This window comes from Pseudoalteromonas sp. S4492, from assembly GCF_005886115.1.
In the GTDB taxonomy this organism is placed as follows: domain Bacteria; phylum Pseudomonadota; class Gammaproteobacteria; order Enterobacterales; family Alteromonadaceae; genus Pseudoalteromonas; species Pseudoalteromonas gelatinilytica.
Window position 1 is genome coordinate 1 of the sequence record NZ_PNCP01000050.1, and the last position, 92,086, is coordinate 92,086.

Annotated in this window: 86 protein-coding genes; 40 read left to right on the forward strand and 46 right to left on the reverse strand. The window is 40.0% G+C overall.

Going from position 1 to position 92,086, the window contains the following annotated elements:
* The first annotated feature begins 120 nt into the window (after window positions 1-120).
* The 8 genes from CWC28_RS16585 (at window position 121) to CWC28_RS16620 (ending at window position 7,935) form a co-directional block, all read left to right on the forward strand.
* A complete protein-coding gene (locus CWC28_RS16585) occupies window positions 121-306 on the forward strand; it encodes a hypothetical protein (RefSeq protein ID WP_138625438.1) in 186 nt (61 codons plus the stop codon).
* A 389-nt stretch (window positions 307-695) separates the two neighbouring features.
* Window positions 696-1,106, forward strand: coding sequence for a hypothetical protein (locus tag CWC28_RS16590; RefSeq protein ID WP_138625439.1), 411 nt, complete (start codon window positions 696-698; stop codon window positions 1,104-1,106).
* A gap of 35 nt (window positions 1,107-1,141) precedes the next feature.
* On the forward strand, window positions 1,142-2,134 hold the full coding sequence (locus tag CWC28_RS16595) for a DUF4238 domain-containing protein (protein ID WP_138625440.1): 993 nt from the start codon (window positions 1,142-1,144) through the stop codon (window positions 2,132-2,134).
* A 267-nt stretch (window positions 2,135-2,401) separates the two neighbouring features.
* Window positions 2,402-2,797, forward strand: a complete 396-nt coding sequence (locus CWC28_RS16600; RefSeq protein ID WP_063705259.1) for a response regulator — start codon at window positions 2,402-2,404, stop codon at window positions 2,795-2,797.
* A 7-nt stretch (window positions 2,798-2,804) separates the two neighbouring features.
* Window positions 2,805-3,698 (forward strand): AAA family ATPase, encoded by an 894-nt coding sequence (locus CWC28_RS16605; protein ID WP_138625441.1) that lies wholly within the window; start codon window positions 2,805-2,807, stop codon window positions 3,696-3,698.
* Between the two features lie 3 nt (window positions 3,699-3,701).
* Window positions 3,702-4,661 carry a DUF58 domain-containing protein gene (locus CWC28_RS16610; protein WP_138625442.1) on the forward strand — a complete coding sequence of 320 codons (960 nt, stop codon included), beginning with the start codon at window positions 3,702-3,704 and terminating at the stop codon, window positions 4,659-4,661.
* A gap of 2 nt (window positions 4,662-4,663) precedes the next feature.
* Window positions 4,664-6,604, forward strand: coding sequence for a transglutaminase TgpA family protein (locus CWC28_RS16615; RefSeq protein WP_138625443.1), 1,941 nt, complete (start codon window positions 4,664-4,666; stop codon window positions 6,602-6,604).
* Between the two features lie 8 nt (window positions 6,605-6,612).
* Window positions 6,613-7,935, forward strand: a complete 1,323-nt coding sequence (locus CWC28_RS16620) for a Na+/H+ antiporter family protein (protein ID WP_138625444.1) — start codon at window positions 6,613-6,615, stop codon at window positions 7,933-7,935.
* 40 nt (window positions 7,936-7,975) lie between these two features.
* Here the strand turns inward: CWC28_RS16620 and CWC28_RS16625 are convergent, their stop codons facing one another.
* Window positions 7,976-9,949, reverse strand: a complete 1,974-nt coding sequence (locus CWC28_RS16625; protein WP_171038315.1) for a response regulator — start codon at window positions 9,947-9,949, stop codon at window positions 7,976-7,978.
* Between the two features lie 171 nt (window positions 9,950-10,120).
* Between CWC28_RS16625 and CWC28_RS16630 the strand changes: the two genes are divergently transcribed.
* Window positions 10,121-11,026: a gluconeogenesis factor YvcK family protein gene (locus tag CWC28_RS16630; RefSeq protein WP_063705271.1), complete on the forward strand. Its 906-nt coding sequence runs from the start codon at window positions 10,121-10,123 to the stop codon at window positions 11,024-11,026.
* Here CWC28_RS16630 and CWC28_RS16635 read toward each other — a convergent pair.
* Window positions 10,991-11,323, reverse strand: coding sequence for an Hpt domain-containing protein (locus CWC28_RS16635; protein ID WP_063705273.1), 333 nt, complete (start codon window positions 11,321-11,323; stop codon window positions 10,991-10,993). The genes CWC28_RS16630 and CWC28_RS16635 overlap by 36 nt on opposite strands.
* A gap of 20 nt (window positions 11,324-11,343) precedes the next feature.
* Here CWC28_RS16635 and CWC28_RS16640 point away from each other — a divergent pair, with 20 nt between their 5' ends.
* Window positions 11,344-12,378, forward strand: a complete 1,035-nt coding sequence (locus tag CWC28_RS16640; RefSeq protein ID WP_063705275.1) for a glycosyltransferase family 4 protein — start codon at window positions 11,344-11,346, stop codon at window positions 12,376-12,378.
* Here CWC28_RS16640 and CWC28_RS16645 read toward each other — a convergent pair.
* The 14 genes from CWC28_RS16645 to CWC28_RS16710 form a co-directional block, all read right to left on the reverse strand.
* A complete protein-coding gene (locus CWC28_RS16645) occupies window positions 12,347-13,813 on the reverse strand; it encodes a sigma-54-dependent transcriptional regulator (protein ID WP_138625446.1) in 1,467 nt (488 codons plus the stop codon). The genes CWC28_RS16640 and CWC28_RS16645 overlap by 32 nt on opposite strands.
* A gap of 103 nt (window positions 13,814-13,916) precedes the next feature.
* Window positions 13,917-15,374, reverse strand: a complete 1,458-nt coding sequence (locus CWC28_RS16650; protein ID WP_063705279.1) for a SpoIIE family protein phosphatase — start codon at window positions 15,372-15,374, stop codon at window positions 13,917-13,919.
* Between the two features lie 8 nt (window positions 15,375-15,382).
* Complete coding sequence (locus CWC28_RS16655; protein ID WP_063705281.1) at window positions 15,383-16,081, reverse strand: AAA family ATPase; 699 nt, start codon at window positions 16,079-16,081, stop codon at window positions 15,383-15,385.
* Entirely contained in the window at window positions 16,078-18,144 is a 2,067-nt protein-coding gene (locus tag CWC28_RS16660; protein WP_063705283.1) for an SLBB domain-containing protein, read from the reverse strand. The genes CWC28_RS16655 and CWC28_RS16660 overlap by 4 nt, the downstream gene beginning before the upstream one ends.
* A gap of 1 nt (window position 18,145) precedes the next feature.
* On the reverse strand, window positions 18,146-19,003 hold the full coding sequence (locus tag CWC28_RS16665; protein ID WP_063705285.1) for an OmpA family protein: 858 nt from the start codon (window positions 19,001-19,003) through the stop codon (window positions 18,146-18,148).
* Window positions 19,004-19,011: 8 nt separating this feature from the next.
* Complete coding sequence (locus tag CWC28_RS16670) at window positions 19,012-19,332, reverse strand: STAS domain-containing protein (RefSeq protein WP_105180513.1); 321 nt, start codon at window positions 19,330-19,332, stop codon at window positions 19,012-19,014.
* A gap of 180 nt (window positions 19,333-19,512) precedes the next feature.
* The gene (locus CWC28_RS16675; RefSeq protein ID WP_138625447.1) at window positions 19,513-21,324 is read right to left on the reverse strand and encodes a sugar transferase; all 1,812 of its coding nucleotides are present in this window, start codon (window positions 21,322-21,324) and stop codon (window positions 19,513-19,515) included.
* Between the two features lie 9 nt (window positions 21,325-21,333).
* Complete coding sequence (locus CWC28_RS16680; RefSeq protein ID WP_063705291.1) at window positions 21,334-22,413, reverse strand: glycosyltransferase; 1,080 nt, start codon at window positions 22,411-22,413, stop codon at window positions 21,334-21,336.
* Entirely contained in the window at window positions 22,410-23,885 is a 1,476-nt protein-coding gene (locus CWC28_RS16685; RefSeq protein ID WP_138625448.1) for a GumC family protein, read from the reverse strand. Before CWC28_RS16685 ends, CWC28_RS16680 begins: the two co-directional genes overlap by 4 nt.
* A gap of 171 nt (window positions 23,886-24,056) precedes the next feature.
* Complete coding sequence (locus CWC28_RS16690; protein WP_138625449.1) at window positions 24,057-25,193, reverse strand: glycosyltransferase; 1,137 nt, start codon at window positions 25,191-25,193, stop codon at window positions 24,057-24,059.
* Window positions 25,194-25,195: 2 nt separating this feature from the next.
* Window positions 25,196-25,900 (reverse strand): acyltransferase, encoded by a 705-nt coding sequence (locus CWC28_RS16695; protein ID WP_063705298.1) that lies wholly within the window; start codon window positions 25,898-25,900, stop codon window positions 25,196-25,198.
* A complete protein-coding gene (locus CWC28_RS16700; protein ID WP_138625450.1) occupies window positions 25,893-27,257 on the reverse strand; it encodes an O-antigen ligase family protein in 1,365 nt (454 codons plus the stop codon). Before CWC28_RS16700 ends, CWC28_RS16695 begins: the two co-directional genes overlap by 8 nt.
* Entirely contained in the window at window positions 27,241-28,659 is a 1,419-nt protein-coding gene (locus CWC28_RS16705; RefSeq protein ID WP_138625451.1) for a lipopolysaccharide biosynthesis protein, read from the reverse strand. Before CWC28_RS16705 ends, CWC28_RS16700 begins: the two co-directional genes overlap by 17 nt.
* A gap of 9 nt (window positions 28,660-28,668) precedes the next feature.
* Window positions 28,669-29,820: a glycosyltransferase gene (locus tag CWC28_RS16710; RefSeq protein WP_138625452.1), complete on the reverse strand. Its 1,152-nt coding sequence runs from the start codon at window positions 29,818-29,820 to the stop codon at window positions 28,669-28,671.
* A 222-nt stretch (window positions 29,821-30,042) separates the two neighbouring features.
* Between CWC28_RS16710 and CWC28_RS16715 the strand changes: the two genes are divergently transcribed.
* Both CWC28_RS16715 and CWC28_RS16720 read left to right on the forward strand, forming a co-directional pair.
* Window positions 30,043-30,960 carry a glycosyltransferase family 2 protein gene (locus tag CWC28_RS16715; protein WP_138625453.1) on the forward strand — a complete coding sequence of 306 codons (918 nt, stop codon included), beginning with the start codon at window positions 30,043-30,045 and terminating at the stop codon, window positions 30,958-30,960.
* On the forward strand, window positions 30,957-31,364 hold the full coding sequence (locus tag CWC28_RS16720; protein WP_138625454.1) for a response regulator: 408 nt from the start codon (window positions 30,957-30,959) through the stop codon (window positions 31,362-31,364). Before CWC28_RS16715 ends, CWC28_RS16720 begins: the two co-directional genes overlap by 4 nt.
* Here CWC28_RS16720 and CWC28_RS16725 read toward each other — a convergent pair.
* The 4 genes from CWC28_RS16725 to CWC28_RS16740 form a co-directional block, all read right to left on the reverse strand.
* Complete coding sequence (locus CWC28_RS16725; protein ID WP_063705310.1) at window positions 31,334-32,248, reverse strand: endonuclease/exonuclease/phosphatase family protein; 915 nt, start codon at window positions 32,246-32,248, stop codon at window positions 31,334-31,336. The two genes, CWC28_RS16720 and CWC28_RS16725, sit on opposite strands and share 31 nt — an antisense overlap.
* A 145-nt stretch (window positions 32,249-32,393) precedes the next feature.
* A complete protein-coding gene (locus CWC28_RS16730) occupies window positions 32,394-32,828 on the reverse strand; it encodes an acyl-CoA thioesterase (RefSeq protein WP_063705312.1) in 435 nt (144 codons plus the stop codon).
* Between the two features lie 5 nt (window positions 32,829-32,833).
* Window positions 32,834-33,652, reverse strand: coding sequence for a M23 family metallopeptidase (locus CWC28_RS16735; protein WP_063705314.1), 819 nt, complete (start codon window positions 33,650-33,652; stop codon window positions 32,834-32,836).
* Window positions 33,645-34,502 (reverse strand): 6-carboxytetrahydropterin synthase, encoded by an 858-nt coding sequence (locus CWC28_RS16740; protein ID WP_105180505.1) that lies wholly within the window; start codon window positions 34,500-34,502, stop codon window positions 33,645-33,647. Before CWC28_RS16740 ends, CWC28_RS16735 begins: the two co-directional genes overlap by 8 nt.
* A 207-nt stretch (window positions 34,503-34,709) precedes the next feature.
* On the opposite strand from CWC28_RS16740, the gene fabA reads away from it, so the two are divergent.
* Window positions 34,710-35,225, forward strand: a complete 516-nt coding sequence (fabA, locus tag CWC28_RS16745) for a bifunctional 3-hydroxydecanoyl-ACP dehydratase/trans-2-decenoyl-ACP isomerase (protein WP_063705319.1) — start codon at window positions 34,710-34,712, stop codon at window positions 35,223-35,225.
* A gap of 64 nt (window positions 35,226-35,289) precedes the next feature.
* Here fabA and rmf read toward each other — a convergent pair whose 3' ends face one another.
* Entirely contained in the window at window positions 35,290-35,460 is a 171-nt protein-coding gene (gene rmf, locus CWC28_RS16750; protein WP_036968408.1) for a ribosome modulation factor, read from the reverse strand.
* A gap of 372 nt (window positions 35,461-35,832) precedes the next feature.
* On the opposite strand from rmf, the gene acuR reads away from it, so the two are divergent.
* From acuR to gloA, 4 genes are all read left to right on the forward strand, one after another.
* Window positions 35,833-36,465: an acrylate utilization transcriptional regulator AcuR gene (gene acuR, locus CWC28_RS16755; RefSeq protein ID WP_063705322.1), complete on the forward strand. Its 633-nt coding sequence runs from the start codon at window positions 35,833-35,835 to the stop codon at window positions 36,463-36,465.
* A gap of 61 nt (window positions 36,466-36,526) precedes the next feature.
* On the forward strand, window positions 36,527-37,519 hold the full coding sequence (gene acuI, locus CWC28_RS16760) for an acrylyl-CoA reductase (NADPH) (RefSeq protein ID WP_138625455.1): 993 nt from the start codon (window positions 36,527-36,529) through the stop codon (window positions 37,517-37,519).
* Window positions 37,520-37,609: 90 nt separating this feature from the next.
* Window positions 37,610-38,026, forward strand: coding sequence for a VF530 family protein (locus tag CWC28_RS16765; protein ID WP_138625456.1), 417 nt, complete (start codon window positions 37,610-37,612; stop codon window positions 38,024-38,026).
* Between the two features lie 230 nt (window positions 38,027-38,256).
* Entirely contained in the window at window positions 38,257-38,787 is a 531-nt protein-coding gene (gene gloA, locus CWC28_RS16770) for a lactoylglutathione lyase (protein ID WP_063705331.1), read from the forward strand.
* A 34-nt stretch (window positions 38,788-38,821) separates the two neighbouring features.
* Here the strand turns inward: gloA and CWC28_RS16775 are convergent, their stop codons facing one another.
* The 12 genes from CWC28_RS16775 to CWC28_RS16830 form a co-directional block, all read right to left on the reverse strand.
* Window positions 38,822-39,274: a hypothetical protein gene (locus tag CWC28_RS16775; protein WP_138625457.1), complete on the reverse strand. Its 453-nt coding sequence runs from the start codon at window positions 39,272-39,274 to the stop codon at window positions 38,822-38,824.
* Window positions 39,275-39,296: 22 nt separating this feature from the next.
* The gene (locus tag CWC28_RS16780; protein ID WP_138625458.1) at window positions 39,297-39,710 is read right to left on the reverse strand and encodes a hypothetical protein; all 414 of its coding nucleotides are present in this window, start codon (window positions 39,708-39,710) and stop codon (window positions 39,297-39,299) included.
* A gap of 138 nt (window positions 39,711-39,848) precedes the next feature.
* Window positions 39,849-40,520 carry an RDD family protein gene (locus tag CWC28_RS16785; RefSeq protein WP_063705340.1) on the reverse strand — a complete coding sequence of 224 codons (672 nt, stop codon included), beginning with the start codon at window positions 40,518-40,520 and terminating at the stop codon, window positions 39,849-39,851.
* Window positions 40,521-40,559: 39 nt separating this feature from the next.
* A complete protein-coding gene (locus CWC28_RS16790; protein ID WP_138625459.1) occupies window positions 40,560-42,380 on the reverse strand; it encodes a protein kinase domain-containing protein in 1,821 nt (606 codons plus the stop codon).
* Window positions 42,381-42,435: 55 nt separating this feature from the next.
* Window positions 42,436-42,924: a hypothetical protein gene (locus tag CWC28_RS16795; protein ID WP_171038316.1), complete on the reverse strand. Its 489-nt coding sequence runs from the start codon at window positions 42,922-42,924 to the stop codon at window positions 42,436-42,438.
* Between the two features lie 108 nt (window positions 42,925-43,032).
* Window positions 43,033-43,794, reverse strand: a complete 762-nt coding sequence (locus tag CWC28_RS16800; RefSeq protein WP_138625461.1) for an SDR family oxidoreductase — start codon at window positions 43,792-43,794, stop codon at window positions 43,033-43,035.
* A 9-nt stretch (window positions 43,795-43,803) separates the two neighbouring features.
* Entirely contained in the window at window positions 43,804-44,694 is an 891-nt protein-coding gene (gene mmsB, locus CWC28_RS16805) for a 3-hydroxyisobutyrate dehydrogenase (RefSeq protein WP_063705355.1), read from the reverse strand.
* A 17-nt stretch (window positions 44,695-44,711) separates the two neighbouring features.
* Window positions 44,712-45,854 (reverse strand): enoyl-CoA hydratase/isomerase family protein, encoded by a 1,143-nt coding sequence (locus CWC28_RS16810; RefSeq protein WP_105180498.1) that lies wholly within the window; start codon window positions 45,852-45,854, stop codon window positions 44,712-44,714.
* Entirely contained in the window at window positions 45,854-46,633 is a 780-nt protein-coding gene (locus CWC28_RS16815) for an enoyl-CoA hydratase (protein WP_105180497.1), read from the reverse strand. The genes CWC28_RS16810 and CWC28_RS16815 overlap by 1 nt, the downstream gene beginning before the upstream one ends.
* A gap of 10 nt (window positions 46,634-46,643) precedes the next feature.
* Complete coding sequence (locus CWC28_RS16820; protein WP_138625462.1) at window positions 46,644-47,801, reverse strand: acyl-CoA dehydrogenase family protein; 1,158 nt, start codon at window positions 47,799-47,801, stop codon at window positions 46,644-46,646.
* Window positions 47,802-47,910: 109 nt separating this feature from the next.
* On the reverse strand, window positions 47,911-49,401 hold the full coding sequence (locus CWC28_RS16825) for a CoA-acylating methylmalonate-semialdehyde dehydrogenase (RefSeq protein ID WP_063705367.1): 1,491 nt from the start codon (window positions 49,399-49,401) through the stop codon (window positions 47,911-47,913).
* A 91-nt stretch (window positions 49,402-49,492) separates the two neighbouring features.
* Window positions 49,493-50,674, reverse strand: a complete 1,182-nt coding sequence (locus CWC28_RS16830; protein ID WP_105174102.1) for a thiolase family protein — start codon at window positions 50,672-50,674, stop codon at window positions 49,493-49,495.
* Window positions 50,675-51,015: 341 nt separating this feature from the next.
* Here CWC28_RS16830 and CWC28_RS16835 point away from each other — a divergent pair, with 341 nt between their 5' ends.
* The 12 genes from CWC28_RS16835 (at window position 51,016) to CWC28_RS16890 (ending at window position 63,179) form a co-directional block, all read left to right on the forward strand.
* Window positions 51,016-51,450 carry a MerR family transcriptional regulator gene (locus CWC28_RS16835; RefSeq protein WP_054553803.1) on the forward strand — a complete coding sequence of 145 codons (435 nt, stop codon included), beginning with the start codon at window positions 51,016-51,018 and terminating at the stop codon, window positions 51,448-51,450.
* A 44-nt stretch (window positions 51,451-51,494) separates the two neighbouring features.
* A complete protein-coding gene (locus CWC28_RS16840) occupies window positions 51,495-52,670 on the forward strand; it encodes an isovaleryl-CoA dehydrogenase (protein WP_063705375.1) in 1,176 nt (391 codons plus the stop codon).
* A 9-nt stretch (window positions 52,671-52,679) separates the two neighbouring features.
* Window positions 52,680-54,287 (forward strand): carboxyl transferase domain-containing protein, encoded by a 1,608-nt coding sequence (locus CWC28_RS16845; protein ID WP_054561520.1) that lies wholly within the window; start codon window positions 52,680-52,682, stop codon window positions 54,285-54,287.
* A gap of 10 nt (window positions 54,288-54,297) precedes the next feature.
* Window positions 54,298-55,068, forward strand: a complete 771-nt coding sequence (locus tag CWC28_RS16850; RefSeq protein WP_054553800.1) for an enoyl-CoA hydratase/isomerase family protein — start codon at window positions 54,298-54,300, stop codon at window positions 55,066-55,068.
* A gap of 8 nt (window positions 55,069-55,076) precedes the next feature.
* Window positions 55,077-57,041 carry an acetyl/propionyl/methylcrotonyl-CoA carboxylase subunit alpha gene (locus tag CWC28_RS16855; protein ID WP_105180494.1) on the forward strand — a complete coding sequence of 655 codons (1,965 nt, stop codon included), beginning with the start codon at window positions 55,077-55,079 and terminating at the stop codon, window positions 57,039-57,041.
* The gene (locus CWC28_RS16860) at window positions 57,041-57,946 is read left to right on the forward strand and encodes a hydroxymethylglutaryl-CoA lyase (protein ID WP_138625463.1); all 906 of its coding nucleotides are present in this window, start codon (window positions 57,041-57,043) and stop codon (window positions 57,944-57,946) included. The genes CWC28_RS16855 and CWC28_RS16860 overlap by 1 nt, the downstream gene beginning before the upstream one ends.
* 11 nt (window positions 57,947-57,957) lie before the next feature.
* Window positions 57,958-58,656, forward strand: a complete 699-nt coding sequence (locus tag CWC28_RS16865; RefSeq protein ID WP_138625464.1) for a CoA transferase subunit A — start codon at window positions 57,958-57,960, stop codon at window positions 58,654-58,656.
* A gap of 11 nt (window positions 58,657-58,667) precedes the next feature.
* Entirely contained in the window at window positions 58,668-59,324 is a 657-nt protein-coding gene (locus CWC28_RS16870; RefSeq protein WP_063705387.1) for a 3-oxoacid CoA-transferase subunit B, read from the forward strand.
* A gap of 397 nt (window positions 59,325-59,721) precedes the next feature.
* Window positions 59,722-60,492: a helix-turn-helix domain-containing protein gene (locus tag CWC28_RS16875; RefSeq protein ID WP_171038317.1), complete on the forward strand. Its 771-nt coding sequence runs from the start codon at window positions 59,722-59,724 to the stop codon at window positions 60,490-60,492.
* Window positions 60,489-60,989, forward strand: coding sequence for a hypothetical protein (locus CWC28_RS16880; protein ID WP_105174099.1), 501 nt, complete (start codon window positions 60,489-60,491; stop codon window positions 60,987-60,989). Before CWC28_RS16875 ends, CWC28_RS16880 begins: the two co-directional genes overlap by 4 nt.
* Before the next feature lie 108 nt (window positions 60,990-61,097).
* Complete coding sequence (locus CWC28_RS16885; RefSeq protein ID WP_138625466.1) at window positions 61,098-61,949, forward strand: EAL domain-containing protein; 852 nt, start codon at window positions 61,098-61,100, stop codon at window positions 61,947-61,949.
* Window positions 61,950-62,300: 351 nt separating this feature from the next.
* Window positions 62,301-63,179 (forward strand): LysR family transcriptional regulator, encoded by an 879-nt coding sequence (locus tag CWC28_RS16890; protein WP_138625467.1) that lies wholly within the window; start codon window positions 62,301-62,303, stop codon window positions 63,177-63,179.
* 47 nt (window positions 63,180-63,226) lie between these two features.
* Here CWC28_RS16890 and CWC28_RS16895 read toward each other — a convergent pair whose 3' ends face one another.
* Entirely contained in the window at window positions 63,227-63,574 is a 348-nt protein-coding gene (locus tag CWC28_RS16895) for a hypothetical protein (RefSeq protein ID WP_138625468.1), read from the reverse strand.
* A 97-nt stretch (window positions 63,575-63,671) separates the two neighbouring features.
* Complete coding sequence (locus CWC28_RS16900) at window positions 63,672-64,124, reverse strand: hypothetical protein (RefSeq protein ID WP_138625469.1); 453 nt, start codon at window positions 64,122-64,124, stop codon at window positions 63,672-63,674.
* 357 nt (window positions 64,125-64,481) lie between these two features.
* Between CWC28_RS16900 and CWC28_RS16905 the strand changes: the two genes are divergently transcribed.
* Window positions 64,482-64,904, forward strand: a complete 423-nt coding sequence (locus tag CWC28_RS16905) for a hypothetical protein (RefSeq protein WP_063705394.1) — start codon at window positions 64,482-64,484, stop codon at window positions 64,902-64,904.
* A 69-nt stretch (window positions 64,905-64,973) separates the two neighbouring features.
* Here the strand turns inward: CWC28_RS16905 and CWC28_RS16910 are convergent, their stop codons facing one another.
* From CWC28_RS16910 to CWC28_RS16925, 4 genes are all read right to left on the reverse strand, one after another.
* Entirely contained in the window at window positions 64,974-65,891 is a 918-nt protein-coding gene (locus CWC28_RS16910) for a DUF5700 domain-containing putative Zn-dependent protease (RefSeq protein WP_138625470.1), read from the reverse strand.
* Window positions 65,892-65,966: 75 nt separating this feature from the next.
* Window positions 65,967-66,491, reverse strand: a complete 525-nt coding sequence (locus CWC28_RS16915; protein ID WP_138625471.1) for a hypothetical protein — start codon at window positions 66,489-66,491, stop codon at window positions 65,967-65,969.
* A 107-nt stretch (window positions 66,492-66,598) separates the two neighbouring features.
* Window positions 66,599-67,033 (reverse strand): GNAT family N-acetyltransferase, encoded by a 435-nt coding sequence (locus CWC28_RS16920; protein WP_105180488.1) that lies wholly within the window; start codon window positions 67,031-67,033, stop codon window positions 66,599-66,601.
* A gap of 226 nt (window positions 67,034-67,259) precedes the next feature.
* Window positions 67,260-68,699, reverse strand: a complete 1,440-nt coding sequence (locus CWC28_RS16925) for a serine hydrolase domain-containing protein (RefSeq protein ID WP_138625472.1) — start codon at window positions 68,697-68,699, stop codon at window positions 67,260-67,262.
* Window positions 68,700-68,857: 158 nt separating this feature from the next.
* On the opposite strand from CWC28_RS16925, the gene CWC28_RS16930 reads away from it, so the two are divergent.
* The 3 genes from CWC28_RS16930 (at window position 68,858) to CWC28_RS16940 (ending at window position 72,263) form a co-directional block, all read left to right on the forward strand.
* Window positions 68,858-70,900 carry a winged helix-turn-helix domain-containing protein gene (locus CWC28_RS16930; protein WP_138625473.1) on the forward strand — a complete coding sequence of 681 codons (2,043 nt, stop codon included), beginning with the start codon at window positions 68,858-68,860 and terminating at the stop codon, window positions 70,898-70,900.
* 282 nt (window positions 70,901-71,182) lie between these two features.
* On the forward strand, window positions 71,183-71,602 hold the full coding sequence (locus CWC28_RS16935) for a tetratricopeptide repeat protein (protein WP_063705413.1): 420 nt from the start codon (window positions 71,183-71,185) through the stop codon (window positions 71,600-71,602).
* A gap of 196 nt (window positions 71,603-71,798) precedes the next feature.
* Window positions 71,799-72,263 (forward strand): tetratricopeptide repeat protein, encoded by a 465-nt coding sequence (locus CWC28_RS16940; RefSeq protein WP_105180484.1) that lies wholly within the window; start codon window positions 71,799-71,801, stop codon window positions 72,261-72,263.
* Window positions 72,264-72,324: 61 nt separating this feature from the next.
* On the opposite strand, the gene msrA is transcribed toward CWC28_RS16940, so the two are convergent.
* On the reverse strand, window positions 72,325-73,602 hold the full coding sequence (gene msrA, locus CWC28_RS16945) for a peptide-methionine (S)-S-oxide reductase MsrA (protein ID WP_138625474.1): 1,278 nt from the start codon (window positions 73,600-73,602) through the stop codon (window positions 72,325-72,327).
* A gap of 156 nt (window positions 73,603-73,758) precedes the next feature.
* Between msrA and CWC28_RS16950 the strand changes: the two genes are divergently transcribed.
* The 5 genes from CWC28_RS16950 (at window position 73,759) to CWC28_RS16970 (ending at window position 80,963) form a co-directional block, all read left to right on the forward strand.
* On the forward strand, window positions 73,759-75,282 hold the full coding sequence (locus CWC28_RS16950) for a leucyl aminopeptidase (RefSeq protein ID WP_138625475.1): 1,524 nt from the start codon (window positions 73,759-73,761) through the stop codon (window positions 75,280-75,282).
* 141 nt (window positions 75,283-75,423) lie between these two features.
* Window positions 75,424-76,089, forward strand: coding sequence for a 5-oxoprolinase subunit PxpB (gene pxpB, locus CWC28_RS16955; RefSeq protein ID WP_138625476.1), 666 nt, complete (start codon window positions 75,424-75,426; stop codon window positions 76,087-76,089).
* A complete protein-coding gene (locus CWC28_RS16960; protein ID WP_138625477.1) occupies window positions 76,086-77,021 on the forward strand; it encodes a 5-oxoprolinase subunit C family protein in 936 nt (311 codons plus the stop codon). Before pxpB ends, CWC28_RS16960 begins: the two co-directional genes overlap by 4 nt.
* Window positions 77,022-77,387: 366 nt before the next feature.
* Window positions 77,388-79,055 carry an asparagine synthase B gene (gene asnB / locus CWC28_RS16965; RefSeq protein ID WP_063705432.1) on the forward strand — a complete coding sequence of 556 codons (1,668 nt, stop codon included), beginning with the start codon at window positions 77,388-77,390 and terminating at the stop codon, window positions 79,053-79,055.
* Window positions 79,056-79,388: 333 nt separating this feature from the next.
* Complete coding sequence (locus CWC28_RS16970; protein ID WP_063705435.1) at window positions 79,389-80,963, forward strand: BCCT family transporter; 1,575 nt, start codon at window positions 79,389-79,391, stop codon at window positions 80,961-80,963.
* 105 nt (window positions 80,964-81,068) lie between these two features.
* Here the strand turns inward: CWC28_RS16970 and CWC28_RS16975 are convergent, their stop codons facing one another.
* From CWC28_RS16975 to trhO, 6 genes are all read right to left on the reverse strand, one after another.
* On the reverse strand, window positions 81,069-81,776 hold the full coding sequence (locus CWC28_RS16975) for a 3'-5' exonuclease (protein ID WP_138625478.1): 708 nt from the start codon (window positions 81,774-81,776) through the stop codon (window positions 81,069-81,071).
* A complete protein-coding gene (locus CWC28_RS16980; RefSeq protein WP_138625479.1) occupies window positions 81,776-83,674 on the reverse strand; it encodes a DUF294 nucleotidyltransferase-like domain-containing protein in 1,899 nt (632 codons plus the stop codon). Before CWC28_RS16980 ends, CWC28_RS16975 begins: the two co-directional genes overlap by 1 nt.
* An 83-nt stretch (window positions 83,675-83,757) precedes the next feature.
* Window positions 83,758-86,835, reverse strand: a complete 3,078-nt coding sequence (locus CWC28_RS16985) for an efflux RND transporter permease subunit (protein WP_138625481.1) — start codon at window positions 86,833-86,835, stop codon at window positions 83,758-83,760.
* Window positions 86,836-86,837: 2 nt separating this feature from the next.
* Window positions 86,838-87,854, reverse strand: coding sequence for an efflux RND transporter periplasmic adaptor subunit (locus tag CWC28_RS16990; RefSeq protein WP_082874084.1), 1,017 nt, complete (start codon window positions 87,852-87,854; stop codon window positions 86,838-86,840).
* A 131-nt stretch (window positions 87,855-87,985) separates the two neighbouring features.
* A complete protein-coding gene (locus CWC28_RS16995; protein ID WP_105174084.1) occupies window positions 87,986-88,414 on the reverse strand; it encodes a hypothetical protein in 429 nt (142 codons plus the stop codon).
* Window positions 88,415-88,571: 157 nt separating this feature from the next.
* Window positions 88,572-89,579, reverse strand: a complete 1,008-nt coding sequence (gene trhO / locus CWC28_RS17000; protein ID WP_105174083.1) for an oxygen-dependent tRNA uridine(34) hydroxylase TrhO — start codon at window positions 89,577-89,579, stop codon at window positions 88,572-88,574.
* Window positions 89,580-89,778: 199 nt separating this feature from the next.
* Here trhO and CWC28_RS17005 point away from each other — a divergent pair, with 199 nt between their 5' ends.
* On the forward strand, window positions 89,779-91,104 hold the full coding sequence (locus CWC28_RS17005) for a DEAD/DEAH box helicase (protein ID WP_063706172.1): 1,326 nt from the start codon (window positions 89,779-89,781) through the stop codon (window positions 91,102-91,104).
* Between the two features lie 2 nt (window positions 91,105-91,106).
* On the forward strand, window positions 91,107-91,937 hold the full coding sequence (locus CWC28_RS17010) for a CvfB family protein (RefSeq protein ID WP_138625480.1): 831 nt from the start codon (window positions 91,107-91,109) through the stop codon (window positions 91,935-91,937).
* Window positions 91,938-92,086: the final 149 nt, after the last annotated feature.

Here is a 92,086-nt window from a genome sequence, read left to right on the forward strand (position 1 = left end):
GAGGATTCAATAGATCTAAATACCCTATTTTAATTGATAGACCAAGCCGCCAAGCGAAGCCTGAGCGTAGCGGCTTGGGATAGAAAACAATCAACCATACAGTATGTCACTGGTGACACTATGACTAGAAACCAAAAATACGAGCAGAAACAAAAAGCTAAAGGATTAAAGAAAGTAACCCTTTGGATACCTGACGAATCAGAAGTTGAAATTAAACAGATGATAGAGTTTCTGATTGATAACCCAGACCATATACCTTTTATGGCAAGAAATGTCCGAACAGGCCGTATGAAAAAGGCCGTTTAGTGGTACGTAATTTTTTACGTAATATTCGTATCGGTACGTAATAATGAACAAAATTATTACGTACCACTCACCTTTGTATCTCCAGTTCTTGGAGGATGGCGTAGCCATGTCATACATTCCAGAAAATTCACATTTCATCGCGAAAGCGTTTCCATTTTCAATACGGTTTATTAGGGTCGGGTATCAATTCAGTGAAATAGCCAATCGCACTCACTGCCCTAGTCTGTTTTCAATAAAAGTTGATTGCCTTCTGATAAACCAAGCTGAGTTAAGGACGGCACAGCAGCCGAGGGAAACACCCTCCCCCCATATACTAATAGGGGGGGAGCGAAACCACTTACACCGATACCAAGTGTGCATTGTGATTTTTAATAAAGGAGTAAATCACAATGGGCAACTTTAAATTGCAGTTCGTTACGCTATTCGGTTATGACTACGCAAAAGGAGCTAAAGAACTCGGAGTAAGTGAACGACAAGTAAGGCGTTATCTAAAGGCTAATAAAGCAACAAAGCCGATAGAAAAACTACTTGAAATTATGTATCGAGGTTACTTGCCGCTTACTGGCCCGTGGTCAGAATGTAGTATTTCAAGGGAGGATAATCTATTACTTACCCCTTGGGGAAAGGTTAAACCATCGGATGTTCAACTGGTACATCGCTATAAATGGTCAGCAAAGAAATCTGAACAGATGTATCAAAACCTTAAAAAGCAAACATCTAACCATGACAAATATTTATTTGATCTACAAAACCAGCTATTAGATATTATTGGTGATATATCGGAGAAAACTGGGAGCTAATTTTTTACTCCCTGCTACTTATCAGGGAGTATTTTATGAAAAAAGAAATGCAGATCAAAAGAAAACACCACTTTGTATGGTCTCATTACCTTAAAAATTGGCAGCAAGAAAAAAAAGTTTCCTATATAAATTCTAAAGGTAATACTTCATCAGATAGCGTTAAAGGGTTAGCCAGAGAAATTGATTTTTACAAAATTAGTTATATGACAGATGAGGAATATAAATTAATTAAGCTGTACTTAAGGCCCTTTATACCTTTTATACGAGAATATGTGTTAGATATTTTAGATGACATTAGAAGTAAATTGAAATTAGCTAAGCATCTTGATTCTTCCAATCCAGAAGAACAACATAGTCTTACTACTATATATGAGCATAATGTTTTAGAGGACTTTCATAGCCAATTTGAAAAAAATACAATTGAAATACTTGAATATCTATCGAAGGGTGATATTTCAATACTAAATGATAGTCAAAATCTAATAACCTTTTACTCATTTTTGGGCCATCAGTGTGCAAGAACTAAAGCATTTAAAGAAAAATCCTTGAATGCGATAAAAAGTGAACCACTACAAAATTATTTAAGTCTCAACGTCGATGAAGATATGGTTAATTCACTAATTACTGTTCTTGATAAGCATTGGTGGTTTATGAGTATGGTTCTTGGGACTTCCTTGGGATATAACATCTTTATCGCAGATAAACCTTTTTTCTTAATAGAAAATAAAACAGCTTTACCTTTTTTAACAAGTGATCAACCCTTTACTAATATGTACGCTAAATCCACTTCCTTAAAAATACCCCCTAAAAAATTGGATTTATATTTCCCTATTTCACCTAATTACGCATTTATGGTTAACGACACAGCAAAGTATGATTTTTTTAAATCAACTTTAACTATTGATGATGTTCACAATTTTAATTTTGCCGTTTCTTCAAAAGCTTATTCATTTCTTTTTTCAAACTCAGAGAGTTCCCTTTCTTTTTATAGAAAAGCCTTTATAAATAGAAAAGCTATGCCAAAATGACATAGCTATATACCTTTAACCACCTGAATTTAAATGGTAAATTTTAAATTAATTTTTATATTTAATATAAATTATAGGAAGTAGTGTATCTATGCATAGCAATACTTATTCTATGTATATGCTAAGTCCAATACTAGACGGTATCGGACATTAAGTTGATGTTTTATCATATTATTCATTTTATTAGTGTATGTTTCTTGAGCTTAGTTATCTCATGACTTATATTAAAACTATCAACTTGAGATGTAACGATAAGATGTAAACGATATGGAATTTGTGAAGCCGTTAGAACCTATTTTGATAATCGATGATATGCAAGATATCCGCGATTATCTAAATCAAATTTTAACTGGTCTTGGTTTTGACGATATTTTAGAAAGTCGAGATTTTGAATCAGCTAAAACGGTTATTGAAGAAAAGTCACCTAATGTAATCTTTCTTGATATTGAACTACCTAACACTGACGGTACGGAAATTCTTGAATACTTAAATGACCACCATCCTCATACGCACGTTGTTATGTGCTCTGGCCATAATAGTCTTGAGAATGTGCAAAACACCTGGGAATTAGGTGCCAAAGGTTTTATCGCTAAACCATTCAACGCAAAAAAAGTCGACTCAGTTATGAAACGTCTAGAATTGATGGAAACCATAACAAATTAAGTAGTTTATGAATTCGACAATCCAACTCATTATCGATGACCTATCAACGGTTATTTTTGGTAAGCAACAACAAATCAAACTTGCCTTAGCGTGCTTATTTAGCGAAGGTCACCTGTTAATTGAAGATTTACCAGGCATGGGAAAAACCACTTTATCTCATGCACTTGCCGCAGTTCTTGGCTTGTCATATCAACGTATTCAATTTACTAGCGATTTATTACCTTCTGACATTCTTGGTACTAATATCTTTGATGCTAAAGAACATAGTTTTTCATTTCATCAAGGTCCTGTATTCAGTCAAGTTGTTTTAGGTGATGAAATTAATCGTGCCGGTCCTAAAACACAAAGTGCACTGTTAGAAGCAATGGAAGAAAAACAAGTGACGGTCGATTCGGTTAAACACGCCCTACCATCACCATTTTTTGTAATTGCTACGCAAAATCCTGTGCATCAATCTGGTACTTATCCGTTACCTGAGTCACAATTAGACCGCTTTTTCATGCGTATTAGTTTAGGCTTTCCTGATAAACACGCTGAGAAAAACCTCATTTTAGGCCTAAACAACCGAAATTATGACGACTTGCCTGTTCGTATTAATCCTGAGCAACTTTCTGTTATTCAAAAAGAAATTAACAAAGTAACGATCAGCAACTCGGTGGTTGATTATATCCTTGAGCTAGTTGCGTTTACTCGCCAAGATAACCACTTTGTAAACCCACTATCTCCAAGAGCCAGCATTGCGCTTGCCCGCGCTGCAAAGTCATGGGCGTATATTGAAGGCCGTGATTTTGTAATGCCTGAAGATGTACAAGCGGTTTTCCCAAGCGTGACTGATCACAGGCTTGGTTTAAACGCTGGTGACAGTGGCTATGCACTTAAACATGTGCCTGTAAGCTTATAGAACATGTTTAAGCGCCCTGCTTTTGTTAATCAATTTCGTCGATCCGTTTTTAATAAGTTATTAAAAAACAAGCATAAAACTAACGAAATTGAACTCCAACATAAAACCATTTATGTATTACCTTCAAAACTCGGTGGGCAGTTTTTACTAATTGCCTTGCTTAACTTTGTGATGGGGATTAACTATCAAAACAACCTGATTTTAGCGATGGCGTATTTAATGGTGGTGGTTTTGGTATTTGCGATACTCACTGGCTATAAAAATGTGCGAGGTTTGTCGGTTAAATACCTATCAGTAAATGAAAGTTATGCGCCCAATTCCCCCGTTGCACGTTTTCAAATTCACGCACAATCAAACTATGAACTTATAAAACTGGTTAATGACAATCTTGAATCTGAAACTGTGTCACTGCAAAGTAAAGAGAAAAAGACCGTTGAAATAGCGCTCAAATGCAGTGAACGTGGTGCATATGGCTTTGATAGAATCAAAATCATTAGTCACTTTCCATTTGGTTTAGTGTCGGTGTGGAGTTACATAGAACCAACCGAAACGGTTTATGTTTACCCTCAGCCTATCGCCACTGATAAGCTTGATACTCAGCTCCATGACAATGACGAACACGACGGCGATAACGCACAAGTTAAAGCCGGTAATGATGACTTTTATCAGCTTACTCCTTTTGTGCAAGGTACAGCGCTTAATAAGGTATCGTGGAAACACTACGCTAAAACTCAGCAGCTATTAACGAAAGAATTTACCAGTGACGCATCACAGGAATTAGCACTTAATTTCAATATGTTGAGTGGCAATAATGAGCATAGATTAAGCCAGTTATGTTTTTTGGTGAACCAATTAACCGACCAACAAATGGCGTTTTCGTTAACCTTACCCAATAAACACATTGCGAAAGGCCAAGGGATCAACCATCAAAAAGCCTGCCTTCAAGCATTAGCGGAGTTTTAATTATGAATACACCGCTTATAAATACCGTTTTATCACTGCTGTTTATTGTTATTAGTGGATTTTTGTTTACTGAAGTAGCGACCCCATTTTTAGCCATATTGGCTGGCCTTAGTTTTTTAAACCTGTTTTTAGGTAAGTTTTATAAAAAACTAAATGGACTGATAGCGAATATTTTGGCAGCAGTTTGCTTAGTTGCCTTATTTGTTTTGGTTGGTGTGAGCGATACAGTCAAATTATTTGTCTCGATGATGCTACTTGCTAGCAGCTTTAAATTGTTACAAGCGAAAACGGTTAAACAGTATCAAACTGTGTGTTTACTGGTGTTTTTTAACCTTTCAACCGTGTATTTGTTCCATCAAGGGTTGTTCGAAACCTTGGTGGTGAGTGTACTTTATGTTGTTAACTTTGCAGTACTTGGCTACTTAACTAGCCCGCAAAGCTTTAAGGCCGCTAACAAACAAAGTTTTAAAACCATATTATTAGCCCTACCCATTGCCGCTTTTTTGATTTTATTTTTACCCAAGTTACCCGCATTTTGGCAGCTACCAGGCCCAAAGCTAGCTAAAACCGGTTTATCAGAGCAAGTTAACCCCTTTTCGATTGCGAAATTAGCGGAATCTGATGACTTGGTTTTTCGGGTAGAACAACAGTCAGGACAAGCCCTACAAGCACCCTATTACTGGCGCAGCCTTATTCATGATGAGTTTAATGGCAGTGAATGGTTAATATCGGACATTTTAAAATCGCAACAATTTAACCCAATTCGCCGCGCTATTACCCATAATAATCGTATTGATTATCAGGTTATTGCAGAGCCTTCATCGTCAAACTGGTTATTTGGGCTTGGCTTTGCACAAAGTGCTAATTCAGATGTGTTTAATACCTACAATGGTTTGTTAAAACGTAAAGGCAACTTAAACAAAAACATTAAATACGCAGTAACCAGTAGTGAGGCTACTCTGAGCCTTACTGACTTTGAAGAACGCATTTACACACGCTTACCTAAAGCAACCAATCCACAAACAACGGCATTGGCAAACCAGCTGGCTGCTGAGCATGAAAGTGCGCAAGGTTATTTTAACGCACTACTTAATTATTTTAATCAACAGCAGTTTGCTTACACATTAACACCTACGCCAATGTATGGTGATAATACGCTAGACCAGTTTGTATTTGATACCAAACGTGGCTTTTGCGGCCACTATGCCAGCACCGCTGCATTTATGTTTCGTGTTGCTGGTTACCCTGCCCGTGTTGTGTCGGGTTATTTAGGCGGTGAACAAACTAAAGCCGCTACGCTCAATATCTATCAATACGATGCCCATGCATGGGTTGAAGTGTTCTTCGATGAAAAGTGGCACATATTTGATGCTACCGCTGTTGTTGCCCCTGAGCGTTTAAATGGTTCGCTATCGCAACTGGGTGATTTAAATGAAAGCTTTAACGACAATCTTAATTTTGGTTTAAAACGTTGGAGTCATTTTAAAGCAATAAACTGGCTTCGAATTCACCTTGAAGAGCTCGATTATAAATGGACTAACTGGGTGCTTACGTTTGACCAAGCATCTCAGCAGAGTTTATTTGATTCACTGTTTGGTAATAAGTCAGCATGGCTAACGCCATTAATAGTGTTAGGTACCTTGTTACTGAGCTTTACTGGCTATTTCTTTTATAACAAACGCCCAGTTCGAAGTAGAGAGCCACTGGTAGATGACATCGCTAAGCTTTACCTTTGGGCTAAAAAGCAAGGCATTGAACCTCTAGATACCAACACACCGCTGCAAAATATTGCTTTAATTAAAGAGCAAAAACCTACGGCGGCAGTTTATTTAAATGAATTTGAGCAAATAATCATCGAAGTACGTTATCAACAGCAATCATATACTCAAAATCGCAAAAACCAGGTGCGAGTTCTGTTAAACTCTCTCAAAACAGCCAAATAGAGAACAATATGAATGCAGTAATTGTCGGCGTTATGTTGATGCTGATCCTGACACTTTGTCGTATTAATGTCATTGTGGCGATGACCGTGAGCGCGATTGTTGCGGGTTTAACCGCAGGCCTTGGTTTATCACAAACCGTTAATGCATTTAATGATGGCTTATCGGGCGGTGCAGAAATAGCACTGAGCTATGCGATGTTAGGTGCGTTTGCGGTGGCTATTTCTAAGTCGGGCTTAACGCGTATATTAGCGTCTAAATTGCTTAAACAAGTTAACGATAATAGTCACAAAGGCGAAACAACCTTAAGTTATTTCATATTAAGTATCATTTTACTGTGTGCGATTTCGTCACAAAATTTGATACCCGTACATATTGCGTTTATCCCTATTCTTATTCCGCCACTTCTTGTGGTGTTTAATAGGTTACGTCTAGATAGACGTGCCATTGCGTGTATCTTAACCTTTGGCTTAGCCACCTCATATATGGTGCTACCTTATGGTTTTGGTGGCATTTACTTGTACTCAATCTTACATAAAAACCTCACTGAAAATGGATTAGAGATAGTAAACACACAGGTACCAATGGCGATGATCATTCCTGCTTTAGGCATGGTGTTTGGTCTATTGGTTGCTGTTTTTATCAGTTATAGAAAGCGTCGTAGTTACGAGCCGCATAGCCTGACAGAGCAGCAACAAGACGTTGTCATTGAACAACCAAAGAAAGTACTCGCAGTGGGTATTACTGCTGTGCTTTGCTCTTTAGTCGCACAAAATATTAGTGGCTCTATGATCCTTGGTGGTCTTGTTGGGGTGGCTATATTTACTTTATTTGGCGTTGTAAAACTTGAGCAAAATGGCGATGTATTTAGTAAAGGCATCGCAATGATGGCGATGATTGGCTTTATTATGATTTCGGCGCAAGGCTTTGCTTCAGTGATGAAAGCAACAGGAGATGTCGCTTCATTAGTTAGCTCTGCCGCAGGGTTGATTGAGGGAAACAAGCCCCTCGCCGCTGCGTTAATTTTACTCGTTGGGCTATTGATCACCATGGGCATTGGTAGCTCGTTTTCGACAGTGCCAATTATAGCCACCTTGTTTGTACCACTTTGTATGGAGCTTAACTTTTCAGTAATGGCCACAGCTGCACTGGTTGGTACTGCGGGTGCGTTAGGTGATGCAGGCTCCCCTGCCTCTGACTCAACACTAGGCCCAACATCTGGCCTAAATGCTGATGGTCAACACGATCATATTTGGGATTCTGTGGTACCTACTTTCATCCATTTTAATATTCCACTACTTATTGCAGGCTGGATTGCAGCAATGGTGTTGTAAAGCAGAGTTACTTATTTAAAAGCCCCATTTGGGGGCTTTTTTATTGGCTAAACAAAATACGTAATGCACGATTTAAATCATGAAAGCGAATGGGTTTTGTCAGTACTTTGTTCATACCTGCGTCGAGGCAAGTCGCTTTATCTTGATGTGAGGCATTCGCTGTTAAGGCCACAATTGGCAGACTCATTTGCAACTCATTGCGAATGTATTTGGTTGCGGTAATGCCGTCCATCACCGGCATCATCATATCCATCAGAACTAAATCAAAGTTTTGTTGCTGTACTTTATCTATGGCTTGTTGGCCATTATCTGCAAGGGTGACATGGTGATTGAGCTTTTCTAAAAATGCTTTAATTAATACTTGGTTAGTTTTGTTATCTTCGGTGACAAGAATAGACATGGGTTCAAGTGATTGCTCATGCTCAATGGCTTGCTGATCATCGGCAACAACAGAATATGGAATATAAATGGTAAATTTAGTGCCAATATTGATAGCACTTGCCACTCTTATTTCGCCTTTCATTAAATCGACAAGACTTTTGGTAATGCTAAGCCCAAGGCCAATTCCCTCTACTTGTCGATTAACACCATAATCATGCTGTTTAAAAGCATCATAAATGGTCTCTATTTGAGATTGTGATATCCCCTGCCCAGTATCAGCGACTTCAAATAATAAATGGGTATCATTAAAATCAGCTCTGAAATTGACCGTGCCTACTTTGGTAAATTTAAAGGCGTTATCTAAAATATTAAATAGGATTTGCCCAACCCGAACGCCATCAATGTTTATTTTATTTGGCAAGCCATCTTTTATTTCAGTTGAAAACATCACTTTAGAGCCCTGTGTTGTTTCTTGAAATTGAGCGGTGATGTTTTTAACGAGCGCATTTATATCTGTTGCTTTAACATCAAGTTCCATCGAGCCACTTTCAATTTTCGAAAAATCCAACACATCACTGATCAAATCCAGTAATAAGTCAGAGCTGGAGTTTGCATAATCTAGCCAGCGCGTTTGTTTATCGTTAAGTTCCGAGTCTGCTAATAGTTCGAGCATGCCGACTATCGCATTCATCGGCGTTCTTATTTCATGAGACATCACCGTTAAAAACTGTGACTTTGCAAGGTTTGCTTCTTCGGCTTTTTCTTTGGCTAATTGCAGTGCCTGCTCACGGTCTTTATTGACGGTGATATCTTTGGCTATACCTAAATAGCCACGAAAATTACCATTTGCATCAAATTGTGGCTTGCCACTGAACGACACCCATGCAGTTGGTGAACAATTTACTTCAAATTCAAAGTCTAGAAACTCAGCTTGCTCAGCAAGTAAATGTTTAAAGTGAGACCACTTTTTTAATTGCTTTTGCTCTTGCTCGGTGATGATAGCATCGAAGTTTTTATGTAAAAAATGGCGTTTATACAAATTACTGTGGCTGGCGGTGGTTAATACATTAATAAACTGCTCTTCTTTGTTGGTACGCCAAAACCATTCACTGGCAAAATCTCTAAACAACTCAGACAGCTCACCAAGGCGTGTTAACAATGACGTAGAATGAAACTTTTGGCGATTAAGCCGCGTTTGATTTGAGAGTTGTAAAGCCACTTGTTGCAGCAAGATCATGATGCCTGTTTCTGATTTATCACTAAATTTCGCTTGCTCTGTGATATCAAAAAACACCATGCACTGGGTTGTGTGATCAGAAATTTCAATTCTAAAAATCAAGGCATTATGCAGTTCAGTATTATTACAAAAAAGCATGTTATCTTCAGAAAACAGCCAAGGTGAAGATGCATGCTGTAACTTGGTTTTTAATAACCCTTCGTCAAACTCAAGATACTTAAGCGTGCGCATCTCAAGTGTCATTTTTAACTCTTCAATATTAATCAAACAAAATTCTTTAAATGAAAAATACGGTAACAGCACTTTTTCAAGTTGCGCTTTCAGTGCCCGGCTATCATTGATGCCGTGAAACTGCCTTAGCTCAAGTTGTAATTGTTCTAAGTTGAACTGTGCCATTGCCATTCCTAATTAATATTGCATCGCATAATGCAAATATAGAAAACAGATTTCAGTTTAGCCATTAATTATTGAAATTAAATTATTAAATTTCATTGTGTTATATAAATTCAAAGACTTGGTACGCGCTATGCTTTTTAGTCAGTAATAGAGTTCAATGAGGTATCAGTCATGAAAATAGTATGCATAGGCGGCGGGCATGGTTTATCCCATATGTTAAGCGCAATCAGACCTCACTGCGCAGAATTAACAGCGATTGTAGCCACGACAGACAACGGGGGCAGTACGGGTAAATTGCGCGAAAGCCAAGATGTGGTTGCACTAGGTGATATTAGGCGTTGTTGTTTGCAACTAGCCGATGACGATTCTTTGGTTCATCAAGTATTTCACCATCGTTTTGAAGGTGGTGAGCTCGATGGCCACAGCCTTGGCAACCTTGCCTTATTAAGTCTGACCCAACAAACCAACTCTGCAACTCAAGCAGTTGCTTGGTTTAATGCCATGCTAGGTAACTCAGAAACAATACTTCCTATGTCTGATGAACCAGCTGATTTATTAGCGGTAATGCCATCGGGTGTAAAAGTTTTTGGTGAATGTGAAATTGATTCACTAGATGCACTGCCTGACTATGTCACCCTCTCGCAAGATGTCAATGCGGCCCCAGGGGTGGTTCAAGCAATTCATAATGCAGACATGCTGATAATTGGTCCAGGTAGCTTAATAACCAGTGTGATGCCAGCCATGTTAGTTGAAGACATTGCTAAAGCGGTGCAAGAAACATCGGCGTGTCGCGTGTTTATTGAAAATATTGCTAAAGAAGCCAGCGTGATTAAATCGCTCGATATGAAACCGGTTGATTGGCTAGAAGGCATGCTCGGATACAGCTTTTGTGATTTAAGTATTTCACTGGATGCATTGAGTGAAATAGTCTCTCATTTTAATGATGTTGTTAAATCACCCAATCAACAGCACGACATTGAGCAATTAAGTAATGTATTTGCTGAAATTTTAAAAATGCCATTAATTTTAGAAACTGAGCGACTAGTGAGTTCCGATCAAGCTTTGCGCATGGGTTAGGGTTTGCGCAAATTGGTCTTGCAGTAATGCAATAAGGCTTTGTAATTCATCATCGTATTGTGATGTTTTCGCTTTTTGCTCGATTTGCTCAGCAAGGCCGCCTACGGCTAATGCACCGTAGCTGCGACTACTGCTTTTTAGGCTATGGGCATTTATTTCGATTTCTGATTGTTTCGTTGCATCAGCAAGATCAGCAACGATTTGGCGGGACTCAGTGATATAAACCTGTAAAAGCTGTTTTGCTAGGTCGTCACCAACATCCTGTTGTAATTGAGCATAGGTCGCTGTATCTATCATGGTCTCACCTTGGAGTGAATATGAAATATAGTGTTATTTTATTTGTAGATTCAAGCTTAATTGGTGGCATCGAAAGCCATTTGATTGCTATGAGTAAGCTATTAGAACGATATAATATTATGAGCTCGGTACTATTTTATCAAGATCATAATAATCGTGAGTTTTATCATCGCTTAGAAAAAGCGAATATCACTTACGGTTTTGCTGGCGGAAATTTAAAAAGCTTGAACGAAATACTAAAAATGTTTCCTCGTTCAGCGTTACTACACACCCATGGGTACAAGGCAAGTATCATGGGGAAGTTGGTGTGTCGCTGGCAAAACCGCCCTTGTATTTCTACCTATCACGCAGGTGAAGCAGGTGTCGGCAAAGTGTATTTTTACAATAAGCTTGATAAGCTTCTGAGCTACTTTTCTTTAAACTTTGCCGTGTCGAACTCGTTGACCAAAGAGCTCTACAATGCGGAGTTACTTGAAAACTTCATCTCAGTGAAAAAACCTACAAAACTAAGAATACTACGTAGCAAACAGGAGATTAATATTGGCTTTGTGGGTCGTTTATCTCATGAAAAAGGGCCTGATATTTTCATTGAAGCGGCTAAACATTCTGCATCAACAAACTTGAACTTTCATATGTTTGGCGATGGGCCTATGGTGAATGAACTTGATTTATCAGCGGTCAATTATCATGGTCAATGTGAACAACAACAAATATGGCAACAACTCGATGTATTGGTGATCTGCTCTCGCGCAGAAGGACTTCCAATGGTGGCATTAGAAGCAATGTCGCATGGGGTGTTAGTGATTGCTGCAGCGGTTGGGCAATTGCCGCATATTATCAATCATTTATCTAATGGATTAATGATGGGCGAAAGCTCGGCTCAGGCACTCCAAAAACAGCTTAAAAACGTTGAAATGCTGAGCACTGAGCAAAAACAATACATGCTTAACAATGCACAAAAATTAATTCAGCAACGCTTTTCAGGTGAACAACAATTTAAACAGCTAGATCGCGTTTATAACACTAGCTTACTTGCATCTCTTCCCAACTTTTGATTTTACGATAAATCGTGGAAGGGCTCACATCTAATAAAGCAGCTGCTTTAGGTATATTGTTATCACAGGCGTCAATTGCTTGTTCGATGTAGCGCTTTTCGACTATCCAAAGTGGTTCTATGTCTGCTTGAGAAAAACCAACTTGTGAAGACACATAGGATGTATTGTTCACACTCGTAGCGAGTTCATTGGTCGAAGATGTGACACTTTGCGTAACAGCTTCTGACTGATTGGGCGCAGTAATAGGTGTAGCCGCATGGCTTTGGCTTTGTGCATTTGGCAATGCGGGGATCATATTTGCTTCAATAAACGCTTCATCGTGTAACACAAGGATATTACGAATCGTGTTTTCTAATTGGCGAACATTACCAGGCCAGCCATAACTCAAAAATAAGTTTCTTACTCCTTCAGACATGCCTTTATATGAACGCCCTTCTTCTTTACTTATTTTTTTGAATAATGCGTCCGCTATTTCAATAACATCTTTACCACGTTGTTTTAATGGCGGTAAAGCAATTGGAATAACATGTAAACGGTAATACAAGTCTTCACGGAAACGCCCTTCTTGCACTTCAAGTAATGGGTCTCGATTAGTCGCACACACAAAGCGTACATCTACTTTGACTTCTTTTTCGCTTCCCACTTGTTGGTAACAACCAGTTTGAATAAAGCGCAGTAGCTTACTTTGTAAGTTGATGTCCATTTCACATAGTTCATCTAAAAACAAAGTCCCGCCATCAGCTTGGCCAGCAGCCCCTTCACGATTAGCAATAGCACCAGTAAACGCCCCTTTTAAGTGGCCGAATATTTCACTTTCGATTAAATCTTTTGGGATGGCTGCACAGTTAAGGGCTACAAACGGTTTGTTAGCGCGCGGTGACGCTAAATGTACCGCACGGGCGCACAGCTCTTTACCCGTTCCACTTTCACCAGTAATAAACACAGTGGCTTTACTGGCCGATGCTGATTTTATGATTTGGTAAACAGATTGCATTTCGGATGAACTGCCGATCAGGTCGTAATATTTACCGTTTTCGTAGGTTGTTTGATAGCTTTTAACTGTTTGTTTTAAATCTTTGAGCTTTAATGCGTTGTTTACTGTGATGCGAAAACGATCTGCTTCGATCGGTTTTTCTAAAAAGTCACTGGCACCTAGTTTAATCGCTTTAATGGCCATTTCTTTGGTTGCATGCCCTGTTAAAACAATCACTTGTGGTGCCGTATCTGGGTCTAAAGACGATAAAATATCAAGCCCATTCATATCAGGCAGCATAACATCTAAAATCACTAAGTCAGGTTCAAACTCGTTTAGTGCGCACATAGCTTGCTCACCATTGTAGGCAATGCGAGTTTCAACCCCTGTTGGGATCAAATATGATTGGTACATCAGCGCAAGCGATTCTGTATCTTCAACAATGAGTATTTTAGGTGGCATTACTGACTTCCTTTATTATCGTTTTATGCTGAGATAAAGTGATTATTTAACAGATCCTTACTAGTAGCTTAGTGTGTATTCAGTGGGTTTGTAAACTCAAACTTTAGTGTTTATTGATCACAATTAATGAGGCATCGTCTATTTCAGCCGATAGTTTTACTTGGCTTGCTTGCCAAAGAGCATAGGCAAACTCCTCACTGTGTAAGTTATCATGCGTTAATTTAGCAATGATTTGGTCAACCTCACTCATCTTCTGATTATCAAGCCAGCCATCGGTAAATAATAAAATCTGCGCAACATCACTTAAGTCATAGCGGTAATGCTGGTATTGATGGTCGTCAGAAAGGCCTAACAAAGGATCAGTTCCGCTAAGTTGAAGCAGCTTTCCTTGTGTTGTTATCACGCAAGGGGCTGGGTGACCTGCGTTAAACCAATGAAGCGTGTTATTTTCGATAAAGCCAATTAATAATGTTACTAGGCTGTTTTTACAGAGCCGCTGTTCATAAAGTGCCAGATTCAGTGTCTTTAAAACATCGGTTAATGGAATTTGTGTCGCTAAACAGCCACTTAAAAATCCTTTTATAGCAAAACTTTCTTTGAGGGCTGTTATACCGTGTCCCATCATATCGCCGATAATAACGGGGGTTTGCTGCTGGTGGGGATACATACAAAAATCCCCGCCATTTTGACTGATGATTGAGCCAAAATTATACGCATTAAACTCGCCTATTTTTTGTTTGGTTTGCATGCGTTCTTCATTAATTAAATACTTTAGTGCTGAAAAACGATGCACAATGCGCTCAATGCTTTGCAGTAAGCGTGTTTTGCTAACTGGTTTTACTAAATAATCATCAACCCCCAATAGGTTTATGCGCTTTATTAGCTCTTCACTGTCATCACCTGTTAGCATCACCACAGATAAATTTGTTTTAAGATTAGATTGATTTAGCTTTTTCAGTATTGGCTCACTGGTACCATTTTTGAGTTTATGATCAAGCAGCAAAATAGTAGCGCCAGAGGTAAGAATTTCTTGCCAGCCTGACTCACTGTCTTCACAGCAAATCACCTGAAAATGTTCAGACAAATAGGCATTAAGCAAGGCTAGCTGGGCTTTATCATCGTCAATGTAGATGAGTGTGGGTCGTTTATCTATATTGGTTAAACAAAATGAAAATATGTTTTGCTGATCGACAGTTTTATAGCTGGCATTAGGAAAGTAGTGCTTTATAAGCGCCACCCCCATGCCCCCTTCAACTAACTCGCCACTATCTATTTGCCACTGATTAGGTTGTTGATTAAATAAGTCATAGCTTGGCATGCTGTCTTTAAATTCAATCAATAGTTGTTTGTCTGCAAGTTTATGCATAGAAAACTGCACAAACCTAGCCGTTTCATCACTATGGCGTAACAGATTAGTGAGGTATTCGGTAGCGACTAACCCTGCTGCATCAATATCTTGATTTTTAACACTGATCGCCGTTAAAACATGCTTTAAAATATGGCGAATTTCGCTGACCGTAGGCCAATCTAAATTAAAAGTCTTTTGATATAAGCAGTCCATTCAGAGTCTCAGTAGGGTAAAAATAACCAACGCTGTTTAATAACTTTGTTTAATAGATACTCTGTCAGTTTAGGCCATTTTGGCTGAAATGCTTTAAGAGTTCTGACGATACGGCTACCTAAAGGTGCAAATTGATGCTGGGCAACAACTATTTTTATCTTAGTTACACCAGCATGTTCTAAATTCGCCATCCCATGACACAAGGCTTCTTCATCGTTATAGCCAAGCGATACCGTTAAAAATGTGAGATCCGTACATAGGCTTAAAGCATGCAGTGGTACATTACCGCGATTACATTTTAACGCCGGGCTCATATCTAAAAAAATATAGTCGTACTCTTGTTTTATCCGTTCAATGGCGTCATTCAGCACATTTTTACTTTTAACTGATTCAAGCTCTCTTAAGTGTTGCATAGTCAGTAAATCAACTTGCTCAGTATTAATGATATTAAGCTGACATGAGATATCACTAAAGCACCATGATTCAACTGTGTCTGGTTGTTCAAATTTAAACGGATTGAGCGGGTTTAAATCGATGATTAAAACTTTGGCCGCCTGTAAACTTAAACGTTTAGCTACACTGGCACATAGCGATGTAGACCCTTCATTCCCCGTTAATGAGATAAAGCAGATACAACGCGCTTTAGTGTTATCTATCTCGTTACACACGGCTTCAAGTTCTTGGTATTGCGCTGGTATTAGTTTCATAAGCCCACCACTAAAGCAACGACAGTAATAAAATCTAAGAAGTTTGATTTAAACTGACTCATTAAATCTTGTCCTTTATCTGGTACATAAAGGGTATCGCCAGCACGTAACACCGGGATATACGCAGAGTTAGGGTTCTTTACGAACTCTTCTAAATCAAACACACGGGACTGCTCTTTACAGCATGAGTGATTGACCACCACAATTTTGTCGATAAGCGCTGAGCTCGATGGACCGCCCGCTTCTGCAAGTACATCAAGTACTGTCATGGTGTCATCAAAGCTGTAACGACCTGGCTTTTCAACCGCACCCATAATACGAACTACTTGCTCTTTCGGTGTACGTAGCCAGTCTTTATCTTTTTCTGGAATGTAGATGGTATCGCCCGGTAACACATGCGGGAATAAGGTTTCATCACCGGTTTCAAAATACAGTGCAAGGTTTAACTTGCTAACTCTTGCGGTGTTATCATTGCGATGTGTAATACGAATATTACGTAAATCAGCGTTATCTGTAGGGCCATCAGCGGCGGCTAAAATGTCGATAAAGTGCATATTCGTGTTAAATGCATAGCGACCTGGTGAGCCCACCTGCCCCATAATATAAATTGATTTGCTTGATTCTTGACGGATCCATTGTGATTTATTGTCTGCAGGGTCAACCGGTAACTCTTCAACAATAATGGTGTCGCCAGCCAATAAATTAGGTAAAGCATATTTACCTGAATCATTAATCGTGTATTGCTCTAAATCAAAACGTTTCGTGATTTCGCCGTTTCTAACAATTTTAATGTCATTGATGTTTGCCCCTTTGGTTGGACCGCCGGCATGAGCCAGTAAATCTGTAAAGTCCATTTCAGGGCTCCACTCATAACGACCCGGCGATAAAATGGCGCCGATAATTTTAATGGCACGCTTAGGAGGAACTTTTAACCAGCTTTTTTCATTTTGATCAGTTTTTTCTGGTACAAAAATCACATCGCCTGGATTTAGATTTGGTACTTTTACAGCAATGAGCCCTTCACTGTAGCCTTGCAGGTCAAACAGGATGCTTTCGCCGGCTGGCGTTAAGATTTTTATTTGACGCGTTTCGGCAAAGCGAGTTGGCCCACCTGCATTGGCAAGTATGTCTAAGAAGCTGGTGTTATCTGCTGCTTCATAAGCGCCAGGCTTTTGTACTTCACCCATGATATAGACAGTTCTTGATGTGGTATTTACATCATCAACCATAATTGGCACATAGATGGTTGAGCCTGCTTTAAGCTGTGGCATGGTATCGTTATTGGGTTTATCTAAATAAGCTTTTAAATCAAATACAACCGGTGTCTTATCGACAATAACGCGAATTTTCGTCACATCTGCATAGCGTGTTACCCCTTCGGCACGCATCAGAGCATCAAGTACACTCATGTTTTCTTTAAATGAAAAGCTGCCCGGATTGTGTACTTCGCCAAGCAATGTGATAGCACTGTTATCACTTGCGTCACCGGATGCACTTAACGTTTGTGCATCAAAGTCGATTTGCACGTTTCCTAATAATGGCGACACAGGGACAAATACCGTGTCTGCACTTTGAAGTGTAGGAAGCAAATCAATGTTGCCTGAGTCTAGGTAGGCTTTATAGTTAAACTCAATCATCTCGCCGGCACGGCGAATTTGTAAACGGTCAAGCTGAGCGCCTGGTTTTAATCCACCTGCTCGCGCAATTACCATTTGAATATTGCCATCTTTAGGGATGCTCACTTGCGATGGATCGTTCACATAGCCCATTACATTAATGAAAATATCACGAGAGTGAATTTCAACGTAAAAGTCATCCATCGCCACATACATTTCACTTAATGCTGTGCGTAGTTGGCTTTGCACATCATCAAGCTGTAAGCCTGCTACTTTAAAACGACCTAGCTCAGGTAAGGTAATTGTGCCTTCTTTATCAACTTCAAACGGTTCGCTAAATTCAGCTTCACCTGGTAAATATAAGTAAAGTTTATTACCTACTTCTATTTCTTCGGCGAAAGTCGGTAAGGCGAAAATCAGTAAGCAAAGTAAGATTAACTGTTTCATGTTATTGCTCCTTAGGACCATTTAGGATTTTGGTCCAGCTGGATAATGCATGGCTTTGTTTCGTGCTTTTTTCTTCATTCATGTCGATAATAATCGCTTCAACACGTCTATCAGAATGGCGTTTTGATCGTGAGTCAGGTTCATCACTGTATGGCGTTAAACTACCTTGCGTTAAGGTGGTGATGGTTGCTGGATTCACCCCATAAATGCCAAGCCAGTGTTTCACTGTTTCTGCACGTTTAAGTGCTAACTCGTAGTTGTTTTGTTGCTGACCACTTATATCTGCATGACCAACAAGCAGTAAGTCCACTTCATCAACTTGTTTAATTAAGTCAGCCGCTTGTGCTAAACGTGTTAAGTATTTCGGAGTAACCTGAAAATCGTTTAGCGAAAACTGATTATCACTGTTTAAAAGCTCGCTGATTTGATCTTTTAACGACGCCGTCATGGTTGTCTCAGATTGTGTTCCTCCTGCACATTGGCTCATTGCGTTGACGGTCTCAAAGTGCTTAGCAAGCTGATTTAAGCCATGATAATGAATCAATAAGTCATGCTCAGCATCAGACCACATTTGCGCAGCTATAAGGCGTCTAATACGGTTTTCGTAAATTTGCGCTTTAAGTAATTGGGCAGGCATACACTGCTTAATACCTTGTGCTTTTAATAGATCTAACTTTAAAACATGATGTTGAAATTCACTCAATACGACCGTTTCTTGCGTGTCGTAAATCATCTCGTGTTGCTCATCAGTTAGCGGGTAATTTTGATATTTTTCAGCCCAGCCTCCTTGCCCTTCATCAGGCCAAGAAGCACATCCACCAAGCGTGAGCAAAATGACTGTAAATAGTATGTGCTTCATAAATCACCTCACGCGATATCAGCTTGTTCGATAAATGGAATCGTTTTATCAACCCTTAATAGGCTCATTAACTTATGCGGTTGCCCAGACACATTAAGCAGTGATAGTTTTTGCCCTTTTTTCTCGATACGTTTATATAAAAACACCATGGCACCGATGCCAGATGAATCAATGAACGTCGTCGAGGTAAAATCAAGAACCACACTTTGTTGTTTGCCGTGTGCAACTTCTTCAAATTGGTCTTTAAAGCCATCAACGGCAAGACCAGAGAAATCAGTTGGTAGTGAAATTAGTTTGGTTTCGTTTGAGAATGTAGTGTTGTTAGCCATGATCTGCACCTTTGTATAATGGGTTAGTCATAGTAACTAGTACAACTAGAATGCCAGTTTATAAAGCATTGATATTTAATAGTTAAATGTTGAGGCGATGCATAATGCAATTAACTTTTTACTGTTAATTTGCATTATGCAACGTGATTTGCTTAATTGATATTGCAAAAAGCTAGTTAGTTATTGGCCTTTTCCGGTAAAAACGACCTGTAATGTTTTAAGCACAATTGAAAACTCTAGTTTTGCCCAAGCTCGTGGTGACGACATACTGAGTGAGTAAGCGTAATCCCAGCCAATTTTACTGCGTGCATCATCAATCGTTTCGTCATAGCCATTCATCACCTGCGCAAGGCCAGAAATACCTGGTTTAACGCCATAAGTACGCTGGCAAAAGTAAGGGATATCTTTTTCAAGTTTACCGTAGAATACGGGGCGCTCAGGGCGTGGCCCAATTAATGACATCTCACCTTTAAGTACGTTAATTAACTGTGGGAGCTCATCAATCCGGGTTTTACGCATGAAACGCCCGACCGCTGTTATTCTTGGGTCATCTTTACTGGCCCACACAGCGCCTGAACGTGACTCCGCATCAACTACCATAGAGCGAAACTTATAAACATAAAATAGCTCAACAAAGTCATCAGAGCTTTCACCTACCCTAAGTTGCTTAAAGATGATTGGCCCTTTTGAGGTTAGCTTTATTGCCAATGCGGCGAATAAACACACAGGCCAAACAAGACTTAGCGCAAATAAGGCACCTGTAATATCTAAGCTTCGCTTAATGATTTTAATAACCGATTTTGTTGGTTTTTTACTTGCCGTTTTCACCCGTTGCCATGGGTTATTAAAATAACCTTGCTCGTAACGGATGATCCCCCAAAGTGCTAAAAAGTAGCTATTTAAGATGTAATTCACTTTATCGACGATAGGAATACGTTTTTTAATCTCGAATAGCGTTTTAATCGCTTGCACGATATGAAGTGATAAAATTGCTGCTGCGATAAGTTCAGACCACAACGACTGCGACACGAGGGCTTCTAAAAAGACACAGGCATAAATACCCGCTAAAATAACTGGCATCACTCCACGAAGGACTTTATGCGAAAAGAAATTTAGACACGTCCAGCCTAAGCGCGGATTAAGTAATAAAAGCAGTGCTTTGATCTGTTGCCAGTTACCAGCGCCAACACGTACTCTTCGTTTATAATCTTCGCTTTGTTCGTCGCATTCACGTTCGTAAATGACCACCTCTTCATCAACAATGGCTTTACCCCCTTTGCTTAACGCTTTCATTGATAGCACGAAGTCGTCGTTGATGGTGTTTTTCTCTAATTCACACGCGTATTCAGCACGCATGGCGAACATCGCTCCGGGTACGCCAATCACGGCACCAAGGTTTGACTCTGATTTTTTAACCTTATTCTGATACTGCCAATAAGCTTTTTGCGCATCAGGGGCATTTTCATCTAAGGTGTAAACACCGGTCGAAATAGCGACCTTAGGATCACTAAACTGCTGGGCTACTTTGTCTAATGCATCTATGCTGAGTAATGCACTGACATCGGTGAAAAGCAAAATGTCGTTATGGTATTTGGCTACGCCCATTAAGGTGTTTAATCCTTGAACTTTGCCTTGGTTTTCATCACGAAAATGAAAGAAACACTTTACACCTTGTTTATGTAAAACCTTTTGAGCTTTAAGGGCTTGTTGATAACTTTTATCGGTGCAGCCATCAAAATATACATGAATAGTGTAATGGTTCGTGTCATAAACCAGTGACGCTAAGTTATGTAGCTTTTCTGCTATATGGGCTTGTTCATTATAAGCGCACATCAAGATAGCAATGTTAGGGAGTGTATTTTCATCGTATTGTGCAGGTTTAACCGGTTTTACTTTTTTTGTGCTAACGCACTTAAGTAATAACGGATAACCAATGTGATGATACAGCGCAACACACAGTAAAATGACAAATAAGGTCGTTAAAATAGTCATGATTGGCTCCTACACTGCTAAAGCAGAATATAAACTATCGTATTTACTGCTCATGGTTCTTGCATCAGCAACAGCAATAGCGTGATGACGAATACATAAACCATGCGGTAGTTTGCTTGCTCTTAAAATTGCTGGGGCAAGCTGGCTAAATTCTTTAGGAGAGACAAGCTCTCCTTCGTTAGCAGTGAGCACTTCATTAATTCCGCCAACATCGGATGCAACTACGGGAATACCACAAGCCATGGCTTCAATAATTGACAGTGGTAAGCCTTCACGTTGTGAGTACAAACACATAACATCGATACTTGAATAAAATGCGCGCATATCGTGAACATTACCAAGAAAATGAACACGCTCGTTTAGCCCTAAATTACGCACTAAATTCATTAACCCCACTTTCTGGTCGCCATCTCCTGCAAATACCATATGATAGTTTTGAGGTAAGTAATGCAAAGCGTGAATAAGATCTTTGTGCCCTTTGCCATCTATTAAGCGTGCCGCACAGCCAACCAGTTTTATCTTTTTTGGTAAGTTAAGCTGATCTCTTGCCGTGTCTTGCGAGATTGCTATAAAGCTATCGCAATCAATGCCATTTAAAATGGTTCGTTCTGGGATAATGGCTGTTTTGGCTCTAAATTCATCGGCAACTATTCGCGCATCTGCGACCCAATAAATGTTCGTCATCGAATCAAGTAACTTTGTAAATGTGCATTGCTTAACATTGTTCAAATACCAAGCGTCATGAATGGTTGATATGTGGCGAACTGAATCACCCGACAATGCGCACGCTAAGCCCGCATAAATAACTGGGCCAACATGATGGCTATGGATGATATCGATATCGTGCTCTTTAACTAAAGACTTAATCTTTGCGATAACAGAAAAGCTGATACCGGGCTTTTTATTTAAGCAAATAACACGATGGCTAAATTCTTCTAATTCGGGCCACTGTTCAAAAGCAGACTGTCTGTCTCCTTCGAGCGAAACAATGATGCTAGAGCGGCTAAATTGACTATTTTTGAGAAGTGTAATTGCCATTTTTTCAAGGCCACCTACTTGCAGGTGTTGAACTAAGTGCATGACATTCATGATTTATCTCCTTCAATGTTACCGAAGTTAGTCTCGGCATTGACGATAGGAAGTACTGTTACCACCTGTGCGCTGGTAAGTTTTTCAATGGTTTTAATATCTTTGAGGTGGCTATCACAAAGCGCTGCAACAAATACACTTGCACCACCTGTGAAAATACCAAGAATGAGACCCACAATGACAGTCATCACCATAGAGGTATTGATTGGTTGAGTCGGGCTGTAAGCTCGTTCTATGGTTTTTACTTTATCTGGACCTTCGTATTTAACTAACTTGCCTGTTACTTTCGCCATTTCATAACGGCTAAGCATGTCTTTATAAAGTGATTGCTTAACTTCGTAATCGCGCTCTAATTTGCGTAACTGTTTTTCAACATCGCTGGTTACTAACAAACGTTCACTTACAAGTTTTACCTGCTCTTCTAACATCGCAAACTCTTGCTCTTGCTGAAGTAAATTATTGCGGGCTTCTTCTAGGGCAAGTAATTGAGAGACCAAAACACTACTCTCTTTGCCATCACCAGATGGTAAGGTGTTTACCATTTGCCATAACTGATCGAGGTTTGTGGTATCGAGCTTTTCGCTTGATTCTAATAACGCCTGTTGACGGTTTTTTAAATTTGCGAGAGTGCGCTTCTTCTCTATGATTTTGCTGTGTTTTTCGGTGTAGCGTGTGCGTAAAAGACTTAACTCAGATTCAGTACGGACTATTTTTTCTTCTAAATTGCCTAAAATTGGGTTTGCTTGACCAACCTTGCTCACCAGTGCATTTAGCTTTGCTTTGGCACCTGAAAGAGCAATCAGCTTTTGTTGTTTCTCGCTTAGTAAATTATCAAAGGTTTGACGATTACTGTGTAATACATCAGGTAAGGTATTGCTATTTTGTGTTTTAAAGACAGCTAATGCTTCTTCTGAAAGCTCAAGTTCTTCTCGCAAGCTATCAAGTTGTTTAAAGAAAAACTGCTCAGAGGTATCCAGTGATGCCTTCGTTGGGGCAAGTAAGCGTTCGATAAATTTTTCTACGACCTTTTCTAGCACAGGCTTCATTTGTGTTTGGTCATGCCAAATAAAGTTAATACGTACCAGTTCATCGCCAATTAAAGAAAGCGATAAGGCTTTTGAGAGTTGCTGATGAATTTCTTCTACTTGTTTGGGGCTAGCATCTTCTGCGATTAATTGAGTTTCTTTAGCAACCGCGATAAGTACTTTGCGACTAATAACTAATGTACGCAGTGCAGCCATACGATCAGAAAGCTGAAATGAGAAAGAAAGATCATCTAAATAAGGATTCAGTAACGCTGACTCTTCAATCAAAATCGTTGCGTGATTGGTATATTGCTTTTGAGCTGATAATCCAAGTGCGATAACGACAATTGGAATAATGCAAAACGGAATGATAAAGAGCTTAATACGCGTGTATAGCGCATAAAGCCCTAAATAAATTAACCGTTTGATCTGCTCTTTTACTAACATGTTTTACCTTTTGCTTTGCATTTTGCGAAATTACTCTGTGTTAATTCGCAAATTGATAAAAATTGACCGAGATTTTCTTAGCTAATTAGTAAATTGCAGTTAGTGAGCCAAAATGAAAAAAGCTGCATGATGAAGCGATACAAGATGCAGCTTTTGGGTTGAATAGTTTAATCAGCAAAATCTAAGTTGCTTGCAGACTAATGAGGCTTTTGCTTGCCAACTATGGTTATGTGCAAGCAATGACTGGTTTGCGCGCCAATTTAAGAAATCAGATTTACTTAAGCTCACAGCATAATCAACGCGCTCAATAAAGCCCTGATGGTTGTCAGCGATTAAGATCGTTTCTTGGTATGGGTCAACCGCAGCAAAACGTGTGGTTACGATGGGTGTGCCCGTCGCTATGTATTCTTTTAATTTAAGAGGATCACATGCTCTGATCTGATCGTTATCAACAAACGGTAAGATGGATACCTGCCAATGCTGCGAAAATGAGGCTAGACGCTGATGATCAACAGCCTCTATGTGCGTTACATTCTGACGTTTTAGAAGCTGTTGGAAATCCTCTACTAGATGGCCAATTAGCACTATTTGATAGTCTGGCCTCTCTTTAGCGAGCTTTAATAATAAGGCTTTATCTAACCAGGCATTGAGAGAACCATAAAAGCCAATGATAGGTTTACTTATATGCTCAAGTTCAGAGGCTTTCGCGGTTTGCGTAGTAAAAAGCGCTAAATCGACACCATGTGAGAGCATTTTTACTTTGTGCTTTGGCATTTTGTTGGCAAGACGCTCACTGACAACATAAATAGTGTCTGCTTTTTCAATAAGCTCATGTTCAAACGGCGCAACCATTTTATGATCAACGCCTGCAAGAGCTGCGAAATCATCGCCACAATAATACACCACTTTATCCTGCTCGCGCGGCGCAATTAAACTGATTGCTGTTGGCACACTTAGCCAATAAACAATTGGCTCATCGTCTATAAAATTTTTCCGTTGAAAAACCCATTTATTAAATAACCTTACTAAAACGTTATCGTGCCAAGGTAAAACCGCTAATGTGTGTGCAGTGAAATTGTCATCGTTTATTTTGTTTGCTGTTCGATTGTTTTTCGTTTTCTTTGTTGATAATAAAAGGCTTTTTAATTTATTGAAGACCCGCTTTACATCAACTAAACGCAATGTTGGTTTACGCATACCTATCGAGTTAATCCAAATAACGGAGTGCTGTTGTGCCAGTTGTTTGAACAAATGCTGAGTACTGCTTGGGTGGCTTTGCCAATCTTCACCAAATACAATGAATTTCATAATCAGTCCTCCAGCTGTTTAACTACTTTTGCTGGATTACCGGCCACGATGGTATTTGCTGGTACATCTTTGGTTACGACCGCACTTGCAGCAACGATTGCCCCTTCACCAATTGTGACACCGGCAAGTACAGTCGCACCTGTACCAATCCAGGCGCCCTGTTTAATGATGATATCGCCTATTTGTGACTCGTCATCAGGCTCACCTATTGCTCGTCTTGCAGAGTTTAATGGATGCCCTGGAAACCCAGCTAAAAATACCCTTCCCGCTAAACGCACATCATCTTCAAGTACAATTTTACGGCCAACTGAAAAGGCATTTTGCCAACCTATATCCACATTACTGCCAATTATCAGTTTGGGTGTGTAATGACCATGACTACGCCCACAAAATGTGCTGATACCGCTAATTCGGGTATTGTCATTACAACTTATTTCAAGTTTTCCTAATATTTGAGGCATCCCTGAATACAGGTATAAATTAGCTTTTGAACCGCTAATTTGGCTTTTAAACAAGGGCGTATAGTAAAAAATTCGTCCAATTTCACTCAGCAATGTTTTTATAACTAAATGTAATTTATATAACAGTGAATGAATGCCTGGGATCACCCACATTTGCGGATTGCGAATCGATTTGGCAATTTGAAAAAGCGATTTTGCAATTGCACTGTCGCTTGATTTAAGCCAGTGTTTAATTTGTTCACTCATGTGAGGTCTCCCTTTGTTTATCAATTACAAGCTTTTCTAACGCAATGGTTAAAGCAAGAATGATATAAATAGGCCATGTAAATGCTTGAGTTAAAAAGGTTCCTGATACCATAAAGCCAATTAAACCGCCTTTTAGCGCTTTAGCATTTACATCAATTTGTTCGTCTTTAATTTGCTTATTCATTAAAAACACACGGTTTAAGCTACGGTAAATACAGGCAATTACTAAGACAAAAATACATATGCCAACAAGGCCTGTTTCACCTAATACTTGAAACCATGTACTGTGTACTGCATGATTCTTGCCATCCCAATGCGGGCTATAAAAATAGTAATTAACAACAAAATTATTAACCCCGACGCCGGTCAATGGATTGTATATCGCCATATTGATGGCAGCTTGCCACGCATAAATACGGCCCATGGCTGATTCATCTACTCCCCCTTCGTGTGAGCCACCACTTTGCCTGTCTGCGATACCCGCAAATGCAACCATGGCTAACATGCCTACCGCACCAATACAGCCAACAACAATTGGGTTTTTAACTTTTTGATAAATGAAAAAACTAAGAACAGCAGCAATGCCGAGTAAACCACCTCGACTTTGCGTCGCAACTACGCCACTAATTGCCGTGATCAAACAGATAAAGGCGATGATACGTCTTAGTTTATGCGCATTTGAATCAAACACTTCGGCTGCTAAAAAAGACACAGGGAACATCATTACCAGCGATAAATCGTTTGGGTCACCTAGCTGTGAACGCAGCTCACGAGAAATTGTGACGCGGGTTCCTTCAACTAGACCAATACCATTCATTTTGTTACTAAGGGCAACCAAGGCAATAGCGGCTCCTGAGATCATGATGCCAATTCGTACCACATTAAAATGCTTTAACGTGGTCATCCACCAGGATATTGCAAATACCATAATCAGTACTTTTGTGAGTACACCAGACCAATATTCCATCGCTAAGCCACGATTTGAGGCACTAAAAACACAAACAGTGAGCCACACAAACCAAATGAAAAAGATTAGATGATTGGTATGCCAGTGCGGTTTTAATTTTTGCGAGATAAATAGATGCCAAACAATCCCTAATAAAGAGGCCAACGCGAGTAACTTTGGAATTTTGAACGGCATCAAAAACGGAAATGCTTCGTGCAATCTAAAGTAGCTAAACAATATAAACAAAATGATAAACGCAACGCTTACCTTCACTGCCGTAAAAGCCGCAAAAGGTAATAATAATAAGGCAAATACGGCAATGGGACCTAGCAATGCGTAAGTCGCAACGACAAGTAAAGTGACCAAAATGCCATTAATGAATAGTTGATTTTGTTTATAGTAATTGAGCATATTGATGCCCCTTAACTAGACTTTTCATAACCTGCATAAGCAAGGTTTTATATTGAAATGAAAGGCAGACAAAATAGCAAAAGCAAACAACCCATTTAGCAAAAATTAGTTCGTTAAACTGTAGTGTAATAAGAACCATAGACCCCAATGCTAACCAGCTCGGAATTAATGCCGCAAAATTTAACTTTAGAGGTTCGAAGTACTGACTAACTGAATATAAACAAACCAATTTGAAGCTTTGCATTATGATTAGTGCGAGGATTGCCCCTTCTACACCTTGGTTTGGGACTAAAAAATGCAATAAGCTCAGCCCAAGAAGAGCTGTTAAAAAGTTTATTATTGATACAAACACACCGTTTTTGTGCATGTAGCAGCCAATATTAACAATATCGCTGTGATGGCGAATAGCGACCACTATTATTAATAAAGTCAGCCAACTATCTTTTCCATGATAGTCTGATGGTAAAACCGAATTAAGCGCGATTGGGGCAAGCAAGCTCATTAAAATACACATCGCTAACCCGGCATTTAAAGAGGTAATTGCATAACGTTGATATAGGCTTTTATTTTCTTTAATTAAACTAAATCGTTTAGCAAACCACCAAAGACGTATTGGCTCAAAGGTGAAGGATGTAATAATGGCAAATTGCGCAGCAACGTAATAGCTTGCCAAGACACTTTCATTAAACTGGGCAACAATAAACCAGTTCTCTGCACCATTTCCGGCATAAACAAAAAGGCCTGAAGCGATGATAGAGGTTAAAAAAATCGTTTGCGATTTTTTGATTCGCCAGCTAAAGCGTGAGTAGCTAACTTTTAGCGCCGAACTCATATCATTCAGAGTTAAACACATAATAATGAACGTACAGGCAACGCCTGAAGCCATCACACCTGTCACGTTAAAGCCCAGAACGAGTAACGTGATAGTTAAGCAGGTTTGCATGACTGCGTGAGCAATACTATAGAAACAATATTTTTGCGCATAGCCAAACAAACGATAATAGGTATAAGGGATCGAAAGTACTGATGCAAAACACAAATTAACAACGAGCAACCTAAAATCAAGCACACTAATTTGCGCAGGTAATAGGGAAATTATTTGTTCGGCAAATAAAAAACACCCAATTAAAAATACCGCACTAAATCCGATTGTTAATACTAACGAATCTCTAAATAACGCCATTTTCTCACGAAAAGAGGAGTACTGTTGTTTGAGCAATAGCTCTGGCAAGCCAAGTGAAACAATCAGAGAACATAACGCCGACATAGTGACTAAGAAATTAAGTTCTCCAAACTCACTTTTTTCTAAAAAGCGCGTGGTTATGGGTAACAAAATAAAGCCGAACCCTTTAACTGCAAGGATAGCTAAAGCAAAATAGCCAATTTGTTTTAAGTTACTCATAAAACCTCCCTATAAAGATTCAACCCATTTGGAAAGTTGCTCTGCTTGTTTAACGGCGTTGTAATGCTCGTTAACGTGTTGCTTCGCATTTTGACCAAGTAAATAGCGTTTATGAGGAGAAAGCTGATGGAATTTATACAGCATTTTACTGAGCCCAGAGATACTGCCGGGCATACACTTCATACCCACGTTTGGGGTTACAATTTCGTTTGCCCCCATCAAAGTAGTTGTTAATACAGGCAGGCCACAGGCCATGGCTTCTTTTAAGACCAACGGGCCCGTATCACGGTCGCCATTTTCTGCAACACAAAATGGGGCAATAAGTGCTGAGTAATAAATCAGGTTTGAGCTAACCCAATCATGGGGTTTTTCGCCTAAAAATCGTATAGATTTGCGGACCCCCAGTTCTTCTGCCATGTACATTAAATCGTTAAGCATTGGGCCGTCGCCCACAATGTCGAGCGTTATACCGAACTCTTTAGGAATGTGTTTGAGTGCGGGTAAAAGAAATTGCAGCCCTTTCTTTTCAACAAGACGACCTATAAAAATTAAACGCACAGACTCATTGAGTGATGAAGGCACATATTTAAATTGGCTGGTATCAATACCACAATGAAGTAATTTAACATTGCTCTTTGAGAAGCGTTTAAATTGCATTGCCATTTCTTCACATACCGCAATCGAAAAATCGCAAAGCGCTAGTTTTGGTTTTAAATCGGCGTTGTTTACATAAACATCATGGCCATGACCTATCGACGACACAGTTATATCAGCCAGCTTTGCGGCGACTATGCCATAAGCAAGTGGCCCATGCATAAAATGACAATGTAGATGATCAATCTTCGCCGCTTTTATATATCGTGCAATTTGATAACCGTACGCAAGTAATGATTGGGTTGAAATTGATTTAAATTGAGCTGCAGTGTGAGCAGCTTTTGCTAACTTATAAATATTTAGCATTGAAGGCAGTATTAATTTAAACGCCGGTTTAGTGATTTTTTTCACTTCAATAGCGCTGGTTAAGTTAATCAACACACTGGTTTTTTCGAAGGTGAGCACCGTCACCTTGTGCCCTGCGTTTAACAGCGCTTTTATTTCTGTTACCACAAAGGTTTCTGATGCAATCGGAAAGCTTGGGACTAATATAGCAATGTGCTTCATAAAAAAACGCTCCTATAAAAACGGTTATAAGAGCTATGGCAAGTTCCATACCCGACAAAAAAGCCGCTAAATTCCCGAAATGAGATAAAAACATGCGTTGCATTTGCAAAATGCAACGCACAAAGAGAAAAGGCTGAGTAATTTAACAGAAAATACGGATTTAAAGCTGGCGTCTAAATTGCGTATCCTTTACTACGTGAAGAAATGCTTTTGGAGCATATTATGAACAGCCAAGTCAGTATTATCATTCCAAACTACAACTGCTTACAGTATTTAGATACTTGTATTAACAGCATTTATCAGCAAAAAAATGTGCAGTTCGAGATCATTATTGTCGATGATGGCTCTACTGATGGCAGTATCGACTACCTACAACAACTTGCTGCTGAAAAAAATGAAATACGGATTTTTTGTCAACAACGTAAAGGTGTTGTTGCTGCAAGAAACCTTGCAATTACACAAGCAAACTCAGACTACCTTGCTTTTTTAGATGCCGATGATTATTGGTCTGCAGATAAGCTTACTAGCCAACTTGCATTCCATCTTAAACATCCAGAATGTGTTTTAAGCTTCACAGACTATATGCATTTTAATGAACAGAATGATGACATAATTGGATGTTTCGACTATTGGCCTGAGTTTAAATGCAATAAAGAAAGTAAAGATTTCCAATTACTTGAAAACCCAATCAGCCAAATGATCACTACCAATATTGTTGGTACATCATCAGTAATGGTTAAACGTTCAGCCATTGTTGATGTGGGTGGTTTTGACAATAAATTAAGTAGCGCTACCGATTTAGATTGCTGGTTAAAAATAGCTAAACGCGGTGATGTCGCCTACTCAACTCTGTGTGCAATGCACTATTTAATGCGCGCCAATTCTATTACAGCAAACAGAGAGAACCGTTTAGCGGCCATGGTCGAAATTATAAATCGTAACCAATCTGTTGTATCAAACAATGAGCTTAAAAAAATTAAGGCGCGATTAAGTGAATGCTATGGCGAGTTTTATCGTGAGCTTGGGCATTATTCAAAAGCCTTAATGTATTCAAACAAAGCATTTTGGCTCTTTCCTCATAAACGAAACTTTAAACATATGCTCTATGATTTAAAGCACTTATTTGGAGCACATTCATGAAAAAAACCATCGTAATCATTGATGATGATGAAGCTATTTTACGATCGCTAAAACGACTGTTAGGTACAAATAACCATGTTGTTTGTTTTAGCGATCCTTTATCAGCAATCGAGTTTGCGCAGCAAAACCCTATCAGCCTGGTCATATGTGACCTGCTGATGCCTGCAATTAGTGGTTTTGCTGTTTTAGAAGATATTAAACTGCTACAACCACACTGTTCTCGACTATTAATAACCGGTTACGCAGAACTTGAATCTTCGAAAAATGCATTAACGAATAATATTGCTAACATGATCACAGCTAAACCATGGGATAATTTTGAACTAACCATGCTAGTTGAAATATTAATTGAAAATAGCCACCTTAAAATTAATCAGGGATTATCAAATGTTAATTCGTATTGAAGTAATTTATGGTCACTACCCTTTACTTGTAAAGTTTGCACACGCGATATGCTTATGTCGTCACTTGCAAGGCAATGATCAATTGGCAAATCTGTAAAAGGTAAACTCGCTAATAACGAAGTGGCTGACCAACTGCCATAGTAACCCATGCTATTAAAGCAGGTGTTGTTTGTGTTAATGAAGTAGCGAGACCATGGAACTGTATTAAAATCGCCAGCAACTAGCCAACTGCCTTTCAAATTTTTAATTTCTGCATTAACTTCTGCCAAAACCCTATTACGCTGAGTCCACAAAGTGTGAGTCCTAGGTGATGGAGGATGCAAAAACACACTATTTAACATAACGTTATTGTTTAAAAAGCTGAGTTTTACGTAGCCAAGCTTTGGGTTGTCAAAGCGTTTAATTTGCTTTTGCACAATAGGCAGTTTAGAAATAACAATAATACCAAATGGCGCCCCTTCTACTTCGGCATAACCAAACACATGATATTGAGTGTTTAGCTCATCAAGAACATGGCGCTGAGTATCATTAAACTCAAACAGCACTAAGATATCGTTTCGTTCTTCTACAAAATGGGTTTTGATGATCTGTGATAAATTCGGATTACTATATTGCAAATTTATTTGCGCGATTTTGATATCAGTATTGTTAGCCTCTGTATCAGCTGAGTAAGGTTTAAAATGAAATAGAACTAAGCCAATACTTAAAGCAAGTAAACTCAAAGAGAGCTTTTTACTCCACCACAATAAAAAAACGGCGGGGACAAAACTACATACAATCAGCACGCCCCGTAAAGCAGCCGCTAAATCAAACAGGTAATTATCGAATTGATTAAAGGCTAACACTAATAGAGCTATATAACTGAATAAAAATAGTAAACGCATCACTCTCCCCCTTTGATTATTTATAGCTTCATATATTGTTTCTTGCTGAGAGATTCATATAACAAATTATAGTATGATGTGTTCTTTACAGATGCAAAATTAAGTACCCGAAGGTACTTAACTCAGTTAACACTTTCAGACAGTTTTATTCGAAACCGTTGATCATTTTATCGCATACAACTGGCGTTGGTCTGTGATTATCATCAACCGCAACAAAAGTAAAGCTGCCAGAAATAGCTAAGTGTTTGTCATCTTTGTGCATTCTTTCTAAAAAGATTTCAACATCAACTTTAAGGCTGGTATTACCTACATGCACAACTTTCGAGATAAGCTCTGCAAATGTACCTGCTGGAATGGCTTCTTTAAAATCTACACGGTCAGACGAAATCGTTACTAGTGGCTTACGACAAAAACGTGTAGCTGCAATAAATGCTACTTCATCCATCCAAGCTAATGCGTCACCACCAAATAAAGTATTGTGGTGATTAGTACGGCCAGGAAAAACTGTTTTTGTAACTGATGTTGTTGAATCAGCAATACGCTTTGCAATAATAGCGTCACGATCGATTTGTTGTGTCATAGTCTCTACTTTTCATTAGCTAATGTGTCTTGCATCATTAGCGCAGGGTCAAGGCGTTCATTCTTCCAATTAAAACGCCAGTCTAAATGAGGGCCGGTTACGCGTCCGGTCGCGCCGATCTCCGCAATTTTATCGCCACGCTTAATTTCATCCCCTACTTTGACATCTAATTTGCTTAAATGAATATAGGTAGAAGTAACGCCATGGCCATGATCAAGAATTAAGGTACCACCAGAGTAATATAAGTCTGCATCAGCAAACACCACAGTACCGCTAACCGGCGCATATACTGGGCTACCTGTTTTATTGGCAATGTCTAAACCAAAATGAGGTCTGCGTGGTTCGCCATTAAAATAACGTTGGCTACCATAAACACCCGAGATCCGCCCCGTAGCTGGTTTATAAACAGGGTCTAAAAAGTATCGTAAATCCGAATTAACTTCGCGGGCTTTACGTACAGCCACAGCTTCACGGCTAATACGCTCAGACACTTCTTTTGGTGGCGAAACATACTTCTTTGCAACACCAGTAATTTTGTCAATTTTATAATCACGCTTAGTGATGACAATTGCTTGTTCGTGGCTAACACCTTTGCTGTCAGTCCAACTTAAGCTGTGATTTGTATCTGCATCACGGCCAAAGCCAAATACAAACTCACCTTGAGAAGATAGTTTAAGTGGCTCGCCATTGAAATTTACACTTTTAGCACCTTCGATTTGCCCAGTTACTAAGCCACCTTGAGTTAAATGTCCTTTTAATTCGACAGCAGTAGCTGAAAGTGAAAACACCCCAGCTAATATTGCTAACAGTAGTCCTTTACGCATAACTGATAGACCCTTTGCCAACACCTTCATAAGCCGTAATTTTTACTTCTGACTCTGGGTATTGGATTTTTACTTGAGAGCTTAAATAATCAGCAATGCACTCTACAGTAGTATCGCAAGGCAAAATGTCACAGCGTGATTTATCAATCGCCATTTCAAAATAGCCCTGCTGTGATGTGTAAGCAAAACACACATCATTGTCATGTGCTGTTACGTGTTTAAGGTCTGCTTTGTTAATTTCATCTTCAGCAGTCGCTAAATAAATGTCTTCCCATTTATCTGCCCACTCTTTTTGTAAGCGCGGCATTGCCATCCCATCAAGACTAATACCTATTTGAGAGCGATGGCCATGAATAATACGCTGGCAATTACCGTCGTGCTTTTTAAGACCATGGCTATAGTGATAATAAAAACTTTGGCTATGCTCTGGGTATAATTTAATTTCGATCTTTTCGATGTTACTAGGCAGCTCTGGCATAATGGTTTTGATTAAAAACTCGGTTACCGACTTTTCATCAACAACATCTGCATCTATTAAACAAAATGCTTGGTTTGGAGCGCTCATAGCTAGGTGGTAATTATCACCAAAATGGCAATCTAGCACGCTGTGCTCAGCATGCTGTTTAAGTGAACCATTTAATTTGGCAGGCACTGCAAGTTTATGGTCGATACAGTTATCAATAATGCCCTTGATTTGCTTTTTAACTAAGCCAAAATCAAGCACCATCGACTCATCATTTAATTGGCCATGCAGAGTTAAATCCACAATCCAGCTCTCGCCAACTGCGCCGCGTTTATTACACAAGTAAGAAAAATCAATCACTGTCAGTGAGTTTACAAAAAGGATCATAAATTTCCTTTAGACTGGTTAAAGAATCACAGCAATTATAATGATTTTTACTTCACAATGCGCGGTTTTATCTCCCTTTATCGGCGACAGTTTAATTAAATGGTCATAAAACAGGCGAAAAATAGCAATTAATTAACTGCTCCGAGTTGTTTAGCGTACAAGTGTACGCTAAAGTACGGGGCAATTTCTAAGCGATGAATAAGAGTTATGGAACCTAAAAACAGCTATACAAAAGAAGAATTGGTCCTTTGTGGTCAAGGTGAAATGTTTGGTGAAGGCAACTGTCGTTTACCAAGTGACAACATGTTAATGATGGACCGCATTATCTCTATCACTGCTGACGGCGGTGAGCATGGTAAAGGTCAAATTGTTGCTGAACTAGATATCAACCCTGATCTTTGGTTCTTTGATTGTCACTTTAAAGGTGACCCGGTAATGCCTGGTTGTCTTGGCCTTGATGCAATGTGGCAATTAGTTGGTTTCTTCCTTGGCTGGTCTGGCGGCCCAGGTCTTGGCCGTGCACTAGGTGTAGGTGAAGTTAAATTCACAGGTCAAATCTTACCAACAGCTAAAAAAGTAACTTATCGTTTAGACATGAAGCGTGTTATTAAACGTAAATTATTCATGGGTATGGCTGATGGCACTGTAGAAGTTGATGGCCGCGTTATCTATGAAGCAAAAGATCTTAAAGTAGGTCTTTTCCAAGATACAACTGCATTCTAATATTGATGTGCAGATACAAAAAAGCCCCTAACTGGGGCTTTTTTGCGTAAATAAGGTGCCTATTTTAAGTTTTGAACATATTGCGGTTTTCAATAGCTTCTCGCCAGCCGCCTAACCATTCTGATTTAGGGTCGATTTGTTGATAAGGGCATTGTTCTTTAGAACGGCCTGCCAAGCCTGCTTTATAACCTTGAGAATGAGCTCTTTCTAAACGATCTCTTTTCTGTCTCTTCATAGGTAATATCCTCACCTTTTATATTTATAGATATGTAGCGAAATTGACATCTACATTTAATGAATAGTTAATAAAACTGTTAAATTCAAATAACAAAAAGCAATTAAATAAATTGACAAAAACTAACGTGCTGATGATCAAATGAATTAACATTTTAAATGACTAAGTGGTCGTACCTCTTCAACTAAAACCATCTATTAATACACTTAAATTCAGCTAAAAAGCTTACAGCTCTTTTTAGCGTCATTATTTGTGACCAACATCAATTGAGCAAAGTTCCCAATTAAATTGTAATCATGACAAATTTATGATGATTACAATTTAAGCAATTTAGTTCTTGCATATTAAAAACCAATCGGTCTAATATGATGTATGGAAACAAATAAGACCACGCCAAGCCGTCGCGGCAGGCCACCAAAAATAGCACGCTCAAATGCCGATACGCGCGCCCTGTTAATTAATACAGGTTTAGCTGTGTTAACCGAAAAAGGCTTTAGTGCGACCGGCATTGATTTAATCTTAAAATCTGCTCAAGTACCTAAAGGCTCTTTTTATCATTACTTCAAAAGTAAAAATGACTTTGGCTTAGCACTCATTGATGCGTATGACAGTTATTTTCAGGCCAAGTTAAAGCGCCATTTACTTAGCGATGAGATAAGTCCCCTTGAAAGAATAGTGTTGTTTGCCAATGATGCTAAACAAGGCATGGCAAAGTTTGAATTTTCGCGTGGTTGCTTAATAGGTAATTTAAATCAAGAACTCAGTCACCTTGATGAGCCGATGATTGACCGTATTAAGCAGGCTTACGCCAGCTGGCAAACTTTAATTGAGCAGTGCTTATTTGATGCTAAGCAGCAAAAGCAAATTCCTCAGGCATCAGATTGTAAAATGCTTGCTGAATTTTTTTGGATTGGCTGGGAAGGTGCGGTGATGCGTTCAAAACTTGATAAATCAAGTGAACCACTCACACTCTATACAGCGCAATTTTTACGTTTAATTTTATAAAGCCGTTTAGATGCGGTTTTATTTTAACCATTAAAAGACGATCGGTCTAAAAGGAGTCACCATGACAACATCAGTAAAATCGGTAGTTATCAACAAAGATGATCAAGGTTATCGTGCCGAATTCACAGATTTCCCTGTAGAGAACATCCACCAGCACGAGGTAAATATTGATGTTGACTACAGTACATTGAATTACAAAGATGCCCTAGCCATTACAGGTAAAGGCCCTGTGGTAAGAACATTTCCTATGATCCCCGGAATTGACCTTGCAGGCACAGTAACAGAGTCTAAAAGCGATGAATTTAAAGTAGGTGATAAAGTTCTGCTAAATGGCTTTGGTGTTGGGGAGAAATACTTAGGTGGTCTAAGTGAAAAAGCATCTATGAACGCTGATTGGCTTATTCCCCTCCCCGCTAATTTAACACCAAAACAGGCAATGCAAATTGGTACTGCTGGGTATACGGCAATGCTCAGTATTATTGCCTTAGAAAAGCAAGGTATCACACCACAAAGCGGCGAAATTCTCGTCACCGGAGCCAATGGTGGCGTGGGTAGTTTTGCTATCTATTTACTAAATAAACTTGGCTTTGATGTTGTTGCCACAACAGGCCGCATGAACGAAGAAGCGCACCTTAAAAAAATAGGTGCGAAACGTGTTTTATCTCGCGAAGAATTCTCAGCACCTGGGAAACCACTCGCTAAAGAGCAATTCGCTGGCGCAATTGATTCTGTGGGTAGCCACACCCTTGCAAATGTGTGCGCATCGATTAAATACGGTGGTGTTGTAACTGCCTGTGGTTTAGCACAAGGTATGGACTTTCCGGCAACGGTAGCGCCGTTTATCCTTCGTGGTATTAGCTTAATGGGTATAGATAGTGTAATGCGCCCTAAAGTAGACCGAATTGAAGCATGGCAACGTTTAAGTGAGTTAGTTGAGGCTCAGTACCTAGATGCTATTTCGCAAGAAATTCCACTTTCTGAAGCCGTTGCAAATGCAGAAGCCCTATTAAAAGGTGAAATTCGCGGCCGTGTAGTAGTTAATTGTAAAGAATAAGCTCGAATATAAACATTCTTAGCAAGTTAGCTATAAAACTAGGGTAAAGGCAATTATACTTACCCTAGTTTTGTAATCCCGGAAAGTCTAATGAGTAATAAAGAAATTTTCAGCAATAACCCACTGCAAGGTGTTGGTATCGAGCAAGTCGTGACAGAACTTGTCGAGCAATATGGCTGGGAATTACTCCACGCCTATTTGCGTTTGAACTGCTTTAAGAATAACCCAGATGTAAAATCTGCGGTTAAGTTTTTACGTAAAACCCAATGGGCACAAGAAAAAGTCGAGAACTTTTATTTGTATCGTCTTAAAAACTTACCACGCCCAGACGATGTAAACTACGAGCTGCCACCTCGAGATCGCGTGATCCCTGCGGATCAAAAACCTGGTGAACCGTGTGAGTTAAGTTTTACCGACGCTAAACGCATTCACGCAAAAAAAGAAGCCAAGCAACAAGCACGAACCCGAAAACAACGTTCAAGTGCAAGTAATCCTTGGGGTAATTAAGCTTTAAGTTTTGAGCTATAAGCTGTTAGTTGAAATAAGCCGCCTGTTAGGGCGGTTTTTTTATGTGAGTTAGCGAGTTAGCGAGTTAGCGAGTTAGCGAGTTAGCGAGTTAGCGAGTTAAGACTTGAAGGGCTATTTAAAGACGTCAATATTTTTGTTATTAATTTAAGGGTAACGTGATTATGTTAGACTGCTTTCATCATCATTAATGTCATTAAAAAAGGATGTGTATGTCTAACTACAACGAATCACCTGAACAAATCGCAAATGCAACGCAAGGTTATGTAATGCAACAAACAATGTTGCGCATTAAAGATCCAAAGCCTTCTTTAGATTTCTATCAAAATGTTTTAGGTATGAAGTTACTTGGTAAATATGACTTCCCAAAAATGGAGTTTACGCTGTACTTTTTAGGTTATGAGCAAGAAATGCCAAAAGGCAGCGATAAAGAAAAAGCACAGTGGGTATTTCGCCGCCCTGCTCTTATTGAGCTTACACATAATTGGGGTACAGAACACGACGACAGTTTTGCTGGTTACCATAGTGGTAATGATGAACCAAAAGGCTTTGGTCATATCGGTATTAGTGTGCCAGACGTGTACGCAGCATGCGAGCGTTTTGCAAAATACGATGTTGAGTTTGTAAAAAAACCAGACGATGGCTCGATGAAAGGCCTAGCCTTTATAAAAGACCCAGATGGCTATTGGATAGAGATACTCTCAGCTGAAGGGATCACTGAAATAATTGAAGAGCATAAGTAAGATTTCACCATCTAATAACCTGCTATTTAGCAGGTTATTTTAATTTACGCTTTTGATTTGTAGTAGTCAGTGTTTGTATGTTTTGCATTAGGAAGTGAATGTCAGGCTCAATAAGAAGCTTTTTATTTGGAATAAATAAAAAACACTGTAATTTTTTAGCGAGTTGGCAAATTGAAAAGCAAAAATTACTTATGTCTTTCCTTAAATCAACTCTAATTACAATTTCATCAATCGATTCATCACTAACAGAAATAGTAATTTCATTTGATTGACTATTACCCCACATTTTAAAATCGGAAATATTACTTTCAGTTCTTACTAAAACATTATCCAACAGCTTGTCTATTTGCACATTTGGTTGGTGGTGTTTCCACACGCAGGCAGTATCGAAATAACCATCGGCATTGTAGAGTTCCTCAACTGAATTATTTTTATCTTCTACCCATTGTGCAGGTATTAGAACTATTGTTGTTTGCCAAATAGCCATCGTTTTTTAAATACTCTTATAATTAAAGAAAGTGCCAAGAAACATCATAACAAGGGCCATTTAAATCATATTGCAGTTCTTGATCATTCCGGGTAAAGGTCGCTGTAGCTTTAAATTTAAAGTTTGACGTATCTTTTCTGTTAATTGCCAAAGCTTGCTCTATTTCATCCCATCTTTGAGATATACCACCATGCCCAGGATGACTATCGGCTTTTAATTCACCTGACTGATATTTTTTATTCCATTTAACAAAAATTTGCCATTGCTCAATCTCTAATTGAAGTTCAGATTCTGATATTAAATAAAGAGAAAACTCATCAGTAAAACCACTGTCATCATTGAAGTCTGAAACAAACCTGTAATGTCTCCCCTCAATAGATGTGATACCCTCTCTTGGCCCATCATAATATAAATTTTCGACAAGGACTTTAGACATTAGCATTCACTGAAAGCCTTTAGATAAATTGAAAGGATGAATAAACAATACCTATTATTAGCCACTACAAAAAGAACTAACGACTACATCATTAGGTAATTAAGGTGTTTTTTACGGTTGTCATAGTAGAACGCCTTATTACAACCTAACAACAACCGTTCTACCGATGAAGTCATGTACTGCACGACGCTTTTCATTAAACAGCATGGTTATAAATTCTGACAATGCCCAAACTGTAGCTAATGAATTCAGACCCATAATTAAATAAGTTAAAACCGCAGGTACGCTACCAAGTTGTTGTAACGATATTGAAATAGAAAAAACTAGGAGTATCCAAGACGAGTTAATAGCAATATTAACAGATTCTCTGCGAACCGATTGCTTAAGCGTAATGCTCGTTTCGGTGTCATGATCGAGGACTTTAACATCCATCACCATCTTGCCAAGTGTTTGACCATAAAACCCATGCATGAAAACAACATAGCCAATGTACTGAAAGCCATTAACAGCTTGTAAAATCGAGTTTTCGTAAGAATATTCAACGTCAAAGAGTAAGCATTCGATATAAAGTAATGCTGTAAAAATTAAGCCATCAATAATAGCAGCCCAAAAACGAGGCCAAAAAGTAGCATACCTTTTACTCGTTTCTAGCTCTTCAAACTCTGCTTTTATTTCTGGGTCTTTTAATTTATTTGCAATCTCTAATTCTAACTCTTGTGCTCTTTCTGGGAAGCTTTCTTTATCAATATACTTTTGAGCATCTAAAAGCTCATCCAATGAATAATTTTTATAATTTGGGCTGTAGTCCATGTTTATTATTCTCCTTAACTGTTTGAATCAGGTCAGCTTTTAGCATTCCACTCTTTTTGGATCTCGCGGATAAAACTCATCGGGCTGTTTAGTGCACAAATCAAATTCACGGGTATTTTTGTAAGGTAGCTTCATAAAGCCTGCCACACCTACATCTGTGATACTAACCGCGTATTGCATAAGCTTACTTAATAAGCGTTTAAATTCAGGCTCTTTACTGGCATCAAGCAGTCGATAGTAATGATGTATTTTCATCCTATCAGGTAAGGCTTCGAAAATAATACAGCCCGTATGATGTATTTGGTTAAGTTCAAATACGCACTTTATAACCTTTTTCGGGAGCTGTAATTGCTCATCTGGGTCTTTACCATCTTCAAAGTAAGAATGCGGTCTGGTTACGTCTGAGGCTTGTACATCCATTACTTCGTAATCAAGCTCAGGTAAATGTTCAAATTTAAACGCACCTGTGCCATCCCGTTCGAGCTGAATGGTTTTACGCGCATCAAACAAGCAACATTTAAAGAGACCTTTTTGTTCAATCCCCTGTGCTAACATCACCGTGTTGTTAATCGCATCGGTAAACGCAGTGCCAAGCGTTTCATCATGCAAAATAAGGGAAGATTCAACAAACAGTGAGTTTTCTTTCCAATGAAAACTAAGGCCACCAACTACTGGGTATTTTGCTAATCGACTTATTGAGGCCAAAAATGCTTTTTCGGTGTCGCCGGTATCAAATAAAAACTCTTTGTAGTATCTGTCTAGTTGGGCATCGTTTACATCAAGTAATTGTTGATTATGGTCGGCTTGTCTTAAAAATTGCTTACGTGAGCTATAAACAACCGTGTCTGGGTGCTCATCAAACTCACTAAACCAATAAGGAATATAAGGGCGAATAACTTTACGGGGCAGCTCAGGTAAGTAAGCTTTAGCCATTGTAGGCATATTTCGAATAAAATAATCACCCGCCCCATCGCGAGTGGCTTTATCTTTTGAAAGCATACCGTCAATAACTCGGGCAAGCTCCATAGGTAAATTAAGACTTGTAGCCGGAATAACCGCAGCACCAAATCGGCAAGATTGTGCAGAGGCCAGTGCATAAAGAGTTGAAGCAACACCTTGCTCATCGAATCGTGGCGATGACTGCCCGCCCGACATTTGTTCATCACCAATAAAATACACATCCCCCATACGTGCATTGGTACTACTGATATCAGCAGACATAAGATCCATAAAGTTGCTGGCAACCGGATTACCATCAGCATCTATTTGTGCATAAACAGAGCTGCCCCAATCCACCAATGACAACTTATTGGTTTGTTCATCATAAACAATGTTAGAGGGCTTGATATCGCCATGCACAATTGGTTGCGGGCTTAAGCCATTTTTATGTTCACGTAAATCTACAAGCACATTACGTAGCCTAAGAGCCAGCGCCATAACTTTTGCTGCGCTAAAACGCCCCTGTTTGATAGAGATTTTTTCTAAGTCTTCACCTAGAGCGCGCTCCATCATTAAAATGCCTTGCTTTTTAATGCGCTCAAAGGCATAAAATTTTGGTACGAGTGGGTTTTTAACTTGCGAGAGCATGTACGCTTCGTCTTCTAAACGGTCACGTACACTTTGTGCAAGGGTTATCCGTGAAAACTTAAATACCCAAGGTAGGTTTTCATCATCAACACCGGCAAAAACAAATCCAAATGCACCAGAGCCAATTAGTTCAACGTCACTGTAACCAAGCAAGGTAAGTTGTTTAATACAAATGTTAAGCCATTGGCGATGCTTTTTAGCATCATGGTGAGACAGCAAATAAACAGACTGTTCTTCATTGATATAAAAATTGCGGATTTGTTTGGGATTCACTGCATCTCTCAAAGTTAAGCGGCTTTTAACCGCTTAATTATTGAATGCTAGGCAGTTAATTACAAGGCTTTTGCTCTTCGATGATCCAGCCTTGATCTTTCATAAGAAGCTCAGATAATGCAAAGGTTAAGCAACAAAAGATAACCAACTCTAACAAGGTAAGAATATCAGCAGCAAAACACCAGCCTAACACCCCTGCTAATAAAAAGGAGGTTGCTTTTAAATACCAAGCAATTTTTCGGGTTTTACCGTATGTGAGTTGGTAACTATGAACTAGCTTGCTCTCACATTCTAATGAAATTACAGAAGAAAACTTCCTAAATAAAGTTACTGAAATCGTTAATTGGCAGGCTTTACCATCAACATTAAACTCATGAACAGATTTTGTTTTAAAGTTACGTGATTCTGCTATTAATTCACCGTCTACTTTCAGAACTTCTTTTCCTGAATAAGCCGAACCCCAGTATTCAATAAAATGTTCACCCAGTCTGAAGTTGGCTTTAATGCCTTTGCTCATTGAGACTGTAATGCCATCAGTGTTCATAAAAAATCTCCTTATCATTATGAATTTAAAATACTTAAAAAATAAAAAAACGGCAAGCTAGGCTTACCGTTTTGGTACTTTCAATGGGTAAAGGGTTACCTTATGAAATTAAAGGCGAATACCGCCATCAATTTCAACAACACGACCTGTAAAAAAGTCATTCTCTACAATGTATTGTGCTGTTTGAGCAATTTCTTCTGCTTCACCAAAACGACCCACTGGTGTTACTGCCATCATGCGTTGTTTTGCTTCTGGTTTCATTGCATCTGTCATTGCTGTGCGAATAACACCTGGTGCAATTGCACCAACACGGATACCAAAGCGACCTAATTCTTTCGCCCAACCCGTTGTCATCGCAACAACACCAGCTTTAGACGCTGCATAGTTTGTTTGGCCAATGTTACCAGCACGAGCAACACTCGACATATTAATGATAACCCCACCTTTGCCAGACTCAATCATGTGGCTCGCAGCTTCACGCCCAGCTAAGAATACACCGGTTAGGTTCACATCAATCACAGATTGAAATTGAGCCAACGACATTTTATCTACCACTTTGCCTTCTTTTGCTTTGATAAACATACCATCGCGTAAGATACCCGCGTTGTTAATTAACACGCCGATATGGCCAAAGTCTTTGTTAATCGTGTTAAACGTTGCTACCACTGCGTCTTCGTCGGTCACATTAGCAGCATACGCCATCACTTTTGTGCCATGCTTGGCAAGCGCTGATACTGCAGTATCAAGTACGTCTTGTTGCATATCGATAAGGGCGATGTTCGCGCCAAGCGATGCAAATTTCTCGGCCATCGCAAAGCCTAAACCTTGCGCACCACCGGTAATTACGATGTTGTTGTTTTTAATTTCCACAACAATCTCCTACTTCGAGAATAATTTAAAAATAGCGCTAAAATCATCACTACCCGCACCTTGATGCTGAAGCATAGTGTATAGATTCTTCGCCATTGACCCCATTGGGGTAGATGAATTACTTTGCTGAGCCGCTTCCATAGCAAGACCTAAGTCTTTAGCCATTAAATCAACCATAAAGCCCGGTTTATAATCATTACTTGCTGGTGCTGTTTCCATTACACCAGGGCATGGGTTGTAAAGCTCAAGTGTCCAGTTACGACCAGAGCTTGCTGTCATGATGTCACTTAACACTTTTGGATCGAGCCCGTTGTTGATGCCCATTTGTAGCGCTTCGCTGGTACCAGCCATTAAAATGCTGAGCAGCATGTTGTTACAGATTTTTGCGACTTGGCCTGCACCAATATCACCAGCATGGAAGATGTTTTTACCCATATCAACTAAAGCAAGCTTAGCTTTTTCAAAGTGGCTTTGCTCACCACCGACGATAAAGGTTAAAGTGCCCGCTGTTGCACCTGCAACACCACCTGATACCGGCGCATCAACAAAATCAATACCTTTTTGAGCAAGCTCGCTACCCACTTGACGTGCTGATTCTGCATCAATGGTTGAGCAGTCAATCACTAAGGTTTTGCTATCAAGTAAGTTAATAAGACCCGTTTCACCTAAGTAAAGCGATTTAACGTGTTTGCTTGCCGGTAGCATACTGATAAAAATATCAGCACCAATGGCACATTCAGCCGCATCGTTTGCAGCAATTGCACCTTTATCGGCAAGCTCATTAACCGCTGCTTTATTTAAGTCAAACACGCGAACTGTATGACCTGCATTGACAAGGTTTGCCGCCATTGGGCCACCCATGTTGCCTAAACCAATAAATCCTATTGTTAATTTAGCCATTTGTTTACCCCTTGGACTTAAGATGACGTTAATGAGTTAAGTGGGTGAGATTGCTCATCCCAGCGTGCTGTAAAGAAGCTATCTACAACTGCTTCGTCGATATCGCTAAGCGATTTAAACTGCCAGTTAGGTGCACCGTCTTTGTCGATTAGTAGCGCACGAACGCCCTCTTGGAACTCACCTAGTTCGCCACAGCGTACTGACATACCCAGCTCCATTTTAAAGCACTGTGCTAATGTCATCTCTTTTGAATTAGCTAATTGACGTTCAACCAGCGCACAACTAAGCGGACAACCATGCGCTAATGACTTTTGCGCACGGGTAAGCCATTTATCTTCGGTTTCTAAGCTTTGGATGTAGTCAACTTTGCCCTGCAGTGAGTCAAATTCAGCCAGCTTTTGAATAACCTCAAGGTTATCTTTTACGTTACCTTTAGGGACACGACCTGAAATATTATCAATAGAGATTAGAATGTTAGTCAGCTTTTCGTGATTTAATGAGGCTGTTTTTCCCCACTTTTCAGCTGTGATAGCCGTTAAAATAGCGTCATATTTATCTGCTGTTGCATAGTGATCAGCAAGATTAACAAACAATGCATCTTCAGCATTGATAGACGCAGCAGTTAAACCTAAGAATAGGCCCACTTGCTCAGGCATTTTATGTAAGAAATAACTACCGCCAACATCTGGGTATAAACCAATGGTTAGCTCAGGCATTGCGATACGCGATGTTTCGGTTACCACACGGTGACTTGCCCCAGCCATTAAGCCAAGGCCGCCACCCATGACTATGCCATTTCCCCAAAGTAATATTGGCTTTTCATAGCAGTGAATTAGGTAGTCTAATTTGTACTCATGGGTAAAAAAGTCTTCAATGTAGTTAGCAGGCTCACCTGTGCTCATTGCTTTATGTAGGCTTACTACATCGCCACCAGCACAAAATGCTTTTTCGCCAGCCCCTTTTAGAATAACCATGGCAACTGCGTCATCGTCAGCCCATTTTCTAAGCTGCGGCTCAAGCAATTGGATCATGTCGTAATTTAAGGCATTTAACGACTTAGGCGCATTGAGTGTCGCAATTGCAATGAGGCCGCTTTCGGCCTCTGCAGTTTCAAACACCACAGGCGCATCTTGATGATTTAGTAGTGTTACGTTAGTCATTAGCCATTTACCCAATTAGCTTTACGCTTTTCTAAGAACGCATTCACGCCTTCTTTTTGGTCTTGCGTATCAAATAATTGTACAAATAACTCACGCTCTAATGGCAATGCATGAGCCATAGGTTGTGTGCGACCTTTTTGAATAAGCTCTTTACATGCAGTCACAGCAACCGGGCTTTGTTCGCCAACTTGGTTAGCAAGTTTCATTGCCGCAGCTAAACTTTCGCCAGTGCCAACCACTTCTTCAACAAGGCCAATTTCACGTGCTTTGTCTGCTTTTAAGCGCTCACCACATAAAATCATGCGTTTTGCCCAGCCTTCACCAACAAGCCATGCAAGGTTTTGCGTACCGCCAGCACAAGGCAGTAAGCCAACTTTCGCTTCAGGTAGTGCCATTTGAGCTTGCTCTTCAGCAATACGAATATCACACGCAAGAGCCACTTCAAGACCACCGCCCATGGCATAACCATTAATAGCCGCGATTGATACACCACGGAAATTGGTTAACGCTTCAAATGCATCACCAAACACTTTTGACATAGTGGCAGCAACGCCTTTGTCACCGCTGGCAAACACGTTTAAATCAGCACCTGCGCTAAAGAACTTTTCACCTTGGCCTGTAATCACTAATGCATACACATTTTTGTTGGCATTTAGCTCAGTTACAGTGTCTTTAAGCGCGGTTAATGTATCTTGTGTCCAGGTATTCGCTGGCGGGTTATTCATGGTTAAAACCGCTACGTTACCTTCAATATTTAAATCAATCGATGGATTAGACATAGGTTGCTCCTTATAGAATGTCGCCAGCTGACTCAGCTAAGATACGACGTGCGATAATCACACGCATGATTTCGTTTGTGCCTTCGAGAATTTGATGCACACGGACGTCTCTGAAATGACGCTCTAATGGATATTCTTTGATGTAACCGTAACCACCGTGAATTTGTAGTGCGTCGTCACAGACTTTAAAACCAACATCTGTAGCAAAACGTTTTGCCATCGCGCAGTAAGTTGTTTTTTCGCTGTCACCAGTATCTAGTTTAAATGCGGCTAAGCGCACCATTTGACGAGCAGCAACAAGCTCGGTGTTCATATCAGCAATCTTAAATTGCAGTGCTTGGAAAGCAGCTAATGGCTTACCAAATTGCTCACGTTCTTTTAGGTATTCACGCGCAGTATTAAGAGCAGCTTGTGCTGTACCTAATGAACAGGTTGCAATATTAATACGACCACCGTCTAAGCCTTGCATTGCAAACTTAAAGCCTTCGCCTTCTTGACCTAGTAAGTTAGCCGCAGGAATTCTGACACCTTCAAAGCTAATTAAACGTGTCGGCTGTGCATTCCAGCCCATTTTTTCTTCTGCTTTACCGTATTCAATGCCTGCAGCATCTGCAGGCACAACAAATGCAGAAATACCGGCAGCGCCTTCACCACCAGTGCGCGCCATAACTACAAGTAAATCAGTTTCACCGGCTCCCGAAATAAACATTTTAGAGCCAGAGATCACATACTCATTGCCCTCTTTTACCGCTTTGGTTTTTAGCGATGCAGCATCAGAGCCAGAGCCTGGCTCCGTTAAACAATAAGAAGCAAGTAACTCACCCATTACTAATTGCTCACAGTACTGAGCTTTTACTTCCTCAGTACCAAAGCTTGCAATCATCCAGGTTGCCATATTATGAATGGTCAACATAGCGGTTGTTGCGGTACAACCCATGGCAAGCTGTTCGAAAATAATGCTTGAATCTAGGCGAGATAAACCTAAGCCACCCGCTTCTTCAGGGGTATATAAACCACAAAAGCCTAGCTCACCGGCTGCTTTAATGGTGTCTTTCGGGAAAATGTGTTCTTGGTCCCACTTAGCGGCATGTGGGGCAAGTTCAGACTCTGCAAACTGACGGGCTGTTTCAGCAAACGCTTGCTGATCTTCGGTTAAATTAAAGTCCATAGTAGACCTCTATTTGTTGTCTTATTCTTGTGTGAATAACGATTGTTGTCGTTTAAATGTGTGTTCTTTGAGCGAGCGTGTGCTCGCTCAGCAGTAAATTAATTACAGCTTATTTAAGGTTGATACTCATGTTAGGACCTGAGGCGATATCATCCTCGAACCAACGTGAAGTAATTGTTTTCGTTTCTGTGTAAAAACGAATACCTTGCTTACCGTAGGTGTGTTGGTCACCGTAGAATGAACCTTTCCAACCTGTGAAAGAGAAAAACGGGAGTGGCACAGGAATTGGCACGTTGATACCAACTTGACCTACTTCGATTTCATGTTGGAATTTACGTGCAGCAGCGCCGCTTGATGTGAATAACGAAGTACCGTTACCGTAAGGCGAGTTATTGATAAGCTCAATCGCCTCTTCTAGAGTATCTACAAACATACAAGCCAATACAGGACCAAAGATCTCTTCTTTGTATAAATCCATCTCTGTTGTTACATCAGTAAATAACGTTGGACCAACCCAGTTACCTTGCTCGTAACCTTCAACAGTAAAGTCAGAGCCATCAATTAAGCACGTTGCACCTTGTGATTTACCACTTGCGATCAGTGATAAAATACGGTCTTTAGCTGCTTTTGATGTTTGTGGGCCGTAAGCCGCGTTGGCATCATCCCATACACCTGGGCGTACGTTTTCAAAGCCTGCTTTAATTTCATCAACCCAGTCTTTAGCTTGACCAACAAATACAGCAACCGAAATACCCATACAGCGCTGACCCGCAGCACCTACAGACGCACCGACTAGGTTATTTACAACATGCGATTTACTCGCATCTGGCATAATAACCATGTGGTTTTTTGCACCAACACAAGCTTGTACGCGTTTAAGGTTTGCTGTGCCTTTTGAATAGATGTATTCACCCACACCACACGAACCAACAAATGAAATAGCACGTACTGCTGGGTCTTCTAATAAACGGTCAACTTGTGGTTTTGTACCGTGAACAACTTGTAACACCCCTTTTGGCGCGCCTGCTTCAACAAACAATTCAGCTAAACGCATCGGTGTTAATGGATCTTGCTCTGATGGTTTAAGAATAAAGGTGTTACCACACACAATAGCCAGTGGGAACATCCATAATGGGATCATCGCAGGGAAATTAAATGGCGTAATACCCGCACATACACCTAGTGGCTGCATGTAAGAGTAAGTATCGATTTTACGCGCTACGTTTTCCATTGTTTCGCCCATCATGAGTGATGGTGCATTGGCTGCTTGCTCAACAACTTCAATACCACGCCAAACATCGCCTTTGGCGTCTTCAAAAGTTTTACCCAGCTCATGACAAATAATCGTCGCAAGCTCGTCATGGTTTTCTTTTAGTAGTGCAGCGTATTTCATCATAATGCGCGCACGCTCAGAAATTGGCACTTCTTTCCATGTTTTAAATGTTTCTTTTGCAGAGGCAATGGCTGCATCCATTTCAGCATCCGTTGCACACGGAACTTGCGCTAACACTTCTTGGTTTGCAGGATTGATAACATCAATCAACTGCGTTGAACTTGATTGGGTAAATTCGCCGTTGATAAATAAAGGTACTTGGTGCATGAGGCACTCCTCCCCAGTGGGTATAAAGAGGCCGCAACATGATAGTTTTTAAAATACGTTGCGGCTGTGAGAGATTAAAATTCTAAAGCGATTAAATAGCTTCGATTGCCATAGCAACAGCTTCTCCACCACCGATACACAGTGAGGCAACACCTTTGCTAAGACCACGATTCTTTAATGCATGAATTAAGGTAACTAAGATACGCGCGCCGCTTGCACCAATTGGGTGACCAAGTGCACAAGCACCGCCGTTTACGTTTACTTTGCTTTCATCAAGTTTTAACTCGTTAATTGCAAGCATAGTCACCATCGCAAACGCTTCGTTGATTTCCCATAAATCAACATCATTCACAGACCAACCTGCTTTTTCTAAAAGCGATTGCATCGCGCCAACCGGTGCTAAAGTAAATTCGCTTGGAGCCTGAGAATGTGTGCTGTGAGCAACGATACGGCAAAGTGGCGTTAAACCTTGTGCTTTAGCATCTGATTCACGCATTAACACTAGCGCTGCTGCACCATCAGAAATTGATGACGAGTTTGCAGCTGTAATCGTGCCATCTTTTTTGAATGCAGGACGTAAACCTGGGATTTTATCAGGGCGTGCATTGCCTGGTTGCTCATCAATCTCAACGGTCACATCACCTTTACGTGTAGAAATAGTGTGCGCTGCAATTTCATTATCAAATGCGCCTGTCTCAATCGCGCTGTTTGCTTTAGTCAGTGAGCTAAGTGCAAAGTTATCCATTTGTTCACGACCAATTGAATATTGATCGGCAGTGTCTTGTGCAAAACAACCCATTGCTTTGTTGTCGTAAGCATCTTCAAGGCCATCACACATCATGTGATCTTTTACTTCGCCATGACCCATACGCATACCTGAACGTGCATTCGGTAACATATAAGGCGCATTACTCATGCTTTCCATACCACCCGCAACAGCGGTGTTTATAGAGCCTGATTTAATTAAGTCATGAGCAAACATTGCAGCTTTTAAGCCTGAGCCACAAACTTTGTTGATTGTTGTTGCGCCAGTACCTTGATTAAGGCCCGCTTTTAACATTGCTTGGCGAGCAGGTGCTTGACCAAGACCAGCTGGTAATACACAGCCCATGATCACTTCGTCAATCTTATCGGCAGATAAACCGGCTTGCTCTAAGCTACTTTTAATAGCTGTAGCACCTAAATCAGTTGCGTGTGCACCACTTAGTGCGCCCATAAAACCACCCATAGGGGTACGTTTTGCGGCAACAATAACAACGGCTTCAGTAGTCATAATTGGCTCCATGTAAGTGGTTATCATCATGTGTTCAAATCATGTGTAACCAAACAGTTAATTTGTTATAGTTTAATTTCGATTTAATTCAGCATACATAATATTTACGTTTACGCCAACGTAAATCTAAAATCAACATTTTTGCGGCCGGCAAAACTGTAAACTTATCTGTATTTTGTTGTATGAAAAATCGAACATCTGCTTACAAGGCTAGATAAATAAAGCTTTTCAACAAATCCAACCAGTTATCTTTATAAGTCTAAAGTATAACTCCTAAATCACCCTTTACCTTTACGTAAACTTCACTTATATTGGTGTTATTCGAATGAGGTAAATAAATCATGAAACAAGACAATCAAACAAACTTTGAAAGCGCAGCAGTTGAACCTGCAAGCAATGAGCAAACGTTTAGTATCAGCGAACTAGCAAAAGAATTTGATATTACAACCCGCTCTATCCGCTTTTATGAAGACCAAGGCCTGATCTCACCTGATCGCAATGGTCAAACCCGTATTTATTCAAAACGCGACAAAGTAAGACTAAAACTTATTCTACGTGGTAAACGCTTAGGTTTTACCTTGGCTGAAACGGGCCGTTTGTTTGAACTTTACGATGCAGATAAATCAAGTGCTAAACAGCTAGTGACTATGCTTGACCTTATCGCAGAGAAAAAAGCGGACCTGAGCCAACAAATGGACGACATTAAAGTTGTACTGATGGAATTGGTTACAGCAGAACGCCGCTGTCGTGAAACCCTTAATAATTTAGACGAATAACCTGACAACAATCTCGTCAACAGACTCTCACAGGAACACACATTATGAGCACTATTTCACTATACAAAGAAATGAACTTCGGACTTGGCGAAACAGCAGACATGATCCGTGATCACGTTAATAGCTTTGCGAGCCAAGAAATTGCCCCACTTGCAGAACAAACCGATATAGACAATGCCTTCCCTAATCAACTTTGGCCACAGCTTGGCGAAATGGGATTATTAGGTATGACAGTACCTGAAGAATTTGGCGGTGCGGGCCTTGGTTACCTTGAGCATGTAATCGCAATGGAAGAAATTAGCCGTGCAAGCGCATCGATTGGTTTAAGTTATGGTGCTCATTCAAACCTATGTGTTAACCAAATCAACCGTAATGGGTCACAGGCTCAAAAAGAAAAATACCTGCCTAAGCTTATCAGCGGTGAGCACATTGGTGCCCTTGCGATGAGTGAGCCAAATGCGGGTTCTGATGTTGTATCAATGAAATTAAAAGCCGAGAAAAAAGGCGATGTGTTTGTACTTAACGGTAACAAGATGTGGATCACTAATGGTCCAGATGCCGATACCTTTGTTATCTATGCAAAAACAGATTTAAATGCTGGCCCTAAGGGCATTACAGCGTTCATCGTTGAACGTAACACACCAGGATTTTCTACTGCGCAGAAACTAGACAAACTTGGTATGCGTGGTTCTAACACATGTGAATTAGTGTTCGAGAACTGCGAAGTACCAGCAGAAAACATTCTAGGTAACTTAAACGAAGGTGTAAAAGTACTTATGAGTGGCCTTGATTATGAGCGTGTTGTTTTAGCCGCTGGCCCGCTTGGCATTATGCAAGCATGTATGGACATTGTGGTTCCTTATATTCATGAACGTAAACAATTTGATAGTCCAATTGGTCAATTCCAGCTTATTCAAGGCAAAATTGCTGATATGTACACGCAAATGAATGCTGCTCGTTCATACGTTTACACGGTAGCTCGTGCATGTGACCGCGGCGAAACAACGCGTAAAGATGCGGCTGGCGCAATTTTATATGCCGCAGAGCTTGCGACTAAAATGGCCCTTGATGCTATTCAAATCTTAGGTGGTAATGGTTATATCAACGAGTACGCAACAGGTCGTTTATTACGTGATGCAAAACTGTATGAAATTGGCGCAGGTACTTCTGAAATCCGCCGCATGCTAATTGGTCGCGAATTATTCACTGAAAGCAGATAGGACCTTGTTATGACGATTTTAAAATCGAGTGTAAATCCACACGATCCGCAATTTTTGCAAAATCACGACAACATGGCAGCGCTCGTAAGTGATTTACGTGAAAAAGTCGCTGATATCCGTTTAGGTGGTGGCCCTGCCCTGATTGAGCGCCACCAAGGCCGTGGTAAGTTGTTTGTTCGTGACCGTATTGAAACGCTACTTGATGAAGGCTCGCCATTTTTAGAGATTTCACAATTTGCAGCCTTTGGCGTGTATGAACAAGCCATTCCTTGTGCCGGTGTTGTTGCCGGTATTGGTCGTGTGAAAGGCGTTGAATGTATGATCATCGCCAATGATGCAACCGTAAAAGGCGGTACATACTTTCCACTAACAGTGAAAAAACATCTACGTGCCCAAGATATCGCAGAGCGTTGTCATTTACCGTGTATTTATTTAGTTGATTCCGGCGGTGCAAATCTGCCTGAACAAGATGATGTATTCCCAGATAAATTACACTTTGGCCGTATTTTCTATAATCAGGCACGTATGTCTGGTAAAGGCATCCCACAAATTGCGGTTGTTATGGGTTTATGTACTGCAGGTGGTGCTTATGTACCTGCAATGGCTGATGAAAGTATTATCGTAAAAGAGCAAGGTACAATTTTCTTAGCTGGTCCGCCACTAGTTAAAGCGGCTACGGGTGAAGAAGTAAGTGCTGAAGAGCTAGGTGGTGCTGATGTTCACTGTAAAACATCAGGTGTTGCCGATCACTATGCTGAAAACGATGCCCATGCACTTTCTATCGCGCGCCAATGTATTGAACGAATCAACTATCAGCGCCCAACAGCACCGTTACTTGATGATGTTAAACCGCCGCGTTACGACATTAACGAAATTTACGGCATTGTGGGTACCGACCTTAAAAAGCCATTTGATGTACGCGAAGTAATTGCTCGTGTTGTTGATGATTCATCATTTGATGAATTTAAACGCTACTTTGGCGAAACATTAGTAACCGGCTTTGCAAAAATATTTGGTCACCCTGTAGGTATTGTTGCCAACAACGGCATTTTATTTAGTGAATCGGCGCAAAAAGGCGCGCACTTTATTCAACTATGTGCGCAACGCAAAATTCCTTTGGTGTTTTTACAAAATATTACGGGCTTTATGGTTGGTAAAAAATACGAAGCCGAAGGCATCGCCAAGCATGGTGCGAAAATGGTAACCGCTGTGTCATGTGCTGATGTACCAAAATTCACCGTATTAATTGGTGGCTCGTATGGTGCAGGTAACTACGGTATGTGTGGCCGTGCATTCGAACCAACCATGATGTGGATGTGGCCAAATGCCCGTATATCTGTAATGGGTGGTGAACAAGCAGCTGGCGTTCTTGCACAAGTTAAACAAGACGGTTTAGCCCGTAAAGGCGAAAGCATGACTGATGAGCAAGTCAGTGAGTTTAAAAAGCCAATTATCGAGCAATACGAAAAACAAGGTCATCCATATTACGCCAGTGCCCGCCTTTGGGATGATGGCATTATCGATCCTGCTGATACCCGCAATGTATTGGGGCTTGCCTTAAGTGCAGCTAAAAATGCACCAGAGCGCGATTCGCAGTTCGGCGTATTTAGAATGTAATGGAGGCCTTATGTCAGTAACACTCGAAATAACAAAATCAAATGTGGCTGTGCTGGTACTAAGTCGCCCTGAAAAACACAATGCATTTAACGAAGAAGTCATTAGTGAGCTGATCCGTTTAATTGAACACGCAAATAGCTGTGATGTGCGCGCACTGGTTTTAAAAACCGAAGGTAAGCACTTCTCTGCTGGCGCTGATTTAAACTGGATGAAGTCGATGGCTGGCAATGACTTTGCTGAAAACTTAGCGGACTCTATGCAGCTAGCAAAGCTTATGAAAGTCCTTGCTACAAGCCCACATCCAACAATTTGTGCCGTACAAGGTGCTGCATTTGGCGGTGCGTTAGGCTTGATTGCGTGTTGTGATATCGCAATTTGCCAAGACGATGCACAGTTTTGCTTAAGTGAAGTAAAGCTGGGTCTTATTCCTGCAGTTATCAGCCCTTATGTCATTAAAGCTATTGGTGAGCGCGCTGCACGTCGTTATTTTTTAACGGCAGAGATTTTTGACGCGCATACAGCCAAGCAACTGGGTTTAATTCACCAGATCACCGGCGATTTACAAACAGCGCTCGATAAACACTTACAAAACCTTGTGAACAATGGCCCTATTGCTGTTAAAGCAGCGAAGCAGCTAATCAATGATGTCGCTGGCAACGTAATAGATGATGCGCTGATTGAGTTAACCGCTGAGCGCATTGCGCGGATTCGTGTATCTGAAGAAGGCCAAGAAGGCCTAACTGCATTTTTTGAAAAACGTGCCCCTAACTGGCAGAAATAGGAACCATTATGACAACAAAATCATTGAAAAAAATTCTCGTTGCCAACCGTGGTGAAATTGCCTGCCGAGTTATGCGTACAGCAAAGCAAATGGGCTTAACAACGGTTGCAGTGTACTCAGATGCTGATAAACATGCTCAGCACGTAAAGCTTGCTGATGAGGCGTATCACATTGGTCCTGCGCCAAGTAAAGACTCATACTTAGTGGCAGACAAAATCATCGATGTGGCAAAACAAGCAGGTGTTGATTGTATTCACCCAGGTTATGGTTTTTTATCTGAGAACTCTGACTTTGCGCTCGCGTGTGAGAAAAATGATATCGCCTTTATTGGCCCGCCAGCATCCAGCATTGAAGCCATGGGTTCAAAAACCCGCGCTAAAGAAATTATGCACCAAGCAAATGTACCTTTAGTGCCTGGTTATTATGGTAACAATCAAGATACTGATTTCTTACAAGCTGAAGCTGAAAAAATTGGTTACCCGGTACTGATTAAAGCTGCTTTTGGTGGCGGTGGTAAAGGTATGCGAGTTGTAGAACACGCTAAAGACTTTATCGGTGCACTTGAAGGTGCAAAACGTGAAGCAAAAGCCGGTTTTGGTAACGATTTAGTACTGTTAGAGCGTTATGTCACCAAACCTCGCCATGTTGAAGTACAAGTTTTTGCCGATAGTCATGGTAACTGTGTGTACTTAGGCGACCGAGACTGCTCATTACAGCGTCGTCACCAAAAAGTAATTGAAGAAGCCCCTGCTCCGGGTTTATCTGATGCACTTCGTAAAGAAATGGGTGAAGCTGCGGTACGTTGTGCCCAAGCGATTAACTATCGCGGTGCAGGTACGGTTGAGTTTTTACTTTGCGGTGATGAATTCTTCTTCATGGAAATGAACACCCGTTTACAAGTAGAGCACCCAGTAACAGAAATGGTTACTGGTGTTGATTTGGTGAATTGGCAAATCAACATTGCGGCAGGTGAAGCATTACCACTTAGCCAAGCAGATATTCAACTGCAAGGTCACAGCTTTGAAGCGCGTATTTATGCTGAAGATCCAAGTAATGACTTTATTCCGTGTTCTGGTCACATTGATGCTCTATTTACACCGAACGAATCTGAATTTGTACGTATAGATACAGGGATTGCAGCGGGTGATGAAATTAGCCCGTTCTACGACCCTATGATTGCTAAGTTAATTGTTCATGATGATAACCGTGAGGCTGCGCTTGGGCGTTTATCAAAAGCACTAGAGCAATTCCACCTAGCAGGTTTTAGCTGTAACGTTAATTTCTTACATAATCTTGCTAACCACCCAACTTTTCAAGCAGGTGCACCCGATACGCACTTTATTGAAGACCAAGGTGAACGCCTTGTTGCTAAAAGCGAGCAACAATCTGTTATTGCAACTGTTGTGGCAGCCTATGCGTATGCACATCAACTCAAGGGTGAAAGCAGCAGCCCATGGCAACAATTAACAGGCTTTATGCTAAACAGTGACGCTAAAACAACAATTCCGTTTGTTGATTTAAATGTTCATGCTGTTAAGGCCTCAGAAGGCTTTAAAATCAACCTAGATGGAGTTGACTATACAACTTCAGGTAGCATTGAAAATGGCCTTGCGGACTTAGTCGTTAATGGCGAAAAAGTTGTGGCTCATATCAATCAAACAGACTCTCACATCACAGTGATGTACAAAGCACAACAAACAGTGCTAGAGCTGATTGATAAACACTATATTAGTGAACACGAAAGTGATGCACTACCACTTGCTGCGCCACTCAATGGTACTGTTGTTAAGCATTTGGTTGAGGTGGGTAGTACGGTTGCTAAAGGTGATGCGGTCGTCATTATTGAAGCTATGAAAATGGAATACACCCTTAATGCCCCGCATGATGGTGTATTAACGAGCTATTGCTTTGCTGAAGGTGAATTGGTGAGCCACGGTGATATGCTCGCGATTGTAGAAGAGCCGGAGGCGTAATGGCACAGTTTCCTGATTTTGTTCGCATTGTAGAAGTTGGCGCCAGAGACGGCTTGCAAAATGAAGCCGCCGTTAGCACTCAAGATAAAGTCGCTCTTATCAACGGCCTTGCAGATGCAGGGCTTAAAGATATTGAAGCAGGCGCCTTTGTGTCACCTAAATGGGTGCCACAAATGGCTGACTCAAGCGATGTAATTAGCGCGTTAAATTTGCCTAATGTTAACTTAAGTGCCCTAACCCCAAATTTACGAGGTGCAGAGGCGGCAAAACAAGTCGGCATACAAGAATTTGCTATCTTTACAGCAGCAAGTGAAGCGTTTTGTCAAAAGAACATTAACTGCTCCATTGATGAAAGTATTGATCGCTTTAAAGATGTGATGGCTTTTGCCAAAGCGAATAACATTCGTGTTAGAGGTTATGTTAGCTGCGTTATGGGTTGCCCATATCAAGGTGATGTCGACTACAATGATGTATTAAACGTCTCAAAGCGATTACTTGAGCTTGGTTGTTACGAAATTAGCCTAGGTGACACCATTGGTGTAGGTACAGCGAGAAAAGTCGATGAGTTATTAGATTTACTCTTGCAACATATTGATAAATCTAAACTCGCTGTACATTTTCACGACACCTACGGGCAAGCGCTCACAAATATTTACACCGCCCTAAGCCGCGGTATAGCAACGGTTGACAGTGCCGTTGCAGGCCTTGGGGGTTGCCCTTATGCCAAAGGGGCGTCAGGAAATGTTGCCACTGAAGATGTAGTTTACTTACTGCAAGGGCTTGGCATAGAGCATGGAATTGATTTAGAAAGACTGGCGAAAGCTGGTTGGGCTATTTGCAGTGCATTAAATAAACAACCTGTCAGCAAGGTATCACTTGCTCTAAAGAACACTCAGAATAATTAAGGAGTAGGCTCATGGCCGGTTTCGATAAAGTGGTTTCAAGTTATGAAGCTGCAATGGAAGGTTTAAAAGATGGCGATACTATCATCGCTGGTGGCTTTGGCTTGTGTGGTATTCCTGAGGGACTTATCAGTGAAATTAAGCGTAAACAGACTAAAAATCTAACCCTTGTTTCAAACAACTGCGGTGTTGATGATTTCGGCTTAGGTATTTTACTTCACGATAAGCAAATTAAAAAAATCATCGCGTCTTATGTAGGTGAAAATGCGCTTTTCGAAAAACAACTACTCGATGGCGAAATTGATGTGGTTTTAACACCACAAGGTACACTCGCTGAGAAGATGCGTGCCGGTGGTGCTGGTATTCCTGCGTTTTATACTGCAACAGGATACGGCACTCCGGTTGCAGAAGGTAAAGAAGTTAAAGAATTTGATGGTCGCCCGTATATCTTAGAAGAGTCAATTACGGGTGAGTTTGCCATTGTTAAAGCATGGAAAGCCGACCGCTACGGTAATCTTGTATTTCGCCACACAGCTATGAATTTCAACCCGATGGCCGCGACAGCAGGTAAAATTACTGTTGCTGAAGTTGAAGAAATTGTTGAGCCAGGTGAACTTGAGCCAAGCCAAATTCATACCCCAGGTATTTATGTTAATCGCGTGATCAAAGGTGACTTTGAAAAACGCATTGAACGTGTAACAACTCGCGATTAAGGAGCAATAAAATGGCATTATCACGTGAACAAGTTGCAATGCGTGTTGCACAAGAGCTACAAGATGGCTATTACGTAAACCTAGGTATTGGTATCCCTACTCTCGTTGCTAACTATGTACCTGAGGGTATCGAAGTTATGCTGCAGTCTGAAAATGGTTTATTAGGCATGGGTGCGTACCCATCAAAAGACCAAGTTGATGCAGATATGATCAACGCGGGTAAAGAAACCGTGACAGCAGCCACAGGTGCAGCAATATTTAATAGTGCAGATAGTTTTGCCATGATACGGGGTGGTCATGTAGACTTAACGGTCTTAGGTGCATTTGAAGTTGACCAGAACGGTAACATCGCATCGTGGATGATCCCAAAAAAGCTAATTAAAGGCATGGGTGGCGCGATGGACCTCGTTGCTGGCGCGAAGAATATTATTGTTACGATGACTCATGCAAGCAAGCATGGCGACTCTAAGTTATTAGAAAGTTGCACTTTACCGCTAACTGGGGTTAACTGTGTAAAGAAAATCGTAACTGATTTAGCCGTACTAGAAGTTAAAGACGGCGCATTTCATCTAATCGAACGCGCTCCGGGCGTGTCAGTAGATGAAATAATTAGCAAAACGGCAGGCAAATTGCTTGTTGAAGGTGATGTTCCAGAGATGGTTTTTTAAACCACTCACATCCCATGTACCGACCTCATTCCCAGTGCCAATGGCGCTGAGTTACCCAAAATCCCTCGCAAGAGGGATTTTTTTTATCTATTACCAATCCAAAATAATGCTTAATCACTAGATTTAACAAGCTTTTAAGTGACTAGCTAATGGTTCGTAGATACTTTGATCTAAATCAAATTTTAGTCTTAGCTAAAACATATAATACGACCATATTTATTTGGATAATTCTAAACAGTTAATGCAAAGGCCTTCGCACATAGGTTTTGAGATTTAAATACCAATTTAAAAATGGACTTTGAGGTAAAAACATCTATCAGTTTCAGTTTGCTTATTCATAGTTAAACATTGAGTCTACGAAAATTGATTCAATGAGCGTCGTAGTGTGGTGAGTGAAGTGAATTTAAAAATTGTTGTTGAGTTTTTCGAGTCTGGTGGTAATTACTTCATTGTAATAGAAGATGAAAAATACAAATCACCGTATTCTGAATACGCTATTTTAAAAAAATTACTTAATGAGAAAAATCATTATTTTACAATTGAAGATTTGATGTTGATTGGTTGGCCGGATCGTGTTGTTTCTGTAAATTCGGTACCTGTTGCTATTACCAACCTTCGAAAAATATTTAAACATCACACAGCCCAAAAAGTGATCTTAAATACTCAAAATCTAGGATACATAATAGGTGCTGATTCTGATGTTCAAATAGCAAATTCAAGCTTGTTAACTGATGTTGCTGTAAAAGAAAAAATTCGACTACCAATCAATAGAGTTAATCAAGCGCTGGATATATCTCTAAAGTTCCCTTTGCTAATCATTAACATAGTGTTTTTAGCTTACATATTGATTGCAAAAACTTCTTTATACACAAAGAAAGACCAAATTTATGACATAAGCCACACACAAAGTGCTGTCATCATTAGTCCTAAAGGCACTCACGTTAAAAACCTTTTTGACTCTATCACTTCAAGATCAACGCTAAACATCGATGAAATGAGCAAGTATCTAACAGATGTAAGTACATTTGGGAAAAGCATTTTGTTTGTTAGTAAATATAGACAAAAAATAATCATCGATTGTATTAGAGGCAATCAACTAGATTCACTTTATGGGGATCATGTAGATAAAATTTTATCTGAATTAAAAGCTATAGGCTGTAAATTATGAAAATATTCAACATTATTTTTTTCGTACTGCTTGTATTTTTCATTTGTTTTCAGCAACACAGCAAGCTTCCTATTTCAGGGTTTTACTTAAGAAGCGAAAAAGTATTTATAAAAAATGAGCAACCGCTACAAATTGAGACTAAGGTCAATTTTTTACAAGCCGCAGACAAGTACACATCAATAACAAACATATCAGATCTAGAAAATCAGTTAAATCATGGTGGTTTTTTTATTAATGGCGATATCTACAAAGATAAAGATCGCCTGATAGCTATTACTGAGAATATCAAAGAGATAAGTGATACAGAACCATATTTTGTCTACGTTGCATCGTCGTCACCAATTGTAAGGAAGATTCAAAAATCTATGCTTGGCGTAAATGTTAAAGAAAAACGTATTTACGAAACGTGGTTTATAAATAGCAGAATTTTTTGCTACAAAGATTTAAACAATAATTTTATAAAATGCTTGAGGCCTCAAAGTGAACTCTCGATATAATTTAACCAGTTGATTTATAACATTTTAATAATTATAAAATTTAATAAAGACACTTTTTTAGCTGTCACAGATAAAGTACAAACAACTTAAATCAGCTGTGAAGTTAAAATGAAAAGTGCAATACAACACAACCTAATAGAAATCAGTGAAACTAATTCAAGCCTCGAATACACCTCTAGGAAAATGGATTGCTCTGAGTATATTTTCCATTTCCAGCCAATAGTACAAGTTACTGCTGAAGGCTATAAAATGATTGGCGCAGAAGCTTTGATAAGAAAAGTGTCTAACGGAACAGTAATATTGCCAGATGCTTTTATTGAAGAGCTCGAAGCAAGTGATGCTCTGGCAGAACTCATGAAAGACCATATCTTAAAAACAGCGGTTCAGCTTAACTGTATATTGTTAGAAAATGATACCTTTAAAGTGTCATTCAATGTCCCACCCTCGATGTTAACACACAGTTTTGTAGATTTTATCGAAAACAAATTCTCTAACTGTAAATGGCTATGTTTAGAAATAACAGAAAGAACTAAAGTAACAGATTTCACTACTACAAAGGGTGTTATTGATAGGTTACGTAAGTTAGGTATCGATATCTATTTAGATGATGTTGGAAGTGGCTTTGGTGATAATTACTATTTACAAGAGTTTGATATCACAGGAGTTAAAATTGATAAATCATTTACTAGTAGGATTGCCCATGGTGATTCAAAAGTTATCGATTGCTATATTAAGATGTATCAAGAACTTGGCTTAAACATCGTTGCTGAGGGTGTTGAGACCAAAGAGCAGACTAATGCTTTGCTGAAACGCGGCGTTCATAGACAGCAAGGCTATTACTTTTATAAGCCTCTTCCATTAAAAAAACTTTTAATGTGGAAACAATTCGAGTTAATTGCGTTTAAAAATAAACAAGTAGTTAACCAGTCTCAGTTAGATAAAGTGATTAAGTTACCTTGATTTTTAGCGCAACACATGACTTTCAAACTAAAACTATCTATAAATTACTGGTTGATCGGGGCATTGTTCGCACCATTTTGTCACATAAATAGTATAAAATGCCCTGCTTTAGTGAATTGGCAGTATCTAATACTGAGACTATGACCTAATAGCTAAAACTGCTAAGATCACTTTTTTGCTAAACATTTGCCTAAACATAGATTAAACGAGCGATTCGCGACTGTTTTTTATACAATATGGCAAGAGTTAGCTATATTCATTCTTTAATATCTATTTTTTTACATTTTGGGATAATAATTGCTTAGCAGTTAATTAACTAACAAGCGCTTTTGAGACTTACTGAAATTAACTATGCAAACACCTATTCGTGGCCTACGCTCATTTTGTTTTGCTGCACGCACCCTTAGCTTTAAAGATGCAGCAAACCAACTTTACCTTACACCGTCTGCCGTAAGCCATCAGATCAAACAATTAGAAGAACAATTGGGTATTGAACTGTTTGAACGTCAAACCCGTTCAATTCGTCTGACAGCTGCAGGCAAGAATTTTTATGACTCTGTATCGCCGCTTATTAAAGCGCTAGAAAAAACCATCAACGAGTTTAGTCAGTTACAAGAAAATGTGACTATCAGTATTACGCTACCTGAGTTTTTCGCTAGTGAGCTTTTAATGCCAAAACTAAGCGAATGGACAAGCGATCATCCAAATACAAACTTACAGCTTAATACCTTAAAAACGCGTAAAGAGCTGACTAAACAAAGTGACTTGTCGATTGTATTGTCTTCATCAAAACCTCATGAAGGCGTTGTTCATGAGCTGTTTTCACTCTCGTACACACCAGCTTGCAACAAAGAAAACTGGCAAGCATGGCAAGAAAACCCGTTTCAGGCTTTAAATGAAGTTCCACTCATTCTTCATAAAGCACGCCCTTGGGCTTGGCACCAATGGGCAGAGCATGCTGGCGTTGAAGACTTTGCACCAAAACAAATTATTCAGGTTGATAGTATGTTTGGTGTGGCACGTGCGGCGCAACAGGGTATGGGTATTGCCCTAATCCCCTTGCCAATTAGTCAAACTTGGTTTGATGAGCAATGGCTATTTAATTTCACAGATATGCCATTAAAAACAAAAGATAAATATTACTTAGTGCAACACGATCCTAGTGAAACCAATGCACAATTAGAGTTATTTATTAAATGGATGCTTGATACCTTTAAACATCTTAAATGATAAATCGTAAAGACCCTCAATTTCATTGAGGGTCGTTTATTGAAAATTTAGCTTTTAGATTTGCTGACTAAGATACTCACTTTATTTTCACCTATTTCAAAAGATGATTGTTTACCATATTCCACAATAAAAGAAGGTGTAAAATTGCTGCCAGCGAGTGTGATTGATGTTTCTACAGCTGCAGTATTATTTTGTTGTGGTATCACTGTAATTTCAAAGCTAAACCCCTCACCTATAGAGATGGTCGCAGGTTTTTTTTCTTGCACCAGCATTACTGGCGATGCTAATAGCTCATTCGCTTTATAAACAGATGTTTCAACTTGAAAGCTATCAGCTGCGAAACAGCTCGTTGATACTAGCAACGCTCCAGCTATTAAACCTAACTGTTTGTTCATATAAATTTCCTTATCTCAATTATAGGGTTTATCCGTAATCAATATCAGTTACTAGGTTTATTTGATACAAGAAATTTCAGAATGTTAACTATCACAATCAAAGCTCTCTATAATACACATCAATGGTATGTGATATAGCTTCATAGCGGTTATTTTCATGTTTAAAACAGGCTTTGCGTAGTTCCTTCTCTTCGTAGTTTTTACCTCCAACAACGACTTGATCTAAAGTTTGTGAACTTGCACAGAATTGCTGTTTTGAAATTGTTTCTACTTTGACTGATTCAGCTTTTGAACGCGGTAATGAACTAGGCTTAGGATTTTGCTTCATGCCTTCAAGTAACTGAGCTTTAGTAACAGGCACAGTATCTGACCCTATGCCTGGAATATGCAATGTTTGTCTAATGGTATAGTTTTTACTTAATAATGGCGTAAACAAAGATACATCGTTGCTCAAATAAGCCTGCTCAAAATTAAGATAAACAGCCACTTTATCTTCAGCTGCATTGGCAATAACAGGCCCTAAAAATAACAACGCAAATATCAGTTTCATGGTTATACGCTTATTCAGAATAAATTAAGTTATCAAATACACATACCATCATAAAGTACCGATTTTATTTTTAATTAACAACAATTTGTTTGTTTGGCGTACTCTACTCCTTTATTGTTCTTTATCGTAAACATTACCTATTTAAACCCCGTATCTGCTTTATCGGGGTCAGATCAGACGGCTGACGGCTGACGGCTGACGGCTGACGGCTTAAAACTAATTCATTACACTAGACTAAAGTCTATAGGTTAAATTTCTTCATCTATTAGGTCATTTTTTATCGTTTGTTGAATCAGCGCTGTTCAATTAAAGTTCAGTTGTCGGCGATTGATACCGATTTAAATAGAGGAAATGATTATGTTTAGTACACTTATGAAACGCGTTGCACTTAGCTCTTTATTAACTTGTTCAGCTATGGCAGTGGCTGATCAAAGTGACTACAAATTGATGGTTATTGACCAATCTACACAAGCATCAGTAGAGACTAACCGTCAATACGAATTAGCATTTAACCAATGTGCGTTAAGTGTTCAAGCGAAGAATTTTACAGAAGCTGAAGCGCTTTGTTCAAAAGCAATCAGTTTACTTAGCACAAGCAAAGTACCTGCTTATAAGCGTCGTGAATTAACGTCATTTGCGTTAAGCAACCGCGGTGTAGCTCGCATCATGTCTGAAAACGACACAGCTGCATTGTCTGACTTTTACGAAGCAGTACAAATTTCAGGTAACGAGTTAGTTGAACACAACTTAACACGTGCGAAAAAGAACTTAGCGTTATAAGTTCTCACAGAATTGTGTTGTCTCAAAACCCAGCCTCGGCTGGGTTTTGTCGTTTGGGTGTTTCGTTTTTTAGCCTTCCGCTTCTATTAATGAATCAAGCTCTTTTAGCAATAGGCTCTCTACTGTCTTTTTATCCATTTTCGCCAATTGCTCTAAGCTGTAATTTTTGCCAATTTGTTTAGCTAAAATATAACCTAGGTAATAACCTCTTCGGTATGGAAGCTTTGTTTCGTCCTTTGCGAAGTTGAAAAATGAAGAATATGTTTCAGTTTTTTTTGAATAAAACTTTTTCTTGAGGTCAACGAGAGAATCGAGCTGTCTTGAGCGAATCTTTTTCACCAGATTTCTAGGTATGTTTAACATCAATTCATCATCAGTGGCTGACGGAGATAATTTATGTGAAACGTAAGTTGCTAATCCCTCAGTCCAAATAGAGCACCATAGCTCATCCTTACATTGAAATAATTTTTCGTGGTAAACATGAAATAACTCGTGATGAAAAAATGGCGTATCGTTCTGCCATGTATGATACTTAGCCATAAGATCTACGCCAAACATTAAGTAAGACTTACCATTTAACTCTCGCGTTGCCCCATTGAACCTTCCTAGCGAGTGAAGTATATAAATGGGCGTTTCAGATTTGAAATCAGGAAAAATAGCAATAAATGATTCCATACTACTATTTAAATCTTTAGATAAACGCTTATTTTTTGATAAATACCCCACTTCTATTGAGCTGAACCCCTCAATAGCTTTAACAAAGCTTTTCTCGCTATAAAAAGGCGCAAATTGAGAGGTGAAATATTTAGAAAACTGCTCTGCTCTCTTTTCTTCGGTCGACGTCTTGCTTGATTGATATAAAGTATAAAAATCATCAGCGAGATTAATTACTTCGAAGTCGGCTGACTGGTCGTTAGCAAACGACTTAAATGAAAGAACACCAAATATGAAGCTAGTGAGTAAAAGAAATTTAGATAATTTTTGCATAATTATAGTTAGAAATATTTGTAAGGTTAAAGTCTGATATGTTGAAGATTCGGTAATTCATGTTTAAAAAGTTGGCTACATAGACAACGCATGCTTGTAACTTAAATCAAAATGTTTGAGCAACTGATTCAGGTAGTTCAGATTTATCTGGTTAGGTTTAAAGCTTTGTCCCTTTTCAATATTTGCTATGTGTTTTTTTAGTTTTGCTTTGTCTTTATTCCAAAAAGCAATATTTCCTAACACAAAGTCATTCCAATACATTTTTGAACCACTTAGCTCTTCATCGGGATCCAATACTTTTTTTGCGTGAAAAACGGCTTGTTGATAATCACCAGCTAGCCCTTCCATTTGCGCTAAATGCCACGTTAATGAGCTTTCTTTTGAATTATTGTGAGAGATAAAACGTTTTATCAGAATTGCGGCTTCAGCATGGCAACCTGATTTTTCTAACAATCTAAACCCAGCATCGTATGTCTGATCAAATTGTTGGTATGTGAGGTTCAAATCGTCTTTTAACCTTTCTTCCAACGCTATTTTACAATCAGCAAAAGCAAGATTTGATGTAAATAATAACCCGATTGATAAAAGTCCTGTTTTCATAATTCTGTCCTTAATTATACTAGTGCCTTATAAGAAAACACTGCAATCAAACGCTAAGTTCACCACAAACTAAAAGTAGTTGGTTCCATGTAACCTTTAAATTGTTGTTATTTCTCTAGCTCATGGTAAACATTTGGATTCCAAATTTGCATGAACATCTCTGGATTCTTAATTGGTTGAAAACCATATTGCGCGTACAAACCATGCGCATCTCTTGTTGCCAATACCATACGCCTTAAGCCTTGAAGCTCTGGGTGAGAGACAATGCTCTCAACAAGCCACTTGCTCAAACCTTTGCCTCGATGACTCTCTACTATGAATACATCAGCAAGATAGGCAAATGTTGCTTTGTCTGTTATGAGGCGGGCAAAACCTATTTGATAATCATGGCTATCATAGACACCAAAACAAAATGAGTTTGAAATGGCTGTTTCTAGCGTCTGCCTTGGTATTTCGGACGCCCAATAGCTTTTTGAAATAAAACCGTAAATTACTTCAAAATCGAGGTCAGTTTTATCTGTGCTGATTTTATATCCTTGCACCAGAATTCCTTTTTGATGTTAACACCTGTTATTCAAGAGGTTTAGTTTTAACAAAGTTACTAACCGATTGCTACATATATAATTAAAACGCTTTTTTAACAGGATATAGCCTAATGACACAAACACTACCACAACGTAAAACCATTACATTGCCATTAAATTTATCAATAATAGATTTGCAGGTTGTATATAAGGGGCTTTAATACGCCCCTAATTTAATGAATTTTTACAAACGCTTTATGAGTTGATCTACTTTTGCCACAACAGGCCATGCTGATGATTGAAAATTCCCCAAAACAACTAAAATATAGCCTTTTTCTTGATACATATTTAACCTTGCTGTCATGCCTAAATGGGACCCATTATGACCAACAGTTGTATTCCCTGCTGAACTTCTCACAGAGAAACCATATCCCCAGTTTGGTGCATTTAGCTCAGGTTTTGCTGATAAGGCTTTATTAGAGAGTTCACGACTTACTAGTTGAGCATTTTGCATTGCCAGGGCGAATTTGTGTAAATCGCCTACAGTTGAATAACCTCCACCTGCAGGTCCCCCTTTTACCGATTGAAACATCAAATTTTCAGTTACTTGACCAGTTTCGACAGAAAACCAATAATTACGGGCAGTATTTTTAACAGGCACATCTAAGTCATAACTTCCGCTTTGTTGCATGTTAGCTTTTTTATATACATTTTCATTTATGTAATCATAGTAATTTTCACCAGTTACATTCTCAATCACCTGACCAAGTAGAACCATACCCGTATTGCTGTAACGCCATTCAGTTCCGGGTTCAAATGTAGCATCAATTGAAGTGTATAAATGTTGGATATCTTTAAGAGAGCGCACCTTATTTTGTATCTCGTCATAGCCAGAAATATTACCAATCCCTGATGTATGGCTTAATAAGTGTCGAATCTTAATTTTGCTAAAATCACCTTTCCCTAAAATGCTTTTATCAATAAATTTAGTGAGCGGATCATCAAGCGATACTTTGCCAGCTTCTATTAGCTGTAAGATAGCGACGCTAGTAAACATTTTGTTCATTGAGCCAATTTGAAACTTCGTTTCTAAGTTATTTTTCACATCATAGCGACGTGAAGCAAAGCCATATGCAGCGCTAAACAAAATGTCATTATTTTTAGCAAGTAATACCGTGCCAGAGAAACTACCTCTTTGCGCCAGTTTATCAGTATAAATTTTGATCTCTTCAATAAATTGTGACTCAGTTAAAGAGCCTTTTGAACCTTGGTTTTGTGGAGTTTCTTCAATAGACCACCCTGTTATTGCTTGAAATTGGTCATCATTAAAAAATAACACTACTTGATGCTGCATATCTGTATTCTTTGAATAAACTTTACTGATATGACGGATGCGATTAGTTGACGTATCAAGTTCTGTAGAAATAACACTCAACTCTCCATGAAAAAGCGCAACATTCATCGAATACCCAACATAACGGTCTTTACCTTTACCCTCCCAGCGAGCAAGAGAATTTGGCGAGAAGTTCTTTACTACAAATTTTTCGATCTTACCTAAATCTTTAGTGTTTAAAACCGTAATAAATTGACTTGCCAATTTGTTATAGTCTACCTCTTTCATTGCATGTGCTTTATGGCTAATAAAACACATAAAAAATATGAGCATTAGTAAATATCGCTTCACTTTACATTCCTTTTATTGTTTATTGAATAATATGGCGCTTGGCCTTTCGATACTTTTACTTTTGCGCATAACAAAAAGCGATGAAGTAGTGATTAAGAAAAGCTTAAGAAAACATTAAGCTGAAAATAACTAATAATAACAAATGGATAACTATCAACTTGAGTGAAAGTAAATTATCAAAACAATTTTTTCTTAATGACTCTTTGGTTAATTTTGAGACTGGCGAAATTCAAACATATGGTAAAGTTGTTGTTTTAGAGCCTAAGGTGATGGCACTTCTTGAAGTATTTTCGCAAAAACCACATCAAGTGTTATCAGCAGAAATGCTTTTTGCTAATGTTTGGCCACAAGCTATTTTCAGTCCTAATTCAGTTCGCAGAAATATTGCTTTGTTAAGACAAGCGTTATCCGATGAAGAAAAGCACATTATAAAAACACACCCAAAACGGGGCTATAGTCTCGAGGCTGAAATACGTTTTCCTGATGAAAAAACGAGCACTCCATTAACAAAAATACATCAGATAAAAAATACAAAACTAGCACTCTTAATTATCCCAGCTTTGTTTATCATTATCTTCCTTTTCAATTTCCTTAACGAAGATAAACAGATTTCTTTAGAAGATCTTAAGCCTATTACTGCAAGCAATGAAAAAGAGCGTTACCTACAAGTTAGTCCTGATGGGCGTTTTATGGCTTACATACAAAATACCAATCGTCCTAATAAGCGAAGGCTTTTAATCAAAGATTTACAATTAAATTCATATAAAGAATTAAGTAAAGACTTAAAAGCGTTTACCTACCTTGCATGGGATACAGATACAAATACGCTTGTATATTCGTTTCAAGATGAAGGGAGTATTTCATTCAATCGACTGCAACTAGATACAGAAGCGAACGTGATCAGCGAAGAAAAACTCTTTTCTCGTACAGATATAACCTGGAACAGCTTGTTTTTTATAGATGAACAAGAAAACCTTTTCTATTTAGCAAATCAAAACAGTTCCGAACACAGCCGTAATGTGAGCCTATATCGACATAACTTGATTACTGGCCATTCTTACGAAATTCTTCAACCAAGTGATGATTTCAAGCCCTACAAGCTCGCTTTATCACCTAACCAGAAACAATTAGCGATAATTGGCTTCAATGAAGATGCAATCTCGGAGGTAAAACTATTAAATTTATCGAGTTTTAACCTTGAATCAGTCGGTGAAATTGATCATAACTGGCACTTTATGACTTGGTTTAATGATGGTGAGTCTTTGTTATTGAGTAATGGCAGTGAGTTAAAACAACTTGAATTAAACGGCCAATTAACGACTCTTAATTTTAAAAGCTATAACTTTTTGATTTATCCACAAATCGTTAAGGACAAATTGTATTTTATTGAGGCTAAGTCTGACCAAGATATTTTGATTAGCGCTTTAGATTCACTCTCTACTCCTATAAAAATCGTAAACTCAAATACCATTGATAAAGAAGCTGCACTTTCACCTGATGAAAAACTCATCGCCTACATGTCAATGAAAAATGGACTTCCACAACTTTTTATTAAACATATTGAGACTGAGGAAGAACAATTATTGTTCGTTAACACTGAGCAAGAATATGCTTTATCAAAACCAATATGGGACCCCTCTGGAGCACGTATCGCAAGCAGTATAAATAACAAACCATTTCTTATTAAGCTAGAGGAAGACCAGTTCGCAATCGAATGGTTAAATGGAATCATTGGGTATCCAATCGGGTGGTATAAACAGTCAGATGCTATTTTGTTTGTTGATAAGAACACTCACAATGATGAAATAGTTAAATTTGATTTAGTTACTGACGAAATAGTGTCATTAAATACGCAATTGAAAGATAAAGATATTTTTTTAAATCATAACGACGAATTACTGAGTTTTTCAAGTGGCCAAGTAATGACTGCTTCTGGTACCAATCTAATTGATAATACGCATTTTATTTCAAGCATTTACCCAATTAAAAATGGCTTCTATCTTCAATACAAAGAAAACGACTCTAGGACAATGAATTTTTACGATTATGAACTTGGTGTTCAAAATTTAAGTATTGATTTTGAAAAGTTTTGTGCGGATTTCTGTAGTCAAATAACTGCTATAAGCGGTAACACTATCTTACTCAAAGAACAAACTGATACAGCAGATATTTTAGTTTTGAATATTACATTAAATAAATAGCTTCAATCGTAACTAGCTGATCTAGAGTAAGTGTTTTCAACCAAACTGATAACATCAATACAAAAATAGCATTCACAAAACAAAACATATTGTGTTTGAAAGTAATTTTCAGACACTCTCCTCTCTAATTTTCACTACTAAATCGCTGAGAATTGAGTAATTACTCTATAGATTAAATTTCTTCATCTATCAGTTTTAATTTAATCGTTTGTTTAGCTTATAGGAATATTTTAAAGTTCACTCGTTGGCAAGAAACACCAACTTATTCAGAGGAAAACTATCATGTTAAAAACACTTGTAACCACTATTGCACTTAGCTCTTTATTAACTTGCTCAGCGATGGCAGTAGCCGATCAAGCTGATTATAAACTGATGGTTATTGAGCAAGCTCAAACTAACGATAATGCAACAAGCCAATACGAAACTGCCTTCAACCGCTGTGCATTAAGCGTTAAAGAAAAGAATTTTTCAGAAGCGGAAAGCCTGTGTACACAAGCAATTTCACTTCTAAGTACAAGTAAAGTACCTGGTTACAAACGCCGCGAATTAACATCGTTTGCGCTTAGTAACCGTGGTGTTGCACGCATCATGTCTGAAAACGATACTGCTGCACTTTCTGACTTTTATGAAGCAGTGCAAATTTCAAAAAATGAACTTGTTAATCACAACTTAAGCCGCGCAAAACAAAACTTAGCGCTGTAAAAGTTCCCCCAACCAAATTGTTGTCGAAAGCCCGGTTCTTGTGTGTTCTGACCGGGCTTTTTTTTGCCTGTCATATTCTTATCTATAAAATACTTTTCTTCACCTAACGAGTGCGAATATCTCGTTTGTCAGTTTTATACCCTGTTTTCTAACTTTATAGAGTAAGCATATTGCTTACGCTAACAAGGAGAAAACAATGTTTAAATTAAATCTTAAACCCTGCCTATGGTTAATATTATTTGTTTGTTCGAATTTTGTATTCGCCAACAACAACGACTTTAAACTCATGGTTGTTGACGATAACGCAAGCTCAAAAGCAATTATGCAAGGTAACTTTGCTAATTCTTTAGAGACGATGAACGATGCTAACAACTATATCGTGCCATTTAATCGTTGCGTTGTGAGTGTGAAACTGAAGCAGTTTGATAAAGCTGATCAAGATTGCTCACAAGCAATCGCGATGCTAAAAAAAGTCAATGCTCCACACTATAAGCGTAATGAACTGACGTCTTATGCATTAAGTAATAGAGGTATTGCCCGACTAATGGCAAAAAATGATACGGCGGCCATTGCTGATTTTTATGAGGCTGTGCAGCTCAATAATAACGAGCTGGTGTCGTTTAACTTAAATCTCGCTAAACAGGAATTAAAATTGTGGTAATAAGTCATCAGGCTAAAAGAAAACTAGCCATGTCGGCTGGTTTTCTTACATCAATTACCTTTTAAGATTTATCTCTTGGCACAAAATCAAGCACGGTAGCATTAATGCAGTATCTGTCTTTACCTCTTGGCCCTTCACCTGGAAACAAATGCCCTAAGTGAATACCTGAGCTTTTTGATTTAAGCTCAATGCGTTGCATGCCATAACTATTATCTTCATGCATAGTTACACTGTCTTTTATCGGATGAGTAAATGAAAGCCAGCCGGTGCCTGAATTAAATCGATCTCGGGTATCAAAAAGTGGCACTCCACTTAACTTATCAATAAAAATCCCGTCAGGTGTATTTTTAAAGATATCGTATTGTTTACAAAATGGACTATCTGTTCTGGCATGAAATGCCACTCTAAAGGCTTCACTGTCACCCAGTTTAAATGCACCTAAGGCTTTGTAAAATTCATCTCTACTAACATAACCTTGTCTCCCATACACTTCTTCGCCGTTTTCAATAAATAAGAGTGTGGGTGTCGCCCATGTTGGGGTTTTAATTGTTAAACCATCGAGCTGATCAGCATGTCGAAAGGTCATAGGAATTGTTCCCATGTACTCATTTGCGACGTCTTTTTTAAACTTTTCACAATAAGGACAATAGCCTTTAGCATCAATCACCACAATTTGCTTGCCGGCCAATAAGGCTGTGTTATCAACATGCTGTTTTTTTACTGGCGTGAATACAACGCCTGTTGAATGATCCGGGCAATAACCATTCGGGTTTTTCTTTAAATAATCTTGATGGTAATCCTCTGCAGCATAAAACGCATCAAGTGGTTTTATCACAGTTACAATCTTGCCATACCCTGCTGCCGTTAATTTGCTTTGGTATTCACCTTTAAGTTTATTAGCAATCTCGAGTTGCTCGTTATTACTAACCAAAATTGTTGAGCGGTATTGAGTACCAATATCATTACCTTGGCGATTTAGCTGTGTTGGATCATGATTTTCAAAATAATGCTTTAAAAGTGATTGTGTTGTTAACTCGTTACTGTTGTATGTGACTTTAACAACTTCTGCATAATTGTTTTCATCAAAGCGCCGTGAGCTACGTGTTATATTCTTGTAGGTCGCTTTAAATCCATGCCCATCGGCATAACCTGATACAGCATCTAACACGCCATCCATTGCTTCGTATCGTTTTTCTGCTCCCCAAAAGCAACCAGAGCCAAGCACAATCGATTCAATATGCCCTGTTGCGTTATCTGGCATTGTGTCAGCTTTAATTGGGCTGGTGGTAAAAATGGCACTGCAAGTAAATAGTGTCAGTAACATCGACTTAATTGTCATACTAATTTCCTCTTAAAAGCCTGTATTTAAAGGAGACCGAGCATAAGCATTAATAATTTCAGCTTAAACGCATGCAAACAGCTATTCACCGCTAACAATTTAACTCTTAACCTTATTTACGGTAAAACACAGCTTTTTAACATTGGGATATTAAAAATGAAAATTGCACACAGCTTGTCTGCTATTGCATTAGGGTTAACACTTGCTACGCAAGTGAATGCCGCAGAGTTCACTTTTGCAAAGTCAATTAAGCCAAACGACACCACCTTAGTTTTATTTTTAGACACTGATAGTCAAGTTGCTAACTTTAATTATTTAAAGCCAGAAACCCAAACTCACCTAAATAAGGTCATTGAGTTCAGCGATTTTAAAGCAGGTTATGGCAAAACATTAGAAGTCATCGCTCCTAATGGCAGCGACCACCAGCGCATCTTACTTGTTGGCTTAGGAGAACAGCCAAAACTAGATGCAGCAAAAATGGCAAAACTCGGTGGTAATGTTCACGCTAAATTACAGTCTGCTAAACAAGCAACCGTAAGCCTCGATTTTTCAGAACTAAAAGACAGCGCAATCAATGCTAAATACGCAGCTGAATTTGCACATGGTGCGAATTTACGTGACCACCGTTTTGAGCAGTACAAAAAAGAACAAGATAGCCATGTTGTAAACTACACTGTCGACGTTGAAAATTTAGACCAAGCAGTCAAAACCCATAAATTACTACAACACATTGAACAAGGTGTATTTTTAGCACGTGATTTAACCTCTGAAGTTGCAACAGAAATGACGCCTGCTGATTTTGCTAAAGCGGCAAAAGAACTTAAAAAGCTGGGTGTTAAAATTACTGTTTTAGAACCTAAGCAAATTAAAAAGCTAGGCATGGGTGCACTTGAAGCAGTTGGCCGTGGTAGCGAAGAAGGTTCACGTTTAGTTGTTGCACATTATCAAGGGAATAAAAACCCCCCTATCGCATTAGTAGGTAAAGGTATTACGTTTGATTCAGGTGGCTACAGCCTTAAAACTGGTGCTTCAATTGCCCGCATGAAATCAGACATGGCAGGTGCAGCTGCAGTACTGGGTACAGTTAAAGCAATGGCACTGGCTAAAGCAGACACAAACGTTGTTGCTGTCATGGGCATGGCTGCCAACATGGTATCGCAATTTGCTGTAGCGCCGGGTGATGTTGTAAGAACAGCCGAAGGTTTAAGTGTTGAGATTGTAAATACGGATGCCGAAGGCCGCTTAGTACTGAGTGATGCAATGTGGTATGCCCGCGATAAATTCAAACCAAGTATTATGGTTGATGTTGCAACACTAACGGGTTCTAAGATTGGTGCTGTAGGTAATGACTATGCGGCTGTATTCTCAGCTGATGATACGCTTGTTGAGCAACTAACTGTTGCGGGTAAGCAAGTAAACGAAAACCTTTGGCGTTTACCGCTCGGTTACGAAGATGCATTAAAGTCTGATATTGCTGATCTTAAAAACATCGGTTCACATGGTCCAGGTGCAACCACAGCTGCAAGTTTCCTACAAAACTTTGCTGGTGACACGCGTTGGGTTCACATTGATATTGCTGGTAACGCGCTAAACTCAAAAGCGAAAGATGAACTTGCTGAAGGTGGTACAGGTTACGGCGTACGTTTATTGTCTAATTGGTTATTAAATAACGCAAATTAACCAAGTTAGTCATCGGCCAAGCGGTTATAACCGCTTGGCTATCTTGATTTTTTCTAATTAACGCTAAAGACGCATTTACATCATCAACATCCAGCCTATATGCTAATAAGCATCAAGGGATAATAATAAGATTGATACGCAATGACGACCGATAGAACACCCAAGATTATGGCGCTCACGACACATAGCATCTTTTTTGATGCCTATGAAACAGGCAGCGACACACTAACAACCCAAAAGAAAATATGGGCTTTAGCACAGTACTGTCAAAGCAGTGATGACTTTGTTGATATAGTCCCCGCCAATAATAACTTAACGCTTTACCTTAAAGAGCCCGCCCAACTTGCTGGCTGGCTGCCACGATTACTTGATCAATGGCATGAACTTAAAGCCAGTGACTTCAATTCGCGTCATCATAAACTCACTACACGTTATGGTGGTGAATATGGACCAGATATCGCACATGTTGCTAAACATCATAATCTGTCTGTCGATGAAGTTGCTCAAATGCACAGTAGTGCCAAATACCATGTGTTGTTTCTTGGTTTCAAACCCGGCTTTGCTTATTTAGACGGACTAAACCCACAATTATTTACCCCTCGTCATGCTGAACCAAGGCTCTCGGTCCCAAAAGGGTCTGTTGCTATTGGCGGCGAACAAACCGGCATTTACCCAGAAAGCTCTCCTGGTGGCTGGCAAATTATTGGTCATACAGATTTTCGCCTATTTGATATTAATGCAGCCTCGCCCTGTGCGATAGAACCCGGTGATACTTTGGAGTTTGTTATTCAGGAGGTGTTAAAATGATCACCATCATCAAACCTGGCATGCAAATGTCTATACAAGATCAAGGGCGCACAGGCTCTCGCCATTTAGGTATTGGGCAATCTGGTTGCATTGACCCTTACGCGCAGATTATTACAAACCGTTTAGTCGGCAATGATGATAACAACCCCGTTATTGAAATTACTTTAGGGCTTGCCGAAATTCAGTTCGATAATGATTACTACATCGCACTGCACGGCACAGATATGAAAGCCACCGTGAATGGCAATGCTGTTGAGCCTGGTTGGAGCTTCTACATAAAAAAAGGCGATGTACTAAAACTCAATGCTGCGCGCCATGGGTTTCGAAGTTACCTTGCTATTGGCGGGGACTGGCATTTACCAGACCCAATATTGAATTCTTACTCAACTGATATTTCAGCGGGATTTGGTGGCTTGACTGGTCAAGCTTTACAAGCTGGCGATAGTTTTGAGGTTACCCCTAAGTACAATACTAAAGTTGGCTTAGGCGCTATGCTACCGCCAAAGAGTACGCAAATACGTATTCATGCGGGACCTCATGCAGCACTGTTACCAAAAGACACTGTCGTTAACTTTATTAATCATTCATGGCATGTATCGCCAAATAGTAACCGCATGGGCACAAGGCTATTAAGTGATGAATGCGACATTCGTCACACTGTTTCATTACCCTCTATGGCCGTTGCGCCGGGCTGTATTCAATTACCGCCAAATGGTGAACCCATCGTGTTATTAAATGATGCGCAAACGACAGGTGGTTACCCATTACTAGGCACAGTGATCGAAGCAGATCTTCGTCATTTTGCACAATTAAAACCTGGAGACTTCTTGCACTTTAAGTTTGTCACACTTAAAGAGGCCCATGCAGCACAAGAAAAGCTCACTGCGCACTTAAATCAACTAGCGATAGCACTAAACTATATTAACAAGTAAGCCTAAATACTTTTTAATAATAGCGAGCAAAGAAAACCTTTGCTCGCGCTGCCTTCACCACTTGTCTATACATTTAAATAATAAAAAATTCACATAACCCTTTGCACCAAACTTGTGCAGCGTTGATAGTAATAATAGCCTTTGTTACGGGTTCTATATCAGCCTATTTGTTTAAATCAAGCATTTAAACTGCTCATCCTTTAAACAATTACCCCATACTGGTGCAAAGCCGCCGCTTAAGGTGCATATTTTATTCTTAATTAATTAAAAAACCTGTGTGACTTAGGTAATTATTTCTGTTAAAACAAACATTCGCAGTTATATAAATTCTGTTAACTGCGCACATATTTGGAATGAGGAGTCACTATGTGTTCAATTTTTGGGGTATTAGATATTAAATCTGATCCCGTCCAATTGCGAAGTCAAGCAATTGAGATGTCAAAACTTTTAAGACACCGCGGGCCAGATTGGTCAGGGGTATATTCATCAGATAAAGCTATTTTAGTGCACGAACGTCTAGCGATTGTTGGCGTATCGAGTGGTGCACAACCTTTGTACAACCCAGAGCGTACAAATATTCTTGCGGTTAACGGTGAAATTTATAACCACAAAGAGTTAGCAGCTAACTTAGAAACAGATTTTACTTTTCAAACTCAGTCTGACTGTGAAGTTATCTTAGCTTTATACAAGCAAAAAGGCCCTGAGTTTTTAGATGATTTAAATGGTATTTTCGCCTTTTGTTTATACGACGAAGAGCAAGATGCCTACTTAATTGGTCGTGACCATATCGGTATTATTCCGCTTTATACGGGTCACGATGAACACGGTAACTTTTATGTTGCCTCAGAATTAAAAGCATTATCGCCAATTTGTAAACATATTGAAGAATTCCCGCCGGGTCATTTCTTATGGAGCAAAGATGGTCAACTTCGTAAGTACTACAGCCGTGATTGGCAAAGCTTTGATGCGGTTAAAGACAACGAAGCTAAAGCAAGCGATGTAAAAGAAGGCCTAGAGGCAGCAGTTAAACGTCAATTAATGTGTGACGTTCCATACGGTGTTCTATTATCTGGTGGTTTAGATTCATCTGTTATTTCAGCTATCACACAGCGTTTTGCTGCAAAACGTATCGAAGACAATGACGAGTCAGATGCGTGGTGGCCAAAACTGCATTCATTCTCTGTGGGGCTTGAAGGGTCGCCAGATTTAGCAGCTGCACAAAAAGTGGCTGATATGATTGGCACGGTTCACCACCCTATTCACTTTACTATTCAAGAAGGCATTGATGCCCTTCGTGAAGTGATTTACCACATCGAAACCTACGATGTAACAACCATTCGTGCCTCAACGCCTATGTATTTAATGGCACGTCAGATCAAAGCCATGGGTATTAAAATGGTGTTGTCGGGTGAAGGTGCTGATGAATTGTTTGGTGGTTACCTTTATTTCCATAAAGCGCCAAATGCACAAGAGTTCCATGAAGAGCTTAACCGTAAAGTGTCTAAACTACATATGTTTGACTGTTTACGTGCTAATAAATCAATGGCAGCTTGGGGCGTGGAAGCACGTGTACCATTCTTAGATAAAGAATTTGTAGACGTAGCAATGCGTATCAACCCTGAAGCGAAAATGTGTAAAGACGGTAAAATCGAAAAGCACATTATTCGTGAAGCATTCGACGGCTATCTACCAGAAGAAGTGCTATGGCGTCAAAAAGAGCAGTTCTCTGATGGCGTAGGCTATAACTGGATTGATACGTTGAAAGAGTACGTGAGCGAGCAAGTAAGCGATCAAGACCTTGCTAATGCTAAATACAAATACCCGATCAATACGCCAGATTCTAAAGAAGCGTATTTCTATCGTAGTATTTTCGAAGAACACTTCCCTGGCGATGCAGCAGCTAAATGTGTTCCGCACGGCAAATCGGTTGCTTGTTCAACACCTGAAGCACTGGCTTGGGATGAGTCATTCCAGAACAATGCTGACCCTTCAGGTCGTGCTGCGGGTGTTCATAACGACGCGTATAAGAAGTAATGTTTTTGTGCTGCAAATCTTGTGTTTGCAGCACTTTCCTCTGAATTAAAATAATTTGATTTGAAATAATACTTTAATCAAATAATTATCCCCACCTGTATAATCGTTCATAAATCCGTCAAAAACACACAAAAATGGCTTTTATTCGCCTATTTAGCGCTTAAACCATTTACATTTATTTTCGAACTCCTACACTAAAGACTAATATTTGGTACAAATTTATTTCGTCTACGAACTATTTTTAGTGTTCATACGTATAACTTGCAATGAAATAAATAGGTAGCAACCGGCCGTTTAGCTCTCTGCTAAACATAATCACAACAAGAGGTATTCATGAGCGAACATCATGACAAGTACAGTATCGACAATACCGACTACACTGTCGGTCAGGACAATGTACAAAAATGGGGTTTTGATGTGCACAACCCTGTTTTTGGCATCAGTGCGGGTTTAATCGCCCTATTTTTAGTGGCAACACTCATTTCAGATGCTGAAACAGCAAAAACAACCCTAAATGGCATTAAGAATGACATTATTAATAACTTTGATGGCTTTTTTATGTGGTCAGCAAACTTATTCGTATTGTTTTGCCTTGCGTTGATTGTTTCACCCTACGGTAATATCCGCTTAGGTGGCAATGACGCAAGACCATCTCATTCTCGAATTTCATGGCTAGCCATGCTCTTTGCTGCGGGCATGGGTATTGGCTTAATGTTTTGGGGCGTCGCAGAACCTGTGGCTTACTTTACAGGCTGGTACGAAACGCCACTCGGCGTTGAAGCTAACACCCCAGAAGCAGCCAAACTTGCAATGGGTGCAACCATGTTCCACTGGGGTCTTCACCCTTGGGCAATTTACGCCGTTGTTTCGCTTTCTCTCGCGTTCTTTTGCTATAACAAAGGCTTGCCGTTATCTATTCGTTCGATTTTTTATCCTATTTTAGGTGACAGAGCCTGGGGTTGGCCGGGTCATATCATCGATATTTTAGCGGTACTTGCTACGTTATTTGGCCTTGCAACATCACTTGGCTTAGGTGCGCAACAAGCGGCTGCAGGTATTAATCATGTATTTGGTACTGATGCAGGAATTGGCTTACAAATTGGTGTTATCACTGGGGTAACGTTACTTGCGGTGATCTCAGTTGTTCGCGGTATTGACGGCGGTGTAAAATTACTGAGCAACGTTAATATGGTCATTGCCTTCGTCTTGTTAGTGTTTGTTGGTGTTGTCGGTTTTGCCGCGGCATTTGGTAATATCCCGAATACAGTAATGGGTTATGTTGAAAACATCATTCCATTGAGTAACCCGCATGGTCGGGAAGATGAAACATGGATGCATGGCTGGACTGTATTCTACTGGGCTTGGTGGATTTCATGGTCACCATTTGTTGGTATGTTCATTGCGCGCGTATCTGAGGGCCGAACAATTCGCGAGTTCTTAATTGCCGTATTGCTTATCCCTACTATCGTTACCATCTTTTGGATGTCAATTTACGGTGGTATCGCGATTGAGCAAGTTATTGATAAAGTGGGTGTGCTGGGTGAGAAAGGCTTAACTGATGTACCTCTTGCTATGTTCCAAATGTTTGAGGCCCTGCCAATGTCGCAAGTGCTTTCGTTCATTGCAATTGTGCTAGTACTCGTGTTCTTTATCACGTCATCTGACTCAGGTTCATTAGTAATCGACTCAATCACTGCAGGTGGTAAAGTTGACGCGCCAGTGCCACAACGTATTTTCTGGGCAACAATCGAGGGTGCTATTGCAGCTGCACTTGTTTGGATTGGTGGCACACAAGCTATCGAAGCATTACAAGCAGGCGCCGTATCTACGGGCTTACCGTTTACCTTTGTATTGTTATTAATGTGCGTGAGTTTAATTCTTGGTTTGAGAACAGAGCCAAGAAACTAATCACAAAACTTTAAATAACAAAAAACGCCGCATTGCGGCGTTTTTTTATTATTTAAGCTTTACCAACTAATTTTAAATACCCGACTAAAGTCAGTGCTACTCACGTTATATAAGTAACTCACCTAATGGTGTATCAGAGCGATAATGGTAGGCAAGCTGTGCTTGTAATAGCTCTGCGGTGGCTATGGCATCATTAAGCGCATTATGATTTTGATAGGCTGGCAATGAATACCGAATACGCGAGTCAGCTAATCGTACTGAGTCGAGCTTAGAATTAAATAACCGTCCTAGTATGCCTTGCTTTGCTTTAAGCGCTCGCGTTTCAAGGTCTAGCGTGTCTATAACTGCAAACTCAAGTCCTTCCCCTAAACGTGCTTGCAACGCTTGATATAAGAAGTGCCGTTCAATAGGTGCAAAATGAACCACAATCACTTTGCCTTTTAATGCAGCTAATAAAGGCTCCATGATAGAAGAAAAATCTGGTGCTTCACTCACTTCTGAGTGAGTTATACCATGAATAACAATCGACTCTTCAGCGAGCTTTTGCCGTGGTTGAACAATCCAATGCTTGCTGTATTTGCAAAAAATTCGCTTTGAATTAAAAGGCACTAATCCCACACTGACAATATCGTCACCATCAAAATTTAGACCAGTCGTCTCAAAATCTAGCGCGACCATAGGAACGTCGCTGATAGGCATGCTTAAATCATTGATGGCTGAAGAATAAAACTCTTGGATTAATGGCTGTTTACTTACCTTTAGTTGCTGCTGGTAGCGGCTTGGCCAATCAAGTTTAGCGCCTTGCTTTGCCATTATTTCATCCCTGAGTTAGCTGAGTATCTGAATTTAAGGAAATTCTGTGCTTTATCTAAAATCGCAAATGCCTCTTTAAGATTGCGCTGCTCAAAGGGTGATAGTAAATGAGGCTCAAGATCGTTATCAGGCGCTTCATCAAGTTTTTCAATTTGCCATGCTTGGTGCCTAATTCTTACCATCGCAATGTACTCTAGCGCATCACGTAAATCCTGCGCTTTACCCTCAGGAAGTAATTTGGCATCAATAATATCTTCTAGTCGCTCAAATGAATTCTGTTTACGGCTACCGATAGCTAATGCATGCACACGTATTACATCAGACAAAGGCGCTGTGCCACGGCGTTTTAAGTTCATAGAACGCTTGTGTTGCCCATTATGCTCTAACACAAAGTCTTTAAAGAAACCTAGAGGCGGTGTTCTGTTACGGGCATTGGCTGCAAGGTTAGCCAAGAAACGCTTATTCTTACGCCCTTCAGTTGCAATAAATCGTTTGAGCTCATCAGCCCATTTGTTTTTACCGTACACACCGTCTAAATCAAAAAAGATCGAGCTGTGTAATAAAGCCTGCGGTTTAGGTTCGGCCATCCAATCTGCAAATTGTTCTTGCCACTGCTCGCGAGTTAAACGCCATTTTTTGAATGACGCCATGATTTCACCTTCACAGTACTTATAGCCACACTCAGCTAAACCATCGCAAACAAAGTCAGCCAAATTTTGAAAGTATTCGTCGTGTAATTCTTCGTTAAAACCATTATCGAGGATAATGGCGTTATCTTGGTCGGTAACGATTAACTGTTCATCACGTGCCATAGAGCCTAAAGCAATAAAACAGTATGGCACCGGTGGCGGGCCAAACTTTTCTTCAGCTAAATCAAGTAAGCGTTGTTTAAAAGTACGGCCTATAACGGCCATGGCCGTACCTATCATGTGGGAGTTAGCATCTTCGTTCACCATGCGTACAAAGACATTAGGTAACTGCCTTGCATAGTGAGCTAAATCTTCAACCGACTGCTGCGCTAAAATACCCCGCACTAGCAATAAACTGCTTTGTGATTCGTAGCGTAAGATATCTGATTGCGAAATAACGCCGATAGGCTTTTTCTTCACAACGACTGGAAGGTGGTGAATATTGTCTCTGAGCATTGCAAGTACTGCTTCAAACACATAGGCATTGCTATCAAGCAAAACTAAATCGGTTTGCATAATTTGCGCTGCTGGGGCTTCATAGCTTAAGCCATCTGCAATCACACTCGTTCGTAAATCACGGTCGGTAATTATACCAACGACTTGGCCGTCATCATCATCAGGATCATCACTGATCGGTTTATCTGCATCAGTGACTAATACCGATGATACTGACTCTTGCGTCATCAACTGTGCAACCATTTGCACAGACGCATCTTTTGCTACAGTAACAACATCGCGATGAAGAAGTGACTTGACCTTCGCGGTTGTTAAATCATTGCTGTCTGCTTGCTCTACAACAGCTTGATGAAGCCTAACATTACCGTCGGCTTCAAAAAAATCAGCAAATACGTCGTATTCATCGCAATATTGGTTAAACAACTCAACGTTAATGCAATAAACTAAGGTATCTTCAAGCGCCTTTGCCGGGAAGCGCACTTTGCGATTCATCAGCAAACCCATCTGCCCGAATATCCCCCCTACTGTTAAGCGGTTGTATAACTCACCATCACGGCGATACATTTCTACAGCGCCGGTGCGTATAACGTATAAATCAGCGATATCTTCGCCGTAATTTAATATTTGTGTACCCACACGAAAATAAGCGATTTCGACTTGTGAGGCGAGTTTATTGACGGCCTCTTCAGGAAGATCATCAAACGGTGCATGATCAGAAAGAAATTGGGCAATATCGACATGTTCGGCTTGCATACGCGTACCTAGTTCATAGCATTTGTATTAATTGTGAGGGTAATTGGCTATTTTTTCAAAGAAAAATAGCCAATTCAATAGGATTAAGCCTTTTCTAACTCTTCGGCCAGAAGTTTCGACTCATCACCTCTTGGTTTAGTAAAGCGAGCTAAACCAAGGTATATGACAGGCGTTAGATACAGGGTAAATAACACCGCAAGTGCTAAACCGCCAAATACCACCCAACCAATCGCGTTACGAGCCTCAGCCCCCGCGCCGGTAGATAAAATAAGTGGTAATGCTCCTAGTAAGGTTGAAACCAGTGTCATCGCGATTGGGCGAAGGCGAACCAATGCAGCCTCTTCTACCGCAGCTCTAACCGATCGGCCTTGATCACGTAATTGGTCGGCAAACTCCACCAGCAATATGGCATTTTTAGCAATGAGACCAATCAGCATCACTAAACCAATTTGCGAGTAAATGTTTAATGATGTACCCGTTAGATACAGCGCCAAAATCGCTGATGTAATACCAAACGGTACGGTGATCATCACAACAATTGCACTATTTACACTTTCAAATTGCGCTGCCAAAACCAGTAGTACAATTAAAAAGGCCAATACATAGGTTACTAATACTTCATTAGCGGTTTCTTCAAAAGTTAATGCCTCACCTTTAAACGCTAAGCTGATGCCAGCAGGCAGAGATTGCTCTGAAATATCACGGATTTTTGTTACAAGCTCAGCAATGGTAACGCCTTCTGGCATTTCCATACTTAGTTCAATAGCACGGCGCTGCGCATGACGCTCAAGCTCAGCGGCAACACCTTCTTCAGTAATCGTTGCCACACTACTCAGTGGCACTAACTGACTATTACGGCCACCAACATACAAGTTAGCTAAGTCACTTGGGTTTGTGATTGTTTGGTTTTGTGCTTGCAACATAATTGGGATTGATTGGTCACCAATGTTTAAATCGGCGATATCATCACCATTGATTGCTGCGCGTAGTGTCACAGAGATATCACTGAGCGATACACCAAGCTCTTCAGCACGACGCCTATCAATATTAACCCGTAATTGTGGCTGTGACGGCTGATATGAAATACGCACAGGCGCCACTTCTGGCACTGCTTTTTCAATTTCAGCAGAGAACTCTTGCGCGGCTTTAAATATCTCGAGGTAATCTTGCCCTAATAAAGCAAGCTCAATACCACCGCCTTGACCACGTAAGTTCAAACTATTTGAGCCACCTGGGTAACCAGCCGCACCAGGAATATTCCCTAACGGTTCACGTATTTTATTGATAATTTCTTGCTGACTAAAATGACGTTCGTCCCAATGTTTTAGCGGCACAGTGATAAATACAATATTTGGATCCCATTGCCCAACCACAGTGTAAATAGACTCAATATCTCCACTTTCAACATACGGCAGTAAGATATCTTCCATTTGCACCGCTTGCCTGTCCATAAAGTTCAGGCCAACACCATCAGGACCTCGGGCGAAAATACGGATTTTACCGCGATCTTCTGTTGGTAATAACTCGTTATCTAGGTTGAAATAAAGTGCCCCAGAGCCTGCTGCAACCAACAAACATGCAAAAAAGGTAAGCCATGCATGCTCAAGCACACCATGTATTGTGCGCTTATAAACGGCGGCTAAACCATGGCCAACTTTCGCAAATGGATGAAAACCACCCTGCTTTAATTTCAATTTTGAAGTCAACGCAGGTACCAAAGACAGTGCTACAAAGCTTGAGATGATCACAGCGCCAGCTAATACACCACCAAACTCTCTAAATAGGCGTCCTGCTGTTGATGGTAAAAAAGCAATAGGCACAAACACCGCAGCCAATACGGCGGTTGTTGCCACAACAGCAAAGAATACTTCACGCGTACCAACCACTGCAGCTGCACGGCGGCCCAGACCTAAGCCCCGCTGACGTTGTATATTTTCACTAACCACAATGGCATCATCAACAATTAGGCCGGTTGCTAACACTAATGCAAGTAAAGTAAGAATATTAATTGAGAAACCAAGCGCCCAAATAAGTGCTAAAGAGCCAATTAATGCAACAGGTATCGCAAATGCAGGAACCAGGGTTGCGCGCCATGAGCCAATAAACACCCATAGTGTGATCACCACTAACAGCACGGTTAGCAACAAGGAATTAATGACTTCATCAACTGAACTTCTGATAAACTGCGCATCATCAGAGGTGAGAGTAAATTCCATTTCAGGAAAACGTACTCGCATGCGCTCGATTAAAGTGAGCACTTCATCAGAAATTTCGATGGTATTCGATTGCGCCTGACGAATAATTTCCATGCCAATGACAGGTGTGCCATTAAGCCTTACGAACGAACGCGGATCAGCTGGGCCAAAGTAAACAGCTGCAACATCGCCAATACGGGTATCGTCGCGAACGATGATATCGGCTACTTGTTCAGCAGAAATTGACGTTGCATCAGCACGAACGATGACTTGTTGATCACTTGATTTTAAACTACCTGCAGGCACATCAAAGGGAGCCTGACGAAGTACGTTGGCAATATCTGGTACGGTAAGGTTAAAGCTGCTCAGCTTAAGTGGGTCGATACGCACTCTAAGCACCCGTTCACGGTCACCATTTAAGCGAACATCGGCAACTCCAGGAATAGTTAAAAACTGCGGGGCTAAGTCAACATCAACACGCTCTGTTAGTGCCTCAAGGGATAAGCTATCACTTGATACCGTTAACGATACTACCGCTTCGGCATCGTTATCGGCTTTAATAATTGATACCCGTTCAACTTCTTCGGGTAATTCTCGCTGCACACGGGCCACTGATTCGCGTGTTTCATTTGCAGCATCATCTAAATTAACACCAGGGCGAAACTCAACCACGATACGAGCATTGTTTTCTTCACTTTGCGCACGAATCGACTTTACACCACTTACCCTCGCAACCGCCCCTTCGAGCTTACTAGTCACTTCGGTATCTACGGTCTCCGGTGAACCACCCGGAAAAGACGCTGATACGGTAATACGTGGCCTATCAACATCAGGAAGCTCACGCACTTCAACCCCAGCTATTGCAGCAATACCGGCAATAATAATGAGTAAGTTAAGTACCACAATTAAAACAGGGCGACGTATCGCCATTGATGGTAAGTCTTCCATCATAGGTTGCTGTTTCATCATTACTCCTTGGCTAGCTGCACTTCATTGATGAAATTAAGCTCTTGATTAGGTCTTAGGCGCTGAACGCCTTCTGTCACCAATAAGTCACCTTCGTTTAAGCCACCAGAGACTAGTAAACGCCCTGCTAGACGCTGCTCAATTTTTACATCAACACGAGTTGCTTTTTTATCGACACTCTTCCATACGTAAGGGCCTGCAGCACCCCACATCATGGCAGCTTCGGGTACGACCGCAAACTCTTCACCCAGAATATTTATGTGCACACGAAAACTCATACCCGGCATAAATTGCTGGCCATTATTATCAAGTTTGGCTTTTGTTCTAAGTGTGCGGGTTTGGGCATTGATACGCGAATCAAGCTCTGCCACCTTAGCCGTATAACCTTTATCGCCTAACCAAGGCACCACTTCGACCGAGGATTTTTGTTTAAGCACTGAGATAGCGGCCTCTGGGGCATTAAAATTGATATAAAGTTCAGAAATATCATCGATAGTGGCAATGGCTGTTTGGGTTGTGATCCTGTCGCCTACTTCGACGTCAGTTAAACCCATAACACCACTAAAAGGAGCACGAACTTCGCGGTCTTCACGCTCTGTTTGGGCTTGCATTAACTGGACTTTTGCAAGCTCATAAAGCGTTTTCGCATCATCTAAATCACTTTGTGGCACCGCACCACGGGCGTGACTTTCTTCAAGCCTTTTCATGGTGCGCTCAGCATCTTTTAATGTAATTTCGGCTTCGATCAACGCTGCTTTTTGTCTACGTGAATCAAGCTCTAATAGTAAGTCACCTTTGGCAACGTTATCGCCTGGTTTAAAGTAAACAGCGGTGACTCTGTCACCAACGGCTGGGTAAAGTGTGACTGAGTGGATCGCTTCAGCGTTACCCACTGCTTTTATCTGTTGTTTAGACTTTTCAACAGACACTGATTCTACAACTACATTAGCCGCCTCAGCGACGGAAACACAACTAATACAGGCAATTAAAGTCCATGTATGTAACTTGCCAATTGTCAAAATTTCACCTAAATAAGAATCGTTTTAATTGTTACGAAGTGTAACAGCTTTGTGATCAATAAAAAGATGACTTCGTTTAATAAACAATTAGCCAAGGTGAAATAAACGCATACATCGCCTTTGTTTTCAAATTAAGAACGACAATGTGATGAATCGACCCCTTTTAAGTGTGCTTCGCTTGCAATGGTAACCTCTACACACCCTGAGTTAATATCAACTTGTTCCTTTTGAATTAGCGTAAAACTCCCTTCTTGCTCTGAACGTAATGAATATTCAAAGGCATCGTTGCTTCCCTCTGCAATTGCAGTAAAAATCCCGCCGACCAGTGCTCCAGCAAGGGCGCCTGCAATCATCTCTTCGTGGTTGCCATCTAATTCATCAACAAAACCTATCGCAGAGCCTGCTGCTATACCCGTTTTAACATTCGATGATAATTTAACGGGTTTTACTGATGTTACCTTTGCATAAAAGCGTTTGATCATCACATTTTGGTCGGCTCTATCAACTCCTTGTGATGCGCAGCCGCCTAAAAAGAGTAAACCTATCAGTAATTTCTTCATTGTTCTCACCCTGTCAGTATAAAAGCTTAGATAGATAGTATTCCTAGCATGAGTTAGATACTGTTTAAGAACTGTAATAAACTGTATGTAGGCGATTTACGGGCATAAAAAAACCCCAGATAATGCTGAGGTTTTTAACTATTAACAATACTAAAAATTACTGTTGGCGCTGTGCTTCTTTTTGCGCTTTTTTAGCTTCTTTACGCTTACGAAGAACTTCTTGCGCTTCATTACCGATGTGACCTTCGCCACGCGCCTGTGCTAATTCGATTTGCTTTTGACGCTCAGCAAAACGTGCACGTTGCTCTTCTGTTAGGCTGTCGTGACAGTGATGACACGAAACACCTTCCATGTATTCTGGTTTTTGCTTTTCTTCTTCAGTGATAGGCATACGACACGCATGACATTGGTCGTAAGAACCTTTTTGTAAGTCGTGATTTACCGCAACACGGTTATCAAATACAAAACACTCACCTTCCCACATAGTTTCTTCTTTTGGTACTTCTTCTAAGTACTTAAGAATACCGCCTTCAAGGTGGAATACTTCGTCAAAGCCTTGCTCTTTCATGTAAGCAGTTGATTTTTCACAGCGAATACCACCAGTACAGAACATCGCTACTTTTTTGTGCTTTGCTGGGTCTAGGTTTTCTTTCGCCCATGCAGGGAATTCGCGGAATGTCTTCGTGTTTGGATCAACCGCATTTTGGAAAGTACCGATCTCTATTTCGTAATCGTTACGCGTATCGATAAGAATCACTTCAGGGTCTGAAATTAACGCATTCCAATCAGCTGGTTTTACGTATGTCCCCACTACTTCACGTGGGTCGATACCTTCAACACCCATAGTTACGATTTCTTTTTTCAGTTTTACCTTAGTACGGTAGAACGGACATTCGTCATCGTATGACTCTTTAGTCACAATGTTATCTAGGTTTGGTTGTGCATCTAACCATGCAAGTAGGTTATCGATACCTTCACGTTTAGCAGAAACAGTACCGTTAATACCTTCAGCCGCAAGTAACAAAGTACCGCGTACTTCATTGTCTTCCATTACTTTTAGTAGTGGTTGGCGAATCGCTTCAAAATCAGGAAGGGCTACAAATTTGTAAAGTGCGCAAACAACAAAGTGCTCGCTAGTTACATTGTCTTTATGAACAGCAGTCATGGTTTTACCTTTTGCTTTAAATGCCCATGTGGGGCGTTAACCGAATCGCAAATCCGGCGCATTGAGGGCGCGTATTTTACGCGAATTAACGATAATTGCAAAAACTGATGCGAAATAGCTGTGTTTTTACTGTCTCCTAGTGAGGCAAGTGCGTTATAATGAACGGGATTTACAAATTTTGCTCATCGGAGATTACGCATTGCATTTTACTGAACTTGGGATTGATACACGCCTCGAAAAACAACTTGCGCATCAAGGCATCACCCAGCCCACTGACATTCAAGCTCACGCGGTACCAACAGCTATCGCAGGCCATGATATTTTTGCACAGTCAAAAACAGGATCGGGCAAAACGCTGGCGTTTTTATTACCTGCTGTACAGCGTGTAATGAAACAAAAAGCACTCAGTAAACGCGACCCTCGCGTTTTGATCGTTGCGCCTACCCGCGAATTAGCAACCCAAGTATACAGCCAATTAAGACTTTTAATTGCAGGCACAAACATTAGTGCAGTAAAAATACTGGGTGGTGAAAACTTTAACGATCAAATTAAAGCACTTCGTAAAGACCCGCACTTTGTAGTGGGCACACCGGGCCGTATTGCTGACCATTTGAGTCAACGCTCGTTACAACTTTCAGGCTTAGAGCTGTTAATTTTTGACGAAGCGGACCGTATTTTAGATTTAGGTTTTACCGATCAAGTTAAAATGATCAACGAGCTTGCTGATCACCGTTTACGCCAAACGTTATTGTTTTCAGCAACCCTTGACCATGCACAAGTTGATGCTTTGTCGCGTAACTTATTACGCTCACCAAAACAAATACTGTTAAGTGCCTCTAACGAGCAACATAGTGACATTACCCAGCAGCTTTATTTAGCTGATCATCTAGATCACAAAGAAGCGCTACTAGAGCACTTTGTAAAACAAGATAATGTTGGCCAATGCATTATTTTTACTGCAACACGTGCCGATACTCAGCGTTTAAGCCAATTATTATCTGATAAAGGCCTAAAAGCACAAGCACTTGCGGGTGACTTAACACAGGCTAAGCGCCTTGAAATTATGGATGCCTTTAGCCGTGAAAACTTTAAAATTTTAATCACCACTGATGTTGCATCACGTGGTCTTGATTTATTAAGCGTGACCCATGTAATTAACTTTGACCTGCCAAAACATGCTGAAGAATATGTGCACCGTATTGGTCGTACTGGTCGCGCAGGCTTTAAAGGAACTGCTATTTCGTTAGTGGGCCCGAAAGATTGGCCTAGCTACAAAGCAATTAAAGCATTTTTAAATGATGAATTAAGCTTTTTCACCGTTGATGGCCTTGTTGGTAAATTTAAAGGTCTGCGTGAGAAAAAACCAAACACAGTTTGGAATAAAGCAGAGAAAAAAGTGGCTGCAAAACCTGCTAAACCAAAACGCAAAGCAGCCCCTAAAAAGCCTAAAGCCCCTATTCAAGCACCAATTGATGTAGATGGTTTTGCTCCAATGCGCCGTAAGAAAAAGCCAGAACAGGAATAACAATGAGTATTTTAGGAACCACACAAACCCTTTTCGTTAACGAAATGTCTAACGAAGGTGCTTATTTAGATGGCCGTGATTTAGGCGAAGTATTCTTACCAAGCAAAGAAATTGATTACGAACTAGAAGCTGGCGACAGCGTTCAAGTATTCATTTACTTAGATCACGCAGGTCACCCAACCGGTACCACGAAAAAACCATTGGCTGAGGTAGGCGAATTTGCCCTACTACGTGTTAAAGCTATCAATAGCACTGGTGCGTTTATGGATTGGGGCCTCGAAAAAGACGTACTAGCGCCATACAACGAACAAAAGCCAAAAATGAAAGACGGCTTTTCGTATCTTGTACGTTTATACCTAGATAATGCTAGCCAACGTATTTGCGCATCAAGCAACTTTAATAAGTTTTTATCGAAAGAAGAACCAACTTACGCAACGATGGAAGAAGTTGACTTAATCGTTGCCGGTAAAACAGACCTTGGCTACAAAGTACTCGTGAACGAAGCCCACATTGGTGTTGTTTACTACAACACGGTATTTAAAAAGCTATTTGTTGGTCAGCGCTTAAAAGGCTTTATTCAAAAAGTACGTGAGGACGGCAAAATCGACGTACTACTTGAAAAGCCAGGTATGGGCAAAGTAAACGACTTAGGCGAAAAAATCTTAGCTAAATTAAAAGCCGAAGGCGGCGTACTTCACTTAGGTGATAAATCAGACCCAGAAGCAATTAAAAAGACTTTCTCAACCAGTAAAGCAAACTACAAAAAAGCCATTGGCGGTTTGTTTAAGCAAGGTTTAATCGAGATTGAAGCAACGTCGATTAGATTGAAGTAAGTTGCGAGTTGCGAGTTGCAAGTTGCGAGTTGCGAGTTGCGAGCTAAAAGCTAAGAGCTCACGGCTCAGCGCTAGTCACTCAGCTAACTAACAGATGCCGGGGGCGGCAGGAGGGGAGCGGGGGGGGGGGGGGGGGGGGGGGGGGGGGG

What these genes read in the sequence shown, in the direction of transcription:
- CWC28_RS16585 (WP_138625438.1), top strand. Translation starts at nt 121, where the DNA reads ATGACTAGAAACCAAAAATACGAGCAGAAACAAAAAGCTAAAGGATTA.
- CWC28_RS16590 (WP_138625439.1), top strand. Translation starts at nt 696, where the DNA reads ATGGGCAACTTTAAATTGCAGTTCGTTACGCTATTCGGTTATGACTAC.
- CWC28_RS16595 (WP_138625440.1), top strand. Translation starts at nt 1,142, where the DNA reads ATGAAAAAAGAAATGCAGATCAAAAGAAAACACCACTTTGTATGGTCT.
- CWC28_RS16600 (WP_063705259.1), top strand. Translation starts at nt 2,402, where the DNA reads ATGGAATTTGTGAAGCCGTTAGAACCTATTTTGATAATCGATGATATG.
- CWC28_RS16605 (WP_138625441.1), top strand. Translation starts at nt 2,805, where the DNA reads ATGAATTCGACAATCCAACTCATTATCGATGACCTATCAACGGTTATT.
- CWC28_RS16610 (WP_138625442.1), top strand. Translation starts at nt 3,702, where the DNA reads ATGTTTAAGCGCCCTGCTTTTGTTAATCAATTTCGTCGATCCGTTTTT.
- CWC28_RS16615 (WP_138625443.1), top strand. Translation starts at nt 4,664, where the DNA reads ATGAATACACCGCTTATAAATACCGTTTTATCACTGCTGTTTATTGTT.
- CWC28_RS16620 (WP_138625444.1), top strand. Translation starts at nt 6,613, where the DNA reads ATGAATGCAGTAATTGTCGGCGTTATGTTGATGCTGATCCTGACACTT.
- CWC28_RS16625 (WP_171038315.1), bottom strand. Translation starts at nt 9,949, where the DNA reads ATGGCACAGTTCAACTTAGAACAATTACAACTTGAGCTAAGGCAGTTT.
- CWC28_RS16630 (WP_063705271.1), top strand. Translation starts at nt 10,121, where the DNA reads ATGAAAATAGTATGCATAGGCGGCGGGCATGGTTTATCCCATATGTTA.
- CWC28_RS16635 (WP_063705273.1), bottom strand. Translation starts at nt 11,323, where the DNA reads ATGATAGATACAGCGACCTATGCTCAATTACAACAGGATGTTGGTGAC.
- CWC28_RS16640 (WP_063705275.1), top strand. Translation starts at nt 11,344, where the DNA reads ATGAAATATAGTGTTATTTTATTTGTAGATTCAAGCTTAATTGGTGGC.
- CWC28_RS16645 (WP_138625446.1), bottom strand. Translation starts at nt 13,813, where the DNA reads ATGCCACCTAAAATACTCATTGTTGAAGATACAGAATCGCTTGCGCTG.
- CWC28_RS16650 (WP_063705279.1), bottom strand. Translation starts at nt 15,374, where the DNA reads ATGGACTGCTTATATCAAAAGACTTTTAATTTAGATTGGCCTACGGTC.
- CWC28_RS16655 (WP_063705281.1), bottom strand. Translation starts at nt 16,081, where the DNA reads ATGAAACTAATACCAGCGCAATACCAAGAACTTGAAGCCGTGTGTAAC.
- CWC28_RS16660 (WP_063705283.1), bottom strand. Translation starts at nt 18,144, where the DNA reads ATGAAACAGTTAATCTTACTTTGCTTACTGATTTTCGCCTTACCGACT.
- CWC28_RS16665 (WP_063705285.1), bottom strand. Translation starts at nt 19,003, where the DNA reads ATGAAGCACATACTATTTACAGTCATTTTGCTCACGCTTGGTGGATGT.
- CWC28_RS16670 (WP_105180513.1), bottom strand. Translation starts at nt 19,332, where the DNA reads ATGGCTAACAACACTACATTCTCAAACGAAACCAAACTAATTTCACTA.
- CWC28_RS16675 (WP_138625447.1), bottom strand. Translation starts at nt 21,324, where the DNA reads ATGACTATTTTAACGACCTTATTTGTCATTTTACTGTGTGTTGCGCTG.
- CWC28_RS16680 (WP_063705291.1), bottom strand. Translation starts at nt 22,413, where the DNA reads ATGAATGTCATGCACTTAGTTCAACACCTGCAAGTAGGTGGCCTTGAA.
- CWC28_RS16685 (WP_138625448.1), bottom strand. Translation starts at nt 23,885, where the DNA reads ATGTTAGTAAAAGAGCAGATCAAACGGTTAATTTATTTAGGGCTTTAT.
- CWC28_RS16690 (WP_138625449.1), bottom strand. Translation starts at nt 25,193, where the DNA reads ATGAAATTCATTGTATTTGGTGAAGATTGGCAAAGCCACCCAAGCAGT.
- CWC28_RS16695 (WP_063705298.1), bottom strand. Translation starts at nt 25,900, where the DNA reads ATGAGTGAACAAATTAAACACTGGCTTAAATCAAGCGACAGTGCAATT.
- CWC28_RS16700 (WP_138625450.1), bottom strand. Translation starts at nt 27,257, where the DNA reads ATGCTCAATTACTATAAACAAAATCAACTATTCATTAATGGCATTTTG.
- CWC28_RS16705 (WP_138625451.1), bottom strand. Translation starts at nt 28,659, where the DNA reads ATGAGTAACTTAAAACAAATTGGCTATTTTGCTTTAGCTATCCTTGCA.
- CWC28_RS16710 (WP_138625452.1), bottom strand. Translation starts at nt 29,820, where the DNA reads ATGAAGCACATTGCTATATTAGTCCCAAGCTTTCCGATTGCATCAGAA.
- CWC28_RS16715 (WP_138625453.1), top strand. Translation starts at nt 30,043, where the DNA reads ATGAACAGCCAAGTCAGTATTATCATTCCAAACTACAACTGCTTACAG.
- CWC28_RS16720 (WP_138625454.1), top strand. Translation starts at nt 30,957, where the DNA reads ATGAAAAAAACCATCGTAATCATTGATGATGATGAAGCTATTTTACGA.
- CWC28_RS16725 (WP_063705310.1), bottom strand. Translation starts at nt 32,248, where the DNA reads ATGCGTTTACTATTTTTATTCAGTTATATAGCTCTATTAGTGTTAGCC.
- CWC28_RS16730 (WP_063705312.1), bottom strand. Translation starts at nt 32,828, where the DNA reads ATGACACAACAAATCGATCGTGACGCTATTATTGCAAAGCGTATTGCT.
- CWC28_RS16735 (WP_063705314.1), bottom strand. Translation starts at nt 33,652, where the DNA reads ATGCGTAAAGGACTACTGTTAGCAATATTAGCTGGGGTGTTTTCACTT.
- CWC28_RS16740 (WP_105180505.1), bottom strand. Translation starts at nt 34,502, where the DNA reads ATGATCCTTTTTGTAAACTCACTGACAGTGATTGATTTTTCTTACTTG.
- fabA (WP_063705319.1), top strand. Translation starts at nt 34,710, where the DNA reads ATGGAACCTAAAAACAGCTATACAAAAGAAGAATTGGTCCTTTGTGGT.
- rmf (WP_036968408.1), bottom strand. Translation starts at nt 35,460, where the DNA reads ATGAAGAGACAGAAAAGAGATCGTTTAGAAAGAGCTCATTCTCAAGGT.
- acuR (WP_063705322.1), top strand. Translation starts at nt 35,833, where the DNA reads ATGGAAACAAATAAGACCACGCCAAGCCGTCGCGGCAGGCCACCAAAA.
- acuI (WP_138625455.1), top strand. Translation starts at nt 36,527, where the DNA reads ATGACAACATCAGTAAAATCGGTAGTTATCAACAAAGATGATCAAGGT.
- CWC28_RS16765 (WP_138625456.1), top strand. Translation starts at nt 37,610, where the DNA reads ATGAGTAATAAAGAAATTTTCAGCAATAACCCACTGCAAGGTGTTGGT.
- gloA (WP_063705331.1), top strand. Translation starts at nt 38,257, where the DNA reads ATGTCTAACTACAACGAATCACCTGAACAAATCGCAAATGCAACGCAA.
- CWC28_RS16775 (WP_138625457.1), bottom strand. Translation starts at nt 39,274, where the DNA reads ATGGCTATTTGGCAAACAACAATAGTTCTAATACCTGCACAATGGGTA.
- CWC28_RS16780 (WP_138625458.1), bottom strand. Translation starts at nt 39,710, where the DNA reads ATGTCTAAAGTCCTTGTCGAAAATTTATATTATGATGGGCCAAGAGAG.
- CWC28_RS16785 (WP_063705340.1), bottom strand. Translation starts at nt 40,520, where the DNA reads ATGGACTACAGCCCAAATTATAAAAATTATTCATTGGATGAGCTTTTA.
- CWC28_RS16795 (WP_171038316.1), bottom strand. Translation starts at nt 42,924, where the DNA reads ATGAACACTGATGGCATTACAGTCTCAATGAGCAAAGGCATTAAAGCC.
- mmsB (WP_063705355.1), bottom strand. Translation starts at nt 44,694, where the DNA reads ATGGCTAAATTAACAATAGGATTTATTGGTTTAGGCAACATGGGTGGC.
- CWC28_RS16810 (WP_105180498.1), bottom strand. Translation starts at nt 45,854, where the DNA reads ATGACTAACGTAACACTACTAAATCATCAAGATGCGCCTGTGGTGTTT.
- CWC28_RS16815 (WP_105180497.1), bottom strand. Translation starts at nt 46,633, where the DNA reads ATGTCTAATCCATCGATTGATTTAAATATTGAAGGTAACGTAGCGGTT.
- CWC28_RS16820 (WP_138625462.1), bottom strand. Translation starts at nt 47,801, where the DNA reads ATGGACTTTAATTTAACCGAAGATCAGCAAGCGTTTGCTGAAACAGCC.
- CWC28_RS16825 (WP_063705367.1), bottom strand. Translation starts at nt 49,401, where the DNA reads ATGCACCAAGTACCTTTATTTATCAACGGCGAATTTACCCAATCAAGT.
- CWC28_RS16830 (WP_105174102.1), bottom strand. Translation starts at nt 50,674, where the DNA reads ATGACTACTGAAGCCGTTGTTATTGTTGCCGCAAAACGTACCCCTATG.
- CWC28_RS16835 (WP_054553803.1), top strand. Translation starts at nt 51,016, where the DNA reads ATGAAACAAGACAATCAAACAAACTTTGAAAGCGCAGCAGTTGAACCT.
- CWC28_RS16840 (WP_063705375.1), top strand. Translation starts at nt 51,495, where the DNA reads ATGAGCACTATTTCACTATACAAAGAAATGAACTTCGGACTTGGCGAA.
- CWC28_RS16845 (WP_054561520.1), top strand. Translation starts at nt 52,680, where the DNA reads ATGACGATTTTAAAATCGAGTGTAAATCCACACGATCCGCAATTTTTG.
- CWC28_RS16850 (WP_054553800.1), top strand. Translation starts at nt 54,298, where the DNA reads ATGTCAGTAACACTCGAAATAACAAAATCAAATGTGGCTGTGCTGGTA.
- CWC28_RS16855 (WP_105180494.1), top strand. Translation starts at nt 55,077, where the DNA reads ATGACAACAAAATCATTGAAAAAAATTCTCGTTGCCAACCGTGGTGAA.
- CWC28_RS16860 (WP_138625463.1), top strand. Translation starts at nt 57,041, where the DNA reads ATGGCACAGTTTCCTGATTTTGTTCGCATTGTAGAAGTTGGCGCCAGA.
- CWC28_RS16865 (WP_138625464.1), top strand. Translation starts at nt 57,958, where the DNA reads ATGGCCGGTTTCGATAAAGTGGTTTCAAGTTATGAAGCTGCAATGGAA.
- CWC28_RS16870 (WP_063705387.1), top strand. Translation starts at nt 58,668, where the DNA reads ATGGCATTATCACGTGAACAAGTTGCAATGCGTGTTGCACAAGAGCTA.
- CWC28_RS16880 (WP_105174099.1), top strand. Translation starts at nt 60,489, where the DNA reads ATGAAAATATTCAACATTATTTTTTTCGTACTGCTTGTATTTTTCATT.
- CWC28_RS16885 (WP_138625466.1), top strand. Translation starts at nt 61,098, where the DNA reads ATGAAAAGTGCAATACAACACAACCTAATAGAAATCAGTGAAACTAAT.
- CWC28_RS16890 (WP_138625467.1), top strand. Translation starts at nt 62,301, where the DNA reads ATGCAAACACCTATTCGTGGCCTACGCTCATTTTGTTTTGCTGCACGC.
- CWC28_RS16895 (WP_138625468.1), bottom strand. Translation starts at nt 63,574, where the DNA reads ATGAACAAACAGTTAGGTTTAATAGCTGGAGCGTTGCTAGTATCAACG.
- CWC28_RS16900 (WP_138625469.1), bottom strand. Translation starts at nt 64,124, where the DNA reads ATGAAACTGATATTTGCGTTGTTATTTTTAGGGCCTGTTATTGCCAAT.
- CWC28_RS16905 (WP_063705394.1), top strand. Translation starts at nt 64,482, where the DNA reads ATGTTTAGTACACTTATGAAACGCGTTGCACTTAGCTCTTTATTAACT.
- CWC28_RS16910 (WP_138625470.1), bottom strand. Translation starts at nt 65,891, where the DNA reads ATGCAAAAATTATCTAAATTTCTTTTACTCACTAGCTTCATATTTGGT.
- CWC28_RS16915 (WP_138625471.1), bottom strand. Translation starts at nt 66,491, where the DNA reads ATGAAAACAGGACTTTTATCAATCGGGTTATTATTTACATCAAATCTT.
- CWC28_RS16935 (WP_063705413.1), top strand. Translation starts at nt 71,183, where the DNA reads ATGTTAAAAACACTTGTAACCACTATTGCACTTAGCTCTTTATTAACT.
- CWC28_RS16940 (WP_105180484.1), top strand. Translation starts at nt 71,799, where the DNA reads ATGTTTAAATTAAATCTTAAACCCTGCCTATGGTTAATATTATTTGTT.
- msrA (WP_138625474.1), bottom strand. Translation starts at nt 73,602, where the DNA reads ATGACAATTAAGTCGATGTTACTGACACTATTTACTTGCAGTGCCATT.
- CWC28_RS16950 (WP_138625475.1), top strand. Translation starts at nt 73,759, where the DNA reads ATGAAAATTGCACACAGCTTGTCTGCTATTGCATTAGGGTTAACACTT.
- pxpB (WP_138625476.1), top strand. Translation starts at nt 75,424, where the DNA reads ATGACGACCGATAGAACACCCAAGATTATGGCGCTCACGACACATAGC.
- CWC28_RS16960 (WP_138625477.1), top strand. Translation starts at nt 76,086, where the DNA reads ATGATCACCATCATCAAACCTGGCATGCAAATGTCTATACAAGATCAA.
- asnB (WP_063705432.1), top strand. Translation starts at nt 77,388, where the DNA reads ATGTGTTCAATTTTTGGGGTATTAGATATTAAATCTGATCCCGTCCAA.
- CWC28_RS16970 (WP_063705435.1), top strand. Translation starts at nt 79,389, where the DNA reads ATGAGCGAACATCATGACAAGTACAGTATCGACAATACCGACTACACT.
- CWC28_RS16975 (WP_138625478.1), bottom strand. Translation starts at nt 81,776, where the DNA reads ATGGCAAAGCAAGGCGCTAAACTTGATTGGCCAAGCCGCTACCAGCAG.
- CWC28_RS16980 (WP_138625479.1), bottom strand. Translation starts at nt 83,674, where the DNA reads ATGCAAGCCGAACATGTCGATATTGCCCAATTTCTTTCTGATCATGCA.
- CWC28_RS16985 (WP_138625481.1), bottom strand. Translation starts at nt 86,835, where the DNA reads ATGAAACAGCAACCTATGATGGAAGACTTACCATCAATGGCGATACGT.
- CWC28_RS16995 (WP_105174084.1), bottom strand. Translation starts at nt 88,414, where the DNA reads ATGAAGAAATTACTGATAGGTTTACTCTTTTTAGGCGGCTGCGCATCA.
- trhO (WP_105174083.1), bottom strand. Translation starts at nt 89,579, where the DNA reads ATGACTGCTGTTCATAAAGACAATGTAACTAGCGAGCACTTTGTTGTT.
- CWC28_RS17010 (WP_138625480.1), top strand. Translation starts at nt 91,107, where the DNA reads ATGAGTATTTTAGGAACCACACAAACCCTTTTCGTTAACGAAATGTCT.